Here is a 115,343-nt window from a genome sequence, read left to right as displayed (position 1 = left end):
GTCCGGACACTCCGTTGACAACGTGCGGGAGTGCGTTGGCGAGGAATGCTCCGCCGAAAAAATATGCCAGATAGGTGTACCAATGCATCGCAGCTCGCGCTCGTCCACTACAAGCTCTATAGTGCCATTTTAGCTTGCGCCGAGGTAGATGAAGCGGAGGGCGAAGAGCACGGCCAGGATATAGAGGAGCCAGTCCTGCTTGCGCCAGTTGCCGGTGGCGAGGTGGAGGACGGCCCACGCAATGATGCCGAAGCCTAGGCCGTTGGCGATGGAGTAAGTCAGCGGAATGAGGACGAGCGTAAGAAATGCCGGCACCGCGACCAGGGGTTCGTGCCAGCGAATTTCGGTGATGGTAGCGAGCATCATGGAACCGACAAGAATGAGCGCGGGCGCAGTTGCAGATGGGGGAACAACCCCGACGAAGGGGGCCGCGGCAACGGCGACGAGAAAGAGCAGACCGGTGACGATGGCGGTGACTCCGGAGCGGCCTCCCGCAGCGACACCGGCCGTGGATTCAACGTAGCTGGTGACTGTCGACGTGCCGGTCAGGGAGCCGAAGATAGTTGCAGTGGCGTCTGCAAAGAGGATGCGGTTCAGGCGGGGGATGGAATGATCGGCAGCGATGAGGCCGGCGCGCTTGGTGACGGCGACGAGCGTGCCGAGATTGTCGAAGAGATCGACGAAGAAGAAGACGAAGATGATTTCGAGCAGGCCCTTTGACAGGGCGCCGCGAATGTCGAGTTTGAAAGCTGTCTGCGTAAGTGCCTGGATGCCGCCGCCCTGGTTTGTCCAATGCACCAAGCCGAATCCCCAGGCAATGCTGGTAGTGACCAGCACACCGATCAGGATGGAGCCACGAACCTTCTTGATTTCAAGCGCAACCATGAGGGCGAGCCCGAAGAGCGCCAGCGCGGTGGTTGGGTTGCGGACGTTTCCGAGGCCGACGAAGGTGGCCGGATCGCTGACGACGAGGCCGGCGTTGCGAAATCCGATAAAGGCGATGAAAAGGCCGATGCCGCTGGCCACGGCTGCGTAGAGTTCATGGGGAATGGAACGGAGGATCATCTGACGAATGCCCGCTGCAGTGATCGCGAGGAAAACCATTCCCGAAAGAAACACCGCGCCGAGCGCCGTCTGCCACGGGATGTGCATCTTGAGGCAGACGGTGTAGGTAAAGTACGCGTTGAGACCCATGCCGGGCGCGAGGGCGATGGGATAGCGCGCGACGACACCCATGAGAATGGAACCGAACGCAGCGGAGAGACAGGTGGCAGCGGTGACGGCGGGCAGAGGTACGCCCGCGGCCGCAAGAATGGCGGGATTGACGAGCACGATGTAGGCCATCGTGAGAAACGTCGTTACACCCGCGAGGATCTCGGTGCGCCAGTTGGTTCCCAGATGATGGAATTCAAAATAGCGTTCAAGGAACTTGAGCATAGGTGGTCTTTTCAGGAAAGCACAGGGAGGGCGCAACGAAAAGGGATTTTGTAGCTGGTCGTGAAGACTGGCGGATCAGGCTGCCGCTTTTCTGCGATTCCATCGGCACAGGCACCAGTCCATGGATCCACCCTGAACGACGATGGAGAAGACGACCATTACGTAAGTGGCGCCAAGTATCCATGAACGGCCCAAGGCGAGCGGAACCGAAAGCGCAAGGGCGATGGAGAGACCTCCGCGAAGGCCGCCCCAGGTGAGTACGAAGATCGAGCTGCGATGTCCGCGCTGGATGAGGCGAATGAGTGCGAGCAGCCCGGCGACTGCTCCGAGGCGAACGGCATTGACGGAGAGAATGGCGGCGAGGCCAGCGAGGAACGCGGTTCCATTGAATGCAATGGCCATGGTTTCCATTCCCAGCAGCACAAAGAGGACCGAGTTCTGGACTTCGTCGATCAGTTCCCAAAAGCTGTCGATGTCGTGATGAGCGATTCGATTGGTGGGCTGGTGGCGATTGAAGTAGCGCAGGGCTATGCCGGCAACGACTGCTTCGAGTGGAGCGGAAAGGCTGAGGGAGTCAGCGATAACGTAGCCGCCGAGGGCGAGCGCGATGGTGAAGAGAATGTCGACCTTGTAGGCGTCGACGCGACGCATGAAATGCGAGGTGACCCAGGCGGCGCACGTGCCGAGGAGAACAGCGCCACCTGCCTTGGCGATCAGGGTTCCCGCAATGTACCAGGGCGTGGGCGCATGGCCATGAGCCACGTCCAGCAAGGTGAGAAAAAGAACTGCGCCGATGCCGTCGTTGAAGAGCGACTCGCCGGCAAGTTGGGCCTGGATGCCCTTGGGCACGCCCACGCGGCGAAGCATTTCAAGAACTGCGATGGGATCCGTTGGCGAGATGAGAGCGCCGAAGAGGAGGCATTGAATCCAGGGCAGATGAGCGCCGCTGAGAAGGAACATGAGTCCCGCCACGGCGAAGACAGAGATCACTGTACCTACGAGTGCGAGCGATGCAATGGTGAACTTTTCGCGCGCAAGCTGGTCCAGATCGAGGAGGAACGCGCCCGCGAAGAGAAGCAGCGGGAGCATGCCGTGGAGGATGATGCTTTCGAAGTCGATTTGACCTGCAAGATTAAATGCCCACTTCTGGGTATTGGGGGCGAGTCCGCCGATGCCGCCAAGACAGAGCGAGAGAACCACAGTCAGCAGCATCGTCCCCACCGTGAGCGGCAACTTCAGCCAGCGCGTGCTGATGAGGCCGAAGATGGCGGCGGTGGCGAAGAGTACGCTGAGGACTTCGAGAGTGGTCATCGGGCGGCCCGCAAAACGCTGGACTCATGGTAACGGACTGATGCGGAGGAGGCGCAGCTTGTTGTCGCGCAATTGTTGATTTGCGCCCTCCAGCATTGAGGATTTGCAGATTCCTAGAGCAGCTTTGCGGCGTCCTTGGCGAAGTAGGTGACGATGAAATCAGCGCCGGCGCGGCGAATGCCAATAAGCGATTCAATCATGGTGCGATCGCGCTCGAGCCAGCCTCTTTCAAACGCCGCCTGCAGCATGGAGTACTCACCGGAAACCTGGTAGGCGCCGATGGGTACATCGAAGTTCTCGCGCGCGGCATGCACCACGTCGAGATACGGCATGGCCGGCTTCATCAGGATCATGTCGGCGCCTTCTTCAAGGTCGAGGTCGATCTCGCGCATAGCCTCGCGCAGGTTGGCGCCGTCCATCTGGTAGCTGCGGCGGTCGCCGAATTGCGGCGCGGAGTCGGCTGCCTCGCGGAACGGACCGTAGAACGCGGAGGCAAATTTGGAGGCGTAGCTGAGGATCGGCGTATTGCTGTTGCCGTCGGCGTCGAGAGCTTCGCGAATCGCGGCAACGCGGCCGTCCATCATGTCGCTGGGGGCAACGATATCTGCGCCGGCACGGGCGAGACTTGCGCCGGTGCGCGCGAGCAGTTCAAGCGAAGGGTCGTTGTCGACGTCGTAGCCGCCATCCTTTGTCTGGATGACGACGCCGCAGTGACCGTGGCTGGTGTACTCGCAGAGGCAGACGTCGGCGATGAGAACGAGCTTTTTTGCTGCCGAGCTTTTCTTGATGGCGCGCAGGCCCTGCTGGACGATGCCGTTGTCGTCCCAGGCGCCGGTGGCTTTTTCATCCTTGGTGTCGGGAAGGCCGAAGAGCAGCAATCCGCCGATACCGAGGGCAGCGGCCTCCTCGGCTTCACGAACAGCCTGATCCACCGAGAGATTGAAGACGCCAGGCATGGAGCTGACCGGATTGCGCACGCCATCGCCGGGGCAGATGAAGAGCGGATAGATCAGGTCGCCGGGATTGAGCGTGGTCTCGCGAACCAAAGCGCGAAGCGACTCGGTGCGACGCAGGCGGCGCAGGCGCATTTCAGGAAAAGGCATGCACAAATTGTAAGCCAGCGCGGATTGCTAGCGGAGTGACGAATCCACTTGACGAAGCGCGGCGATCTTGAAATATCGCTTTGCGCGGGCGACGTCTTTGAATATCTGGGCTTTCAGAGCCTCGGTCGAGGGCCATTGCATTTCGCCACGCAGGCGGAGGAGGAACTCGAGATAGAGCGGTGTTTCATCGGTGAGGTCGACCTGCTCGAAGTTCAGAATATGCGTTTCGACACCGAATCCGACACCTTCGAAGGTGGGCCGGTTGCCGACATTTGTGACGGCGTCAAAGCATCGGTCGCCGATCGTCAGCCGCGAGACGTAGACACCGAATCCGGGCAGAAGCCCTTCATACGGTGCGAGGTTCACCGTCGGCACAAGGAGCTTCGTTCCCAAGCCGCGTCCTTTTGCCGGATGGGAATGCACGCCGAAGACGCGCCCCAGCATCCAACGTGCGCGGCGCACGTCGCCGCAGGTGATGAGGTTGCGTATGGCAGAGCTCGAGACTTCCATGCCGTGAACGCGCACGGCGGAATGCACCTCGACGGTGAATCCAGACTCCTTGCCGAATGCGCTAAGCTCATTTACGCCCGCTCTCGCACCATGACCGAATCGAAAGTTGCTGCCTTCGTGAATCCCGCGGACCTGCAACACGGCGACGAGAACATCGCGCACAAATTTCTCGGCTGTCATGTGCGAGAGAGCTTCATCGAAGTGCAACACAAGCATCGCATCGACTCCGGTCTCGGCCAGGAGACGCAATCTCTCCGGGAGGAAGGTGAGAAGCTTCGGCGCCTCTTTGGGATAGAGGAACCGCGCCGGGTGCGGATTGAACGTGATGGCAATGGAACGCATTCCGCGCGCCTCGGCCTCTGCTGCCACGGTCCTCAATATTTGCCGGTGACCGCGATGCACGCCATCGAAGTTGCCGATGGCCGCGATGGACGGGCCGAAGTCCCGGGGCACCTCGTCGAGCGAGTGGAAGACGCGGGCAGCCTCGCCCGAATTTTTTTTGACTGGCGCGGGAGTCATGCGTTCGCGCCTTCCAGCTCAATGGGAAAGCTCAGGCCGTCATAGGCCATGCGAATGTTATCCGGCAGCCTGGCATTTGTTTCTTCATGGCCGAGCTCATGTGCAATGTGCGTCAGCCAGGTATGTTTCGCGCCGATGCGCCGCGCCCACTCCACCGCCTGCTCCACCGTGGCGTGGCTGGGATGCGGTTTGTGGCGGAGGGCCGAGAGCACCACGTGGTCCAGCCCTTCGAGCAACGCAAAGCTCTCGTCGGGAATTGCGCTTACGTCGGTGAGATAAGCCACTCGGCCGAAGCGAAATCCGCAAATCCACTGTTCCCCGTGCAGCACCGGCACGCGTTTGAAGTCCACGCCGAAGACGCACACGCGTTCGTTCAGCGGCTCAATATGGACTCGAGGTCGATTCGGATAAGTCGCCTTCGGAGAGAAGGTGTAATCGTAGATGCGGCGCAGCGTCTCTTCGGTCTCGGGCGAGGCGTAGAGCGGAATCTGTCCGCCCTCGCGAAAAACAGCGAAACTCAGAGGCCGCAGATCATCGAGGCCGAAGATGTGGTCGGCATGGCCGTGCGTGTAGAAGACCGCATCCACGCGGGTGAGTTTGTTGCGAAGGGCCTGCTCGCGAAAGTCTGGACCGGTGTCGATCAGCACCACGCGATCGCGCGTTCCGTCGTTCCATTGCAAGAGCACCGAGGGCCGCAGGCGCCGGTCGCGCGGATCGGGCGACGTACACACTGCGCAGCCGCACCCCAGCGTGGGAACTCCCATAGAAGTCCCGGTGCCCAGAAATGTCAGCCGGCCTTCCATTTCCGCTAATGTTTTTCCGGTTTAGGGGGAGGAGGAGCCTGCACGCCCTGCAGCGAGATCATCTTGGTCAGCTCGAGGAAGGTCATGCGTAGTTCAAATAGAACCGTCTCGAGCATGCGGGTTTCGGTGGGCGTCAGATTTCCCTTCGTTTTCTCTTCGAGAACGCCAAGCAAGTCGATGCTCTGGCGCGCGCCGATAATGTCGACGCGCGGACGCTGGCCTTCGGGAGTAGCGGCGCCCATCTGCATCAGCGAAGAGAGATAGAGCTGCTGCACCAGGTGTTCGAACCTGATCGGCGGCTGCGCTCCCATGGTTGGATTCTGCGCACGCAGAAGGTCTTCGACGCGCTGTGCTGAAGCTTCATAGGCCGTCGCCTGCTCGCGCTTCTCTTCAACGGTCGGCGGCGGCGGCATCTCTCCGCCAAATTCTTCCTCGGCCAACGGCGCTTCCGTTGCGGGCGCCTCATCCTTCTCGGTTTCCACCAGATGCGGACCTGCCGACTTCGTTTCAGGCTCGGCGGCGGGTTCCGCGGTGCCCGGACGCGAAGAGCCTTCCTGCTCCTCTTCCTTCTTGATCTTGCGGCGATCGATCACTTCAAATTTTGGCGTGTCGCTCATAGTCCCACTTTCCAGTCAATCTCGATCATAAAGCCGGCGGCTTATCCAGGATCTTCGCCGTGCCGGCAGTTGAGCCGGCTACGTAGGTCAGCGGCTGGTTCTTTATTTCGGCCTCGCTTCGTACCATGCCCAGGGCAAGACGGCGGATGCTGCCACGGAGCGCAAGCTCAGCGGTGCTCGTCATCGCTCCGACGGGCGCGCCCTCGAGGAGCAGTTCCGCTCCGGCGCTGGCCATTGGACCGTCGAGTTCGAACTGCCGCAGGTGACGGTGCACGTTGCCGCGCGAGCGGATGCGCTCAACAATCTCCTGGCCGAGGTAGCATCCCTTGCTGAAGTGCAAGGCGCGCGTCTGCGAGGTTTCCTGCGGCAAGTCACGCTCGGCTAGATCGATACCGTAAACCGGAATTCCCTCCGCTATACGGAACGCTTCGAGCGCAGCCGTTCCGACCGGGGTTGCGCCTGCGGTCGAAAGGGCCCGCCACAGCAGCGTCAGTCCCGCGAGCGGTGTTGCAATCTCAAAGTGACCAGCGAGAGTGCCGTAGTTCCGGTAGATCTTCAAATCCAGCCCGTTCCACTCCACGCGCTCCCAGGTCATCGGCTCGGCCGGGACAGCCAGCCCCATGCGCGCCAATACCTCGTGCCCCTGCGGTCCGGTCAGGCCCACCGTCGTTTCCGCCGTGGCGTCGTGTGCGATCAGTTCCACGTCATCCATGATGATGAAGCGATCGAGGTGGGCCATCAATTTCTCATACTGGTCGGTCGCCATCGCTATTTCGAGCGCATCGCCCTCGCGCCAGACCGTGAGGTCTCCCTGGATGCGACCCTGTGCGTTGAGCACCAGGTTCCAGGCTCCGCCATTCGCGGGCAGATCGTTCACGGTATTGGTCACCATTCCGCTCAACCACCGGAAGCGATCGTCGCCCCGGATACTGACACGGCGCATCCAACCAAGGTCGTGCGCAGCAGCGGCGCAGGCCAGTGCCTCTATTTCCCGGGCTGGCGCGTCAAATTCACGTGGGGTAAGCGCACCGCGAAATTCAGACATTCCAGGCGCATTGGCGATCAGAGCGAGTTGTGCGGCAAGCGGTGTTTGCAGAACGGTTACGGCGAGGTTTTCGGTCATAGGGGCGCGTTTCACGAGCACAGGGCGCATTTCTGACGAAATCTCGCGCTACAGTGCATCCTGATTATAGCCTTCAGATTAGATGCTGGACTCGGCCGCACGACTGCCCCCAAAACCAAAGGAGAGAGAATGAGCAAGAACCACCAAATCAGCAGGATAGGCCGTGGAATCTTGAGTTTCGCTGCAGTCTTCTGCATGGCGGCGGCGGCGGCCCAGGCACCCGTGGCTCATGCCCAGCCGGGCACTCAATCTCCCTCAGCACCTCATGCGAAACCAGATGCGCAAGTACCAGGCAACACCAAGCCAGGATCTGCGGAGGGCGGCGAAACGCACATTACCCCGGATCAGGCCAAGGAACTCTTCGGCCTGGTGGATCAACTGCTCAAGTTCTCCTCACAGGAGACGGGGTTGCCGATCAAGAGCGACATCAAACGCCAGATGACCACGCGCGCGGAGGTGGAAAAGTATTTCGTCGAAAAGTTCAACGACGACGAGGACGCCAAGCGCATGCAGCGCAGCGAAATCGTCCTGAAGAAGTTCGGACTGCTTGATCATGATTTCGACCTCAAACCTTTCCTTCTGATATTGCTCAAGGAGCAGATCGAGGCCTATTACGATCCAAAAACGAAGACGGTGAACATGCTCGACTGGATCGCGGTGGACGACCAGAAACCAGTGCTCGCTCACGAACTCACCCACGCCTTGCAGGACCAGCATCTGGATCTGGAGAAATGGAGCGACCAGACACCTCCCGATGTCTCCCACACCGCGTCGGAGGACAGCGATCATCTTGCCAAGGACGAGTTTGATACGGCACGGGATGCGGTGACCGAGGGGCAAGCCACGGTTGTAATGTTCGATGAACTCCTCAAGCCCAAGGGGATGAGCATTATCAAAGACCCTGAAGTTGTCGAGAGCATCAAGCAGGATATGGCAAGTTCAGAGAACTCGCCGGTAATGGCCCGCGCGCCGCTGCTCCTCTTTGAATCCATGCTTTTCCCTTATCGCGAAGGACTGAGCTTCGAGCAGGATCTGTGGATGGACCGCGGACAGGCAGCGGCGTTCACCGGCGCGCTCGACCGTCCACCGTCGTCCACGTGGGAAATCATGAACCCCCGCGAATACGAAATGGGACATGTCCCAGCGATTCCCTATCTGCCTGATATTCATCCACTTGTTGATGCAACGTATCGCCCTTACGATATCGGCCAGGTTGGACAGCTCGACGTGCACATCCTGACCGGGCTTTTTGGGGGCGATAGCGCCGCTCGCGACCTTACCCCAGCATGGGATGGCGGAATCTACTGGGCGGGGCAAAGGCTCAGCGCCACGACGCCGGAGCAGCAGGCCAGCACTAAATCCATCTCGCTTTTCTACCTGTCAGTCTGGAAGAACGAAGCCTCCGCACGGGCCTTCGCCCACCTGTATAGCGATGAACTGGGACGTAAGTACTCCGGGCTCAAGCTCGACAAAGCCGCATCCAGTGCGTCCGGTGAAGCCGACGGAGCCGTGGAGCAGGTATACAGCACCGATGAAGGACCGGTCGTTATCACGCGCCAGGGGAAGATGGTGTTTGTCTCTGAAAGCTTCGACCTGCCCGTGGCACGCAAGCTCGCCACCCTCATTCTGGGATCGCAAGGCAGCGGACCGCTCCAATCAGCATTTGCACGCCGACCGGGCATTTTGCCTGGGACCCCCGAGTTGGCCACCGGAAGTGTCCCGCGCGAGACCTTGACGGAGCCGGTGGTGCATTTCCTGTCGAATTGCGGTGTGATGAAAGCGGCGGTCGATGCTGCACTCCGGGCCGCGAATCCCGTGGTGCAGGTTCCTTTGGGTCAGAAGTAACTGCAGATTAGGCTTGAAATCGGGGTTCAACTCTGCTGTTCTGTCATTGAACCCCCTCATCGGAGGATGTGTATGAAAGTACTTCCTCTTTTTGCCTTGTGCGCATTTGCGTTCGCGCGTGCCGCGTTCGGGCAAGCCTTTGGAGAATCGATCCAGCTCAGCCAGCCCGCGCTTCACAAAACCGGCGCGGCCGCCACGGTGCCTGCCAGCCCGCTGAATTCGCGCTCCGGCATGCCGCAGCAGAGCGGCGTGCAGGTGGTCAACGACATGTATCGGGGCCTGCCCGATTGCCATTGCGCTCAGCCGCCTATGTTTTTGCCCAGCCCGAGAGAGATTCCCGCCGGTACGCCGGTCATCCTCTCCAGCCCCAGCCCCAACGCGGTGATCTACTACACCATCGATGGCTGGACACCGACGGAGTCGTCGACACAATACAGAGATCCCATCGTCGTCAATGCACCGATGCGTATCCAGGCCTTCGCCCAGGAGCCCGGCAAAGCCCCCAGCCCCGTTGTGGCTGCATCGTACACCGTCAGCGGACCAGCCATGCCGCTTCCTGTGAATGCAGACGTCTCCGGTTCGACGGTGACCAAGGGTACCCTGCTTCGGATGCAGACCGGAAACCGTGTCTCCTCAGAGACAGCAAACCCTGGCGACCACTTCTACCTGTTGCTCGACGAGAATCTTGTGGTCAGCGGAAAGGTCGTCGCTCCCCGCGGGATGTCGGTCGAAGCCGTCATCACCTCGGTCCAGCATGCCGGGCAGAACGGACGATCCGGGGTCATCGCCTTCCACCTGACAGACCTCAGCGCACACGGAGTGACGATTCCGCTGAGCGGATCGTTCACGCTGGTCGCGCCCGATATCGGTTCGCAACTGAATCACATATCGGATACAAGCATGGTGCACGTGGCCGGTCCTTTGCCCCCCGGCAACGAAGCAAAGATCGAGCCGGGTATGACGCTCACCGCGTCGGTTGCTGCCGATGTGGCGATGACGCCATAGCTCTAAGGCGGTCCTTCTTCCCTCGCCTTGGCGACGACCTCCTTTACTTCCTTCTGCACCAGGTACTCGTCGATCAACACCGATACCAGTACCGCGGTAGGAACGGAGACGATTGCGCCGAGGACTCCGCCAAGATCCGAGCCAATCAGCAACGCCACCAGGATCGACAATCCCGGCAGCCCCACCCGCGATCCCATAATGCGCGGCACCAGGAACGAGTTCTCCACCTGAACCCAGATGAAGTAGAAGATCGCAATACCGAGCACGCGCGTCCAGGAGTCAATGGCTGCGACCATCAGTGCCAGCGCAATGCTGACCGCGGCGCCCACGACGGGAATGATATTCAGCAGGCCGGTCAGAACGCCGAGAGCGTAGGCGTAGCGCACGTGAAGCTCGACGTACACGATGGTGCTGGTCAGGCCGAGAATCAGCATCAGGCTTCCCTGCCCCAGCAGCCATTGCCCCATACGCACTTCGGCGCGCTGCATTGCGGCGTCGAGCCTTGCCCGCTTCTGCGCCGGAAAAAAGGAAAGCGCCCATCGATATGCAACGTCGCCTTCCAGAATGAAATACACCGTCAGGATCAGACCCATCGCGATACCGAAGATCGCGCCCGCCCAGTTCTTGATTGAAAGCAGCAGGTAGGTGGCGGCATTGCTGATGAAATCCTGGACCTTTGTGCTGATCTCGTCGGTGTTGACCTGATCGGCAAACGGAATCCGCTTCAGCTTGTCGAGAAAAGCCGGCAATCGCGCTGGCATCTCGAGCGTGAACTCGTGGAGGTCGCGAATGACAGGGGGAAACGCGAGAAATCCAAACGCCGTCAGAGCGCCTGCCACGGCCAGCAATAGGATGAGGATGGCACGCCCCTTGAAGGGCCGCCAGCGTCCCACCTTGAAGCGGGATGTGGCGCGCACCACCGGCGTGAGAACCACCGCGGCCAGCGCGCTCACGTAAAGCAGAAGCAGCACGTTCCGCAACAGCCATGCCACGTAGCAGGCGACAGCCAATCCGAACGCAAATGCGATATCGCCGCGGAGGTCGCGGCTTCTGCCCTCGGCTTGATTCATGTCTGCATTTGATTCGCGCCTGATGGAAAGCCCCTTCCGCTCTGTCGAACACCCAAAAATCGTTATCCCCTAATCCCGATTTCCTGTCTCATTGGTCGCCGCCGAGGATCGACCCGATCACGCCACCCAGAACCGCACCGGTCGCAGTGTTGCCAACAGCCCGGCGATCCATATTCGGGAGGTACTCGCTGATCTGATGCGCCAAGCGGGAGATGGGCAGCGTCTGCAGCCACACCGATCCGGGCCCGGTCAGGACTGCGAGAAAGATGCCATCGCCTCCGAAGATCATGTTCTTGATGCCGGGGACCATGGTGATCTGGAATCCCATGGTTGCCTGAAACGCGCCCACGTGTCCCGGATGCACCAGCAGCACTTCGCCGGGAGCGAGATTCTTCAAAACCAGTTCGCCCGATAGCTCAAGCCACGCGGTGCCGAGCCCGGCGATCCGCTGCAACAGAAAGCCGCTGCCACCGAAGATTCCTGCGCCGAGCGACTGCTGGAAGCCGACGCTGATGGTCACCTGCGGTGTCGCGCACAGAAAACCGTGCCGATGCACCATGTACTCCTGGCCCTGCCCGAGTTGTACCGGCACGATATGGCCGGGCACCTTGGTGGCAAACGATACCTCGCCGGGATACTGCACAGCGCGGTATTCGGTCATGAAGAGGCTTCCGCCCCCGGCTACTCGCTTCAAGACGCCAAAAAGCCCACCGCCGCCGCCCATCTGCGTGTGGGTAGTCATCTGGATCGAGCCGGTCATCCACGAGAGCTCACCGCTCTCAGAGAAGACGCTCTCGTTGGGGTCAAGTTGTACATCGAGGACGGGCATCGTAGTGCCTTGAATCCGAGTCTGCATGCGGACCTCCTGTCGAGGACAGTGTACCCGTTCCTTTACGCTGGACAACCCTGATCTGTTCCAGCCTGCCTCTGGGTGAGTACAATGGCGGCACCGCATTCCCCGGAGGACAGACTGGTGAAACGCTTCATATGGCTGGTTGTGATTCTGCTGATCGCCTCGCCCGGATGGGCCGTCAAGAAAATGACCGAGCAACAACTCAAGGACCTGCTCGCTGCGGACCAGAGGTCCCAGAAGTCCGATGCTGAAGTAGCCGCCGATCTCAAGGACATCGATCTGACCGAGGAGCTTACGCATAGCACCATGGACAGCTTCAAGCCGCTTGTGCCTGGACAGCTCACCACTGAGCAGCTTTTTGTGCTTGAAATCCGCAGCGCCGTATTGCCTCCGCCGGCCAGCGAAATCCCCGCCACCGCGGCGCCCGATGCCACCAAACAGAAAGCCATCCTCGACAAGGCGACCGACTATGCAACCAAAACCTACGCGCAAATGCCGGCCCTTACCGCGACTCGCACGTTGCGGCGCTTCCAGGACAGTGCGCAACAGGATCAGCCGGCTCTCGGCTCGCATGGCTCGGCCGTGCTTGCCGCTACTTACACGCCCATTCGCTATACCGCCTCAGACGACGCGTCCGTTACGTTCAAAAACGGCACAGAGGTAAACCCGCTGGCGAGCGAGAAAGCTCATTGGGGCGAGAACAGCATGATCGCTCTGCTTGGCCAGGCGCCCGAGCCCGCCGCGGTATTGCAGGAAGCACAGGCTGCCGGCAAGATCAGCTGGCTGCGCTGGGAGACCGTCGCAGGTCACGACCTGGCGGTCTTCTCCTACTCCGTTGATAAGAAGAAGTCGCACTACGCCGTAGACTACTGCTGCTTCCCTGGGACGAGCCAAGCCGGGCCAGTAGGCATGCGTGGAACGGTGGGCGGCGGTGATGCTGGAAACTACCAAACCAGTGCGACATGGAAGAACTTCAAGTCGAACGAAGCGTATCGCGGGGAGATTTTTGTTGACCCCGACACAGGCATCATCTACCGCCTGATCACGCAGGTTGAGTTCAAGGGCTCCGACCCTGTGAAGGCTGAGAATCAGCGCATCGACTATGGAGTCGAAACTATTGGGGACAAGAAGGTCGTGGTACCCGGCTTCGTGACCATCGACACGGTCGAACAGCCCTTCCCCGACTCGCCGCAGGGACGCTACATCCTGCGTCACACGCTGTTCACTGAAAACTATTCCGGATACAAGCTGGCGGGAAGCTAACACGGAGTCGAGTCGAAGCTCAAAACGAAGCCCCGATCCCTTTGTGGAGCGGGGCTCCATCATTCCGATTCCTTACTCGACGATCTTCAGCTTCGTCTCGGCCGTCGCCAGCGAACTGCCTCCGACCCAGATGTCATAGGTAGTCGGTTCCACCGTTTTCTTCATGTCAAGGTTGTAGAAGTTCAATTCATCGAATCCCAGCGGGAAGGTGGCGTGCTTCGTCTCTCCCGGCGCGAGCGTCACGCGCGTGAACCCTTTGAGTTCGCGCACCGGCTGCTCCATGCTCGCCTCGGTATCGCGGATGTACATCTGCACCACTTCTGTGCCCGCTACGCTGCCCGTGTTCCTGACATCCACGCTGACTGTGACTACCGGCCGGTGATCGTCCACGATCTCGCGCACAGGGACCTGTGCACGGTCCACCGTTGGAGTTCCATAGGTGAAGCGCGTGTAACTGAGCCCCCATCCAAACGGGAACAGAGCCGAATTCTGCTCGTCCATATACCGCGAGACGAATTTCTCCGCCGCGTTGCGGGGCAAATGACTCAGATCGCCATGGGCCGGCCTTCCTGTTGGCGACTGTGCGTAGTACAACGGTTCCTGCCCCACCGAGCGCGGAAAGCTGGACGGCAACTTGCCCGATGGATTCACATCGCCGAAAAGCACATCCTCAACCGCCGGACCCGCTTCGATCCCGGGGCTCCATGCCTCGAGAATCGCTGGAACATGCTCGGCAGCCCACGTCAATTCGAGAGGTCTGCCCGCCACCACCACCAGGACTACCGGCTTGCCCGTCGCAACGACGGCTTCCAGCAGCTTCTCCTGGTTTCCCGTGAAGCCCAGGTGAACGCGGCTGGCGGCTTCACCCTCCATCCAATTGGTGGGCTCGCCCAGTGCCAGAATTGCAACATCGGCCTTGCGCGCCGTCTCCACTGCCTCGGCGATGGTTTTGCTGTCATCCGGTAATGTCTGGTTCACACTCGCTTCCGGCCCGGTGAACGTCACGCTGTTCAGAACACTCTCGTCTTCTCCCGAAAGCAGCCCGCAGCCCGGCGCATACAGCAACCCGTCTCCCAGCCGCTGCTGGAGAGCCGACTTCAGCGTGATCACATCTTTTTTGTTTCCGGCCACCGTCCACGCGCCAAGCAGATCGAGCGCGTCATCGGCCATCGGGCCGATCAGCGCCACTGTCTTTGCTTTCGCCGTTAGTGGAAGCAGAGCGCCAACGCCTTCCACCGGATCGTTCTTCAGCAGCACCATTGTCTCGTCTGCCACTTTGCGCGCGATCTCGCGTTTCTGCTCCGTCGCTGCATATGCCGGACCTGCTTCGGTGTACGGATGATCGAACAGGCCGAGCGCAAACTTCACGCGCAGTATCCGCCGCACTGCTTCGTCCACGACGCTCTCGGGAATCTTGCCCGCCCGCACCTGCGCGGCGATCACGGTTCCGTAAAGATCGCCCTCCATATCCATGTCCGTGCCTGCTTCGAGGGCCTTGCGCGCCACCGTGGGGCCGTCGCCGATAGCGTGATTCTTCAACTCTGCAACCGCGCCCCAGTCCGACACCACAAAGCCATCGAAGTGCCACTCTTTGCGCAGAACCTGGGTGAGCGTAAATGGATTGGCCGTCGCTGGAACGCCGTTAATTGAATTGAACGAGGTCATCACCGTCGCCGCGCCCGCATCCACGGCCGCGTAGTACGGCTTCAGATATACCTGACGCAACGTTAGCTCGCTCATGTCGGCCGTGTTGTAGTCGCGCCCTGCAATCACCGCACCGTAGGCTGCAAAGTGCTTTACGCATGCCGCCACTGAATCCGGCTTCGAAAGATCGCCCTGCTGATAGCCCTTCACCCATGCGCGCGCCAGCGCCGAACTCAAATAAGGATCTTCGCCGTCCGATTCGATAATTCGCCCCCAGCGGGGGTCACGGGCGATATCGACCATCGGCGAGAAGACCCACGCGATTCCATCGGCTCGCGACTCTTCAGCGGCGACGCGCGCCACTGTTTCCGCCGCCCCGGGATCCCAGCTGGCCGCTATCGCCAGCGGAACCGGAAACGTGGTGCGATGTCCGTGGATGACGTCGAGTCCGAAGAGAATGGGAATATGCAGCCGCGACTTCTCCATCGCGATATGCTGGTAGTGATTGGTCTTCTCGGCTCCCACCACATTCAGCATCGAACCTACCTGGCCCTTGGCCACCAGTTCGTCATAGGTCAGTTTCGAGGCCGACGGGCCCGTCGCGAATCCCGCCGAGTATTGCACCGTTTGCCCGATCTTTTCTTCGAGCGTCATCTGCTTCAACAGAGTTTCCACCCGGGAATTGATTTCCTTTGACGCCAACTGGGGATTGGGGGTCGCGCGATCCTGACCGGGCGCGGAAACTGCACCGAAAAGTACAAGCACCACGAGAAGTACACGAGATTGAACCGTAGTGACCCTCAATTTCGCCATGACCGGAAAATGATAAACCGTTTGAGCCGGACCGGTCAGAAATTGCCTCGGCGCGCCATTATCTTGCGATGGACAGGGCGGTTTCCATCCGTCGCAATGAAGCTTGAAATGCTCTACTCTTTGAGGGGATTCTGATGCGTCCGATTTTTCGCCATTTCCGGAAGGCGGTCTTTCTGGCTGTCGAGCACGACGTGCTCAACACAGCCAAGGCCGCAGCATATTCCGGCATGTTGATGTTCTTTCCGGCATTCATCGTTCTCACCGCGCTGGTGGCAAAGGTGCCAGAAGGCCCCACGATGGTTGGCGAGATCCGCTGGGTCTCAGGGCAAATCCTTCCCGCGGATACCGTGCGCCTGCTGCTCTCTTCTCTTCAGGAGCGTAACCCGCATCCGGGGCGCCTCATCGCCTCGGGCATCACGCTGAGCGTCTTTGCGGGATTAGGTCTGATGTTGACCCTGATGGAGGGGTTTCGTCGCGCATACCGGCTTCCGCGAAGCGAATGGGGCTTCTGGGAGAGGCGTCTCCGTGCGCTTTTCCTCGTTTTTATCGTTCTCGTTCCCCTCGCGCTGGCCACGCTTCTGCTGGTATTTGGCCGTGCGATTGAACTGTGGATGGTCTTCAAAACCGGACACGATCTGCGCCACGTCGTACTTTTTCTCTGGCGCCTGGCGCGCTGGACGCTCGCCTTCATCACGAGTGTCACGGTGCTTGGGACGTTGTACCACTTCGGAACCCGGCGCCTCGAGCACTGGCTGCTCGTCATGCCCGGCGCGGTCGCTGCCAGCGCAGTCTGGTTTCCGGCAACGCTCGCCTTTGGCTGGTATGTCACTCGCATCGCCGACTACACCATCTTTTACGGATCGTTTGGCGCGGGCATTGCCACCCTGGTCTGGCTCTACATCACGTCGTTCAGCGCTCTGCTTGGCGCTGAACTCAACGGCGTTCTCTTTCGCGAGCGCAACAATCGCTTTTGATGGATTACGCCGATTGCCGCAGATTCCCTCGGTGATTGAGGCACCGACTGCGGTGCCGCCGCGCCTGCACGATGAGGCGGAGGCTTTTGCGATCAGCCGACTTTGTATAATGAAGCTAACCGCACTCATACATCCCCTATTCCTCTTACCGAAATCTCTTGTTACCGAAATCTTCTGGAGTCATATCATGCCGTTCGCCGATACGAACCTGAACGCAAATCCTAGCCAGCGCCGTGCCAAGATCGTTGCCACGCTCGGTCCAGCTTCGAACACCGAGCCCGTTTTTCGCGATCTAGTGCGGGCAGGAATCGATGTTGTCCGTCTGAATTTTTCGCACGGCACCCATGAAGAAAAACTTGCGCTCATCCAGATGATTCGCAAAGTCAGCCGCGAAGAGCACAAGCCGCTTTGCATCCTCGGCGACCTGCAAGGCCCCAAGATCCGCACATCGAAGCTCAAGGACCACCAGTCGGTTCTACTCAAAGCGGGTCAACGGCTTACCATCACTCCGCGCGATGTCCCCGGAACTGCTTCCTTGGTCGGAACTACCTTCAAAACGCTCGCTGAAAACGTGGAGCAGGGCTCCCATATTCTGCTTTCGGACGGGCTCATTGAACTCCGCGTTCACGAGGTCATCGGCGCCGATGTTGTCTGTGAAGTCATCAACGGAGGCATGCTCGGCGAAAACAAGGGCATCAACCTGCCCGGCATTCCCGTACGCGTTCCCTCGCTCACTGAAAAAGATTCGCAAGACCTGGAGTTCGCTCTAAAGAATGGCGTGGATGCCATTGCAGTCTCCTTTGTGCGGACCGCGGAAGATGTTCGCCTCGTGCGCAATCGCGTGTCGGCGTACGGAAGCGAAACCTGGATCATCGCCAAGCTCGAAAAGCCGCAGGCCATCGAGCATCTCGACAGCATTCTGCAGGCTGCTGACGGGATCATGGTCGCGCGCGGAGATCTCGGCGTTGAAGTTCCTCCAGAAAAGGTACCAGCCATTCAGAAACACATCATCCGCCGCGCATCGGAGTACTTCAAGCCGGTAATCACCGCGACGCAAATGCTTGAATCGATGATTGAGAATCCGCGGCCCACGCGTGCCGAGGTTTCCGACGTGGCGAATGCCGTTTACGACGGCACGGATGCTGTGATGCTTTCGGGCGAATCGGCGGTCGGCAAGTATCCCATTGAGGCGGTCGCGATGATGGGCCGCATTGTGAGCGAAGCCGAGCGCCACATCAGGGAAGACCACCTGAACGAGCCACTCCTTCGCACGACGCATCTCTCCATCGCCGAGACCATCTGCGAAGCCACCGCGCATGCGGCAGACGATCTGGACTTGCGCGGCATCGCGCTCTTCACCGAGTCCGGCGCGACGGCCCGTCAGCTTTCGAAGTACCATCCCTCCGCGCCGATCTTCGCGCTCAGCCCGGTCGACATCACCATTAACCGGATCAATCTGCTGTGGGGCACGACACCGATTCGCTGCCCTAAGGTCAACTCGACTGAAGCGCTGGTCGACGTCGCCGAGAGCCTGCTGGAGCAGCATGGCTACGTGCGCAATCGTGAAGTGATCGCGATTGTCGCCGGCACGCGCACCAAGTCCGGCTCAACCAACTTCCTGCGCCTGCACGTTCTGGGCGAGCACAACCAGGAAGGCGTCCGTTTCTTCGCTCCTCATGAAGATGAGCCGGCACGTGATTCGGAATCGCGTGCAGAGGGACCGAAGCCCCGTCGCCGCAGGACGAAGCCACTGCGCCAGTATCCATCGCCGAATCCGCCGAAGATTTCAAATCCGTAACAGGGCGAGAACCGGGTGCCCGATCCCTCGACAGTTTTAGCGCCGAAGGATCGGGGCCGCAAACTACTTCGCGGCCAACTGCCGCAGCACGTAGAGCAGAATGCCTCCGTGCTCGTAGTACTCGATCTCCTGCGGCGTGTCGATGCGCACCCTGGCGTTGAATTCCTTCACGCTTCCATCGGCGCTTTTTGCTTTCACCTTAAGCGTGTGGCCGTTCGAAAACTTCGACTTGAGAAGATTTGTAAGCCCGGCGAAGTCGAACACCTCTTCGCCTGAGAGGCCGAGCGATTCGACGTTCTGACCTTCTTCAAATTGCAAAGGCAGGATGCCCATTCCGACGAGGTTGGAACGGTGAATGCGCTCGAAGCTTTCAGCGATAACGGCGCGCACGCCGAGCAGGTTTGGGCCTTTGGCGGCCCAGTCGCGCGACGAGCCGGAGCCGTATTCCTTTCCGGCAAGAATTACGAGCGGAATTTTGCGCTCCGCATACTTCACACTGGCGTCGAAGATGGACATCTGCTCGCCTTCCGGTAGAAGGCGCGTGACGCCGCCTTCGGTTCCCGGCGCAAGCTTGTTGCGGAGGCGCACATTGGCAAACGTTCCGCGCACCATCACCTCGTGATTGCCGCGTCGCGAGCCGTACGAGTTGAAGTCTGCCGGCTTCACACCATGCTCCGCAAGATATTTCCCCGCCGGCCCGTTGGCCTTGATGGATCCAGCCGGCGAGATGTGGTCGGTGGTTACCGAATCGCCCAGCACTGCCAGCACCCGCGCGCCGAGAATGTCGGTAATCGGAGCCGGTTGCTTTTTCATGCCGTCGAAGTACGGCGCCTGGCGAATGTAGGTCGAGTCCGGCTCCCACTTGTAGACGTTGCCCGTGGGGAAACTCAAGCCCTGCCAGCTTGCGTCACCATCGCTCACCGTCGCGTACTCTTTGCGGAATCCTTCGCTGCTGACTCCCTTTTCGATCGCGGCTGCGACCTCTTGTTGCGATGGCCAGATGTCTTTGAGGTAGACCGGCGATCCCTTCTGATCTTTGCCGAGCGGCTCTGAATCGAAGTTGTGCCCGATGCGTCCGGCGAGGGCGTAGGCCACGACAAGTGGCGGGCTCATCAAGTAGTTCGCGCGGACATCCACGTTCACGCGACCTTCAAAGTTGCGATTGCCACTAAGCACGCTGACTGCGACCAGGCCGTGCTCGTCGATGCTCTTCGAAACATCCGCAGGCAGCGGCCCCGAGTTGCCGATGCAGGTGGTGCAGCCATAACCCACGACGTTGAAGCGTAGCTTTTCAAGGTAGGGCAGCAGGCCGGATTTCTGGTAATAGTCGGTGACCACGCGCGAGCCCGGCGCCAGCGAGGTCTTCACCCAGGGAGGAACCGTGAGCCCTTTCTCGACTGCCTTCTTGGCGAGGATTCCCGCCGCCATCATCACCGACGGATTCGACGTGTTGGTGCAGCTTGTGATCGCCGCAATCACCACCGATCCGTGATCGAGATATTTGTCGGGATCGATGTTGAAGCGCTCTTTTACTGTAGTCGTTATCGGACCCGTTTTGAAGGTTTTGTCTTCCTCTGCAGCCTTGGTGTTGGCCGTTGAAGTAGCCGGGCCTTCATTGTCCTCGGCCCCAACAGCCAGAGCGATGTCCTTAACGGCAGTCGGCTCCCACATGGACGCGGTGCGCGTGCCGAGAGGCTTCGCGGTCGGCGACAGCAGGCTCGGCAATTGCTTCGCGAAGATTTCTGCAGCGTCCTTGAGCAGAACGCGATCCTGGGGGCGCTTCGGTCCAGCGACGCTGGGCTCGACGGCGGCGAGGTCGAGTTCGAGGGTCTGCGTGTATTCCGCCTCGGGCGAGCTTTCGGTGTGGAACAAACCTTGTTCTTTGTAGTAAGCCTCGACCAGTGCAATTTGTTCATCGCTGCGGCCGGTGAGTTTGAGATAGCGCAGCGTCTCCGCATCGACGGGGAAAATTCCACAGGTCGCGCCGTACTCGGGCGCCATGTTGCTGATAGTGGCACGATCGGCGAGGGGAAGTGCGGCAATGCCGGGGCCGTAGAACTCCACAAACTTTCCGACCACGCCGAGCTTGCGCAGCGCCTGCGTTACAGTCAGCACGAGATCGGTAGCCGTGGCGCCTTCGCGCAACTTGCCGGTCAGCTTGTAGCCAACAACTTGCGGCACCAGCATGCTTACGGCCTGGCCGAGCATTGCCGCTTCGGCTTCGATGCCACCGACGCCCCATCCCAGAACACCAAGGCCATTGATCATGGTGGTGTGCGAATCAGTACCGACGAGCGTGTCGGGGTAAGCGAACCGCTCTCGGGTAGCTCGGAGGTTGGCGAATTCGCTGCTCGGATAGCCAGTGAGCACAGATTGGAATTCTGGGGCGGCTAGCTGGTTCTGTTTCGCCTCTTCATCCTCGGTGGTGAAGACCACGCGCGCCAGGTATTCGAGATTCACCTGGTGGCAGATGCCCATGCCCGGAGGCACAGCGCTGAAGTTGCGGAACGCGGTCTGGCCCCATTTCAAGAATGCATAGCGTTCGCGATTGCGCTGAAACTCGAGCAGCGAATTCGCTTCGTATGCCTGCGGAGTGCCGAACTCATCCACCTGCACCGAGTGGTCGATGACGAGTTCTGCGGGAACAAGCGGATTGACGCGCTCCGGATCGCCGCCAAGGGTCTTGATGGCGTCGCGCATCGCGCCCAGGTCAACGATTGCCGGGACGCCGGTGAAGTCCTGCATCAGAACGCGCGCGGGCATGTACGCGATCTCGCGGCTTGGCTCGGCCTTGGCATCCCACCTGGCCAGAAACTCGATGTCGGCGGCGGTCACGTTGACGCCGTCTTCGCGGCGCAGCAGGTTTTCGAGCAGGATCTTCAGGCTGAAGGGCAGCCGGCCCAAGTCGAATCCGCGCGCGCTCAAAGCGGGCAGGCGAAAGATGGTGTAGGTCTTGCTGCCGGACTTGAGAGTGGCGCGGCTATTGAAGCTATTCCTGATTTCGGTACTCATTACGGGACCTTTCTATCCGCTCACAGGCGGATGGTCAGACAATCTCATTTGGCGGAAGAATCGCCGCGCAAACTCCTCCGGGCGGCAATTGGGCACGCCCAGGAGGAGAAGAATTCAACGGCAATAGATTACTCAGCGCGCGGGGTTAGCGTCCACGGTCGTGGCGTCCGCGGCGAAAGCGCCGAAGCGGCGGCTGGGCGGGAAGTTGGAAATCGCAGCACATACCTGACGCTAGAATTTTATCGCGCCTTTGGTACGGCTGGAAATACAAACCTGAAGGGATGCAAGATGCACGTCGCTTTCGACCACTTGCGTGCGGTAACCTCAACCTCTACGCTCGATCCAAACCCACGGAGGTTTTCCATGTTTTACTCTGCGGCTCGACTCGCATTCGCCGCGTTTCTGTGTTCCTCGGCCGTCGCCTTGTGTCAGAGCCCCGCCGCTCCGGCACTACCCGCGTCCCATTGGCCCACACAGGACGGCACCGTCACCCTACCCAACTTCCGCTTAGGCACAGGCGAAACGCTGCCTGAACTCAAGCTGCATTACCTCACGCTGGGCACACCGCAACGCAACGCGGCCGGTCATGTGGACAATGCCGTCCTGCTGCTGCACGGCACGGGCGGCAGCGCGCACTCGCTGCTGAATCCAATCTTTTCCGATGTGCTGTTCGTCCCTGGCGGCATCCTCGACATTCAGAAATACTTCATCATCCTGCCGGACGACATCGGACACGGCCAAAGCTCCAAGCCCTCCGACGGGCTGCGCATGCACTTCCCTGCATACGACTACGACGACATGGTGCGCAGCCAGCGCATGATGCTCGACCAAGTGCACGTCGACCATCTGCGCCTGATTCTCGGTACTTCCATGGGCTGCATGCAGACGTTCGTGTGGGGCGAAACTTATCCCGGCTTCTCCGACGCGCTCGCACCTTTCGCGTGTCTTCCAGTGCAGATCGCCGGCCGCAACCGCATGATGCGTTACATGGGCATCCAGGGCATCAAGCTCGACCCCGCATGGAAGAACGGCGACTACACCACGGAGCCGGCTGAAGGCCTGCGCCTTGCCGGGACAATTCTTCTCGTCATGGGTTCCGCTCCCCTGGTGATGCAGAAGCAGGCGCCAACACGCGAAGCCGCCGAGCAGTATGTCGATCGCTATTTGGCGCGCCCCGCGCCGGATGCGAATGACATGATTTACTACCTTAACGCCAGCCGGAACTACGATCCCAGCCCGCGCCTTGAGACCATCACCGACCCCGTGCTCTGGATCAACTCCGCTGACGACTTTATCAATCCGCCGGAGCTTGGCATCGCCGAAAAGATGGTCAATCGGATGCCGCACGCACGATTCATCCTCATCCCCATCTCGGACCAGACCCGCGGCCACGGAACCCACACCGCCGCCGCCGTCTGGAAAAACTATCTTGCAGAGTTTATGCAGCAGACGGAGCCGAAGCCGTAGGCCAATTGTTCCGCCGCCGTTTCGGCAACGCGCCCCATCGCAGGATGCCGTCATCCCAATGTGCGAACTCGCCTGTTCGCCGCATTCTATACTGAAAGGTGCACGTCTTTCCCCCGAGGACATTGGAGACTTGAGCGACGCGAGATGGTTGCGCGATCTTTCTACGCGCTTTTTAGCCTGGTTTACCCAAAGGATGGCAAACGAACGCCAGCGCCTGCTGGCGGTTACTATCGTTGCGGGAGGTGTATGCGGCCTGGCCGCCGTCGCCTTTCACCTTTCCATCGCCTGGCTTGAAAATCTCCTGATTAATCGCGCCAACCATGCCCCCGGCTATTGGTGGATCATCCTGACGATCCTGACGCCGGGTGTGGGCGGCCTGATTGCCGGCCTCGGCCTTACCTACTGGGCGCCGGCTGCCGCCGGTTCCGGGATTCCCCAGGTCAAGGTGGCGTTCGCGCTGCGCTCTGGCCTGGTCTCCCTGCGTGAAACTATTGGCAAATTCGTGCTTTGCGCCTTTCAGATCGGCGCGGGCGCATCCCTCGGCCTGGAAGGCCCTACGGTCCAGATCTGCGCCGGCGTCAGCAGTCTGATGGCCCGCGGTGCTCGCCTCAGTCCGCAGAATTGCCGCCGCATGGCCTCGGTCGGCATGGCTGCAGGCATCGCGGCAGCCTTCAACGCACCCATCGCCGCCATTACGTTCACACTTGAGGAGCTGATTGGCGATCTCGATCAGACCATGCTTTCCGGCGTCATCGTGGCGGCAGCTCTTGCCGCAGTTGTCGAGCATTCGGTCCTGGGCTCGAATCCGGTGTTCTATATGCCGCGCCACTATGATCTTGGCGCTTCCTCTTCGCTCATCTGGTATGCGCTGCTGGGAATTCTGGCCGCGGTGGTCTCCATTATGTTTACGGACGGGCTGCTGAACCTGCGCGCCTTCTTCAAACGCTGGAAGAGCGTACCAAAATGGGTTCATCCAGCAATTGGCGGACTGGCCACAGGTGCGATGGCGGCTCTTGCGCTTTACTTGTTTCATCTCAATGGCATTGCCGGCGATCCCTATAAAACCCTCGAACTCGCGCTCACAGGAACCATGCCCGTGGTGTTCATGGCGGTCTTCTGTGTGCTGAAGCTCGCTGGAACAGTAAGCTCCTACGCCAGCGGCGGATCGGGCGGCATCTTTGCACCGGCGCTCTTCATCGGCTCTATGCTGGGCGGCGTTGTCGGCTTTATCGACGTCTCGGTCTTTCACCATCCCAAGGATGCGATTGGAGCCTTCGCGGTCGTCGGCATGGGTGCCGTGTTCGCGGGTATTGTTCGCGCGCCCATGACTTCAATCCTGATTGTTTTCGAGATGACCGGAGGTTACGGGCTGGTGCTGCCGCTGATGATCGCCAACATGAGCGCATTCGCCCTGGCCCGGCACTGGCGTCCGATTCCGGTTTACGACGCGCTGCTCATGCAGGACGGAATTGAACTTACCCACGGATCCCCCCCGCTGGACCCGCCTCAAGACGCGCGTATCGAAGCCGAAGAGCCAACCATGGATGCGACAGCCTAGGTCGCGCGTAATGGCCATATTGCGAATGTCAAAATTGTCTAGTCGAGTTTTTTGAACTCGGTAAGATCCGCGGCTTCTTTCGTTGGCTCTTCCTCGGCCGCGATGATAATCGGGGGCAGGTCGGACGGAGCCGGCGGCGGGGCTACCTCTTCCGGTTGATGCAAGGCTTGCAGCGTTTCGAGCTCAGCGATGCGGTTCAACAATATCTGTTTCAACTCGGCGACATCCTGCCCATCGGACGCGGGATCCGTGGTCTGCTCAAGTTTTTGAAGCGTGACGCGAAGTGAATCGAGAGTTTCTCGTGCGGTGCGCGCGGCCATCAACAGGAAATACCTATTTGCTTTTAGATGCAGATTTTCTTCATGAGTGGCTCGCTAGAAGCTGCATTTACACGAATATGTGGATAGTATTTGATTGGATTTGCGTATGCCCCCCCGCGAAACCGGCCTCTCAGTGAAAATCACCCGGCAAGCTCTCGAACTTAGTGCCCAGGTTCCATGTTGTACAGGAAAATAGCGCGCAGTTCCAGGAAGGGCCCGTGGAAGTCTCTGGGCAACGGTGGATAGTTTGACCCGGTCAGCGCGCCCCACGCGGCGCGGTCGAGGGCTGTATCGCCAGAGCGACCCTCCAGAACCATGCTGCCGTCCATCAGCCGCCCGTTGGGCAGCACCTTGAAGCGGACCACTACCGCGCCTTTCTTCAGGATCGGCGGATTCACCTCTTCCGGAATCAGCGGATCCCAGTTACGCTCTGTCTCGCGGTGCCAACGCAGCAGCCACGAGCTAAAGTCGACGCCCTGCTGGTCAGAGAGGATCTGCACGCCGCCCGTGCCGGCGCCAGGATGCATCGGCAACGTTCCACTTGGATTTGACGTTGCTCCCGGCCCGGAACGGGCTCCGCGCATCGCCTGCTGTAACTGGTCTGCGGGATTCGACGAGCCCATGGCAAAGTTCGGCCGCGCCGGAACTGCTTCCGGTCTTGGAGTCTCTGCCGGCCGCGGCGCCGGTTCAATCTTGGGAGTCGGACTTGTCAACGCCGGCTGTTCTGGTGGTGCGGTCGGCTGCGGCTCAGCCACCGGGGGCGGAGGAGCAGGCTTGTTCAGGGATTCCAGAGTCTTCTTGTCCACATGTTGCTGCTGCTCCGGCACCGGCTTCACCTGCACATGGGGCTGTAGTTTCTTGATCAAGTCCGGGGGCAAGTCGAGATAAGCTAGGTCCTTACGCTGTTTGATGGCGTCAAACGGGTCAATCACGGGCGTGACATGGAAAATATAGCGCGGAATCCAGGTAATAGCCGAAAGCAGCAAAATGTGGATAAGCACAGCGATCCAGATGCCTTCGCGCAGCCGTGCCCAGCGCCGCTCGTCTTCGAGCTCGGTGATCATCTCCAGCAGTTCGTGGGTGTCGTAGTCTACCCAACGCGAAGTGGCCGCTCCGCGACGGACCGCGCGCCCGCCGCCCTCATCTGTCTCTGGAGATTCTTTATCCGCAGATCCGCCATCCTGCTGATACGGCACGTCTAAGGCCGGAAAAGCCAAATTCAGAGGACCCGTGCTTGCCCTTTTCGGGGCGATCGCCACTGGCTCGTCGGGCTCTTGCGCGGTGTGTTTTGCTTCACTGGTGGGCATGCATGCGTGCTGCGGCTGCCGCGGGTGCGTGCGCCCGGCCAGCTCTGCTTTGAGTCCTTCTGCTCTATTCTCTCATTCCCGGCGTTCGCAGCCAATCGCACACGCAAAGAACTCCGGACCGTACAATTGATCTTTCTAAATGGACGTTTTAGGAGGCGAAAGGGACGTTTTTGAAGCATTTTTTCCAGGTAGTTTGGCTCAAATGGAAGCTGGTACTCCTTCCCGTGCTCATCAAGTGGGGAATCCTGGGCGCCGGCGTGGTGGCGTTGCTCGATTCCTCCACGATTCCCGTCCCCATGGACGCGCTTATCGCCGTCTGGGTGTGGAAGGATCAGGGCCACTTCTGGGCCTACTGCCTGCTGGCGGCGTTTGGTTCAGCGATCGGCGGGCTGCTGCCGTATGGGCTGGGCCGGGCCGGCGGCGAACTGTTCATCCTCAAGCGCGTGAACCGCGAGCGCTACGAGCGCATGAAGCTGCGCTTTGAGAAGCAGGAGTTCCTCGCCATGGCCATTCCCTCGGCCCTCCCCCCCCCTACCCCCTGGAAGGCTTTCGTCTTCGCCGCCGGCGTCTTCGAGATGCGGGTCGTGCCATTCATGCTGGCCGTGTTTGCGGGCCGGTTGGTGCGCTGGCTGGTGCTTTCGCTTCTCGTCATCAAGCTCGGGCCGGGCGCGGTGGGGATCGTGGAGCACCACGCGCTAACGGCGCTGCTGGTGGTGGGTGGGCTGGCGGTCATCGGATTCGGATTTTGGTGGATGCGGAAGCGGCGAACGGGAGAGCTCCGTTGAAAGGAATGAATTCCAGTAATCCAGCGCTGAATCGGCTTTATAGGTGCCAGTTCACCTTCAACTCTTCTTTGCCATGTTCTTCCACAGGATGGCCGCCAGCATCACGACCACCGAGAATAGCCGGAAACCAAAGACGACTAGGTTTCCCTCGTTGGGGTGCGCAAGGCTCAAAATGGCTGCGTTCGTGCATCCTTCAACGACCAGGAAGACGAGGAAGGCAAGAAACAGCGGGTCGCGCGTCGCTCTCCAGAACTTGAAGAAGAAAAGCCCTGCCACCAATGAGCATGCGGCGATGAATCCGAGCAGGAAAAAATCCAAAATGGGATGGGTCATTGGGCTCATTGGCTCTCCCAGATCAGACCAAACAGCAAAAGCGCCATCGAAATTGCCGTCACGCCCAGGCGGTACGAATACAGATCGGTCGATAGGAATACGCGCAAGTCTGCGATGCGGAGCAGCGCGGCGACAGACATGCCCGCAAAGCATAGCCCGCTCCACAGCAACAGCCTGCGACGCACGTTCTGATAGGCGCGCAACAGCAGGATGGCGCAAAGGACGGTCGTGAGCAGCGTAAGTACATCCAGGGCCAGAGTCATCAATCTCGATCTTTCTTGATGAGAAATGCGCGCGCGAATTCGCGGATGGAGGTCGATGTCTTTGTATGAAGCATGGTGGAAATGCGGACCAGTTCACGCCGGTAGGCAACGTCGACTTTATACATCCACTCATCTTGTTCCGCATTGCGGGGCAGGTAGGAGTGCTTTGACGGCGATGAGGGATTCTGCTGTACGAGTTGCTGGCGAACCAGATCGTTGAGAATCTCGATTACCTTTTCCGTCGGAAGATAAAGGCGGGAAGCAAGTTCCTCGGCCGTCCATCCCACTGGGCGGCTGTTCCAAAGCAGGATCACCGCCTCAAGATGGGGAACGGTGTCGATCTTTTCCAGGATGTAGCCGTAGACGTCGACTTCGGGATTCGAATCGGACATAAGCACTCGCACAGATGAAGCGGGCTTACAGGTTCCGCAAAGAATCAGGACGGCATGGCCCTACGGCAAGGTGCAGCAAATGCAACAAGGGGCATTCGAACTAATGATTGAGTGCAATTCGTGATTAGCTGGCTTCGACAACACCGGCGCTACGCTCCATGCGCAACTTGCGCACGAGCACGGGAACGCCGAATGCGAGGCCGACAACAATCGTCGTTGATAGGAGGTCGTTGCGATAGAACAGCACCCCGGCCGCATAGCAGGTGATCAAGCCAGACAGGGTATGCGGATACATGTCGCCGGGGATCCAGACCGGGTGACTCGACATTGCCCAGACTGCGTAATTGGAGATGAGGAAGAATGAAGTGGGTCCGAGCACCACGGCCGTACCGGCGCGCAGCCAAGTGGTCTTCGACTTGAGCAGAATAACGCCGAGCACCATCACCGCGAGATACCAGGCCCACGTGGTCACGTAGCCGGACCAGGCAAAACTGTAGTGATAGGAAAAGACGGTAAGGCAGTAGTCCGTAGCCACGAGAGCAGCCAGGGGAGCCAGCATCTCGCGCCATGAGCGCCGCGCGCCGAAATAAAGCAGGGCGCCTCCGACGGCTGTAAAGTTCAGCCAGCCATGGTGCGGCACAACACGGGTAAGAATGGCAAAAACCAGCAGCAGGTAAGCGGGCATGGGAACCTCTGATTGCGGAGTACCGGGTGACTGCACCGGTTCGGAACGCGACTTCTTCATTCTCGTGCGTCAAAGTCGGGTGGTCAACCGTTAAGCGGTGCAGGATGAATAAAAGTTTTCATCCTGCCGGGGGAACGGCCTCAGAAACCGGGGCTGGAGCAACAAGCCGGTGACGACGGTGTTGAACAGGCTAATTACCTTTGCGCAGTTCGGGCGCCCGAGGCGTTGCGCACGGCGAGGATTTAACGCATTGTTAGAGGAAGGAAGATTTCAGTGAAGCTTAAGCAGACCTTCATGATCGCCGCGCTGGCTTTCGGCCTCGGAATTCCGGCATGGGCGCAGAGCGCGCCGATAGCCGATGCGCCGGCGCCCGCAACGCCTGCCGTAGCCCCGGCTCCGCCGGTTTCGCAGGCTGAATCTGAAGCCGCGTCCAGTTCGGCCGTACAGATGATCGAGGGCTTCAAGGACACGGATATCAAGTTCGACCTGAACGAGCTGCTCGACATTCTGCGCGATCACCGCCATGAAGGCTGGGTGCTCGCAGCCTATCCCGACCCGAGGACGAGCCAGCCGCTGATTGGTGCGGGGTTCAGCCTCGATCTGCCGGCTCGCGAACATCCGCAATCCGATCCGCTGAATCCGCACCCCTTTCTCGAACCGTCGTCGGCCGAGCTTTGGCAGGCTGCGGGATTCGATCCGGCGCGGCTTGACGACTTGCTAAAGGTGTTCTACGAACGCAGGCGGGAGTGGAGCAAGCGTACCTGGCGGCGTCATCTCTTCAGCCTTCCGGCCCAGATCTCGGATGACGAAGCGATGCAACTCATCCGTGTCGGTGCGATCCAGGCGATCTACAACGCGCACGCTTACTGCCGGAATTTCGACCAGATGACGGGTCCGCAGCAGATGGCGATGGCGCAGCTTGTTTATCAGATGGGCGTGAACCTCGAGCACTTCAATGCGTTCCTGGCGACAATCAACCCCGGCCCCGGACCGAGGGCTGCGACGGTGGAGACCCCTATGTTCGTGGAGGCCTCGCAGAACATTCCGGCCACGCTCGACCAGTCGCCCGAGTATTGGCTGAGCGTACAGAAGTCGCTGACGGGAAGCCAGTGGGCGCACAAGTATCGCTCGCGGGCGATCTCAGTGATTGCCATGCTCGATCCGGCGTATCGCGATGATCCGACAGCGGCGGAGCAGCGCGTGGGCGCGGTGCTGCGGCCGGCGGTTGTGCATCGGCGGCATGGACACGCTGTGGCAACACGGCAGGTGGCGACGACGACGCGTCGTGGTCATGCGCACAAGGCGGGGCGCAGCACGCGGGCACACAGCCGGAAGCGGGCGTAGAGAACCTCCCCAGCTTCACCGCCATCAATGCTCATCGGATTCAGGTCACTTCTGTTCGCGCCCGCCCATCTCTTCGCCGCCGTCTTCGCGATTGTCGATGATGTAGACGGCCCCGCCAAGGCCGGAGGGCGGACGGGCATTCCCGTTTCCTCGAAAATCGTAGCCGAAACGCAGATCGGTGAACTCGACGGTCGTCCACATTCGGCCTGGTGGAAGCCGCGGCGGGTCGATGCCAACCACTTCGACCTGGCCAATGTCCTGTACAACCGCCCAGCGGCCCCAGTCGAGATAAACCTTGCCCAGTTCGGTTTGCTTGGCGGCCTCGACGGCGCGCGTGTCCGGCGGCTTGAAGAGCTGGTCGGTCTGCGGGTCGCTGTCGACGTCATCGGTGCGAGTGTTGACCTCTGCAAACTGATAGTAGTTTTGGGTTTCGACAATCACGTGCCAGCGAAACGGATTCCATGGGTAGGGCTCGGCCGCAATGCGGTCGACGGGATTGGTGGTAATGGGATTGTTGACGATGAGGCCAATCGCCAGGGCGTGCTCAACATAGCGGAGGCACGGCAGCAGAAACATGCCAGAGAGCGCGAAGATGGCCCAGCCGCGTCCGCGAAATGGCGTGCGCTTTGAAGAGATTTCGCGCTCGGCGAGGCCGAGGATGCCGGGGACGATAAGCGCGGCGGAGAGCAGCATCCAAAACACCGGTTCGGCGATGAATACGAAGCTGCCCGCAAACCAGCGCGGATTGAAGGGAAAGAACGGACGCACGCCGTAGTTGTTTGTCCAGTCGAGCAGAATGTGGCTGAGGGCCGACATCGTCGCCGCCAAATAAACCCAGAGCCAGCGCACCGGCTGCGGCTGAAGGCGCGGCGGCGCACCCGGCTCGGGCGGCGTCATGGTTTTCGCTCGCCGTGCGCGGCGCCGCTTGACCCACTGGTGGTAGATCCAGGTTGCACCGACAGCGGCGGCCGCCACGAACGGCACGGCGATGAAGGTGTGCGTGATGCCGCGATGATGCTTGAGTTCTTCGACCGGGCCGGCGAATCCCCAGAGCACATCGAGGTCGGCAGCTTCGGCGGCCAGCACGGCAGCCAGCGTGGCATAGGCAGTTCTGCGATTGAGACCGGCGCGTCCAATGCAAGCGCCGGTCAGGAAGTGAGTGATGGGCTCCATGGCGTACTGCAATTCATGGTAGCGGAGAAGGCCGATTAGCGGGGTTAGGGGCGCGTTGCGGCGTTAGCTGCGCTTCGAGCCGAGTTCGCGAAAGCCAGGTTGTGTGAATTGCGTTTTAGCGGGTTAGCTTCCCGCTTTGCGGGAAATAGCGAGTCAGCAGGTTAGCAGTTCGTCCGTCGAAGACATAGCCTGCGGCACCCTATAATCCTGCCCATGGGCGAGATGAGCAAAGCACAGGCACAAAAGCGCATTGAGGAGTTGCGCACGGAATTGCGGCGGCATGAGCACCTCTACTACGTGCTGGACGCCCCGGCGATCAGCGACCAAGAGTATGACGCGCTGATGAACGATTTGAAGAGGCTGGAAGCGCAGCATCCCGAGCTAGTAGCGCCGGACTCGCCGACTCAGCGCGTCGGCGGCAAGCCGGCGGAAGGCTTCCAGAAAGTGCGGCACACGCGGCCGATGCTGAGCCTCGATAACTCCTACAGCGAGGAAGAACTGCGCGACTGGGATCGGCGGGTTCGCGAACTTGCGGGCAATCTGCCAGTGGAGTACACCGCCGAGTTGAAGCTCGACGGGCTGAGCCTGGCGCTGCACTACGAAGCGGCTCCGGGTGGGGGTGCGCTGCTGGCGCGCGGACTTACGCGCGGCGACGGGCAAGTCGGCGAAGACGTCACCACGAACGTGCGCACCATTCGCAGCGTGCCGCTCAGCATTTCGGCGGCGCGGTTGAAGGAGGCGGGCGTGCCTCCGGACTTTGAGGTGCGCGGCGAAACCGTGATGCCGCTGAAGGCCTTCGAGAAGATGAACAAGGAGCGCGAAGCGGAAGGATTGCCGCCGGCGGTGAATCCGCGCAATGCAGCGGCGGGCACACTGCGAACCAAGGATTCCAGCGTGGTGGCGCAGCGGCGTCTCGATGTGTACGCATACTTTCTGCTGACGCAGGGGGAGTATGCCGCGATGGGGCAGGAGCAAACGCTGGATGCGCTGACGTCACTCGGATTTCGCGTGAATCCGCATCGCGGAAAAATGCACACCGTCGATGAGATGATGCAATTCATCGAATCTGCGGGAAAGCGCAGAGCGACCCTCGGCTACGACATTGACGGCGTCGTGTTCAAAGTGAATGCACAGGCGACCCGGCAGCGTCTGGGGTATACGGGTCGCGCTCCGCGCTGGGCCATTGCCTACAAATTCTCGGCCGAGCAGGCCGTCACGCAAATGTACGACATCATGATCACGGTGGGGCGCAGCGGCAAGTTGACGCCGACGGCGATGCTGAACTCGGTGTTTGTAGGCGGGGCAAATGTCAGCCGGGCCACGCTGCACAACGCCGACTGGATAGAGCGCATGGGGCTGAAGATCGGCGACTACGTGAAGGTGGAGCGCGGCGGCGATGTCATTCCCAAGGTTGCCGCTATCGTCGAGGATGCAGAGCACCCGCGCGGAAAGCACCGCTTCGTTTTTCCGACCCGTTGTCCTGTGTGCGGCAACGCCGTGGTGCGCGAAGAGGACGAGGCGGATTATCGCTGCGTGAATGTCGACTGCCCTGCCCTGCTGCACGGAACCGTCGAGCACTGGGCCAGCCGCGGGGTGATGAATATCGAAGGACTGGGCGAAGCGTCCGTCTACGAACTGACCACGCAAAGAGTTGTTAAAAGCGTTGCAGACCTTTATTCGCTGAACGAGGACAAGCTGGCTGCCCTCACACAGGAAGTTGAACGCAACGGCGTGAAGAAGCGGCAGCGGGTTTTCGGGCCGGTCGAGATCAAGAAACTCCTGAAAGAGATTGAGAATTCAAAACATGCAGGTTTGGCGCGCGTGTTGATGGGTATGAGCATTCGATTTGTGGGCGAACGCACGGCAGAGCTGCTGGCACAGGAATTCGGGTCGATGGATGCCATTATGAAAGCCAGCGCGGAGGAACTGGAGAGGGTGGAGGAGGTTGGGCCACGCATCTCGCAGGCGATTACGGATTTCTTCGCGCGTCCGGCAAATTGCGAACTGATCGATCACCTGAAGGCGGCCGGCGTGAAGATGACCGCCGAGAAAAAACAGCGCACAACCCAGCTGGCAGGCATGACGCTGGTGTTAACCGGAACGCTTCCGAATCTGACGCGCGATGAGGCCAAGGCCCGGATCGAGGCGGCGGGTGGCAGGGTCTCCGGTTCGGTGAGTAAAAAGACCACATACGTGGTTGCCGGCGAAGAAGCCGGATCGAAGCTCGACAAGGCTCAGGAGCTGAAGGTCCCGGTGCTGGATGAGGCGGGTTTGGTGAAACTGCTGGAAGGATGAGATAGCTTTCAGCTTTCGGCCCGCTGCTCATTCGGCGGTCATGCAATGGATCGGCGCGAAGCTGTGGTTTGTTCTGGCTGTCGCTGGCGTTCGCGCTTCCAGGCATCGGCACGCACCGTCGCCGGGTTTGAAGTCGCCCGTGGAATTCTCTGATCAACGGGTGCGATGAGTCTCGCCGAAGAATCGAAGTCCTCCACGTACGGGCCAGTGATCGGCAGTGCCGCGGACTTATGCGTCGTGACACAAGTCAGGCTCGTATCTGTGGACGCCATCGAGCGTGGGGCACAATTCCGATTTGATTCCTCAGCTTGGACAGAAGCCGATGCTCGCGCGCTGAGAGTCCTCGCCGTGAAGACATCCACCAGCTTGTGCAGACATTTATCGCCGCAGAGGTGCCTGGCCGACGCCCGAAGCCGGTTACCCGGGTTGCACACGCCGATGCGAAGCTCCGGTCCGCGATCGTAAGCGACGAACCAGTGGTTGGCGTTGAGCATTTCCGTTCCGCAGATGTCGCACGAAATGGCTTGGCGGATCACCGAGATTCCTCCGCCTTCATTTCATCGCATTCCTGGCGAAACAACGCCTTCACGCGAAGGAAGAATAGCGGTCCGTTTCAAAATCGGACTTGCGCGCATGGTTCAGTGCCAAGATGGGACGGCCGAGTTTCGCACACTTTTCGGATGCTTCTATTCGCGTGGGGCGAAATAGCCCTTCTTGGCGCGGGCGATGTACCTGCGGTCGTTGCAATAGAGGTAGATGGGCCGAAAGGCTCCATTCATCTTGAAGTCCGCCGGCGTGTAGGTCAACGCGTACTGGCTGCGCAGTTCTTCTTCGATGCTCTTAAAGCTGTTGCTCATCTCCTCAACAGAGGGCGGAAAGAAGGTCAAGCCGCCGGTTTCGGTAGCCATCTGGGTCAGGATCTGGTCGCCTTTGCCGCGGCTGGGGGTCCAGTTCGTGCTGATGGCGTAGATGATGGTTTCGGCACGCTGGCACATCTTGATGGCTTCGTCGGGATGAACGCGACTCTGGTTGTCGTCGCCGTCGGAGATGAGGATCATGGCATGGCGGACCGGTTCCTGTCCGCGCGCGTCGAGAAGCTTGTCGCGGCAGGCGGTGTAGACGGCGTCGAACATGGCAGTGCCACCTCCGGGACGCAGGCGGTTGATGCCGGTCTCGAGAGCGTCGATGTTGTTGGTCCAGTCGGCCGTCACGGTCGGGGTCACGTCAAACCCCATGACAAACGCGCGGTCGCTCCTAGATTTTAGAATCTGCAACAGAAACTCCGTCGCAGACTGCTGTTCAAACTGAAACCTTGAACGGATGGAGGTGCTGGCATCGATCACAATGCCAACGCGTAAAGGCAGATTGATCTGCTGACGGAAGGACGTGATCTTCTCGGGTGCCTTTTGGTCGTCCAGCAGCGCGAAGTCGCTCTGTTTCAGGTTGGGAATGTAGTGGCCGTGCTTGTCGGTCACGGTGAAGATCAGGTTGACTTCGTTGACACCGAGCTTGAGGGTTGGGCCGATATCTTCGGTCTGGTCCTGCGCGCCACTTGCGGGTTGCTGGCCGGCAGGGGACTGTGCGGCTGGGGTTTGCGCAGGTTGTTGGGGTGCAGGCGTTTGCGCGGGTCGCGGAGCAGGCTGCTGTGCCTGCAGGGCGGTGACGCACATCGCGGCGGCGAGAACCAGGCCGGACAATTTTTTATTCATAGCACTCCTTATTTTATCAATGGCGCACCACCATCCGGCACCGTCCCCGTTACGGAGGCATTGGCGGAGTCGGTTCGGCCCGATTCGAGACGGGCAAGAAACATCTCGAGATCAGCGGGCAGTGGCGACTCCAGTTCAAGCGGTTTGCCGGTGACGGGGTGCGTGAATGCCAGGCGGGCGGCGTGGAGGAAGTTGCGATTGAGCCTGAGACGCTCGGGCTGAGAGTTACGACGCGCGGAACGGGAGGGAGCGGCCTGTGCGGCGACCTGGTCAGTAAGTTGCGATGAAGCGCCGTAGGTCGTATCGCCAACCACGGGGTGGCCGATGGAGGCCATGTGCACACGGATCTGGTGGGTACGCCCTGTCTCGATGCGGACGCGCACAAGCGTGAATTTGCCGAAGCGCGTTTCGAGGCGGCGTACAACTTCGTAGTGAGAGACGGCGGAGCGGGCGTTGTCTGCAGGGCGGGTGGTCATACGGGTGCGGCGCATCGGATCGCGGCTGACTGCAGCCGTGATAGTTCCCTTCTGGCGCTCGACTGCGCCATGCACGAGTGCGATGTAGGTCTTGCTGATTTGACGTGAGGAGAAGAGTTCGGCGAGCGCGCCATGGGCAGCATCGTTTTTGGCGACGACGATGAGGCCGCTGGTCTCTTTGTCGAGACGATGCACGATGCCGGGCCGGAGATCGCCACCGGTTGCCGAAAGCGCTTTGAATCGAAAGAGCAGCGCGTTGACGAGGGTGTTGCAGTTGCGCGCATCCTCGGTTTCGCCGGCGCCGGCATGCACCATCATTCCGGCAGGCTTGTTGATGACGGCGAAATGCTTGTCTTCGAAAACGACGTCGAGCGGGATGTCCTGCGGCGTGGCTTTGAGGGGTGCGGGATGGGGCTCGCCGGTGATGCGTATGTGCTCGCCGCCGCGGAGCTTGAGTGAAGCTTTAACCTGCGCGCCGTTGACCGACACGTCGCCTTGATCCAGCAGAAGTTGCACACGCGAACGGCTGACGCCCTCAAGTTGCGTGGCGACGAAGTGATCGAGGCGTTGGCCGGCGGCCTCGGGTGGAACGGCAATCGAACGCGGCTCAGCCATGGGATGGTCTTTCAACTTCAAGCGGTGTAGAAGGCGACCGCTCGATGGAGACAGGCGCCATGGCAATGCATTGCGACTTGGATTCAAGCAGCATGGATGTTCCGGCGAGAACGAGAACGATTCCGGCGACCTGGGGACCTTTGATCACTCCCCCGAGAAGGGTTCCGCGGCCGAGTGGGTCGCGCCAGAATTCGGTGATAAAGAGAACCACGCCGGTCGCCATAAGGAAGAGGCCGGCGAGGTCGCCATGCTGGCGGCGATGCGGCAACCAGAGAAGAAGGCCTACTGCAATCGCGAAGAATCCAAGAGAGGCATAGGCCTGGACGGGATGAACGGGAATCCCGAGTGGGGCATCGCTCCATCGCGCAGCAAGCGGGTCGGTGTAGGTGACGGCCCACGGAACGTGTGCGCCCGTGCCGTAGCCGGAGCCGGCGAGCAACGCGCCGATTTGTTCAAAGGCGAGACCGAGAGCCACAGGCGCTGCGAGTACATCGGCCGTAATGCGAAATGGCAAATGATAAACGCGGGCATAAACAGCGGCAACGGCAAGCGCGATGAGGGCGCCAATGCCAGCGAGGAGCGGATGATGAATCATCGCCAGGCTCAACATCCAAAGCGGATGGTGGCGCAGCACCGTCCAGTTCGCGATCACCAGCAACAGGCGCGAACCAATCAGCGCGGTGAAAAGCATAAGGATGCAGAGATTCCAGATCCGGTTGGGATCGCCGCCAACCTTGCGCGCAGTGTGCATGGCGAGCATCAGGGCCAACAACACTCCCGCTGCGGCAGTAGCGCCGTACGAAGGAATGACAAGCGAGCCGATGTGGAAGAGAACGGGATGCACTTGACCAAGGATACCGGTTCAGCGCGCGAGTTGCAGAACGCAAGGGTTAAGCGCTGATTTCACGCTGCCTTGTGGCAAGAACGCTGAGACCTTCGCGACCGCACTTCATCACTGAAGTAGAATCCGACCCGCTGGGCCGTGAGCAATGCGCTGGTGAACCCGTCCTAAGACGGCGGAGCTCCCCGTGGTTCATTAGGCATTCCGGACTGGCGGACACGGCACACAGAACCAAGTTTGTACGAGTAGAGCCCCTGTTCAATGAATGTTGGTTCAACCAGCGTTGACCACCCACCTGCTTTGCAGGCCGGTTTCTATTGCTGACTGTATGGATGTTGGCGAGGAATTGCAAGTCTTGTGCAGGTCAGCTCATTTGTGTTAGTGACATCGGTCACGTTTGAGAATGCCGTTGGCGCAACTCATTTTCCGAATCGTTTCCGGCGTGGAAGCGAGTTTGCCCTACGAACCGCTTTTGCGCTCGCCTTCCAGAACCTCGTCCAGCAAGCGGCTCAGGTGAGCTGTGCGCATCCGTCCTTCATTGGAGTCAACCACGGAGGTCTGCGAGAGTTCGTCGGCCAGGTTGAGCGCCGCGAGGACGGCGACACGCAGTGAATCGACAGTGCGGCCAACCGCCGCCACGGCCCGCATCTTGCTGTCAACCAGATCTGCGAGTTGCCGGATGTGGTCGGGATCCTGGCCGCGCAGGTGATAGGTCTGGTCGTAGATGCTGACCGTGGTGTAACCGGGAGTGTTGGGCTGGATTTCGTTAGCCATCGAAAGACCTCACACTTCAAGTGCGTCGAGTTGCGAAAGCAGGCGCTCGACGCGCTGACGCACCTGGTCGCGCTCGGCGTTGAGGGCGCGCACTTCTTCCTGCAAGGATTTAACGAGCGCAAGCTGTTCGCCGAGTTGACCATCGAGCGTTTCGGCTCGCTGCTCGGCGAGAGCGCGGGCTTGGCGTTCGCTCTTGACCAGCGTGATGGTGCGGGCAATGCGCTCTTCGAGAGCAGAAAAATCGCTGCTGCTCATGGCGAGTTTTCCGAAGTTGTCTTGATCGTGCATTTCAGATGGTTGGGTCTCGGACTGTTCCGCGATCTGGGATTCCAGGGATGATGGCGACATGAAAGTAAACCTCCGCGCAATTGCGCTCTATTCGGGAAGTATAGCTCCGAATGCGGGTGGCAGACGATGAGGGAAACTGAGGTCTATCCACTCCGCGTGCAACTAAGATCGCAGCCGCGCACCGGCATTGTTAACCGCCTCCACGATGCGCGATTGGAACGACTGGACTTCTTCTTCGCGCAAGGTGCGGTCGGGCGCCTGAAAGGTGGCGCTGACCAACAGGGAATACTCCTGCGCCCCCAGGCGGGCATCGCGAAAGACTTCGGCAGCGTGCCACTCGACGAGTTCGGGAATCTGGAGCGATGCGAGCGCCTTGTCAATGCGCTTCCATGAAATGCTTTGATCGAGAACAAGCGAAAAATCGCGCCGCACGGGCTGGAAACGGGAGAAGTCGCGCGCGACGGGTTTGCGCAGCGGCAGCTTGTAGAGGCGGTCGAGATAAATCTCGCCGACCAGGACCGGTTCCTTGATTTTGCGAGCAGCAGCCTGGTTGGGATGGAGTTGGCCAAACCAGCCGACGGTGAGGCCTTCCGCGACGACGCGCGCAGAGCGATAGGGGTGCAACCATGCAGGCGCGAGGCCGGACTCTGGTGGGAATCGGTCGAAGTAGGCAGTACGCATCTGGAAACGCGAGAGGATTTGCTCGACCACTCCTTTCAGGTCGTGGAACTCAATAGCTCTCGCAGGGTGAAGGGCGCTTATGTCAGGAAGAGTGCCCGCAGCAGCAAAGGCCAGCGCCGGACGTTCGTCGACCTTCTCCGTGGTTCCGCTGAAGACCGTGCCGAGTTCGAAGAGGCGCACATCGCTAACGTCGCGGTGAAGATTGCCGGCAACGGCAGCGAGCATGCCGGGGACGAGCGATGGACGCAGCACTCCGGCTTCTTCGCTAAGCGGGTTGCCGATGGGCACTACCTGGCCCGGTGTCGGCGCCGTGAGGGCGGCATCGGCGGCAGAACAGAAGGTGCTGGCGATGGCTTCGTCGAATCCGGCAGCAAGCAGGGTGCGGCGGACGGTAGGTTCTGCTTCGGCCCACGGCAGGGCTTTTACGCCTCCGCCGAATGCCGGCAGCGTGTTGGCGAAGCGGTTGTAGCCGTAGACGCGGGCGACTTCTTCGATGAGATCGATTTCGCGTTCGAAGTCGAGGCGCCAACTTGGAAGCTGAACCTGCCACGCATTGGATTGCGAGGCGTAGCTGGAGAGTCTGCATCCGAGGCCCGCGAGGGTGGATTCGACAAAGGGGGCGGTGATGCCTTGAGAGTCTTCAGTCTTGCCAAGAATGCGATGGACCTCGCTGAGTGCGAGCGTGATGGGCCGGCGATTGGCGGTGCGGGCTTCCCATGCAGACACGCACACGTCGACCAGGTCGCCTTCGATACTGCCGCCGTTGGCAAGGAGGATGCGGCTGACGATTGCTGAAGCGACGGGGGCGGCATTGAAGTCCGCGCCGCGCTCGAAGCGATGACTGGCATCGGTGTGCAGCCCGTGACGGCGCGCGGTGCGGCGCACGGCCATGGGCTCGAACCACGCGGCTTCGACGAGAACGTTTTTCGTGTCGGGCGTGATCATCGTGTCCCAACCTCCCATGACTCCAGCGAGGCCGAGAGGCTTGACGTGATCGGCAACGACGAGGTCTTCAGGATCGAGCGTGCGCTCGATGCCGTCGAGGGTTTTCAGCTTTTCGCCTTTGCGGGCGCGGCGGACGATGATGCCGCCTTTAATCTTGTCGAGGTCGAAGGCGTGCGTGGGCTGGCCCATGGCGAGCAACGCGAAGTTAGTGGCGTCGACGGCGTTGGAGATTTGTTTCTGCTCAAGCAGACCGAAGTACGTGGAAACTTCTGCGCCGGGAAACCAGTCGCGCGAGTTGCCGATGGTGATGCCGCGCAGAATGCGAGCGGTGAAGCGACCGCAGGCGTCTTCGACTTCGATCTTCACTGAGAACAAATCTGAAGCCGGACTTGCAGCGGGTAAAGTGGTGTCGAGTGGCTTGAGTGCGACGCTATAGATAGTCGCGGTTTCGCGCGCAATGCCGTAATGGTTCATGGCATCGACGCGGTTGGTGGTAATGTCCATCTCGTAGAGGGAGCCGTTGTCCGCGCCCAGATCGAAGATACCTTCGACGGCGATACCGCGAAGGGTCAGATCCTCGGCGAGTTGCGCGTCGTTGACGGGAAGATCGAGCAAATAACTGCGAAGCCATTTGGTAAGAATTTTCATTTCTCTTCTGCCTTCAGTTTCACCGAACTTTTTATCTCATCTCCAAAGACGGGCCACTGCGCTTCCTTAATCGCATCAAGAATGTCAGAACCTGCTTGCGAAGTATCGGAGCCAATGAGTACCCAACGGCAGCAACCCAGGTTCCCAAGAACATCAGGCGAAGACCGCATTGGTAATCACTCCCGATGGCAAAAAGCCTTCGATTGGAGCACTCCGGCATCAGGAACCCCTCGTAGAAGCTTCGCCAGCCTATCTTGGCGAGTACCCCATTCTCCTTCTGTATTGCGACCCAGAAAAGAATCCCGGCCAGGAGAATTGGACTTGTGATCAGCCAAGTCCAGCGTTTCAACTCCTCCAGTTTGAATCCTTCATAAGTCAACCCGCTCTTTGATCGGAACCATCCACGTCCGGTGAAGTTCGATCCAAGGTACGTCACGCCTGCAACAAGGCCCAACAGAAACGTCGTTATCAATGTGTGCTCATGCATCAGGCGATTCAGACCAGAAAAACCGCTACGAATGAGGAAATGATCGAACTGGATCAATCCGACTCCGCATAAAAACAACAAGAAAACGAAAACCACAAAGGCAACATATACGCGAATAATCCAGCGCCACATTGCGATCCTTTCATTGCTAACTCCGCGGCTCACGCAAACTGGTTCAAAAAACGCATATCGCCTGCGTAGAGCTGTCCAATGTCGCTGATGCCGTACTTCATCATGGCGATGCGCTCGACGCCCATGCCGAAGGCGAAGCCGCTGATCTTCTTAGGATCGTAGGCGGGCTGTTTCTCTTGAGCGAACGCGAATACTGCGGGATCGACCATGCCGCAACCGAGCAATTCGATCCAGCCGGAGTGTTTGCACTTGCGACAGCCTTTGCCGCCGCAGAAGATGCAGCTGATCTGCACGTCTGCGCTCGGTTCGGTAAACGGGAAGAACGATGGAAAGAAACGCGTTCTGACGGACGATCCGAAGAGCGCTTTCATGGCGTGGTCGAGCGTGCCCTTGAGGTCGCTGAAGGTGATGTTGGAGTCAACGCAGAGACCTTCCACTTGATGAAAGATCGCTGAGTGCGTAGCGTCCTGCGCCTCGTTGCGGTGCACCTTGCCGGGGATCACGATGCGGATGGGCGGCGGCTGCTGCTCCATGGTGCGCATCTGCACGGGCGAGGTGTGCGTACGCAAGAGCAGGCGATCGCGCCGGGAGCGGCGTTCCTGGTTTGCGATGACCAACGTGTCCTGCGTGTCGCGCGCGGGATGGCCCGGTGGGAAGTTCATCGACTCGAAGTTGTAGAAGTCGGTCTCGACCTCCGGGCCGACGCCGACGGAGTAGCCGAGAGCCGCGAAGACCGACACGATTTCATTCATCATCCGCGTAATGGGGTGCTCAGCTCCCGTGAGGCGGCGTGTGCCGGGCAGCGTAATGTCGATGGCCTCGGCTGCAAGGGTGGCGTCGCTTGGGCCTGAGCCGGCGGCTGATTCAACAATGCCTTCGACAAGTTCCTTGAGCGTTTTGAAACGCTCGCCTACGGCCTTCTTTGCTGCTGGTGGCGCGGCTTTCAGCCAGCGTGCGGAAACGTCGTTGAGGCGGCCCTGCTTGCGGCCGACCCAGCGCAGGCGGAAGGTCCAAAGGTCGTCAGGGCTGGCGATTGCGGCGGCTTCGTCTGAGGCCTGTTTGGCTAAGGCAGCAAAAGCCTGATCGAGAGCGGAGTCGGTGTACTCCGGCAGATTCGGAATATCGTCGTTTGTCATTGCGAAAGCCAAGAATATCGTATTGTGCTGCGTGGTATTGAAACGGGACGCAAACAGCAAAACGGCCCGAAGCTAAGCTCCGGGCCGTCGATGAGGCTGATTGCAGCTCGGGCTTTAGGCGGCTTTTGTGCTGGCGAGAGCGGCCTTGGCCTGCTCCACCAGCTTGGTAAAGGCTGCGGCGTCGTGTACGGCGATATCAGAGAGGACCTTGCGGTCGAGCTCGATGCCGGCCTTCTTCAGTCCGTTGATGAACTGCGAATAGCTGGTGCCGTTGAGCTTGGCGGCAGCGGAGATGCGCACGATCCAGAGAGAACGGAACTGGCGCTTCTTCTGCTTGCGGCCGGTGTAGGCAAACTTGAGGCCGCGCTCGACGGCTTCCTGTGCTGCCTGGTAGAGCTTGGATTTGGTAAGGAAGTAGCCGCTCGCCCTTTTCAGGATTTTCTTACGGCGGTCATTCCGCTTCGTGCTGCGTTTTACGCGGGGCATTGGTGTTCTCCATTTTTGCGTTCGTTGGTCATCGCGGCTGGAGGCAGGAGGCCAAGACTTTAGGGTCCGGCGTTAAACCTCTTCACTCGCTCGTTCAAGCCTGAATTTCTCGCCGGTCAGGACGCTTTTCATTCCGGCGGGGGCACTCTGGTGCAGCGCCCCTTTGGATAACGATGCATCAGGCGTAGGGAATCATGCGCGCAACCTTCGCGTAATCACCATCGGAAACAAGCACGGTTTTGCCGAGCTTGCGCTTCACTTTTGGCGATTTTGACGAAAGAATATGGCGCGTCTTGGTCTGGTGCCGCTTGATTTTGCCGGTGCCAGTCTTGCTGAAGCGCTTTTTCGCGCCCGTATGGGTCTTCAATTTGGGCATTTTTTTCTCGTTGTTGGATGAAGCCTGATGGCCCCATCGAACGCCTCGTGAAACAGGGGTTCCCCCGCCTCGAGGGAGGCTCTCATCAGTATAACCCAAGTGGACTTACGGGTGCGATGAAGCCTTGCGGAGGTGAGAGATCGGAGAGGGTTCATCCGTCACAGCGAAATCATCGCGATAACCGCTAAACTCCGCCCATGGAACTCGAGGCCAGAAAGCCGCCTATCTTGATTGTAATCAAGCTGCTGCATACGGCGACCTGGCTGGGCTTTGTTTCGTGCATCGTAGCGGTTCCGATTGCAGCGGAATTAAGGCACTTCAGAGCGGCAGCCGTTCTCAGCGTCGTGGTTCTCTTGGAGTGCTTGATCCTGGCCGTAAACCGCTGTCGCTGTCCTCTGACGAATCTGGCGGCGGCTTATACCGAGGAGCGCACCGATAACTTCGACATTTACCTCCCGCTGTGGCTGGCGCGCTACAACAAGGTCGTCTTCGGATCGCTCTTTGTCGCGGGCGAAGTTTTCGCGCTCGTCCAGTGGTTCAGGTTCCGGTGAGCATTGCCGAAACTAATTACGGTTTCGCAGGCGCTGTGGAGGGTGGCGGGGTTGGCGAGAATGCTGAGTTGATGAACGAGACGATGCGCTGCCGGACATCAAAACCGTGCCATGGTTCGGGCGACGGGTGGCCGAGCATGCCGATGGCGAGCGGTCCGTGGTTTTCGCGCGGATAGGTGACGAGTTCGACGGGAACGCCTTCCTGGCGAAGGGCACGGTACATTTCCTCCGCCTGGCCGAGGGGGTCGGTGGTATCGCTTTGGCCTTGGATCAGCAGGAAGGGAGTTTTGGCGTGCGCCGCGCCGGCGAGCGGGCTCTGCCTCCATGCATCGTTCATGTGCTCCCACGGTTTGCCGAAGTACCAGCGGTCGTACCACGAGCCCCCCTCGGTGCCGTATTCGCTGAACTGGTCGATGACGGGCGCGCCGCTGATGATGGCTTTGAAACGGTCGGTCTTGCCTTCAACGAAGCCGGCCATCTCGCCGCCGTAGCTATAGCCCATCAGCGCCATGCGCGTGGAATCGATGGGGTAGTGGGCGAGAACGTAATCGACCCCGGCCATCACGTCCTGGTAATCGCCACCGCCCAGGTCGTTCTTGTTGCCGGCTGCGAATTTGATGTCGTAGTTGGACGAGCCACGCGGATTGGGGCGAAGCACGGCCCAGCCGTTGCCGATGAGGAAATCGGCGAAGGGATCGCTTCGGTCTTCCCACGCGCCGAAGGGTCCGCCGTGGACGTCGACGACAAGGGGAGTTTTTGCGGAACCGGAGTCCGGTGGAAGATACAGGAGTCCTTCAATGGTGAAGGCGCCGGACTTCCAGTGCACAAGCTGGGGTGCGACGGTGCGGAGGTTCGCCGGCGCGAGTTCGGTTGTGGGAAGAACGGTGCAGGCATCGTCGAGTTTTGCGGCGTAGCAGAGTTGCATGGGATGTCCGCCGGAATCGGCGAGCCAGACCCAACCGGTCTGTTTGCGATTGGTACTGAGACCGGAGACGACGGCGGCGCCGAGATCGATTGGGTCGATCTGTATTCCCGCCCGGTCCAGCCCCATAACAATGCGAACGACAGCATTGCGCGTTCCGATTGCTGCGGGAGCAATAATGCCGCCATCCTGCGTGGAGAAGATTCCCTGGCCTCGAAATTGACCGGCGAAACCGCGTGTAAGGTTCCGGGGCCTTGCGTCGGGAGATCCCGTCGCGAGCACGTAGAGGTCGTCGTAGCCCGGCGGCGCATCGTCGGGAGTCGCAGCAGCGAAGATGATGGAACTGCCACTCACGTTCCAATTTCCGCCGCTGACCGTTGCAGGGACCGATTCAAGCTTAACGGGCCTGGCAGGCGCAGCTGCGTCGACGACCCATGCGGTGCCTGCAGGACCGAGATCGGATGCTTCGTTCGGAGCTTCTGCGACTACGAAGAGTTTGTCGGCGGCGGGAGACCAAACCACGCCGTGGACATCTGGCGGAACATCGATAACTTTCAGATCCCCATCGATTGCGCCGTCGGCCTTGAGCGCGGCGACATACAAGCGCGTGAGGTGCTTCTCGTGATTGACCCACGAAGCGTCGATCTTGGCGTCCTTCTGCTTCTTCTCACCAGGTGTCTCTGGATCGTGCACCCAGAGCGCTAGATACCTGCCGTCATCGCTGATGGAGAATCCGGCAACGTCAATTTCCACAGGTTGTTGCTTCGAATCCGCGGGCTTCTTTTCGTCCTTCTTTTGAACAGCGTCGGGCGCAGGCGGCGGATTGATGGCGTCCTTGTCTTTCGAAACATCGACGGGAGGGAGGATCTTGAGGTCATAGGGAGAGGCTTCGCCGCCGCGCAAATCGAGGCGGAACAGCTGCGTGTGTTCTCCGCGCTTCGCAAGGAAGAAAATCGCGGAGCTATCCGGCGCCCACTGAGCGTTGTGTTCGCCGCGCTTGTCGGCGGGGGGCGAGAAGGTGAGCTGGCGGGGTTTTTCAGTGCTGCCGGTCGCAGTTGGAACTATCCATAGATGGCTTGCAGCGCCGTCGGCCGTAGCGTGCGTGACGGTGAAGAGCACGCTCTTGCCATCGGGCGAAAGCAGCGGCGCGGACAGAGCCTTGAAATGCCTCAGGTCTTCGTTCGTCGGAAAGTGCGGAGCGGTTTGCGGCGCAACTGCTGCAGTGGAGCTGGATTGAGCAGCGAGAAACGAGGAGGCAACAGCAAAACAAACGAGGGGAAGTGCCGGTCTGAATCGGAGCATGGCAGCAGAATACAACGGCGAAGCGGGGTTAGCGACGTATAGAAATTAGCAGGTCAGCACGCTTCGCGATTAGCAAGTCTGCAGGTTAGCAAGCCGAACAAAAACGAAAGGCCGTCTTTTGCAGGCGGCCTTTCTAGTCTGATTTTTCTTTTACTGTGCTTGCGGAGGCGCCGCCGGCCGCTGCGCTTGCTGTGGAGGCGCGGGCGGCTTTGGTTTCTGGCCTTCGGGGCGCTTACTGGGCGCGATAATCGCGTGCAGAATCGTGCCTTCCATGCGCGGCATGAATTCGACCACACCCGAATCGCCTATGTCCTGAATGAGGCGATTGATGATGTTGTAGCCGAGATCGCGATGGGCCATTTGGCGGCCGCGGAAACGGAGACTTGCCTTGACCTTGTCGCCGCCTGCAAGGAACTTGACGGCCTGATTCTTCTTCGTCTGGTAGTCATGCTCGTCGACGGTGACGGAGAATTTGACTTCCTTAACGACGATGATCTTCTGCTTCTTCTTAGCGGCTCGATCCGACTTTTCCTTCTCATAGAGGAAGCGGCCGTAGTCCTGAATACGGCAGACAGGCGGGATGGCGTTGGGTGAGACTTCGACCAGATCGAGGCCGCGCTCCCGTGCGATCTTGAGAGCTTCAAAGGGGGCCAGGATGCCGAGTTGTTCTCCGTTTTCGTCGATCACGCGGATTTCGCGGGCGCGAATGCGATCGTTGATGCGGATAAAAGACTTAGCCGAGCGTTTATCGAGTGCGATGGTACATCCTCCAAAGTTGTTGCGTGCCTTTGCCGGAGAGCTTCCGACGTTCAAACGGGGCGCGCGAACGCACCCTGAGTATAGCACTGGTTTGATGCCAAAGCCGACCGCAGCGCTATGGATTAAAAGGTGGTTTCGAGGGCCGGTTTGCGGGAAACGGGAAGCGCCTCGAGTTGGGAATCGGAACCGCAAGCGCCAGAGCGGACGGGCATTACCAGGAGCGCGTTATCGGCGCCCAGGCCGGTCACGCGCAGGCGGACGAGCTGGTTGGCAGAGAGCGTGCCCGCGAGTTCGACGGGCAGGAAGTTCTCAGTGAGAGCGGAAGTGCGGTTTGCGCGGGCGAGAGCAGCCGTCGAATGCAGAGTAATGGCCTCCAGTTCGGTGCCGATGAATTGGCGCCGGTGCGCTCGGGTCCTTGCCGCGGCGAGAGAGCGAAGAACGCTCATGCGCTCATTGACGATCGCGGCTGGAACGGGCGAATCGGCGTGAAGAGTCCATGCGCGTGTGCCGGGGCGCGGCGAAAACGGAAAGAGATGCAGGTACCCGAAGGGAAGCGCGCGAATGAAATCGCAAGTCTCCTGGAACTCGCGATCGGTTTCGCCCGGGAATCCGACCATGACATCGGCGCCGAGAGTGAGCGAGGGGCCAGCCGCACCGAATAATTCGGAAACCTTGTCGGCATAGTGCCAGGGGCGATAACGGCGATACATGCGGCGCAGGACAGAGTCGGATCCTGATTGGAGGGGAAGATGCGCATGGCGCGCCAGCCTTGTTCCGCCACATTCAGCCATGACACCGATGAGCGCAGCGTCCCAGTCCATCGGCTCAATGGAACTCAAGCGCAATCTTGGCAGATCGGTTTGTTCCACGATCGTTCGGACAAGCGCAGCGAAAGTGCGGATCGGCGACTGTGCCGGATCGAGGTCGCGGCCCCAGCGGCCAAGGTTGATTCCGGAGAGCACCAACTCGTTGCCGCCGGCGGCGACAAAGCTGCGGACGTGTGCCAGAACCGATGCGGCGGAGAGGCTGCGCGAACTGCCGCGCGTCTGCGGAATGACGCAGAAGGAGCAGCGGTTGGAGCAGCCCTCCTGGATTTTTAGATTGGGGCGCGTTTGCGCACCGGGCGCGATCGGCGCTTCTTCAAGGAAGGAATGGGCGAAGGTGTCGTCGGCCAAGATGAGCGTGCGATTCGACGCGATGAGCAGGTCGGAGACGGTGACGAGGGGCGACGGACCCACGGGAATTGGAGCCGTTTCCCTTTCGTCGGCATTTGAGGCACGCGACCGACTCCGTGGGTTCCCCGAGTCGTGCTCTGACACGGGCTGCAAATTGGCTGACCGCAAGTTTTCCATCGATCCGAGCCCGAGATGGAGTGCAATTGCGGGGGCGAGCGCTTTGTGGCTGTTGCCGACGACGGCGGCGACGCCGGGGAGGACTGCCAGTTCTTCAGCGGCGCGCTGGGCATAGCAGCCAGTGGCGATGATACGGGCTGCGGGGTTGAGGCGATTAGCGCGGCGGATGTAGGCGCGGGCTTCGCGATCGGCCTCGGCGGTAACGCTGCATGTGTTGACAATGACCACATCGGCCTCGGAGGGCTGGCTCTCGGCAGCGGCCGCGGCACGTAGAAGAGCGGCGATCGCTTCGCCGTCGGCGCGGGCAGCGCGGCAGCCGAAGTTTTCGACGTGGAAGGTGGGCGGCACAGGTTCAGTTTAGCGGCATCAGGTTAATCGGCTGCGGCAAAGGTGGGATCCGTCTTTCCCCCGGCCAGAACGAGATGCATCACGGTGCGCGCTCGATCCAGGTTAGCGGCGTTTCGATATGCAACCGTTTGGTTGCGGGTTAGCCCCCCCTCCCCCACCCCGTCTCTGGAAGCAAATATCCTGTTTTCTGAGGGTTATGGCGCAGTTATAGCCGCAGATATTTCTCTCGATTGGACTTCCCCACAAATATTTCCAAATACAGGGGTTAGGGCCGGAGGACGGTTTGATGTCTCACGAACATTCCCTTGCAATCATCAAACGCATCAGTTTTTCTGATTTCCGCCAGAACTGCTCGATATCAGGCGCTGAACAAATTCACGCGCCCTGAACTCTCTGAGTTCTCTCGTAGTTCCATTATGAAGAGATCGGAGAAATAACCTGCAAAGATGGCAGAGAAATTTTTGCGGCGGTAATCAGCTCATTTGCGCGGGGTTAGGCAGGAACCGGAACCCGTCGAATGGAGCTCGTCTCTTGACAGCGACGATGTCCGGCGGAGATGAGTTGTGGGAACCACCGGGCAGAATGCGACCGGTGGATCGAAGGCAGGCGGGTCATAGATATGGTGGATGCTGCGCGAAGGCTTTGGGACGATGTGCGCTACGCGGCCAGGCAATTCCGGCGGGCGCCGGGGTATGCGGTCTTCACTGTGCTGGTGCTGGCGCTTGGGATCGGCACGGTCACCGCGATGTTCACGATCAGTTACGGCGTGCTGCTGAGACCGCTTCCCTTCGCGGCCGATCGGCAGCTTTATGGGCCGCTTGAACAGGATGGCAAGAACGACGATTATTTGACCGCCGCGTTTCCGGAGATCCGGCAATGGCAGCAGGCGACTGCCGGATCGGCCGACATTGCGTTTACCGGCGGCGGCTTGAATATCGTGGACACGCCAGCCGGCGCCGTGCTGGTTTCAGAGGTCACGGCCAGCGAAAACCTGTTTTCGCTGCTGGGTGTTTCCCCCATGCTGGGGCGCGACTTTTTGCCGACGGAGCAGGAGACCGATCACCCCGATGCGGTGGTGTTGAGTTATGCGATGTGGCAGCGCAGTTTCGCGGGCGATCGCGGCGTGCTGGGAAAGACCGTTCATATCGGGGACATGGGTTACACGGTGGTTGGGGTCATGCCTCGGGAGTTTGAATATCCCGTCTACGACGATCGTCCCGAGGTGTGGGTCCCGATGCTTCGCAGTGCGATGACACCATCGGCGAAGGATCCATACGGTGCGTACTTTGCACCGATTGTGCGCGTGCATGGCGGCGTGCCGCTGAACAGGATTGAGGCGCAGATCGCCAACGCGCACGCTCCGTTTGTCGAGCACGGCAAGCAAAGCCGCGTGCACCTGGTGCGCAAACACGATCTGATGGTGCATGATGTGCAGCCGGCGTTGTTTGCGCTGGAGATTGCCGTCGGCGTGGTGTGGCTGATTGCGTGCTGCAACGTTGCCGGGCTGCTGCTGGCGCGGGTGGCGGCGCGACGGACGGAGATTGCCGTGCGGTCGGCGCTGGGCGCGGGGCGGCGGCGGATCGTGGCGCAATTTCTAACGGAAAGCCTGCTGCTGAGTGCGGCGGGAGCAGTGGGGGGACTGGCGCTGGCGGCGACAATGCTGCGGACATTCCAGCACATGCTGGGGAAGATGCTGCCGATGGCGCCCAACATTCATTTGAATTGGGCAGTGTTTTTGAGCCTTCTGGTTCTCACTCTTTTGACGGCGCTGGCATTCGGGACATTTCCGGCGCTCGTAGCGGCGTGGGCGGGGACGCAAGCGGGATTTGGCAGGAAGCAGGCGGGCGATCGCGGACAGAGTCGCGCACGCGCGGTGCTGCTGGTGGGCGAGGTGGCGCTGTCGATTGCACTGCTGAGCGGCGCCGGATTGATGATGCGGACGATGTACGCGCTGCGGCACGTGCCGCTGGGGTTCCGGACAGATCACCTTCTGCTGACAAGTTTGACCGCCTCATCGAGCGAATATACGGGCCGGAATATCGGCGCGCTGGGCTGGCGTCCTGTGCTGGATGCGGTGCGACAGATGCCGGGAGTGGAGAGTGCCGCGATGTCCACGGTGATGCCGCTCGAGCATCCGGTGGAGTTGCTGACGGTTGTGTACAAGACCGATTGGATGCAGGCGGACGACATGGCCGCGGTGCGCGCGGCTTCACCGGAGCTGATGGACGTGCTGGGTGTGCGCATGCGGAGCGGACGCTTCTTTGGTGAGAATGACACTGCGTCGAGCTTGCCGGTGGTAGTGGTGAACCGGACGTTTGTGATTCGCTATCTTGGCGGAGGCGATGCGCTCGGTAAGCCGATCCGGATTGGGCGCACCCCGTGGGCTGCGACGATTGTGGGCGTGATCGACGATGTGCACCAGGATGATGTGGCGGCGGCGAGCCAGCCGGAGGTTTACGTTTGCATGGCGCAGGTGGCACCGGAGAATCCCCTGTATCGGGCGCTGCTGGGGAGATACATGCAACTGGCGGTACGGACGGAGATTGCGCCGGGAGCGATGGTTCCCGAGGTGCGACGGAAGATTGCGGAGGCGAATGCGCGGCTGGCGATTGGGGATTTCACAACCATGGAGGCGGCCGTCGAGGATTCTCTGGGAGCGCAGCGGCTGGCGGCGGAGGTGGTGGGCGTGTTTGGAGGACTGGCGCTGCTGATTACGGTGGTCGGACTGTACGGCCTGTTGAGTTACCTCGTCGAGCAGCGGACGCAGGAGATTGGAATCCGCATGGCGCTGGGTGCGGACCGAAGCGCCGTTGTGGGCATGGTGATGCGGCAGACGCTGATGCTGATGGGTGCGGGCGTGGTGATTGGCCTGGGGATGGCACTGTGGAGCAATCGGCTGCTGCATGGATTTCTGTATGGCGTGAGCGCTACGGATCCGTGGACGATGGGACTGGCGCCGCTGGGGTTGGTGATCTGCGGGTTGCTGGCGGCAGTGGTTCCGGCGCGGAGGGCGGCGGGGGTGAATCCGGTGGAGGCGCTGCGGGCGGAGTAGCGGGCTCGCCGTTCGTGCTTTTCGCGCGCTATCGTTCTTTGGGAGCGGCTGGTGGGGGTTCGTGGTTTCCCACCCAAGCCGCAAAGGACGCGGCTTGAATGGGGCACCCGGCTGACTGCCGAAAAACAAGAGCAACTGCAGGTTCCTCGACTGCGGTCGCTCGGCGACCTCCGCTCGGAATGACATGAGCCTGACTATGGCGTGTGGCACTGAAGATGGCACTCTTCAACCCCGCTCGGCCTCCCACCCTTGCTTCAGAAGGATTGGGCACCTGGGATATTTCAAGACTTTTTCTGGTGCTCGTCCCGGTAGGCCTGCAGGCTGGTGCGGCCGTCGGGAAGCTTCCATCTGCGGGCAACGACGATGAACCAGATGAAGTTGAGCGCCGCGACAACTCCTGAAGCGCTGAAGACCGGCATGAACCAACGGCTCTGCACGCCAATGTACCTGATTGGGCCGATGAGGATGATGACTTCGAGGGCCGCAAATCCGAGCGAGAATATGAATTTGGACCAACTCCAGAGTCCGGCGCTCTGTTCCCGTCGAATGCCGGAGATGATGACGAGCGCCTGAACGACGACGAAAAGTATCCACAACATGTTGCGAGTCTCCGTGAAAACTGCTGGATGACTAGTTAATGGGAATGAGTTCGGTCCAGCTTTGGCGGACGGGGTCAACCTGGCCGTTGGGGTCGAAGGTAGGATCGCTACCGATGACGACGGTGCTGCCATCGGAGGATATCCAGTTGTGGGAATACTGATTGGAAGTCTCGATCTTGCGGCCGGTGTTGGGGTCGATGAAATCGGCGCGGTTGAGGGAGTCGCGAACCTGCTGTTGGGCGGCGTGGTCGATGGAGGCCTGCGTGGCGCGATCCTGTGCCATCGCATGGTCGGTCTGGTCCTGTAGCTGATTTTGGAATTGCTGGCCGCGTTTGATCATGCCTTTGGTGACTTCTTTGTAGTGTTCTTGAATTGACGCAAAGAGATCGTTGTTGGCCTTCTGCCACGCGGCGAAACTCGTGCGCATCTGCTGCTGGATGCGAGCGTCCCATGCCGGGTCGATCTGGGGTGGAGGCAGATTCTTGCTCATCATGGCGTCGAGGCCGCCTTTGGGTGCGCGCCGAATGCTCGTTCCCCGAGAACGGCAGAAGCGGCGAGTCATGGCTGGGCGATTGAGTTGCGGGTAGGCGGGCATGCCGTGCTCGTCGCACGTGATTGTGGCACCGATAAGCTCTTCGACCGGGTGTCCTTCGAGCTGATATTCGAGGCGGATGCGCGCGCTGTCAATGATGTTGCGGCCCTGCGGCCCTGCATTTGCCTGAAGGCTGCGTTGCTGAGCCGCGAGCCCCTGCTGCATCTGCGCTGGTAGAGGAACCACGCTTATGTTTCTCGCGTCGGGACGCATATTAGGCACCACAATATTCAGAAGGAAACCCACGGCGGTGGTTATATTGATGGCCTTACACCCGTGCCCCTGCGGGCTCTTACCATCGCTGGCCCAGTCCCATGTGACACCGGGAAGCAAGGAGTAGGCAGTTATGCGATCTGGACCGACCGTGGTGAAAGAGAGGCCCGCCGCCGGAACAGCGGGGGCGTGGCAACCGCCGGGACGAAGGATCATGCCCGCATACTTCCAGCCGGTGGGAATGTCGACGGTGAAGGCGGTCATATTTAGAGGTTTGTCTTTGACCGCGACCTTTTGGGTGGTCGTCCAGTTTGCGGCGGCTTCGGCACCTTCTCTCGGAGGCTCGCTCAAAGCGGAGCCCGTGGGCTGGCTGAGAGAGACGGCGATTACAAGGATGGCAAGAACGGCGGCCGCGCGGGCGGTAGGAAGACAGATCATGAAGACCTCGCTGAGATTGCACTCTGGGGAAGAACGATCTTGAGTCGGTGCTGTCCATGCATAATACGCGCCGGAAGGCGTGACAATACATCGAAGATTTCACCACTAGAATGGAAGAAAAGCAGAACGGCCACCCTTGCGGGTGGCCGTTTTGATGGAGCGGGTGGTGGTGCGGAGCGATTTAGTGGTTTTCGCTCTTGCGCCAGTTAATGAGGTCGCCGAGGGTGGTGGTGCCGCTCGAGACGGACTGTTTGTGGCTGCCGCCGCGTGCTTCCGCCTTGTAGTCCTGAACCTCGGAGCGGCTGGCTTCGTGGCCGGACACCGCGCGCAGGCTGAGGCCCACCTTTTTCTCTTCGACGTTGATCTTGATGATCTTGAAGTCGTGCTCCTGACCGGCTTCGAGCTTCGAGGGTTCGCCGGGCACTTCGCTGGCTTCAGAGATGTGGCAGAGGCCTTCAACGCCCTCGGCGATTTCAACGAAAGCGCCGAACTGCGCGGTGCGCAGCACCTTGCCGTGGACCACATCGCCAACGCGGTGGGTTGCGAAGAAGCTTTCCCAAACATCGGGCTGAAGCTGCTTGATGCCCAGGCTGAGGCGGCGATTCTGCGGCTCAACGCCGAGAACGACTGCCTTGACCTTTTCGCCCTTTTTCACGATTTCAGAAGGATGCTTGACGCGCTTGGTCCAGCTCAGGTTGGAGACGTGGACGAGGCCGTCGATGCCATCCTCGATTTCGATGAAGGCGCCGAAGTCGGTGAGGTTGCGAACGCGACCCTCGACAACGGTTCCGGCGGGATAACGCTCGGTGAGGTTCTCCCAGGGATTCTCCATCAGCTGCTTCATGCCGAGCGAAATGCGGCGGTCAGCGGGATTGACGCTGAGGACAACCGTGTCGACTTCGTCGCCGGGCTTGACCAGCTTGGAGGGGTGCTTGAGGCGCTTGGACCAGGTCATCTCAGAGAGGTGAACGAGGCCTTCGATTCCCTGCTCGAGCTCAACGAACGCACCGTAGTCCGTCACCGAGAGAACGCGGCCGTGGACGTGTGCGCCGACGGGATAGCGTTCTGAGGCATCGAGCCACGGATCGGGCGTGAGCTGCTTGAAGCCGAGCGAGACGCGCTGCTTGTCTTTGTCGAACTTGAGTACCTTGACCTGGATCTCGTCGCCGACGTTGACCAGATCGCGGGGATGGGTGAGGCGTCCCCAGCTCATGTCGGTGATGTGGAGCAGGCCGTCGATGCCGCCGAGGTCGACGAACGCGCCGTAGTCGGTGAGGTTCTTGACGGTGCCGGTGAGGATGGCGCCTTCGCCGAGATGCTCGAGAGTGGTGGAACGCTTGGCGTTCTGCTCTTCTTCGAGAATCTCTTTGCGGGAGACGACGACGTTGCCGCGTTTCTTGTTGAGCTTGATGACGCGGACTTCAATCTGCTGGCCGAGATAGCCGTCGAGGTTGCGGACGGGACGAATCTCAAGCTGCGAGCCGGGCAGGAAGGCTTTGAGGCCGATGTCGACCGTGAGTCCCCCCTTGACGCGGCTGACGACAGTTCCCATCATGGGGGTCTTGTCATTGGCGTGCTTCTCGATGGTGTCCCACACGCGGAGGCGCTGGGCCTTCTCGTAGCTGACGAGATAACCGCCTTCGGACTCTTCGCGTTCGATAACCACGTCGATGACTTCGCCGGGCTGGAACCTTACCGCGCCGGTGTGATCGAGGACCTGTTCGATGGGCACGAGGCCCTCGGACTTGAGACCTACGTCGACAACCAGATGCTTTTCAGTCTGCTTAAGTACGGTGCCGGAGACGACTTTGTCGCCATAGGCTTCGACGGCAGCAGCTTCAGCGGCCTGCTCGCGCTCAAAGGCTTCGAGGGCGGCTGAGAAATCTTCAGCGGATTCGGGGCTGTGTTCGGCCGGCGCGTGCGCAACGTGAGGAACGGGTTCTTGAAGTTCCGTGTGCTCTTGTTGTGCGGGAGCGGCCTGGGCTACAGGCTCGGTTGGGGCATCGGCGTCCAGCGCTTGTGTTTCGACAGCAGGTTGTGCTTCGGCGGTCTCTGGGTTGGACGTGGATTCGGACGAAGGAGCATCGAGCTCCGTCGCAGGGTCGAGGGTGGGTGTTTCGAGTTCGGTGTTCAGGGTTATGCTCTCGGGTTCGGGATTGAGGACGTTTGGCATGACAGCAGCTCCGATTCATTGGCCCGGCGACGTTGTTTCTGTCGACGGATAGCACGTGCGCGCCGCGGTGGCGTGCAATGCCTTGGGCCGGGACCTTCGGCGAACCGGGAGCTTTGGGTCCGGGCGTTTCACGAAGACGGGGCTTCGAGCCAGAGAGCTGGCGGCAAAGCGACTCGTCTCCTTGGGAAACACCAGGCAGGCAACGGCTGGCTGGAGGGCGGCCGCAGCTAACTGCTGGAATCCGCGCAGGAAGCTACGCTTCTAAGTGTAGCAATGGTCTGTTTTCCCCGTCAATGCAACGATTTGAGTGTTGTGAACGGGGGATGACAAAGTGCTGCATGGATGGTGCAGTTCGTCGGAGATTCGGTTGAGGTTAGGGGTGAAACGTGACGGCGAATACAGGTGTGGACGATTCTGACGCGTGAACAAGCGCTGCTGTCTGGCGGATCGGCGAGAATCGCGAATTGGAACGGAACCGCACACTATACTGAGGTGCGAAGTCCGCAGGGTGAAAGGGTTCGAGGCGAAGCCTGAATATGGATCAGCTCTGGAGTCCGTGGCGATTTGCATATGTAACGACGGCGGATGGAGCGCCTCGGCCCGGTGTGCCCTCGCGCCTGAACGCGTGGCCGGGGGACCTGAACTGCGTCTTCTGCAACCTGATTGCCAGCATCGATTACGCCATTGAGCACGGAATGAATGCCGACGATGCTGAGGAAGCGGGAGGGCTGGTCAGGCGCGGTAAAACCTGTTTCATCTGCCTCAATGCGTACCCGTACACGTCGGGGCACGTGATGGTGATGCCCTACGCGCACCTCGATCGCATCGCCAAACTCGACGCCGATGCGGCGCACGAACTGATGGTCCTCGCGCAATTGACGGAGCGCGCGCTGGAGCAGCTTTACCGGCCGCATGGGTTCAATTTCGGATTGAACCTGGGCCAGGCGGCGGGAGCGGGCGTTGCCGGACATCTGCACATGCATGCGATGCCGCGGTGGATTGGCGATACCAACTTCATGACGACGGTGGCGGAGACGCGGGTGCTTCCGGAAGATCTGGGCACAACCTGGAAGCGGATGCGAAAAGCGTTTGCAGAGTTGGAAAAGCTTTAGCGGTGCTTCGCACGCATGATCGGGGTTAGCAGCACTGCGCGCCTGCCAGACTAGTCGCGATGAGACATCGCGACGATGGCCGTCACCGCTGAAATGCGCAACCATACGGTTGCATTTTTCCAATTGTTCTGTTCCGATGGGCGAAACTGAGATTGCTATTGCAGACCCGCGAGCCTCCGGCTTTGCCGGGGCGGCGGTAGAAGCATGAGCGCAGTCCCTACGGGACTCAGGCAAACGTTGCCCCACGCTGAAGCGCGGGGTTAACAACCACTGCGCCTGCGGCGCGGGCGACAGGCGGCCGCAGACATGGAGCGCTTCTACACAGGCCCTTTGAGGGGCTACCAACCATCCCTTTGAGGGGATACCAACCATAAAGCCTCCGGCTATGCCGGAGGATACTTACTTCTGGCCATTTTTCAAGGCGGCGAGGGACGCCGCAAACTCCTGCCATTCATCCTTGGCGTCCGCTGCGGGCTGAGCCGCAGGCACTTCCACCCGAGCCGGCTTGGCGCTTAGCTGAGTGACGGTGGGGGGGATCTCAACGGCGAACCTTTTTACCGGCGGCTTCGCGCTTTCTTGAATCGCGACTGGAGAATCTTCGTCAGACTGCTTCATCCTCTCTTCGATCGACTTCAGAAGATTCTGAATGGCCTTGTCGGTCGATTCTTGAACCGGTGCGGGTTGCTGTTCTTTCTCAAGGATGTTTCGTTCGGACGGCGCGTTGTTCCCCGGTGCGTAAGCATTAGCTCTGCCGGCGGAACCGCGTACTCTTTCCGATTGCAGTTGCGCGAGCTGTTCGCGCAGACGAGGGAGTTCTTCTGCGCGAGCGCGGAGTTCGGCGAGTTCGACCATCTTCTCTTCGAGCTCTTCGCGCACAGAGAATTCACGCGCGTCTGCGGAGATGTGCGCTTTATCGAGCGCATCTTCAACCTGCGACCTGACGTTGGAACGGCCCCAAAAATATCCACAAAGCAGGCAGATCAGGCCAGTTCCAAGTGCGACCGCACAGACGAGTATGAACGTGCTTCCCATGTTTACCGGCGCCCTAATCCTATATTTAAGCGGAACTGGGGTGCCCTTGTGTCGAGGTAACCGGGACTTTTCGGGACCAAAGTAACGGAGAAATCCTGTTATCTGGGACTGGTTGAAGAAATCGCCGTTGGCAGTAATATCCGGACTTTAATTGTCCTCAAATATTCTCAATTTTCCAGGATTTGGCAACGTCATTCGTTTCCAAGAGGCACCCCACTGCCGGTCTCATCGGCTTCGGCGGCGAGGGCAAGTTCGGCTTGATCAACGTGGGCGCGATCGAGGATGTTTTTGGGAATGGATTTGCTTGTGCGCAGGCCGAGTTCCTTGAGCATCTCGACCTGGCGCACAAGATTGCCGCGCCCCTCGGAGAGCTTCTTCATCGCATCTCCGTAGTGCTTATCTGTCTTGCGCAGGCTGTCGCCGATCAGATCCATGTCTGTAACGAATCCTGCAAATTTTTCGTACAGTTCTGTGCCGCGCTTCATGACATCGCGCACGTTGCGTGCCTGGCGTTCCTGCTGCCACAGGACGTTGATGATGCGGATGACATAGAGCAGCGTGGTGGGGCCGACGAGCAGGATTCCCTGCTTGTAAGCGTCAGCCCAAAGTTCGCCGTCGGACTGCAGGGCCATCAAGAATGCGGGTTCGACGGGCACGAACATCACGACAAAGTCAGGAACCTCGATGCCGGGAAGATTGTGATAGCCCGCCTTGGCAAGACCGGAGATGTGCCCTCGCATGCTTGCCAGGTGTGATTTAAGTGCAATTTTGCGAGTGTCTTCTTCGGTAGCGTTGACGCAGTCGGTGTAAGCGGTGAGCGAAACTTTCGAATCAATTACGAGGTTACGCCCGCCCGGCAAAAAGACGATCACGTCGGTGCGAACAGAACGCGCACGTTCGCCGTTTTCGCCTTCAACCGCAAAGGATTGCTGAAAGACGTATTGCTCGCCTTCACGAAGGCCGGCCTTGTCGAGCAGATCGCGGAGAATGAATTCGCCCCAGTCGCCTTGAGCTTTCGAGGAGCCCCGTAGTGCCGTGGATAGATTGCGAGCCTCCTCAGTCAGCGCCTGGTTCAGCGTGCCGAGGGCGCCGATCAGGGTTTTGAGCTCGGTAACGCCAGTGGTGGATTCCGTCTGAACGCGCTCAACTCTCTCGCGGAATTCCTTGATCTGTTCTCGAAGTGGATTGAGAAGAGTGCCGATTTCTTTCTGGCTGCCGTCTGAGAACGACTTTGATTTTTGATCGAGGATATCGGCTGCCAGCGCCTGAAATTGATCGGCGAGAGTCTTCTTCGCATTTTCGAGAAGCTCAACCTTTTCGCCGAGGCTCTTGCGCTCGTTTTGCAGGTCGGCTTCGAGCTGGCTGATGCGGGCGGCCTGGGTGCGTGCGGCGTCGGCACCGGTTTGCAACTCAGAGCGGAGGCCATCGCGCTCGGTGGTCAAACGGTTGATAGTCTTGTCGCGTTCCGCTGCGAGGGATTCAAAGCCGGCCCGGGCAGCGGACTCGGCATGGGCCTGCGCCAACTGCTTTTGCAGGTTTGCAAGCGCATCGAGAGATTCGCGATTGCGCTGATCTAAAAGAGCCAGCTCCCGTTTAGTCGAAACCGTGCGGATCCAAAAGCCAAGCAAGATTCCTGCGACAAGGGCTAGAACGGCGATAAGAGCTTGCATGGAGGCCTCCGAGAATCTCTTCGCCTAATGTACGCCTTTTCTATGTGCAATTCCGGGTCGAAACCCGGGCTTTTTACACGGGGGTTGCGAAGAAGTCAAGAGGCAGCAAGTTGAGCGCAGGTGATTGATTTATTTCCACTCTGGGTTGCTTTACACACCGGGAGCCGCCCGGTAGACTTGGAGTTTCGGGGCCGGGCAATCTTTTCTTGTCGCGGCGATTGTGTTGGTGTGCCGAATGCCGTTATTGTTGGCAGGCGGAATCGAAGCGGTTGAATCCCCGGATCAAAACCGGGTTTTTGGACCGGATTTTTGGCAGAAAGAATCGAGGAGAATCAGGCATGGCGGTAGAAGAAAAGGTAAAACAGATCATCGTTGAGCAGTTGCAGGTGGACGAGGCCGAAGTGACCCCCGGCGCAAGCTTTCAGGAAGACCTGGGAGCGGATTCGCTGGACGTGGTGGAACTTGTAATGCAATTTGAAGAGGCGTTTGATCTGGAAATTCCCGACGAGGACGCTGAGAAGATCAAGACCGTGAAGGACGCGATTGATTACATCGAGAAGAACGAAAAGACCGCGAAAGGCAAGTAGCCGGTGAATCGTAGAGTCGTGATCACCGGCATTGGGCTGGTGTGCGGTGTGGGCAACACCGCTCCGGAGGTGTGGGAAAACCTGCTAGCCGGAGCCAGCGGTATGGCTCCGATCGCAGGCTTCGACACAACCGGTTTTCCTGTCACGTTTGCCGCCGAGGTCAAGAACTTTGACCCGCTCAATTTCGTGGAAAAGAAGGAAGCGCGCAAGATGGGGCGCTTCATCCATTTTGCCTTTGCAGCCACGCAAGAGGCGATGGAGCAGTCGGGCCTGGAGATTGCGCCGGATATTGCCGAACGTGTGGGCGTGTTTATCGGCTCGGGGATCGGCGGGTTCGAGATCATCGAGCGCGAGCATACCAACCTGCTGAACGGTGGCCCCCGCAAGATCTCGCCGTTCTTTATTCCCGCGGTAATTGTGAACATGGCGGCCGGGCAGATCAGCATTAAGTATGGTGCGCAGGGGCCGATTTCTGCGACGGCCACGGCGTGCGCGACGAGCGCCAACTCCATTGGCGACTCGGTGCGCATGATTCTGCATGGCGACGCAGACGTCATGATTGCGGGCGGCACGGAGGCTTCTGTGACTCCGCTGTCCGTAGGCGGGTTCGCTTCGATGCGCGCCCTCTCGACGCGCAATGATGAGCCGACCAAGGCGAGCCGGCCCTTCGACAAGGATCGCGATGGATTTGTGATCGGCGAAGGCGCGGGAATCCTGATTCTGGAAGAGCTCGAATTTGCGAAGAAACGCGGTGCGAGAATTCTGGGCGAAGTGATCGGCTACGGCATGAGCTCAGACGCATATCACATGACTGGCATTGCTCCGGGAGGCGCGGGTGCGCAACGCAGCATGCGTGCGGCTCTGAAAGATGCGGGGATCAAGCCCGAGGAAGTGGGCTATGTGAATGCGCACGCGACCTCGACGCCGGCCGGCGATGGCAATGAATCGCGCGCTATCGAACTGGTGTTCGGTGAACACGCGCTGAGCCGTAAGCTGAAGATCAGCGGAACCAAGTCGATGACCGGACACCTACTCGGCGGCGCGGGAGGGCTCGAAGCGGGCATCACGGTGCTGGCGCTTATGAACCAGGAGCTTCCGCCCACAATCAATCTGGATAACGTTGATCCTGAGTGCCGCCTGGACTATGTGCCCAACAAGGCTGTCAAGCACAGCTTCGACGTGGCGCTGTCGAACTCTTTCGGATTCGGCGGGATCAATGCGACGCTGATTATGCGGAGATGGACGGAGTAAGACAGAGATCAGGGTTCAGAGATCGGGGGTTCAAAAGCTACGGCGCACATCATGCGATGTGCGCCGTTTTGTTTTTCCGGTGCATTAACTGAATGCGGCGGCAAGACCGGCACCGATTATCACAATCAGTGCCCACCAGCCAAACGATGCGATGTAGCCCGATGAGCGCTTGGTTCCGGCGACGATCGCCGTTCCGATGCCTACGAGGACCAAGGTCCAAATGGTGACGAAATCAAGCGAGGTAGCAAGGCTGTAGAGACCGGCATTGATATCGGTTGGCAGAAATGCGCCCACGTTGGTTGGCGCAAAATTCTTGATGTTAAACGAATCCGGCGCGGTGCCCGCGAAGAGCACCGCTATCCCCAGGAGCGTTTTGATGCACGAGGGAAGCATTGCATACATCCAAACTGTGAAGACGCTCCCGAACTTAGCCTTGCCGCCGAAGCCGAAGTTGATCGTTCCCAGCAGAACCGCTGAAATGATTACTCCCATGAGGAGCAAAACGACTGGTGTACCCAGAAAAATGCCTTGCGTGATCGCAGTGGAGATTTTCATCCGCTGCTCGCGCTGCTCGGGAGTCAACTGCGCCATCTGATCTTCAGCTTTTGGGCTGAGCTTGATCTGATTTTCACTCACCTGCCGCATGCCGACTTTGGCGTTCACAACGCCATAGAAGGCAAAGCCGAGAATGACGTAAATGATGAATGGCAGCCACCAACTTTTGTGGCCGGCTTTGATGTCGGCGAAAGTTTTGGAGGGTGCCGCGAAGATGTTGATGACCCGCTGCAGTTGAGTGAGACCCTGCGAGGCTTCGCCCGCTGGTTGCACTGCTTGATCGTTCATGATTTGCCTCTCGAAAGAATCGGTTTTCAGGACCCGGCATGTCGGAAAAACTGCGCGACCGTGGATCCATCACGAACGCCGGGATTTCCGCTCGCGGCGATTGTAGCGCGTCCGGTGCAGTTTCGGAATGAATTTTAGAAAAAGGGGTGGCGCGCAGATTGCGGCTGTTATCGATTGTCGGGAGAGACGCCGACTTGGGAAGGAGAGTCCTGTGAATCCGTCACCGGGATTACTGGCGCGCCGGCGGAGTCGGGAGACCGGTGCGACCGCGATCCTGAATCGTAGTTCTTATACACCGTGATGTGGAAGCAACGCTGGTGGAATTCCTCTTCCACGTCGAGGACGCCAGCGTCCTGGTAGGCCAGCAGTTCGCGGCGCATCCACTGAAGTTCACGGCGTGAGAGGCCGGACTTGGCGATGTCGATGGTGGCGCCCGTGAGGTGCGGACTGACAATGTCGCCTTCAGCGTCGGCGGCGTTGCCGTTGATGCGCATCAGGCGCATCTGATACTCAACAGTGCGAACCGCGGAACTGACCATGAGCGGCGTGTGGAATTGGGTATGGTGAGCGCGCGCGAGGTCCGCGAGAAAGTGCGCGGTCCAGGGGCGGCAGTAGCGGCGATCGTCAGGCAGCGCAGGATTGACAGCGAGGGCGGCAGACTCGGGGACATGCACGAGCAATCCGCGTGCGATGCGATCCTGCAGGTCAGTGTCGTTTTCAATGCGCTCCAGGTTCTCTTCTTCAGATCGTTCGTTTTGACGCACGAGGGAGTCGTGGGTGCCGCGAAGCGTAAAGCTCGAAACGCGACCAGAAAAGAGCGGAGGGCGCGTGAGTTCCGCCATCTGACCGGAGGCCGTTGCGATCGGAGAGGGCGATTGGCGTGGCGCGGCGAGCGGGTTTCCGGCAGATGCCATGACCGAGGGATCGATGCCGGGAGCCGGCAGAGTATCGGTTTCGCGCGGCATAGCGCCTTCTTCCCCTGAGGGTTCCGTCGCACGCTGCGTCGAGCCGGATTCGGAGACTGCATCGTCGCTGCGACGGGGCTTGGCAGCAGTCCTTTCAGCGGAGTCGATTGCCGATGCGGCTGAGTCGTTCAGATCTTCCGATGCGGGTCTCGAGGTGGAGACGGGAACGCTGGGCAGCGGAACGAAGTGCGCTTTGGAGCGATAGCGGTTGTAGCCCGCTCGCCTGAGCGTTGCTGAGCGTCCGGCGGAGTTGCGTGTGCGATGCAATCGGGCTGATGCCGTACTTGTGTGGCGATGGGTCGTGCTGCGCAGTGCACCGGTTCTCGCGAATCTGTGAACCGAGCGCTGCCTTGTCCTGGTTGCGGCAGGATGGAGCGAGCGACGCGAGCGGTGTATGGTCGATTTGCTGATGTTTGCATGCGCGCGGGACCGCAAAGGCTCAATGCGCGCCGCCAAGGCGGAGGTCGCGATGAGCGTGACCAGCAAAACGATGAGACATGCGGTGCGTACCATCGGGGGTACGCGGAGAAACCTGAGCACCACTAGTGTAAGACGCAGCAAGGTCGATTTGGAGTGCTCATCGTGGTTCGGATTTGTCTGATAAGTCGCATTTTGCCTCGCCCCCTTCGGAAGCGGTTGCAATCGCGTGTTCGATGGATAACGCATGTACCTCACTTGGCGTAGTTTAATCTTTTGAAATCGCCGGACAATTGACTTGGAGAACTTCGGGTAATGATTGTGATGCCGAGGTGAAACGAGGCGTTGGCATGACGACTCGAATCGGAACGGTAAACCCCAGCTACCGGTGTTGACGGCTGGGGCATTTCAGATGAAGAGCTGCTATACCGAAAGACGAGCAGCGCCCTATTGAATCAACGTGCCCTGGTCATCTTCCTTGCCGTTCACTTCATCGGGCGGGATGATGACGGCGGCAGCTACCTTGTCGTCATCTTCGAGATTAAGCAGGCGGACGCCCTGGGTAGCGCGGCCGGCTGCGCGGACGGTCTTGGTATCGATACGGATGATCTTGCCCCACTGGCTGATGACCACCAGTTCCGAGGTTTCGTTGACCAGCAGGATCGACGCACTCTTGCCTACCTTCGGTGTTGCTTTCAGGTTGTTTACGCCTTGCGCGCCTCGAGCGGTCAGGCGATATTCGTCCACGTCGGTGCGCTTGCCGAATCCGTTTTCAGTGACGGTGAGGATGAGCGATTTGCTGACGCAGAGTTTCACGTCAAACTCTTTCAGATCTTTCTCTGCGTCATCGCGACGTTTTTCCGCAGTCTTTACCGCCGCGACTAGAGATTCGCTGTCTTTCGGACCGGAGCGCTGATCTTCTCTGGCCTTCTGAAGCTTCTCTTTGGCCTGCTCCAGAATGTTCCGCAACTCGGTGAGCTTCTTCGTAAGGTTGAGCTTTGCAGCGCACTCGTCGCGTTCCTTATCCCGCGTGGCGTCGGAGTCGGTGATGGCCGCGCCAATGACGTAGTCGCCCTTCTTGAGGGAGATTCCGCGATTACCGGCAGCATTGCGTCCCATGGGCCGCAAGCCAATGCCACTCCGTTCGGGATCGTACTCTTCATCGAAACGGATGGCCATCCCCTCGCGCGTGCCGAGGAAAATTGTCTGCTTGCCGTTTGTGAGGCCGGCCGAAATCAGATCGTCATCCTTTTCGATGGCGATGGCGATGATGCCGCGCGACATCACGTTAGAGAAATCCTTGAGCGGTGTCTTTTTCACAACGCCATTCCGAGTGGCGAAGAAGATGAACTTCCCTTCTTCTTCAAGATCGCGAACGGGCAGGATGGCGCGGACGTTTTCGCCGGGCTGCAGATTAAGCAGGCTCTGCATGCTCTTGCCCTTGCCTGCGGCGCCCACGTCAGGAACTTCGTAGACCTTGATCCAGTAGACACGGCCGGTATTGGTGAAGCAGAGCAGGTATGCGTGCGTGGAGTCGATGATGAGCTGCGAGACGAAATCTTCTTCCCGCGTCTTCATGCCCGTGCGGCCCGTGCCACCACGGCGCTGTTGACGATAGATCGAAATCGGAGTCCGCTTCAGGTAGCCCTGGTGACTGACGGTGACGGCAACCTGCTCGTCGGCGATGAGGTCTTCAAGCTGAAGCTCGGCAGACTCGTCGACAATCTGCGTGCGTCGTGCGTCGCCGTACTGATCGCGAACCTTCTCGAGTTCCTTGATGATGACGTTGCGCAACTTTTTGTCGCTGGCGAGAATCGATTCGTACTCCGCGATCTTCTCGCGAATCTCAGCGAGCTCTTTGAGAATTTCATCGACCGAAAGTTGCGTGAGGCGATAGAGCTGCAACTCGAGGATGGCATCAACCTGCTTGAGCGACAGCCCGCGCTCTTCGCTGGGCAGGCGCTCGCGATCGAGATTAATAACAATCTCAGTTCCCTTGCCCCAAGCATACAGATTCTCACGTGCTTCGGCGCGGGAGGCCGATGCGCGAATTATGCGGATCACGGTATCAAGATTGTCGAGGGCGATCTTGTAGCCCTCACGAATGTGCTCAAATTCTCTAGCCTTGCGCAGCAGGTAGACAGTGCGGCGCTGAACCACGTCGATGCGGTGATCGATAAAGGCGCGAATCGCCGCGTCGAGCGGGAACTCCTTAGGCTGGCCGTTAAGCACGGCCAGGAAGATCATCGAGAAGCTCTCCTGCATCTGCGTGTGCTTGTAGAGCTGATTCAAAACAATCTCTGGCTGCGCGCCGCGCTTTAGCTCAATCACGATGCGCATGCCGTCGCGATCGCTCTCGTCGCGCACGTCGCTGATTTCGTCGATGATCTTTTCGGTGACCAGCTCCGCAATGCGCTCGATAAGCTTGGACTTGTTGACCTGGTAGGGAATTTCGGTGACGATGATCGCCAGTTTTTCCTTGGTCAGATTCTCAGTGGCAACCTTGGCGCGCATCATGAAGCGGCCGCGGCCAGTCTTGTAGGCGTTGACGATGCCGCTCTTGCCGTAGAGGAATCCGCCGGTGGGGAAATCCGGCCCCTGGACGTGCTGGAGAATTTCGATCAGGCCGGCCTTGGGATTCTTGACGAGTTCGATGGTGGCGTTCACAACCTCGGTCAAATTGTGCGGCGGAATGTTGGTGGCCATGCCGACAGCGATGCCGCTGGATCCGTTAACGATGAGATTGGGAATGCGCGTGGGCAGAACCGTCGGTTCGAGCGTGGACTCGTCGTAGTTGGGGACGAAGTCGACGGTTTCCATATCGATGTCGGCGAGCAATTCGCCGGCGATGCGCGCCATGCGGCACTCGGTGTATCGCATGGCCGCAGGCGGATCACCGTCGACGGATCCGAAGTTGCCCTGTCCATCGACAAGCGGATAACGGAGCGAGAAGGGCTGCGCCATGCGCACGAGCGTGTCGTAGATGGCAGAGTCGCCGTGCGGATGGTAGACACCCATGGCTTGCCCGACGACTTTGGCGCACTTGGTGTACTTCTTGTTGTACTCGAGACCCATCTCGCTCATGGCGTAGAGCACGCGGCGATGCACGGGCTTGAGACCGTCGCGAGCGTCGGGAAGAGCGCGCCCGATGATAACCGACATCGAGTAGTCGAGATAGGACCGGCGCATCTCCTCTTCGATATTGATCGAAATGAGACTGCCTTCGCGTGGTGGCGTACCGCCATCGAGGGGGAGCTGGGGGTTCTGATCGTCGGGCATAGAGGTTTTCACCCGTCAGAGAGGCGGCAAAAAAATACCGGAAATGCTGGGCCGGGAGTCTCGCGGGCTACATACCTAGTTTACGCGCTGGAGGCGCGTATTCGCAAGGCCCATAGCGTCGAATAAGTCTTTGTCGGACATATATTTAAGAAGGGTTTGTCTCATCAGTGTACAGACACGTGAACGCCTATGCGGCGCCGCGAAATCTCGGCTTGGATTTGGAGCCTAATTTTACAGTCTTCCTGGCTATTTTTTTGGAGGGAGTCTCGCCCAAACCGGCCAGAATCACGGGTGGCCGATCAGGAAATTCAACAACCAGCGAGAGTTTGCCACCCACGCCTTCCACATAACTCCGCAGCGTGGAAAGGTACAGGTCAGTGCGCTTTTCGATACGGGAGATGCCCTCCTGTCCGATTTTGAGCTTCTTTGAAAGCCGGGCCTGGGTCAGCTTGCGCAAACGGCGCAATTCGCGGAGATGAAGCTCTTCAGCGATCAATTCAGCCGCCATCTGTTCGATCCGTCGGCGCGATTCCGGAGACCGCCGAGCCAGCATCTCATCCAAAGAGACCGTAGAATAAGCTCTCATCTCTTCCCCTTCTCCCCTGCAAGCGCTTTTTGGTGTTGATCGAAGCGACGATCGGCTATTTCGATAAGATTTCTGCAAAACCTGGTCTCTGAAACTCCGGACTTGTCGCCTCCCACCAGCACGACCGCTTTCCGTTTCACATCGAACGCAAAAGCAACTCGCCAAACACCGTCATCTGCGCGAAAACGAAGCTCCTTCATATTGGGGTGCTTCGATCCCTTCAGAGTATCCACATGCGGGCGGCCGAGTTGGGGGCCGAATTTCCCGAGCAATTCGGCACGAGCAAGAACCATCTGCTGAACATTCTCCGAAAACTGCATAAACTCTGAATCAAATTCCGGGTGAAATGCTACCGCAAATTGGTTGTTCATGGCGCCGCTGTGCTTTCGTTTGCTCTGTTTCCGAGGTTAGAACCGCTTCTCAGTCACAGGCTGATCCGGTGGCACCCAGTTCAACCAGCTATGACAGTGTAATACCACGCTTATGCCTTGCAGTGCCTAATGTCGTTGGATGCATATTTTATCCCTATGCCAAACTGGGCAGCGAGAGGATGCAGACGATGATCTGTAGCGCAACAAGCGAAGCCGCGGCAACGAGGAAGATCCTTCCACGCTGCGACTCGAAGCCGTCGGCAAAGACTCCGCCAACAAAGGTGAGGAGAAATGGCAGCGACCAAAGCCATGGGCTCGATTGGACGCCGGTCGTGACGAGTACGACGAGAACGAGGAAGCAGAGAAGCGGAGCGGTGTTGCCGAAGTAGCGCGATCGGCGCACGCCAAGGTAGAGTAACCCCGCTGCTGCCGCGGCGATCATAATGCCGGCGTTCGAGACTGTAGAGAAGAAGCGTTGAGCCGGCATCAACGAGATGGAAAGAAATCCGGAGGCAGAGCGGAAGACGTAACTGAAGGCGTCAGGGGAGAAGCCGTAGGATGCGAAAACCAGCAGGAGCGCTCCGCCGGACGCGAGAAGCACAACAGGAAGAATCTGGCTGCGGCGGCCTTCGGCGATCCACATCATCAGCACGAATCCGAGCAGCGCCGCCACGGGCAGAGCGGCGATGTGGGCGGCGGCGGCGATGCCGAAGACGACCGTGAGCAGAATAATGCGCGGACGCCATTTGCGCCTCGGCCCCTGCATGGCATGCGCAACACCGATGCAGGTGTAGATTCCGCCGTAAACGCCGAGAGCAGCGAAGATATCGGGATTGGGCGAGACGCATGCCTTCAGGATCAGGGGTGAGAAGCAATAGAGCGACAACGCGACATATCCGCCCATGTTGCCGTAGAGGCGCCGCGTAACCCACCATAAACCGGCCCCGAGAACACAACCGCATGCAAGGAACGGAAGACGCAGCAGCAGGAGAACATGGGTCATCTGGTGGCGGAGTTCCCAGACGCTCAACTCCGCGCTTGCCGGCCCTGCGGAGGGCTGGACGACGCGGTCCTCAGGCTTGCGAAAAAGGTCGAGACCACGCTGCAACAGCAGATTGAGGGTGAGAGGCAGGCCTGCCATGCGGTAGGCAAGAATGCCGTCGCGGATGTTGCCGCAGGAAGTGTAGTAGCCGGCCAAGGGCGACGGCTTCTCCCAGGTTTCACGCCCGCAGCGAGCGTACTGGTAGTCGCGATCCGACAGAGTCTGATGGCCCGTGATCCAGAGGCCCTGGATGAGGAAAAGGGCGAGGAGTCCCGCCGCGATCCGTTGCGGGAAGTTGAAGTGGAAGCGGCGAAGGCGGGCCAAGGAAGGGGTCATCTCGTACGACAGCAAACTGTTTCAGTCTAAATGCCAGAACCCGAAGGGTCTGAACCTCGCAGGAGACAGCGTGTTCTTCACTATCCGCCGCTTTGTCCAAGTTGGGTGCGTTTGCCTCTTGCCGCGGCAAGCCAATGGACAAAAACGTCGAAAGCCGCCCTTGTATGGGCGGCTTTCGACAAATCGTAGTCGGTACCGTAACCTCCTGAACAGCTTCTGAACAGCTTTGAAGGTTATTGCACTGAAAGCAGCGCTGTTCCTGGAATCGCCGAAGTCCCGTCGGGATTTGTATAGGCACCCTTAATGGTGGTTGAGCCTGCGGCGACAGCCGTAGCGCGGCCCGTTTGGTCGATCGTTGCGACACCGGTACTGCTTGAGGTCCACGACACTGGATTCGTCAAAGCAACTGGGTTGCCGGCGGCTGTGAATCCGCTCGCCGCGAATTGTTCAATTGCGCCGACAGCCACAGGAGCCGGGTTAGCAGGAGACACAACCACCACTGCTATATCGGAGTTCGCGGCGCCCGGCTGCGTCACATTGACGGTCATCGTGCCTTGAATCAAGCCGTGGAATCCCTGCGAACTGGCCGTGATCTGGATGCCGGAGCAAATGTTCTCCTGCGATTCAATCAGTCCGGTGCTGCTTACCGTGACGCACTCGGGTGTGGCGCTCGCCCAACTGACAGAAGTCGTGATGTCCCTGGTTACCGTAGCATGTCCAGGGCGCGTGTAAGAGCCGATAGCCGTCAGTTGGGTGTGGAGTCCCGGCCCGCCGAAGTTCATGACGCTCGGACTGACTGCAATTGAGGTCAGCGACGGAGAACTGATGCAGCTGGTGATTGGAATCAATATGCCAGTAATGAGCAAGGCACCTAACAAAGAACGATTACGCATTCGAATCTCCTGGCGTCTCCGCCGCGCTGGCCCAGCTTAGCCGTGGCCAACCTGCAATTCCAATGACCCCAGCACCCTAGGCCATTCCTCCGGTCTAACACAGGCCGGTTTCTGGTGTGTGTTCAGTGAGCCGCAGCCGGGCGCAAAGACGTTATCCGGGCTATGCAGCCATGACACGAATCTTTGCCCACCTAGCTCCTCACTTCGTGAAAGAACCGAGTAAACACGACAACATGCCTCTTGAGAGGTGGCCCAAGAATACGGCACTTTCAAGCGGCGAATCAATAGCAATCTTGGGTCAGAGAGCCGGATTTGTTACGCGCGTAACTTGCTAAATTGCGAATAGTTGGCAGCAATGGAGCCCTCGGAGTTATCGCTGCAGCACGCCACATCTCAACGACAGCCGAGCCTGGAAATTCTGGGCTGGCTGAGCCGTTTTACCTGGGGCGCCTGCAACCGCTACACTTCTCGCAAGATGGCGATTGCGCCCGACAACTCTCCCAAGCACCCCAGGAACGAAGACCTGTCCCTGGGGACCCCGGTGGAACGGCTGGTTAGCGCCTCGCGCGCTGAGGAAGAACAGAGTTTTGAGCTGAAATTGCGGCCGCGCTGGCTGAAAGAGTTCATTGGCCAAGCGAAAGCCAAGGAGCAGCTGGCCATCGCGCTCGAAGCCGCGAAGTCGCGCGGCGAGGCCCTGGACCACGTGTTACTATTCGGGCCGCCTGGGTTGGGCAAAACGACGCTGGCCACCATCATTGCCAATGAGCTCGATGTCGGTTTCCAGCAGACTTCGGGGCCCGCGCTCCAGATTCAGGGCGATCTCACGGCGATCCTGACCAATCTGCGCGAGCGCCAGGTGCTGTTTCTCGACGAGATCCACCGCATGCAGCCGGTTCTCGAAGAGAAACTTTACACCGCTCTCGAAGACTACAAACTCGACATCATCATCGGGCAGGGACCGGCGGCGCGCACGCACGTGATGGAGCTCAGGCCGTTTACCTTCATCGGTGCGACGACGCGCCCGGGCCTGTTGAGTTCGCCGCTGCGCTCACGTTTCGGAATCATGCTGCGGCTGGAGTTCTATACCGAAGATGAGCTTCGCTTTATTGTGGAGCGGTCGGCGGAGGTGATTGGTGTGCCAATCGATCACGATGGTGCGGCAGAGATCGCGCTGCGCTCGCGTGGGACACCGCGTATTGCCAACCGGCTGCTGCGCCGGGTACGGGATTTCGCGCAGGTGCGCGCTGCGGGGAGTATCGATCGGCCGACGGCCAATGCGGCGCTGACCATGCTGGAAGTGGATGCACATGGATTCGACGAAATCGATCGCCGGCTGATGCTGACGATTATGCAGAAGTACGATGGCGGCCCGGTGGGACTGGGCACGCTGGCAGCAACGTTAGCCGAGGAAGAGGACGCGCTCGAGGAAGTGTACGAGCCATTTTTGATTCAGATTGGTTTTCTGGATCGGACTCCGCGCGGGCGCGTGGCGACACGGCTGGCTTATGAACACTTTGGCGTGGACATGCCGCGACGGCAGCCGGGGCTGTTTTAGTTTGGCGGGCTAGCAAACGCTGCGCGACTGGCTAGCGGAATCAGGTTGCAGGATTAGCGAGTTAGCGCCGCTTTGCGGTTGGCCAGTTAGCAAGTTAGCGGCTTGTCGCACGATGGAATTCATGGGGTGCTTCAATGGCTTTGACTGAATCGACGATGTTGGAACTGGGAACGACGGCGCCGGATTTTGCACTGCCGGATGTGGTGACGGGAAAAACGGTGCGGCGGGACGATTTTCGCGGGCAAAAGGGATTGCTGGTGATGTTTATCTGCACGCACTGCCCCTATGTGAAGCACGTCGAAAAGGGGCTGGCGACGCTGGGCGCCGACTATGAAGGCAAGCTGGGTGTTGTGGCCATCAGCAGCAACGATGCCGAGAGTTATCCGGATGACAGCCCGGCAGGATTGAAACACCAGGCGCAGACATTTGGATTTAAATTTCCCTATCTCTACGACGAATCGCAGCAGGTGGCACGCGCATACAAAGCTGCATGCACGCCGGACATTTACCTGTTCGATAAGGAACTAAAACTGGTTTACCGCGGACAGTTCGACGGGAGCCGGCCCGGAAACGGCGTGCCCGTCACGGGCGGCGACCTGCGCGCTGCGATGGATGCCGTCTTGAGGGGCGAAAAGCCAGGCGCCGATCAGCGGGCTTCGATAGGGTGCAATATCAAGTGGAAGAGTTAGGCAGAGTTTCCGCCGCCTTTTTCCTTTGCTTGAATTTGCCGAGCATCCGGACCGTCAGCCAACTGCCCAGAAGGCCCGGGACAATATAGTTCATTTCGTTCCGCGACAATAGAAAAGCACACGTAGGCCGCGAGGGCGAAGAACAGGTAGAAACCCGCGTAAGACAGTGGCAGCAAAATTGGCAGAAAGCCCACGGGGTCAGTCTATCTGTCTTACAGCGGCAGGCTCTTCAAGTATTCGCGAAATTTTTCGCCGAACTCGGGCCGCTTGAGGGCAAACTCCACGGTCGCCTGCAGCATGCCGAATTTGTCGCCGGCATCGAAGCGCTTGCCTTCGAAGGTGTAGCCGAAGACCGGCTCTTCTTTCAACAATGCCTTGATGCCATCGGTGAGTTGGATTTCGCCGCCGGCGCCAGGCGTGGTTTGCTCGAGTAATTCAAAAATGCGCGGAGAAAGAATGTAGCGGCCGATGATGGCCTGCTTTGAGGGCGCGTCCTCAAGCTTCGGCTTCTCCACCATGCCGGTACAGTTGTAAATGCGCGGATCGTCAGGATCAGGTGAGCCGGCCAACACACCGTAAGCCGAGATCCCGGGCCCCTCAACGGTCTGCGTGGCAATCACCGAACCACCACGCTCGTTGAACACATCCATCATTTGCTTGAGGCACGGGACTTCGGAGTCGATCACATCATCGGGCAGAATCACCGCGAACGGCTCGTTTCCCACCAGTTCCTTGGCGCAGAGCACAGCATGACCGAGGCCGAGAGGTTCGCGCTGCCGCACGTAGCTCACGCGGGCAAGCGCCGAGACACCGCGTGAAACGGCCAGCAATTCTTTCTTGCCGCGCCGCTCGAGGGTCGCATCGAGCTCGAAGCTGTGGTCAAAGTGGTCTTCCATGGCACCTTTGCCGCGCCCGGTGACGATGATGATGTGCTCGATGCCGGAGGCGACCGCCTCTTCAACGCCGTACTGAATAATGGGCTTGTCGACAAGAGCCAGCATTTCCTTGGGAATCACCTTGGTAGCCGGCAGGAATCGTGTACCCAGGCCGCCTGCGGGAAAGACTACTTTCCGTATTTGCTCGCTCATCAAATCTCCAGCAAAACTTTCAAAGCCACCGGGGGGATCGGGCGCGGCCCAATCTTCCATTTTCGATCGGTGATTTACTGTGGTGCTCTAGCCCATTCGTGGTATTGGCATACGGCATTTCAGAGAGTCGGAGAATCGTCGCCAAGCAGCGCTTCGCGCACGATCTTGATTGGCGGAAAGCCCTGGCTGAGAAATTCGTCGTGAAATTTTTGCAGTGAAAAGGCAGCGCCCTGCCTTTTCTGGAGGTCTGCCCGCAGCTTCATGATCTCAAGTTTGCCTAACGTGTAGTAGAGATACGTGGGATCGCCCGCGCCTCGCCGTGCTTCCACCTCAGCGGTTTCTCTGGGCTGGTAGCCTTCTTTCTGGAAGAATTCGACGGCCTGGTCGTAAGTCATATTCGCAGTATGCATTTGGATGCCGACAATGAAGCGCGCGTTGCGCAGCAGCGCATCCTGGAGCTGTCCGAGGCGAAGAAACTTCGCCTCGCGTTCGTCTTTGGCGCCGGTTCCCGGTTGGCCATATCCGTTGTCGAGCATCATCTGCTCTGTGTAGTGGGCCCATCCCTCAACGTTGGTGTTGGCGCTGAGGATTTTGCGCACGCGACTGGGCGCCTTGAGCGAGTAGAGGTACTGCACGTAATGGCCCGGGTAAGCCTCGTGGACGGACGTCGAGATCACAGTGCCGATGTTGAAGGAGTGCATGTAGCCCTCCACTTCGGCTGGCGTCATAGAGGGATCGGGCAGCGTCACGTTGAAGTACGAGGTCGTTGCATGCGTTTCGTAGGGCCCGGGCGAGTCCATGCTGGCCTGCGTCGTTGCGCGCATGAAGGGCGGCGTCTCTTCGACAACTGGGCGCACATCCGACGGAATCGTCACGATGTGGTGGGCGCGGATGAAATCGAGAAGGCTGGTGAACGTGGCAGTGAAAGCGGGGATCAGCTGATCGGGAGCGGGATGCTGGCTGCCTAACTCTTCAAGAACTTCGCGCGGAGTTTTACCGGGTTCGAGTTCTTTGGCCACGTCGGCGAAGTGTTGCTGGTTACGGCGCATGTCGGCATACCCGATCTCAAGAAGTTTCGGGAGCGGCACATCGACCATTTCGTCGTAGAGAAGCTTCTTTGAAAAGGCGTCGGCGCCGATGCGGTAGTCGCCGTTGGAGCGCGGCAGGAGATCAGTTTTCAGCCATTTCAGATAGTCGTTGAGCGCGGCGATAACGGCCGCATTGGTCTGTGCGAATTCGGTCTTGAGCGCCGGGTCTTGCGCATCGGCGAATGCGGCGGGAACATCGTGCTCGAAGAAGCTGACGATGCCGGGAAGCTGGTCGATGGCGATCTCGGTGAAGATGCGGGGCGGATTCTGAAGGTTGGCGCGCGCCTCGGCGATCAGGCCGGGCATCTTCTTCTCCCGCGCCATGAGGGAGCGCAGACGGTCATCGGCCGGCGCAAACTTGCGTTCCATCAGCACGAAGGCAGCGCCGGCGCAGGTGCTGGAGTAATAGTCGGCATTTTTGGCCGACGGCTGGAGCGTCTCAAGCGTCAGCAACCGCGAGTGGATGTCGCCCAGGACCATCTGGCGATCGCCGCGCGTCGTCTGATCCAGCGATGCAGAGGGAATCGCTGAGATGCGCTTGTCAAATTCGTGGAGGGCCGTGATTTCAGCGTCGATGCGCGAACGCGAGAAGTCTTCGAGCATTGTGTCGTACTGGTGGTAGCCGTCGATTGTTCCGTCCGATGGCTGATTCGGAAAGTAGACATGGTCGAAGTATTCGTCGGAGACATGTTGAAACTGTTGCTTCGCGGATTGGTTTTCGGCGTGAGCGGCCACGAAAGTCATGCAGGCTCCTAAAGCGACGAAAGCGATGATTTTTCTCACGGTTCCTCGTGTACTGATTGTGAACTATGCGGTAACAGCATCCGGCGCGAGTTTGGTAAGCAGGTCGCGAATTTCAAGTAATACATCGTCGGGGCGGGAAGCGGCCAGCGGGAACTTCAGCAGACCCTGCGGCGTGAACTGCGCTCCTCGCTTGGCGTTGCGGGCCACCAGCTTCATCAGGTGCTGCGGATCGACGGCAGCCTTTTCAGTAAATCGAATCTGCAATTCGGCGCGTTTCCGATCGATCTGCGCGATACCCAGGCCTTCACACTCCAATCGCAGGGCCGCGGCTTCGAGCAGGTAGACCGTTGCGTCAGGGAGCGCGCCGTAGCGGTCTTCCATCTCCGCGCGGAGATCGGCGATTGCTTTTTCATTTTCGGCGCCGGCAATCTTTTTGTAGAGGCGCAGGCGCTGATTCTCTTCTGCGACGTAACTCTCGTCGATCCGCAATGCGATGCCGAGATTGAGCTGCGTCGATGGACGCTCTTCGCCGCCTTCGCCCTTCAGCTCCTTCACGGCGGCCTCAAGCATCGACGTGTAAAGTTCAAATCCAACCGCTTCAATGTGGCCACTCTGTTCGCCGCCCAACATGTTCCCTGCCCCGCGCAGTTCGAGATCGAGCGCGGCAATCTTGAAGCCTGCACCGAGGTCGGAGAATTCCTTGAGCGCCGCGAGCCGACGGCGTGCAATGTCCGACAGTTCACGCTCCCCCGGAATCAGCAGGTAGGCATAGGCGCGGCGATTCGACCGGCCAACGCGCCCGCGCAACTGGTAGAGTTCGCTCAGGCCGTGGCGATCGGCGCGGTTGATGATCATAGTGTTGGCCAAGGGAATGTCGAGCCCGTTTTCAATGATCGTGGTCGCGACCAGCACATCGAACTCGTGATGCATGAAGGCGAGCATTACGGATTCCAGATCTTTCTCGCCCATCTGGCCGTGACCTACGACAACCCGCGCGCCGGGCACAAGTTCCTGGATGCGCGAGGCGATTTCGTAAATCGTCTCAACGCGGTTGTGCACAAAGTAAACCTGGCCTCCACGCTCGAGTTCGACTTCAATGGCAGAACGGACGATCTTTTCGTCGAATTTGGCGACGACGGTCTGAATCGCCATGCGATCTTTGGGCGGCGTCTCGATCACCGACATATCACGCAGACCCACAAGCGACATGTGCAGGGTGCGCGGAATGGGCGTAGCGCTCATAGCCAGGACGTCGATTTCCTTGCGAAGCTGTTTAAGCCGCTCCTTGTGGCGCACGCCAAATCGCTGTTCTTCATCGACAACGAGTAGTCCGAGGTCCTGGAATTTGATGTCCTTTGACAGAATTCGATGGGTGCCGATAAGGATGTCAACCTTGCCGGTCTCGATCTTCTCGAGGATGACCTTCTGCTCTTTCGGAGTGCGAAAGCGCGAGCTCATCTCGACGGTGATGGGGAATTGCGAAAAGCGCTTTTTGAATGTCTCAAAGTGCTGGAAGGCGAGCACCGTTGTCGGCGTAAGCACTGCGACCTGTTTGCCATCCTGCACGGCCTTGAACGCGGCGCGCATCGCGACCTCGGTCTTGCCATAGCCCACATCGCCGCACAGCAGGCGATCCATCGGCGTGGTCGCTTCCATATCCTGCTTGACCGCGCTGATCGCCGTGAGCTGGTCGTCGGTTTCGCGATAATCGAAGGAATCTTCAAACTCGCGTTGAAAATCATTGTCCGGCGAGAAGGCATTGCCTTCAGCGGTATGGCGTTGCGCGTAGAGTTTCAGCAGTTCGCCGGCCATGTCTTGCATGGCCTTCTTCACGCGCGCCTTCGTCTTGACCCACTGCTGTGACCCGAGCCTGTTCAGCACCGGTGCGGGACCGGTATCCGTGGAGCGATACTTCTGGATCAGGTCGAGACGCGTAAGCGGAACGTACAGCTTGGCCTGCTCGGCGAATTCAAGAATCATAAACTCGACCGCAAGCCCGTCCTGCACAATCTCTTTCAAGCCCTGGTACTGCGCAATGCCATGCTCGACGTGGACAACGTAGTCGCCGATGGCAAGATCGCGAAAGTCAGAGAGAAACGCAGCGGTCTTCGATTTCTTCGGCTCGGGACGCGCCGTGATGTCGGCGTCGTCCGACATATCGTTCGCGCCGAACAGAATCAAGTTGGCATTGGGAAAGCTGACCCCGCTGGCAATGTGTGTGCGCACAATGACCGGCACACGCATGTCACCCGCGAGGTAGCTGGCTTCTTCGAGTTCCGCTCCGTGGGTGACGACGCGGCTTCCCAATCGATACGGCACCTGGTATTCGCGCAGCATCGCGGCCGTGCGCTCCACGTCGCCTTGCGTGGGAACCGCAAGAACGATGTGCTGCTCTGCGGCCATCAGGTTCTTCAGTTGATCTACAAGCGCGGGAATGGAACCGTGAAAGCGCAGCGTTGGCCGCGAGTTCACGTCGATTTCGCCGAGCGTGTTGTCGTCTTCGAGCACATCGATAGCGCCGAGCTGATCGAGATCGAGGCCGTGGTGCGATTCAAGCAGGCCCTCGAGAACTTCAGGTCGCAGGTAGATGTCCTCGGGACGGATCAGCGAGCCGATTCCAGAGCGCTCGTGGCGCTGCTCAACCTTGCTCCACCAGCGATCGATCTGGTTGCGCACCATGGCTGGCTCGTCGACGAAGACCACACTCCGCGGAAACAGGCTGAGCAGGTGGTGATCGGCTCCGGCGACAGAGGAAAAGAACTCCCAGCCGGGAAACACGCTGACGCCACCCGCGGCTTCCGCCTCGATCGCCATCTCTTCTTCGTCCTCGCTCGCGCCTTCAACGACCTGCACCCTTTGCTTGCTCAGGCGCGCATGCACGGCGGCCAGGAGATGCTCGGTCACCGGAGTTTCAGTCAGAGGCAGAAGCTGCGTCTCGTCCAGGCCGGACTGCGAACGTTGCGTTTCGGGGTCGAACTTGCGGATGGTTTCAATTTCGTCCCCGAAGAACTCGATGCGGACGGGGCGGTCGGCTTCGGGCGAGTAGATGTCAAGAATTCCGCCGCGGCGCGTGAACTGACCGGGCATTTCGACCAGATCCATCTGGGTGTAGCCCACGCTGGCTAGATGCGCGGTCAGCACTTCGACGTCGAGTTCTTCGCCGCGGCGTATGGTAACGGCGAGGCTCGAGTAGTAGTCGCGACTAAACAGGCGAAGCGCGGCGGACTCCGCAGGCGCAATCAGAATCGACACAGCCCCGGTCGCAAGCTTGAACAGAGCTGCGGCACGCTGCTCCTGCACGTCGGGGTGGGGTGAGAGATTCTCAAACGGAAGTACATCGTGCGCGGGCAGCCGAACGACCCGGTCGGGATCAATGGCTCCGGTCAGGTCGCAGCCGGCGCGAAGCGTTGGCTCCAAAGCTTCGGCAGCCTTGTTATCGGCAACAACCACGATGACCGGTTGCTTGGCGGCGCGGGCGAGCAGTGGAAGATACAAAGACCGCGCGGTATTCGTGAGTCCGGACACACGGCGCCGACCGACACCGAGCGAGAGGTGCCTGCGAACGCGATCGAAGGAGGAGGACTGCTCCAGGTCCGCGAAAATTTCGCGGACAAACGGGAGGATCATGCAGAATCCAGTTTACCCGAGGACTGCGCGTCCAGCGAATCGCGCTTCGCGCCATTAGCGGCTTGTCCAGAACTCAAGCGTCAATCGACGGATCGCGGCACGGCGACCGGCGCTTTCAATGCTTCCCTGTAAACAAGTGCTCCGCCGAGCGCCATGGCGCCGGCAATCGCCCAGAGACCAGCGGAGTAGTGGTGCGTGACGTCGTGCAGCCAGCCCATGGCGGAAGGGCCCGCAAAGGCCCCTACCGCGCCAACAGAGTTAACGAGGGCGATGGCTGCGCCCCCTGCTTTGCCGCTCAGACGGCTGGCGGCAAGGCTCCAGAACATCGGCAGCGAGGCCAGAATTCCCATGGCGGCAAGACTGAAACCGGCGACGGCCAACAGAACAGAATGAGACAGGCCGGCGGCGATGAATCCCAGCGTGGACGCGAAGAATAAATAGGGCAACGTTCTAAATCCGCGGCGGCGGCTGGCCCACAGCATCGCGATCGCGCCAAAGCCGAAGGTCACCGATCCCCACCAGCCGGTCGACACGTTTGACGCCCCGTGGACGCTGAGAATTCTGGGCAGCCAGAAGGTGAGACCGTAGTTGCCGCTGCTCCAGAGGAAGTAGACGATGCAGTCCCGCGCAACGTGCGCTGTTTGCCTGCCCGATTCAATTTGCACTGCGCCTTCGCGCTTGAGATCGTCTTCGATTTGCTGTTTTTCTGCCGCTGAAAGCCAATGAGCAGAATTAGGCCTATCGGCAAGCAGCAACCAGGCTGCCACGCCGAGAATCAGCGCCGGCGCACCCTCCAGCAGAAAGAGCCACTGCCATCCGCGCAGACCGGAGAGATTGTTCAGCACGAGAATATGCGCTGAGATTGGCGAGCCAATGGAATTGCACAACGGCACTGCAAGTAAAAAGAGCGCCAGGATGCGCGTGCGCAGCGCGCGAGGCAGCCAGAACGTAAAGTAGTAGATCACGCCGGGATAGAAGCCGGACTCCGCAACGCCGAGAAGAAAGCGCACGCCGATGTACGACGCCTCGGTGTGCACAAACGCTGTGCTCATCGAAACGATCCCCCAGACAACCATGAGGATGGCAAGCCAGCGCCGCGCTCCCATCCGCGCCAGTACCAGGTTTGCAGGAACTTCGAAGAGGCAGTAGCTCAGGAAGAAAACGCCCGCGGCGAAACCGTACGCGCTCTCGCTGATGCCGAGATCGCGATTCATGGTGAGCGCGGCAAAGCTGACGTTGACGCGATCGAGAAACGCGACCATGTACAGCAACATGAGGAACGGGACGAGCCGCCACGCAACCTTGCGGTAGAGCGGACTCATGGGAATTGGGCTCACTCGCCGCGGGCTCCTTGGTGGGCGCGAACAAGATTACAGGATCAGGGTCAGGGCCTGTGGGCACTACCAGGGTTTAATGGGGTCGGCCAGGGAGCACGAAGTGTTCCGCACAGCGCGGCTCGTACGCGTCTCCGGGAACCTTGATGGGGCTGTCGTAGGGCGCGGGCTTGTCGTCGATCAGGCGCTGCGAATAGAGTGCACGGGCGCCACAGGTGCAGTAGGCCATACATTCCGTGATGCTGCCGCCGTAGGCATTCACCAGCCACGACAGGTTCAGCATCTCGCCGAAAGGCATCGCACGAAAGTCCAGGTCGAGCCCGGCGACAAGCACGTCATGATTCGCGTCGAGCAGATTCTTCGTAAAGAGAAAGAGGTCGCTGACGAACTGGCCTTCGTCGATCGCAATACACTCCACGCGTTTGCCGATTTCCTGCTCGAGATCGTCGATCGCCTTCAGAACCGACCAGGGATTGTTTGAGGGAAATTCGAGAGCATTCATCCGGGCATGGCCGTTCGGATTGCGGCTTTCCACAAGGCCCGGTCCGCCCTTGGTATCGTCGCTCGGCTTGAGCACGAGCACGTGCTGCTTGGCATACTGGCGGCGCATTTCGGCGCGGCGCAGCAACTCGGCGGTCTTGTTGCTGCGCATCGGCCCCAGCATCAATTCGATCTTGCCCGGCACTCTGGCAACTCCCGTGGACGAATGTGACTTACGGATTTCCATCATAATGCGACCAGCCTACATGTTGCGGTGATGCGTATGCGGCGGGAAATCATTCGTGACCGAGAGCCTTCGCGAAGGAGTAGAAGAAATCCAGTGCCTTCCAGTAGGAGTCGACCGGTAAGCGCTCGTCCTGCCCATGGGCCCGCACGTCATCGCGCTCCAGAGCCGTCGCTGAGAAGCCATAGCAGGCATAGCCGGCTTGCGCAAAGTAGATGGAATCGCTCGCGCCGTCCTCCATCTCTGGAGTCACAGGGATGCCGGGCCAGATCGCATTCGTGATGCGCGTCAGCGGATCGAAGACCTCCTTCAGCGGTGGAGGCGGCACAATCGCCTTGCGCTCTGGGGCCGTGTCAGAGACCTGGCCCGCGTCAGAAACATACTTCACGCTCAGCTTGGGGTCACCGAACAGTGCGATGAGATGTTGGCGAATCTCTTCCGGCGAGTGGCCGGGAAAGATGCGGCAATTCACGTTGGCCTGCGCGGATTGCGGGAGCGCGTTGTTGGCATGGCCGGCGGCGAGGCGCGTCGCCACGCAGGTGGTGCGAAAGTTGGAATTGAAGCTGGGTTCCTTGCTCAGGCGCGCAACCGCCTCCGCATTCGGCGGCGTGGCAAGGATAGCGCGCATATCGTCGGCCATCTGGCCGGTTTCCTGCTTGGCGAGGTTGCCGAAGTAGACGCGCGTCACCTCGTTCATCTCAAACGGAAAACTGTATGCTGCCAATTTATTCAAAGCGGTGGTGAGTTCGTAGATGGCGTTATCTGGCCGCGGCAGCGAGCTGTGGCCGCCGCGATTACTGGCCGTGATCTGGTAGTCGGCGTAGACCTTCTCCGTTGCCTCCACGTCGCCCACAATCGGCTTGCCGTGGTCCAGCTCCACTCCGCCGGCATCGGGATTGATGACGAACGCAGCGTCCACCAGGTCGCGATGATTTTTCACCAGCCACGACGCTCCATTGAACTTGCCGCCTTCTTCGTCGGCAGTGAGCGCAAGAATCAGATCGCGTTTTGGCTTGTATCCCTCTTTGTGAAGGCGCAGGAACGTGAAGACGAGGGCGGCATCCGACTCTTTCATGTCCTGCGTGCCGCGGCCGTAGAAATACCCGTCCTTCTCGACAAACTGGAACGGATCGGTGTGCCAGTCGGAGGCCAGCGCCTCGACCACATCGATGTGGCAGAGGAAGAGGACCGGCTTCTCCGTGGTGGGCGCAGCGGCGCGCATACGAACAACCAAGTTCATCTTGTTCGGATCGGGACCGAGCAGATGCACATCATCCGCCGGGAAGCCTGCATCGAGAAACCGCTTCTGCATCGCCTTGGTCGCAGCCGTCACGCTGCCTTTCGGCGTGTCCGTCGTGTTGATTTCGATGAGTTGCTTGAAGATGTCGCGAGCTTCGGCGCGCTCGGCGGGAGACGTGGTGGGCAGGGCCGATTGCGCGAGCGCTGAAAGCCCGAAAACTGCGATACATGCGGCGGCTGCAAGGAGTGTGGGAAAGGTCTGGCGGGGCATGGCAGCATTGTACGGCAGCGCTCCGGCCGCTGTATCTGTGAACAAGGCGACGAGTTGCGGGTTTACAGGATGTGCCAAATCGATTTATCGTGATGCCGCGAGTATTTGAGGTGCATTATGCATGTGAAGTTTTTTGCTGTGGCTGGAATGGCTGTACTGAGTGTCGCTACCCTAGCATTGACGGCGCAGGAACGGCCTAAGATCACAGGGGTATCACACCTTGCCGTCTACACATCTGACGCGGCGGCGACTGACCACTACTATCGCGTGGTTCTTGGCGCGGAGAAAGGGCCGGACCCCGAAAATCCGCAGGGTGTGAAGTACGCTTTCAGCGCAACACAATTTGTTGAAGTGCTGCCCGTGCCACCTAATGCTGGCATCAATCGCATGGACCATGCGGCGTTCAACACAGTGAACGCGGAAGGCATGCGGAAGTATCTCTCCGCGAAGGGGTGGAAGACGCCAACCTCGGTGACAAAGGGCTCGGATGGGAGCCGTTGGTTTGCGGTGCAGGATCCTGAAGGCAACAAGATCGAGTTCGTGCAGCCCGCGGCGAACGCCAAAGCTCCGAATGATCCAAATGCAATTGGCCACCACATTATTCATGTGGGACTTCTCGTTCACAGCCGCGAGGCAGAAGACAAGTTCTATCGCGACCTGCTCGGTTTCAGGCCCTACTGGTATGGCGGCATGAAGGATGACAAGATCGACTGGGTCAGCCAGCAGGTTCCCGATGGACACGACTGGGTGGAATACATGGTGACCAGCGGGCCTTCGGGATCAGGCATTCCTGCGAACATGACACAGCAGACGCTGGGTGTGCTGGATCACTTTGCGATTGGCGAAAAGTCTGTGGAAGATGCGTTCAAAGTCCTGCAGGCTGGCAATCGGCTGGAAGGCAGGCACGATGCGGCTCCGAAGATCGGCAAGGACGGCAAGGGACAATTCAATATGTACGATCCTGATGGGATTCGCGCAGAGCTGATGAACTTCCACGCGACGGAAAAACCGTGCTGCTCGGCGTTCACGGCGCAAGATCCGGCGGAGTAAGGGAACAGAAGCAGCGGGTCAGCAGTTGTCAGTCTAAGCACACTTGCGCGCTAGAATTTAGACATGGCCGCGACCGCACTCTCTCCTGACGTTCTCGCCAAGTACGAGCCGGTAATCGGCCTCGAAGTGCATGTGCAACTGCTCACTGCGAGCAAGGCATTCTGCGGCTGCGCGAATAGATTTGGTTCTGAGCCGAATACCAACATCTGTCCCGTGTGCATCGGCTTGCCGGGTGCGCTTCCCGTTTTGAATGCCAGGGCCGTGGAGTTCGCAGTGTTGGCCTCGTTAGCACTGAACTGCGAAGTACGCGAGCGGTCGATCTTCGCGCGAAAAAACTACTTCTATCCCGACTTGCCCAAGGGCTACCAGATTTCGCAGTATGACAAGCCGTTGGCTGAGCACGGCTGGATCGAAGTGCCCACGGCCGACGGCGCCACGAAAAAGATCGGCATCACCCGGGTACACATGGAAGAGGACGCGGGCAAGAGCCTGCACGACGGGTTCTCTGATTCTGCGACGCGCACCTATCTCGATCTAAACCGCTGCGGCACGCCGCTGATCGAGATTGTGAGCGAGCCCGATATCCGCACTCCCGACGAAGCTTTTGAGTACCTGACGCGGCTCAAGGAGATCCTGCTTTACACCGCCGTCTCCGACTGCAACATGGAAGAAGGCTCGCTCCGGTGTGATGCGAATGTGAGTGTACGTCTGAAGGGCGCGGAGCGCTTTGGAACAAAAGCGGAAGTGAAAAACGTGAACAGCTTCCGCTTCATTCGCCAGGCGCTGGAGTACGAGATCGAGCGCCAGATCGAAGTGATCGAAGAGGGCGGCCAGGTCACCCAGGAAACACGTCTCTGGAACGCGAACGAAGGCCGCACCTACCCGATGCGTTCGAAGGAGCAGGCCCACGACTACCGCTACTTTCCCGAGCCGGACCTGCCCCCGCTGATCGTGACGCCGGAGTTCCTCGAAGCGGCGCGGGCAAAGCTTCCCGAACTACCAGAGGCGCGCCGCAAGCGAATGATCGCTGAATACGAGCTGAACCCGAAGGACGCCCACACGCTGACGGCTTCCTGTGAATTTGCCGACCGGTTTGAAGCCGCCGCCAAGACCGCCAGAAATCCCCGCCGTGTAGCCAATCTGCTGCTGAGCGAACTGGGCGGCCGTTTGAAAGCGCTCGGCCTTGAACTCGATCGGTCCCCCATCTCAATGGCAGGGCTGGTGATGGCCGCCGATCTGCTCGACGACAACAAAATCAGTTCGAAGCAGATGAAGGGATTGTTCGATATCTGCTTTGAAAAGGGCGAGGACTTCCCTGCCGTCTACGAGCGCGAAAAGCCGCAGCAGATCACCGATTCCTCGGCCATTGAAGCCATGATCGACGAGGTCATCGCCGCCAATCCAAAGCAGGTTGAGCACTATCGCGCTGGAAAGAAGACCGTCGCGGGCTTCTTTGTAGGCCAGGTGATGAAGGCCTCGAAAGGGCAGGCCAATCCCGCGCTCCTGAATGAGCTGGTAACGAAGAAGCTGGACGGATAAAACTCCAGACTTATCGATTCCTGGGCCTCCCTGGGAACATTTTCCGAGCGCGCGCGTATGCTGTCATGGGACCTGCGTTTCCAACGTTCAGGAGGTCTGCGATATGAACCTGCGCAACGGATGTGCACTGGTGCTGTTGTGTGCGCTGCCGGCTATTCTGGCGGGCTGCAGAGGCTACGGCTCGCACTATATCAATGATGGGATGTCGAACAATTCGACGGGCGCATCCGGCGAAGTCGTCATCAACAAGATGGGCGGCGGCATCGACGTCGCCAACGCACCGCATGGAGCCACGCTCTCGACCATGGGCGGCGGCATTCACGTGGGCAATGTCGCTTCATTCGCCAGGATCAAGACCATGGGCGGAGGTATCGATATCGACCACGCCACCGGTTCGGTGGATGCCACAACGATGGGCGGCGGTATAACGATCAACACTGCCGAAGGACCGGTGAAAGCAACTTCAATGGGTGGCGGCATCACCGTTCACGAAGTGGGAACATCGAGCATGCAGCGGGATATCCGCCTCGATTCGAAGGGCGGAACCATCGAGCTGACCGTTCCTAAGGACTTCGCCATGGATGTGAAGATCACGCTCGCCTACACGCGAACTGATCGCCAGTATCACATCGTGCAGCACGCGGGTCTGGACGTCCACGAATCGGGCGAATGGGATAAGTCGTTCGGCACGCCGCGCAGGTACATTCGGGCAAGCGGGATTGTGGGCAGCGGCACGAACCGCGTTACGATCGAGACCGTCAACGGCGATGTGATTCTCAACCAGGAATAGCGTGAATTTTGATCAAGAGTGCTCCTTGAGGCGCCGCGCAGCTTCGCGCCATGGGCTGCGCACCGTGTACACTGGAGTCGCAGTTGCGCTCTTCTTCTTCATGCCGAGAAGCCTCCGCTTGAGCAACCAGCCAATGGCAGCCTGCGCGGAGCTTTTTGATATGCCCACGGATTCGGCTACGTGCTGGTAGCTCGCCTGCACGTCGGCCCGCGTCTTCGCGTGTTCTGCGGCCAGCCACAGATACACCAGAAAGCTCACCGGCTTGCGGTCGTGGCCAACCAGGTCCCGCATCAGGGTGTCGGTAATGTAATCATCCAGAATCGGCATGCTATAGCAATCGATACTATAGCATCGAATGGCTGATTGATCCCGATTTCGCGGCACGTTATTCTCGATCCAATGTGAGGTCAACGTGATCAGAGGCATCAAGTTTGTCGGGATTCCCGTGCGCGACCAGGACGTGGCGTTGAAGTTCTACACCGAGGCGATTGGCATGAAAGTGATGACCGATCAACCCTTCACGCCGCAGCAGCGCTGGATCGAACTGATGATTCCGGGCGCGGATACCGGCGTTGCACTTTTCACGCCGGAGGGCCATGAAAAGCGCATCGGCGAGCACCAGTCGATTTCGTTCTGGTGCGACGATGTTTTTGCAACCGCCGATGCCATGAAGAAGAAAGGTGTGATCTTTACCAAAGAGCCGACGACCGAACCGTGGGGCTCCGTCGCCGTATTCAAGGATCCGGATGGGAATCAGCTCGTATTGTCGAGCCGAGGCAAGCAGAAATAAGCATTCTGCGCGAGAATCGCCCGGACTGCGAACGCCCCTGAAGGACGGGCGAAACGGCCTATTTGAGTTTCAACTCCGTCTCAAAGTCCTTGCGTGCATCCCACGAGCTGACGGTTTTTATTGCGCTTTTTTTGCCCTCCTTCTCGGCCCACAGATCGAAGTCGTCGGTCATGCTGACCTGGGCAAAGCGAAAGCTGCCGTTGCTGGAAGACGTATAACTGCGGATGGATTTCGTCTTCTTGTTCTTGAGGAAGACGGTTGCGCCCTGCACAGGTGCGGAGTTGGCGTCAATGACGAGTCCGCCAACATTACGCTGACCCAGGTTCTGGGCGTGGGCCACGCCGGAAGTGTTCACCCCTGAGAAGATCACCACTGCCAAGGCGGCAAATGCCACCCGAGCCGCCAATCTTGCGCGGTTCCCTGTCACTCTTCCTCCTCGTCCTCAACCAGCAAGTCGTCTTCGTCGTCGATGCCCTCTTCTACCTTCGAGAGCTCGAGCGGTTCCACTCCAACGACCTCGTACTCTGTTCCACATTCATCGCAGACGACGACGTCGCCTTCTTCCACTTCTTCAACGTCGACATCGAGATTGTTTTCACATTCCGGGCAGCTTGTCATGGCAGCCTCCTCCCAAGGCAATTCGTGATGTAGGATGGCGTTACCCCTAGGGTACGAACTTGGGTTAGTTTTAGGCAAACCGTTGGAAAGGTCAAGAGGCCGAATCCCCCACCTTTGCACCGAAGTACGTGCACCGGAGAACAAATCATGAAGATTCCCCATTTGGTCCTGCTTTGCGGGCTGGCATTGGCGTGCGGCGCCGCGATTGCGCAGCCTGACTATGCGCTTCATGCCACCCCCATCGGTCCCGCGCTGGTCGATCCGGCCATTGCCCGGGCCCTCGCAACCATCAAACCCCAACAAATACATCAGACGATTCAGGCGCTGGTTGGTTTCGGCACCCGCAGCACGCTATCGAGCATGGAAACCGACCTGCCCCCCGGCCAGGGGATAAACGCCGCGGCCGACTGGATCGCTGCACAGTTTGAAGCCATTTCGCACGAATGCGGCGGCTGCCTCGAGGTCAAACGCGACACGTTTACCGCCGATCCGGCAAGCGGCGGCCAGTGGGCGCGTCGCATTCCCAAGCCCACCAAAATCGCGAATGTTTACGCCATTCTGCGCGGGACAGATTCAGAACAGGCCAAACGCATGGTCTTGGTGACAGGCCATTACGATTCGCGCGATTCCAGCAATAACGACGACCACGGTGCTGCGCCCGGCGCTAACGACGATGCTTCCGGCGTAGCCGTTTCGCTGGAGTGCGCACGGGCCCTGAGCAAAATGAAGTTTCCCGGAACCATCGTCTTTGTTGCCGTCGCGGGCGAGGAACAGGGACTGGTTGGCTCCGGCCACCTGGCCAAACTGGCCAAGGACGAAGGCTGGGATCTGGAAGCCGTGCTGAATAACGACATCGTGGGCGGCAATACCACTCCCGGCGATACGTTGCAGATGAAAGACCGGGTACGTGTATTTTCCGAGGGCGTTCCCCAGGCCGCGACACCGGAGCAGGCGCGCGCCATTCGCGCTCTTGGCAAGGAAAACGATTCGCCCAGCCGCGAACTGGCCCGGGCCATTGCCGAGACCGCCTATACCTATCTTTCGCGGCCGGGGACGCCAAAGCCGTTTGCCGCCTCCCTGATCGACCGGCCGGACCGCTACCTGCGCGGTGGCGACCACAGCTCCTTCAACCACGAGGGGTTTGCGGCTGTGCGCTTCACCGAGTGGCGCGAGGACTACAACCATCAGCACCAGAACATCGTGATGCCACCCGCCGGATCGAAAGATCCGATTCTCGGAGACCTGATCCGCTTTGTGGACTTCAGCTACGTGGCGCAGGTTGCGCGGCTGAATGCTGCAACCCTGGCTACCCTGGCCTTCGCGCCGGGCGAGCCGCAGAAGGTAACTATCGTCAACAAGATGACCGAGAATGGTTCGACGCTCACCTGGGAGCCGCCCGTTGGCGGCGGAGTCGCTCACTACGATGTGCTGTGGCGCGAGACAACCGCACCCAACTGGCAGTATGTGAAGCAGGTCGCTGCCACGGCTGCTGAGGGGCCGGTCACGGTATCGCTGCCAATCTCCAAGGACAACGTGATCTTTGGCGTGCGAGCTGTCGACGCGAAGGGTCATCGTGGGCTGGTCGTGGTTCCCTGAGCACTCGCTGGGCTGCCTGATCAACGGCGGCCCGGCACATACCCATGACACGCGCAAGCCATTCCATTTAACCTGTTCACTACCATGCCCCGGATTGGCGCCACCCCGTTTGCTTTCCCCGACTTTCACGGCGCCACTCGCCGGCTGGTGCTCGTAAATCTGGGTGCCTACTTTCTGCTTGCCATCGCGGGATTGGTTGCTCCCGGGCCGACTGGGTCGGCGCTGAAGTACCTGCTTTTCTATCCAACCACGTTTTTGCACGGCGCGATCTGGCTGCCCCTCACCTACAGCCTGGTCCATCCCACGGGCCTGATTCTTTCCGCACTGTTTGAACTGCTTTCCATCTGGTTTCTGGCCGGATTTCTCGAAGCCTTCCATCCTGATGCCTGGGTCATGGGCCTTTACGCAACTTCCGTGATCGGCACCACTCTCGCCGCGCTTGCCATCTACGGCGGCAGCGTGATGCTTGGCGCATCTCTGCTGACCATCCCGCTGTACGGATGCTTCGGCGGCATCTTCGGGCTGCTGATGGCCATCGGCCTGCTCTACGGCGATGTGCAGTTCCAGATGTTTTTTGTCATCGGCATCAAGGCGCGCTATATGGCCATCATCTACGCGCTCGTGGCCGTCGCCATGATGTTCGGCAGCATGCGCATGTACGCTTTTGCCCAGCTCGGCGGAGCGATCGCCGGATTCGCCTTCATCCGCATGGCGCCGCGTCGCGGATTCTCGTTCCTGCTCAGCGAAAAGTGGTACGGCATGCGCAATGGCTACTACCGCTGGAAGCGCCGCCGCGCCGCCAAAAAGTTCGAAGTCTACATGCGCTCCCAGGGCCGTACCGTGAAGTTCGACGGCAGCGGAAAGCAGCTTGACGAGGATGCCGACGACAAGAAGCGCTGGAATTGAAGCCGCGTCGGCACGCCTGCCGCTGTAACGATCAATTCCCGAGCCATGACCCATAACCGAATCGAAATCATCCGCGAGAACTACGACCGCATTGCCGCAGAGTACGCGCGGAGAATGTTTCGCGAACTGGATGCGAAGCCCTTCGATCGCGAACAGCTCACGCGTTTTATCGGCGAGGTCATGGGGCACGGCCCAGTCTGCGACCTGGGTTGCGGGCCGGGTCACATTGCCCGCTATCTGCGCGATGCCGGTACCGACGTCTTCGGCCTGGATCTCTCGCCGCAGATGATCGCGCAGGCACGGCAGCTGAATCCAGACATCGAGTTTCGCGAAGGCAATATGCTCGCGTTCGACCGGGAAGATAGTTCGCTCGCAGGCATTGCCGCGTTCTACGCCATCGTGAATATTCCCCAGGAGTCGCTGCCCTTGGCATTCGCTGAGATGCTCCGCGTCCTGAAGCCGGCAGGGCTTCTGCTGCTTTCGTTTCACATCGGCGAAGAAGTGATCCGGCCCGAGGAACTGTGGGGCAATCGAGTCTCCATGGAGTTTTACAAGCTGCAGCCGGAGAGGATTACGCGCCTGCTGACAGGCGCTGGGTTTGCCGTCGAAGCCGTGGTCGAACGCGATGCATACGCGCCCGATGTGGAGTTCCAGAGCCGACGCGCCTACGTCTTCGCTCGTAAAGCAGCCGTCACCGCCTGAAGGGATTGATCTTTGCGCGATCGTGGGCGATGCCTCATTCGATACAATCCTCAATGGAATGACCAAGAAATCCGCATTTCTCTTTTCGGGGCAGGGGTCGCAAGCCGTGGGCATGGGCCGGGACCTTGCCGAGCGTTTCCCCATCGCAAAACGGACTTTCGCCGAGGCCGATGAGGCCTGCGGGTTCGCCCTTTCACGGCTTTGCTTCGAAGGGCCGGAAGAGGACCTGAAGCTGACTGAGAACACGCAACCCGCTATCATGACCGTCAGCGTGGCGGCACTGCGCGTGCTCGCGGAACACGGAATTGAACCCGCGCTAGCCGCCGGCCATTCGCTCGGCGAGTGGTCTGCGCATGTTGCGGCCGGAACACTGACGTTTGCCGATGCAGTACGCGCAGTAAAAGCGCGCGGACGCGCCATGCAGCAGGCAGTCCCGGCGGGGCAGGGCGCGATGGCGGCAATTCTCTCCCTCGATCCCGAGCAAGTGGCCCAAGCCTGCGAAGAGGCCGCACGGGAAACAGGACTGATCGTCGCCGCTGCAAATCTCAATTCACCGGGGCAGACCGTCATCTCCGGCGCAACGGCCGCCGTGGAGAAGGCCGCAGCCCTTTGCAAAACCAGGGGCGCGCGGCGTGCGGTGATGCTTCCCGTCAGCGCTCCCTTCCATTGCGCCCTGATGCAGCCGGCGCAGGAAGAAGTGGCGCGTGTGCTGGCAGGCCTGCAGCTTGCCGAACCGCGCTTTCCGGTAGCTTCCAACGCGAGCGGGACCATGGTGACGACGGCTCAAGGAGCGCGCAACGCACTCATCGAGCAAGTCACCGGCACTGTGCGTTGGGTGGATTGTGTAAGAACCCTGGTTGGCGCGGAAGCAGATATATTTGTCGAAGCCGGCCCCGGCAAGGTGCTTTGCGGGCTGCTCAAAAAGATCGACGCGGCACAGAAATCGCTGAATGTAGAAGACTCAGCGAGCCTCGAAAGGGCCCTCGCGGAGTTAGCCGAAGCCTGAGGCACACCAGGCAAAATGAACTGATTGTTTTGGCTCTCGCCTCAGGTTACGGACCGAGATACAGTTCCTCATCGGGCGGCGCGAAGTCCAGCGTGTGGTCCTTCGGATAGTACGTTAGAAACAATGCCTTGCTCTTGCGCCCGTTGATCAGCAGCCCTACAAGCAACACATTCCGAAACACGCGTGCCGCCACAATCTGATGGCTCTGGATGATCCCATACTCGTTCTGGCTGCTGTTCGTGCCCCAATCGGCCTCAAAGCGATCGAAGGGGTAGGCGCCGTACTTGTTCGGGTGCTGCTGCCAGTTGGGATCGTGCATCCAGATCCCGTAAGCCTGTTTCAGGTCGTTCTTCTCCACCGCTCCCATGAAGTGATTAATCGTGTAACGGCCCCGCAGGTGTGTCCACCAGTTCCAAGGCCAGTCCGCAGGATGGCCGGCAGCAAACCAGAACACGATGATGAAGATGAAAAGAAGGCCACCGCCGCTGTACAGCATCACCCGATTGCGCAGCTCGCGGGCCTCGTCAAATTTGGGAGCATCCAGCAGAGTCATTCAGACTTTCCTCGCAGTCAAGAATACGGCACGAGCGGGACTAGGGACCAGGGACTATGGACTATGGAATTCGGTGTTCAAGTCGCAAAGCCTCATCCCTCTTCTTAGTTAGACACCGTTAGGACAAGGGTAGTTCCCGGGTTGCTCTTGCCTAATCCCAATCCCTGATCCTGCTTTATTCACTCCCGGCTGTATGTATTCCGGTTCTTGTCTTTGTGGCGCTCAAGCGCCAGCTCGATGAGTTGCGTAATCAGCGCGGTGTACGGGATGCCAGTCGCCTCCCACAGCTTGGGATACATGCTGATCTGCGTGAAGCCCGGCAGCGTGTTCACCTCGTTGAGATAGATGCGGCGCTTGCCATCCGGCTCCATCAGGAAATCCACACGCGCCAGCCCCGAGAGATCGCAGGCCCGAAACGCTGCCACCGCCATTGCGCGAATCCGCTTCGCCTCCTCGCGACTGATCTTCGCCGGAATTACCGGCACCGAGCCTTCCGACAGGTATTTCGCCTCGTAATCGTAGAACTCCTTGCCGGGAATGATCTCGCCGACCACGCTGGCCCTGGGATCATCGTTGCCCAGCACGCCGACTTCGAGTTCGCGGGCACGCGATTTTTTGCCGCCGACTCCCTGCTCCACCACGAGCTTGCGATCGTATTTCGCGGCCTCATCGAGCGCGGGTCCCAGTTCCTTCCGATCGTGCGCCTTGCTGATCCCTACCGACGATCCGAGATTCGCGGGCTTCACAAACACCGGGTACTTGAGCGCGGCCTCAATCTGCGCGATCGCTTTTCGCGGCGATCCTTCCCACTCCGAGCGCAGAATCGTGACGTGTTTGACGATCGGCAGCCCCGCCTGCGCAAACAGCCGCTTCATCACGTCCTTGTCCATGCCGGCCGAGGACCCCAGAACGCCCGATCCGACGTACGCAATTCCTGCCAGCTCAAACAGGCCCTGGATGGTGCCGTCTTCGCCGAACGTGCCGTGCAGCACGGGAAAGACAACGTCGATTGCCTTTCCCTCAGGGCCCTGCGGTCCGGGGACAGGCGCAAGCAGCGTCGGGATGCCCTCGTGCAGCAACTTCGCGCCCGGCGTCGCCTCTGGATCGCCCGCCCGCAGCTGTCGCGCCACGGCGCTCTTGTCGCCCTCCAGCAGACCGGTCGCATCCGCCGCCGCCAGCCATCTGCCTTCTTTCGTGATGCCGATCGGCACCACATCGAATTTGCTGCGATCGATTGCCTTCAGAATCGAAGCAGCCGAGAGCAGCGAGACTTCATGCTCGCCGCTGCGCCCGCCAAACAAAATTCCTACGCGAAGTTTCTTTGCCATCGCTCTTATTGTCGCTCACGGGAACGTGCTAAAGGGTGACAGGCGAGATTCGTGCTTTCCCACTCATGCCGCGAAGAAACCGCGTCATGAATGGGGCACCCAGATTTTGTGGTGGACCGCAGAATTTGCAGCTGATCAGAGTATCTTCTTCCCAAACGCCGAGCACGCCAGTTCCACCGCCAGGTCAGCGGTCCGGTTGTGCTCATCGATCACCGGGTTCACTTCAACAATCTCGAAGCTGAGCATCCGGCCGTGATCGGCAAGGATCTCCATGGCCAGGTGCGCCTCGCGATACGTCGCGCCGCCCCGAACCGGCGTGCCCACGCCGGGCGCATCCTCGGGGTCGATCCAGTCCATATCGAGCGAGATGTGGTAGCCGGCCGTGCCGCGGCCTGCCGCACGCAGAGCCTCTTCCATCACCGCGCGCATGCCCCGCTCATCGATGTCGCGCATGGTGTACACCTCGCCCATCCCCGCGCGACGGATATTGGCGCGTTCCGCGGCGTCGATGTCGCGCACCCCCACCAGCACGGTGTTTTCCGGAGCGATCTTTGGGGCAAAGCCGCCGATGTTGGTCAACAGATCGGGTCCCAACCCCAGCAACGCCGCCAGCGGCATGCCGTGCACGTTTCCGCTGGGCGAGGTATCCGGTGTGTTGATGTCGGAGTGCGCATCAATCCAGATCAGGCCGATCTTCTGGTTTTGGCGCCGAAAGAACTCCGATACTCCGGAGACCGACCCGACCGCGATGGAATGGTCGCCGCCCAGCACCAGGGGAGTCATTCCCTCTTCCAGGGTCTTGCAGACTTCCCTGGACGTGCGCGTGCACGTATCGGCAATCTGCTTGAGATAGCGTGCATTCGGCTCGCCCACATTCTGGGTCTCTGCAATATCGACCGCTATATTGCCACTGTCGGTGACGTGGTGGCCGAGGGCTTCGAGGCGCGCTTCCAGTCCCGCGACGCGCATCGCCGAAGGCCCCATATCGACGCCGCGACGACTTGCACCCATGTCGAGCGGCACGCCGAGCACGCGAATGCGCCGCGTGGGTAGCGATTGGGTTCCGCTGGGTGGAAACGAGGTGACGACAAGGGGAAGCTCTGGGTTGGTTGCCATGCAGGATTGGTCTCCCGAATCTGAGCCCCAGCTATCATACCCTGCGCCCCCCGCCGCATGCCCCGAAACGCGTCATCCTTGTGCTGAAAGTGGTATGACCGGTGGCATCAAACTACCGCGAAAGGTGTAACGAGAGTAACCAGACGTGAGCGTAAACTTTTACCAATCGCAACAAGTTCCTGATTGCGTGTGGTATCAGCTAAGTTCCTCACGATAAGGAGCTAGCAGGCAATTTCGAAGGACGCTGGCATGAAGTTGACTGGCAAATCCCGGCAGTGTCTGGCGCGAGCTGCAGCATTTCTCGCGGCAGTAATTGCAACGCCGCTCGCTCATGCAGCGGGCGCCCGGGACGCCACTGACCTCACACCCATGAGCGCTCCCTCGTGGTTCAGCGCCCACAACTTGGGTCCGATCGTGATCGTACTCGCGGTCCTTGTCCTGATCGTCGGCTTATGGGGCTGGATTCTCCGTAGAAAGGTCGACTACCAGAGCCGAACCATCAGCGCACATTCCGAATCCGAAACCCGGATCGAGCGCCACAATGCGCAACTGGAGAGCAAGCGCGGCAAGATCCTTGAGGACATCAACAGTTCGCGTCCTTTGCCGGAGCTGATCGATTCCATTACTGAGATGGTGGCGTTCAGCCTCGGCTTCCCGTTCTGCTGGTGTGAAATGCCGGATGGAGCGCGCCTGGGAAATGCTCCCGCCAAAGCTCGGGGACTGCGAACCATTCGCCTCGACATTCCCGCCCGCGCCGGTGGTTCTCTGGGAACGCTGTTTGCCGCCACCGAGGCTGGTGAACCTCATCCTCACGACGAATCCTCAGCCCTGGAAGAAGGCGTTCGGTTGGCAACGCTCGCGATCGAAACGCGCCGGCTTTACAAGGACCTCGTCTACCGCTCGGAGTTCGATTTGCTCACCGATATCCATAACCGCTATTCCCTCGACCGCTACCTTGAGCAGTTGATCGAAAAGTCGCGGGTTGAGGGCTCGATCTTTGGCATTGTCTACATCGATTTGGACGAGTTCAAGCAGGTCAATAACTTCTATGGCCATCACATTGGCGACCTTTACCTGCAGGAAGTCTCCATGCGTATGAAGCGGCAGCTCCGTTCCGGCGATATGCTCGCGCGCCTCGGCGGCGACGAGTTTGCGGCCCTTGTGCCCGTGGTGCGCACCCACTCCGCTCTTGAGGAAATCGCGCAACGGCTCGAACGCTGCTTTGACGCTCCCTTTGCGGTGGAGGGCTATGTGCTTCGTGGAGGAGCTAGCGTGGGGGTTGCACTCTATCCCGACGACGGAACCTCGGCCGAAGACCTGCTGAGCGCCGCCGACGCCGCAATGTACGTTGCCAAGCACACCAAGCGCCACGGCGCAGAAATGCCGGGTCGCCTGCAAAAGGCGCTCTTCAATCCGGAAGAACCGGACAAATAAAAGCGCACCGGCTCTGTTTGAACCGACTTGCTTCATCCCCCCTAACCAAACCCGCGCTTGCTCTCAGCGCACGTGCAGCTGCGAGATCGTCACCTTGCCCTTGACAAGTTCCGCCTTGCGCCACTGGCTCTTCTCGTTCAGAGCCACCCACCGGCGTTCCTCGCAGCGGTAGTGCCAATCCTTGTCGAGTTGGTAGTAGATCAGCGTACCGGCCGCCTCCATCACCTTGATGATGCTGTTGTCATGCGAATTCTTCTCGTCGTAGTCGGTGGTCGCGCTCTCGCCCATCTCGGAGTAGATCTCGTTCAGTTCGAACAGCAGCGCGTTCACGCTGTCGTCCATGGCCTCCACGTTGAGGCCGATACGCCCGGCTTCGCGCAGCGTGATGGGATAGTTATGCGAGGGATAGCCGGAATTCAGGTTGTTGCTGATTTCGCGCGCCCGCTCCTTGTCGTCCATGTGGTACGACAAGATCTCTTCGCAGATGCGGGTTGAAAGCGCGCTCGAGCGATCGACCGCGCCGATCACCAGCGGATGGACATACGGGAACAGCGCTTCGTACGGATTGGTTGTCGAGTCCTTGGCCTGCTCCGTCCAGAGGCGAATGACGCGCAGCAGTTCGTCGTTGCTGACGCTTACCCGATCGTTGTCGCGGTCGATGGGCGAGAGATCGTGCGTAAGCGAAGTGTCGACGGCAGACAAGTGCGCGAGCGGTCCCATCAGGATCTTGTCTGCGCCTAGCGCCAGCATGGTTGCTGCCGACTGGCACTCGAGCGGCGCAAGCACCGTGAGATGCTTCACATAGCGGCGCAGCAGGTTCACCATGCGCAGCGATGCCTGTCCCGAACCGCCGTCGGACTTGACGAACAGCGTCAGGCGCTCGATGCTCCCGAGCTTACGCAGCAATGCGTATAGACCGGCGACGTCGTTCTGGCAGATGGAACCTTTGTTGGAATTCCAGTAGGTGATGATCGGTTCGCCGAGTGCGCGCGACAGCTTTTCGAGCACCGGCTGAGTCCGCTCGATCAACATCGGCGGCTTGGCCGGGCTGGGGCGGAGCACTGGAAATTCGGATACAGATGCAGCTACAGATACAGATTGGTTAGGCAATTCGGGATACCGCTCAAGTTGAAATGTCTTGATTGGCTCGATATTAGCACGATGTTGATCAGGCCGAAATAAAGAAAGCCCGGATTGCTAAGGGCATCCATGTGTTCTGAGAACGCTCCATCCGTGGAATCTCGGAGCCCTGAATCACTTGCAGGCTTTCGTGTCCGCACATGACTCTCGTTATCACTCGAAAGTGTCACACGCCCCCTGCTCTCGTCGCAGCGGCGTAATGATTGACTGTTCGAAAGATCGGTGTATGAAGAGTCATCCAGATTACGAATTCCAACTGTCGCTCGCGAAGCGGGCGATTACAGTTGTCGCGATTCTTTGCGCGTTTGCCGCATCCGCCGCGGCAAAAACCAGCACGCCCCGGACGGACGCCCTGGGCGCACATGTCAACGCCGGACGCGGGTGCCCTGAGTGTCACTCGCCACACAGAATACGATGGGAGCAGCGCAGCACTCTCACTCGCAAGGCTAACCAGGGCGGAGACATGCTTTGGGGTCAGGATGTGACAGGCGTATACGCCGCTTATGGCAGCCAGTCGTCTCAAGAGGCGACGACCAACACGTCTGACTTTGATGGTGTTCTCAGATGCCTTACCTGCCACGACGGAAACTACGGAACGCCAGCAATGATGCGCAATGTTGTTTACGAGACCATCCCTTCCGGCTATGCATCTGTCGACACGATTCCCACATTGTTGGATCATGAAAGCCTGATCACGGGTCATGAGATTGAAGACCATCCGATGGGACTTGAAGCGCAGATCAGGTGCGGCGGGGCCCATGGCTGGGATTGCACTGAAACCAACAGCGTTATCACGATGGGGGGCATTCACTCATCGCACTTTGCCGCGAGTTATGGTTTCTTCGTCAAACCGAGCCATAACGGCAACACCTCCGTTGTCGCTTGCACCACGTGCCACAATCCACACCTCATGACGATCACCAGGGTGACAGCAAGTTCCGCCTCGAATCTTTTTCCGGTGGGAGTCTATGCGACTCGGCACTTCCTGCGCGCTCCGTATGACCCTGCAGCTAGCGAAGGCCCGAGCAGCAACCGATCCGCGCAGTTTTGCCGTCAATGTCACGCGGACAAATCGAATGAGATGAATGGCAGCACGGCGATCACCCACATCTAAAGCGGATTGCGATGCGTATTCATTCCGGAAGAGATGCTTCGGAAATTTGCGTGACGAATAAAAAGGCCCGGCTCGCGCCGGACCTTCTGTTCACTGACCACTGACAACTGTCGGTTACTCGGCTGCCATCTCTTCGGCTTCGCCTTCCTGGCGCATGAGTTCGAGTTCGCGCTCGGCGGCTTCGATCTCTGCCGAAACCTCCTGCTGGACGCGGGCTGCCGCTTCTTCCAGTTCCGGTGAGAGCTGGACGTTGCGGTAGTACTCAAGGCCCGTGCCTGCCGGGATAAGCCGGCCGACGATGACGTTCTCTTTGAGGCCGCGGAGATTGTCGATCGCTCCGTTGATGCTGGCCTCGGTAAGCACGCGGGTCGTCTCCTGGAAGCTGGCCGCGGAGATGAACGAGTCGGTCGAGAGCGAAGCCTTGGTTATGCCAAGCAGCAGCGGACGACCGAGTGCCGGACGGCCACCTTCCCTGACAATGCGCTCGTTCTCTTCGCGGAAGCGGAAGCGATCGACCTGCTGTTCGAGCAGGAAGTTCGTGTCGCCCACTTCGTCGATACGCACCCAGCGCAGCATCTGCCGGACAATCACTTCGATGTGCTTGTCAGAGATGGCCACGCCCTGCAGACGGTAGACTTCCTGGATTTCGTTCACCAGGTAAGCCTGCAGTTCCTTTTCGCCCAGCACGGCAAGAATGTCATGCGGGTTCAAGGGACCGTCCATCAGCGGGTCGCCGGCACGAAGGCGTTCGCCCTCCTGCACGTTGACGTGGATGCCGCGAGGCACCGAATACTCCTTCTCGTCGCCGTTGTCAGCCGTAACGTAAATCTTGCGCTGCCCCTTCTGCACTTCGCCGAACCGGACCACACCATCGATCTCGCTGATGATGGCCGTTTCGCGCGGCTTGCGGGCTTCGAAGAGTTCCACCACGCGCGGCAGACCGCCCGTGATGTCCTTGGTACGCGTCGACTCCTTCGGGATCTTCGCGAGCACATCGCCCGGCCCCACCTCATCGCCATCCTGCACCATAAGGTGCGCACCGCGAGGCAGCAGGTACCGCTTGTGCGTCTTGGCGTTCTTGACGACAAATGCCGGCTGACGCTTCTCATCGGGAGCATCGGCAACCACCCAGCGCGACAGGCCTGTGACTTCGTCGACTTCCTCGTTGAGCGTGATGCCTTCCTGCAGATCCTTGAACTGCACCGTGCCGCCGATCTCCGTGAGGATGGCGTAGGTGTAGGGATCCCACTCCGCAAGCAGTTCGCCGAGCTTCACAGCCGCGCCGTCCTTCACCCGCAGGCGCGCACCGTATACCACCTGGTAGCGCTCCTTTTCACGGCCGCGTTCATCCACGATCGCGAGTGAGCCGGAGCGGTTCATGGCAACGAGAGTGCCGTCCTTGCTCTCGACGTGGTTCAGGTTGATGAAGCGCACGAAGCCGTTGTTCTTGGCATCGAGGCGCGACTTGTCCTGCACGCGGCTGGCGGTTCCGCCGACGTGGAAGGTGCGCATGGTAAGCTGCGTGCCCGGCTCGCCGATGGACTGCGCCGCAATTACGCCGCAGGTTTCGCCGAGCTCGACCATCCGGCCGGAGCCGAGGTTGCGTCCGTAGCACAGAGCGCAGACGCCGCGACGCGATTCGCAGGTCAGCACCGAGCGGATCTTCACCTTCTCGACACCCGCACCCTGAATCGCCGAAGCAATGTCTTCGTCGATCGGCTGGTTGACTTCGACAACCACGTTGCCGTCGTAATCCTTGATGCGCTCAAGCGATACGCGGCCAATGATACGATCGCGCATCGGCTCGATGATTTCGCCAGATTCGACGATGGAACCAACGTAGATGCCTTCGCTCGTACCGCAGTCGTACTCGGTGACGATGACGTCCTGCGCCACGTCGACCAGGCGGCGTGTGAGGTAGCCCGAGTCGGCAGTCTTCAGTGCCGTATCGGCCAGGCCCTTACGCGCGCCGTGGGTCGAGATGAAGTACTCCAGCACCGTCAAGCCTTCGCGGAAGTTTGCGGTAATCGGCGTCTCGATGACTTCGCCCGAAGGCTTGGCCATCAGTCCACGCATGCCGCTGAGCTGGCGAATCTGCTGCTTTGAACCGCGGGCGCCGGAGTCGGCCATGATGTAAATCGGGTTCATGGCTCCCTCGTCATCCGCCTTCTTCATGTTGCCGAACATCTCGTCCGCAACCTGGTCAGTCACAGCCGACCACATCTGGATGACTTTGTTGGAACGCTCGCCGTTGGTGATGGCGCCGTCCATGTACTGTTTCTGGACCTCGATCACCTTCTTGTCGGCTTCGTCCACGGTGGTGTACTTGCTGGCCGGAATGACCATGTCATCGAGGCCAACAGACAGGCCGGACTTGGTGGCGTAGTTAAAGCCCAGTGCCTTGATGCGATCCAGCATTCCAACCGTGACCTCAAGACCGAGGTTCTGATTGCAATAGTTCACCAGCTGACCGATGCCCTTCTTCTTGAGCAGGCCGTTGATGTAGGGCATGCCCGAAGGCAGTGCGTCGTTCAGAATCACGCGGCCAACGGTGGTGTTGATGTACTCGTTATTGAAGTCCACCGGCTCGGTATGCGTCAGGTCCTGATCGTCGTAGGCGGTGGTCATATCGAGCACCTTGCCCGTGTAGCGCAGGCGGATCGGCGTCAGAGTCTCCAACTGCCTGGCTTCAAGCGCCATCAGGATCTCTTCCGTATTCGAGAACACGCGGCCTTCGCCGATGCCACCCTTCTTGGCCTTGGTCAGGTAATACAGCCCAAGCACCATGTCCTGAGTTGGAACGGTGATCGGCTGACCCGACGCCGGCGAAAGAATATTGTGTGATGCGAGCATCAGCACGCTGGCTTCAATCTGCGCCTCAGGCGAAAGAGGAATGTGCACGGCCATCTGGTCGCCGTCGAAATCGGCGTTGAAGGCGGTGCAGACCAGGGGGTGAATCTTGATAGCCTTGCCTTCCACCAGCACCGGCTCAAACGCCTGAATGCCGAGGCGGTGAAGGGTTGGAGCGCGGTTCAGCAGCACGGGGTGATCCTTGATGACTTCTTCAAGGATGTCCCACACCACCGGCTCCTGCATCTCCACCATTTCCTTGGCTTGCTTGATGGTGGTGCAGTGGCCCGTCTGTTCCAGGCGGTGATAGATGAAGGGCTTGAACAGCTCAAGCGCCATCTTCTTGGGCAGACCGCACTGGTGCAGCTTGAGTTCTGGACCGACCACGATGACCGAACGGCCGGAGTAGTCGACGCGCTTGCCGAGCAGGTTCTGACGGAAGCGGCCCTGCTTGCCCTTCAGCGTATCCGAGAGCGACTTCAGCGGGCGGTTGTTGGCGCCGCGCAGCACACGTCCGCGCCGGCCGTTATCAAACAGCGCATCCACGGCTTCCTGCAACATGCGCTTTTCGTTGCGCACGATCACTTCAGGCGCGTGCAGGTCCATCAGCTTCTTCAACCGGTTATTGCGGTTGATCACACGGCGATAGAGATCGTTCAGATCCGACGTGGCAAAGCGGCCGCCATCCAGCGGCACCAACGGGCGCAGCTCTGGAGGAATGACCGGCAGTACATCGAGAATCATCCACTGCGGCTTGTTGCTGGACTTGCGGAATGCCTCTACGACCTTCAGGCGCTTGGCATACTTGATCTTCTTCTGCGCTGAGGTCTCGGTCTTCATCCGCTCGCGCAGTTCCAGGCCCAGCTCTTCGATCTGGACACGCTTCAGCAATTCCTTGATGGCCTCGGCGCCCATCATGGCCTTGAAACCGGAGGGACGATACTGCTGGTCGAGCTCGCGATAACGAGCTTCGTCCTTGATGATCTCGCGCTCTTTCACCGGAGCGTCGCCCACGTCGACCACGACATAGGACTCGAAGTAGAGAATGCTCTCAAGGTCGCGCAAAGAAATATCGAGCAGGTGGCCGATACGCGACGGGAGGCCCTTGAAGAACCAGACATGAGAACAAGGGGACGCGAGCTCGATGTGGCCCATGCGCTCGCGACGCACTTTGCTTACCGTCACTTCGACGCCGCACTTGTCGCAGATCACGCCGCGGTGCTTCATGCGCTTGTATTTCCCGCAGAGACACTCCCAGTCCGTTACTGGTCCAAAAATGCGTGCGCAGAACAAGCCATCGCGCTCCGGCTTGAAGGTGCGGTAGTTGATGGTTTCCGGCTTGGTGACCTCACCATGCGACCAGCTGCGGATTTTCTCCGGCGAAGCAAGCATGATGCGGATAGCGTCAAAATCGGTAATCGGGCTGGTGAGTTCAAACGGGTTTGAACGAAACAAGGCGACCCTCCTTGGCGAGCCTTTCGGCATTCGCCGCGGTATCTCCCGGGATTCTTTTAGCGGGTCCTTCCTTCCCGGGAAGCGGCGGTAACCGCTTTCAAGAAGGACACCGAAAAACTCTGGCTGAGCTTTCAGCTATCAGCCGTCAGCTTTCAGGAGCTTGTCGCCACTGAAAGCTGAGAGCTGAAGGCTGACAGTTGCTAATCAGCGACTGCCGCAACTTCCGGCGCAGGCGCTTTCTTAATCAGGTCCGCGCGTTTGATCAATTCCACGTCCAGGCACAGCGACTGCAATTCACGAATCAGCACGTTGAACGACTCCGGCACACCCGGCTCGATCGCCGCCTCGCCCTTGACGATGGCCTCGTAAATCTTGGTACGGCCATAGACGTCATCGGACTTGGCAGTGAGCAGTTCCTGCAGGATGTATGCAGCGCCGTATGCTTCGAGAGCCCACACTTCCATTTCGCCAAAGCGCTGTCCACCGAACTGCGCCTTGCCACCCAGCGGCTGCTGCGTGATCAGCGAGTACGGTCCGATCGAGCGAGCGTGAATCTTGTCGTCGACCAGGTGCGAGAGCTTGAGCATGTAAATGTAGCCCACCGTGACCGGCTGCTCGAATTGCTCTCCCGTCATGCCGTCGAACAGCGCCGTCTTGCCGGATGAAGGCAGACCGGCCGAGGCCAGCAGAGCCTTGATCTCGCCTTCCTTGGCGCCATCGAACACCGCGGTTCCAAACCAGATGCCGCGCTGCATGCCGGCACCGACACGAAGCAGCATCTCGTCATCGAGTTCGAGAAGCTGACGCAGCGTCGCGGTTCCGGCAAACTCCTTCTTCATCAGTTCGCGCGTTGCCTCAACGTCGCTGTTGGCCTTGATCAGTGCAGCAATCTTGGCGCCCAGCGCATGTGCGGCCCAGCCAAGGTGCGTTTCCAGAATCTGTCCGACGTTCATACGAGAAGGAACGCCGAGCGGATTCAGAACTATTTCCACCGGAGTGCCATCGGGCAGATATGGCATGTCCTCTTCCGGCAAAATGCGCGCGATCACTCCCTTGTTGCCGTGGCGGCCGGCCATCTTGTCGCCGACCGAAAGCTTGCGCTTCATGGCAACGTAAACCTTGACCAGCTTGATTACGCCGGGAGGCAGTTCGTCACCCTTCTGCAGCTTGGCAATCTTTTCATTGGTGATCTTGCGCAGCACTTCAATCTGGCGCGAGGTCATCTCTTCGATCTCATCGATCTGCTCGTTGACGCGAGGATCCTTGTCGTTGTAGCGGATGCGCTTGAGATTCTTCGTCGAGATGCGCTCGATCGTTTCGCGGTCCAGGATTGCAGCCTTGGTGATCAGGCGCTTGTTGGTCCGCTCGTCGTGCAGATCGGCCAATACTTCCTTGCCGCCCAGAATCGCTTCGAGACGCTTCAGACGCTCGTCCGTAAGAATGCGGATTTCGTCGCCGAGGTTCTTTTCGAGCTTGGCAACATAATCTGCCTCGATCAGCTTGGCGCGCTCATCCTTCTCCTGCCCCTTGCGCGAGAAGATGCGCACATCGACCACCGTGCCTTCGATACCCGGAGGGCAGGTAAGCGAAGCATCGCGCACATCGCCGGCCTTTTCGCCGAAGATCGCGCGCAGCAGCTTCTCTTCCGGTGTCAGCTGGGTCTCGCCCTTGGGCGTTACCTTGCCGACGAGGATGTCGCCGTGGCCGATCTGGGCGCCGATGCGGATAACTCCGCTCTCGTCGAGATCGCGCAGCGCATGCTCGCTGACGTTGGGAATGTCGCGCGTGATTTCTTCGGGTCCTAGCTTGGTATCGCGCGCCTCGATCTCAAACTCCTCGATGTGTACAGAGGTGTAGTAGTCCTCGCGCACCAGTTTTTCGCTGATCAGGATCGCGTCTTCAAAGTTGTAACCGCGCCATGGCATGAAGGCCACCAGAACGTTCCGTCCCAACGCCAGCTCGCCCTGCTCCGTGCACGGCCCATCGGCGATGACCTGCCCCTTGATAACGCGCTCACCCTCGCGCACAACCGGCTTCTGGTTGATGCAGGTGTTCTGGTTCGAGCGCTTGAACTTAATCAGTGTATAGATGTCCGAACCAACTTCACGCGAAAGCTGCGTGGGATGATGCTCGCCTTCGACGCGCACAATGATGCGCTCGGAGTCGACCGAATCCACGATGCCGTTGCGCTTGGCCAGGATCACAGCGCCCGAATCGCGGGCCGTAACGCCTTCCATGCCGGTACCCACCAGCGGAGCCTCGGCCACAAGCAGAGGAACCGACTGGCGCTGCATGTTTGCGCCCATCAGCGCGCGGTTCGCGTCGTCGTGCTCGAGGAACGGCACCAACGATGCGGCTACCGAGACGAGTTGCTTCGGCGAGACGTCGATATAGTCAACGTCCGTGCGATTCACCAGCACGAAGTTCCCCTGACGACGCGCATTCACCAGGTCCTCGGTGATCTGCCCTTCGGCGTTGAACTCGATGTTCGCCTGCGCGATGGTGTGCTTATCCTCTTCCCAAGCCGACAGGTAGAAGCTGTACGGCATGTAGTCGATCTGCCGCTTGTTTGCCTTCTTCAGAGAGGCATTCAGCTTGATCGCTTCTTCCTTTTCGATGTGGTCGCCGACGCGAAGCCCGCTTTCACCTGCGTTGACGATCTCAACGTAATCCAGGATGCGCGAGTCCTTCACCTTGCGGTAAGGCGACTCGATAAATCCGTACTCATTGATCCGTGCAAAGCAGCTCAGCGAGCTGATCAGGCCGATGTTCGGACCTTCCGGCGTTTCAATCGGGCAGATGCGGCCGTAGTGGGTCGGATGTACGTCGCGGACTTCGAAGCCTGCGCGCTCACGCGACAAGCCGCCCGGCCCAAGTGCCGACAAACGGCGCTTGTGCGTAATTTCCGACAGCGGATTGGTCTGGTCCATGAACTGCGACAACTGCGACGAACCGAAGAACTCGCGAATCGCGGCCATGACCGGCTTGGCGTTGATCAGGTCGTGCGGCATCGCCGTCGACAACTCCTGATACACGCTCATCTTTTCCTTGATGGCGCGCTCCATGCGAACGAGGCCGATGCGGAACTGGTTCTCCATCAATTCACCAACGGCGCGCACACGGCGGTTGCCGAGGTGATCGATATCGTCCACCATGCCGATGTTCTTGCGCAGCTTCAGCAGGTAACGGATGGTTCCGTAGAAATCTTCCGGCGTCAGGGTGCGATGGTCGAGTTGGGTTGCGTCCTGATTCTCGTAGAGCTTGATGTTGAACTTGAGACGGCCCACGCGCGAGAAGTCGTACTTGCGCGGATCGAAGAACATGCCTTCGAACAGAGCAGTCGCCGTATCGAGCGTCGGCGGATCACCGGGGCGCAACTTGCGATAGATTTCGATCAGAGCCTCTTCCGGCTTGTGTACCGAGTCGCGCTTCAACGTGTTGGTGATGATGTTGCCCACGTCGTCGCGTTCCGGGAAGAAGAGTTCGAAGCTCGTCGCGCCGCTGGCCATCACCTTGTGCAGGCGATCGGCAGTCAGTTCCACGTTGGCTTCGACGATCACTTCGCCGGTATTGAGGTCAACGATGTCGGCGGCCGTGATAGCTCCATCGAGCTCGGCGGACTCAATCTCGATCTTGTCGATGTTGGCGGCACGAATCGCCTTCAGTGAGTTGGCCGTGATCTTGCGGCCGGAGTGCGCAATCTCTTCGCCTTTGTGCAGGACGGCGTGCGCCGGTTTCGCTCCCACAAGGTGTGTCGACACCTTCTCTGCGGCAACCGCCCACTGCAGCTTGCCATCGGCGATGTGGATGCGGTCAATCGTGTAGAAGGTCTTGAGAATCTCCTCGTCGGAGCGCAGACCAAGCGCGCGCAGGAAGATCGTTCCCAGGAACTTGCGCTTGCGGTCGATGCGGACGTAGAGCGTGTTCTTCTGGTCGTACTCGAACTCCACCCACGATCCGCGATAGGGAATGATCTTGCCCAGGAAGTAAGTGCGGTTGTTCGCTGTCTCAAAGAAGACACCAGGCGAACGATGCAGTTGCGAAACAATCACGCGCTCCGTGCCGTTGACAATGAATGTCCCGTTCGGCGTCATCAGCGGAATGTCGCCGAAGAAGACTTCCTGCTCCTTGATGTCGCGAATGGTCTTGTTGCCCGTCTCCGCGTCCTTGTCGTAAATCGTCAGGCGAACGGTCACCTTCAACGGGGCAGAGAACGTCATGCCGCGCTCTTCGCACTCCTGCTGGTCATACTTCAGCTGCAGGCCGACAGGGTCGCCGCACTTGTTGCAGAAGTCGGGAACGTTCTTGTTGTACGTTCCGCACTTGTGGCACAACACGTCACCAGGAAGAAACGGATCCGTGATGACCATCGCTCCGCAATGGGTGCAGGCAGTACGCAGGTGATGAAGACCCTTGAGGTGGCCGCACTTGCACTCCCAGTTGCCGATGGAGTAGTCGACGAAATCAAGCTGCGAGATGCCGCGGAAGTCGGTAATGGGGAAAACTGAAACAAACACCGACTGCAGCCCTGAGTCGTCGCGCTCGTTGGGCAGCTTGTCCATCTGCAGAAAACGCTCGTATGAGCGACGCTGCACTTCGATCAGGTTGGGAATCTGGGTTGCGGTAGGAATCTTGGAAAAATCGAGCCGGCTGCGAATCGCGCGCTTCTCGTTAGGCATGCATCACTCCTGAGTCTCGTCACATCCAACGCAAATCCCGCCATCCAGGTTTGCGCCGGGCCGGCTCCCGAGTCTCGAGGCGCCGGCAGTTTACGTAGAAGAACCGATGATTCGGACTGGCCCCCTGCACGTAGCCAATCCCGTCCGAAACGTTCGGCCACAATTCAGCCGAGCTTCCGGAATCTCCGCGCCAAGCGTGTTTACTTGATTGAGGCGCAGTGAAAATTGCGCCACAGGCGTTGTCGCACTTCAGAGTGTTGGGCTAAACTGCGCACAATCGGTAGCAGGCCTGCCGGAAAACCCGGCCCCGAATGCCTGCAAATGCATGGTAGATTTCGCCGTAAAGCCTAATCTGCCGTGGTAGAGACACAAATGCCCGCGAGGACACAACTCCTCACGAGCGCGGCTTACTGCCGATGCTCCCATCCGATTTTTGTTGCACTGCTATCGCCGATCCCAAAGCTCGCTTCTGCTGCCCGCCGCCTGCCAATCGACATCCGTCTCCGGGAAACCCGCCTATCCCGATGACACGAGAGCACTTAACTTCGTGTTGACGTTCGCCCCATGGCTGCTTGGCCCAGCCGAGGTGCGAACATTTGTGCCCTTTGACTCTTGATTAAGACGCGCTGTAGTGGTTTTCGCCCAAACCGTGGAAATTCCAGCATGGGCCGAAAAGACGCGCAACGTTTATCGTAGCGCGTCCCGGCTCGTCTTGCAAGTCGCGTACCAAACTACTTGATTTCGATGGTTGCGACGCCTTCGAACTTCTTCTTGATCGCCTCAGCCTCGTCCTTGGTCGCGCTTTCTTTCAGCGCCTTGGGAGCGCCGTCAACCAGGTCCTTGGCTTCCTTCAGGCCGAGCGAGGTAACCTCGCGGACAGCCTTGATGGTGTTGATCTTGTTCGCGCCGAAATCCTTCAGAATGACCTGGAATTCGGTCTTCTCTTCAGCCGCCGGAGCCGCTGCCGCACCGCCGCCGCCGGCCGCTGCAACCGGGGCTGCCGCTGCTGCCGAAACGCCGAGGCGCTCTTCAAGCTTCTTCACCAAAGACGCTGCCTCAAGCAGGCTCAGGCTAACAATCTGTTCTTCCAACTGTGCGAGATCCGCCATTTTTGTTCTCCATTCAAATCCGATTTGTTGAATTTCCCGATCAAGACGAGATCCTTGTCCAAAATCCCGCCCCACGCAGTGGAAGTTTCCGATGCGCCAGACCCGCGCACTTCCCGCCTGCTTAAACCCTTCAGTTCACAGTTCGAAGTTCTAAGTTCACAGCCTTTGAAAGCCCGACTACGAACTTAGAACTACGAACTTAGAACTGGCGCCGCTAAGCGGCGCCTGCAAACTTTTCTTTCTCCACGCCCTGGTTGATCACCACCGCCAGGTCGCGTCCCGTCGCGTTCAGAACCGTAACCAGGCGCTGCGCTGGTGCATTGATGAGGTAGAGCAACTTGGCAAAGATTTCTTCCTTGCCCGGCAACGTCGCCAGCGCCTTGACCTCTTGCACGTTCAGCAGCTTGCCGTCGACAATGCCCAGCTTGAACTGGAACTCCGCGTTCTCGCCCGCCCACTTCGCGAAAACCTTGGCCAGCGCCACCGGGTCGCCCGAGGTGAAGGCAACCGAATTCACGCCCTTCAGGCCCTTCAGCGCAGGAGCGATCGAGGTGCCCTCGCTCGAAACCGCAGCCAGCTTGTTCTTGACCACGCGGTACTTGCCACCCGCCTCGCGAATGACCTTGCGCAGTTCATAATCCTTGGCAACGGTCAGCTTGCTGAACGTGCCGATAATTGCGGTTGTCGAGGTCTCAAGCTCCTTCGCCAGCAGCTTGACCTTCTCCGACTTCTTTGCCTTTGAAATTGCCATGTCAAACTCCAGGGATCAGGGCTCAGAGATCAGGGGTCAGCTTTCAACAACCCCGATTTGAACTCCCGACTCCCTCCCGCCCGCGCAGGGCGCTCGTTTCAAATGCTCTTTTCAACTTCTTCGGCCCACCAGGATTCTCAGCCGCGTTACCGCATTCAACTGATCCCTGATCTCTGACCCGTAAAACCTGCTTTTAGTGCTTGCCCGCCGCGTCCGCCACGGCTGAATCCAGCGGAACCCCGGGGCCCATCGTTGAGCTCAGGGTCACGCTCTTGATGTACTTGCCCTTTGCCGCCGAAGGCTTGGCGCGCACGATCGACGTAATCACCGTGGTCGCGTTCTCTACCAGCTTTTGCGGATCGAAACTCAGCTTGCCCACCGGCACGTGCACCAGGCTGGTCTTGTCGGCGCGAAACTCCACCTTGCCGGCTTTGATCTCTTTCACAGCCGCGGCCACATCCTGGGTCACGGTTCCCGTCTTTGGATTCGGCATCAGGCCCTTCGGTCCGAGCACCTTGCCCAAGCGGCCGACAACCTTCATCATGTCGGGCGTCGCAATCAGCGCGTCGAATGCCGTCCAATTCTCTTTCTGGATCTTTTCGACCATTTCTTCGCCGCCCACAAAGTCAGCGCCGGCTTCCCGCGCTTCGTTCTGGCGATCGCCGGAAGCAATCACGGCAACAGTCTTGGTCTTGCCCAGTCCGTGCGGCAGAACGACAGTTCCGCGCACCATCTGGTCGGCATGCCGGGTGTCGACACCCAAACGCATGGTCAGGTCGACGGTCTCGTCGAACTTGGCGTACTTCACTTCTTTGAGCAGGGTGACCGCTTCGGTCAGCGGATACGCGGACTTGGTTACAGCCGCACGCGCCTTCGCAATATTCTTGCTGGATTTTGCCATCGGTTCCTCGTCTCCCACCGCAGTTGCCAGCCCCTTTTTCGGGGAACCTGGAGGCTATGCGCCTGAAACCTTCGGCGCTTACGCCATCGAACAGGTCCAAATGCCGTGGTGCCATTGACGGCCCAAGGACTTCCCCGGGCACATCCATGAATGATAGCGAAATGGTACCCAAAATGCAAACATCTCCGGAACCGCGACTTTCCTAAGCTCTTCCCCCTGGGCAGCTTATCCCCAGCACCGAAACAAATCTCACGATATGGCATCTAACAGAGTGAAGAGAGTAAAGGTATTGCACCCCAGCCAGAGGTCGATTGAGCGGGTGCTCCAATGAGGAATAACATTATGAAAAGATTAGGATTATCCGTTGCGTTGGCCGCAATCGCGATCTTCGCGGCTTTCCCAGCGTTTGCTCAGAAGTACAATCAGACCGGCCAGGGGCGTGCCGTAGTCACGATTTTGCCGTCGGCCAAGAACGGCACGGTCGGCAAGGTGCCTGCACAGAATCTCAAGCTTAAGGTCAACGGCAAAGACTCCGCGGTGACAAATTTCACCCCGCTCGAGGATGCCAACAGCCCGGTAGAGCTGGTCCTCCTGATCGATGGCGGAGCGCGCACGAGCTTGGGATCCGAGTTCAGCGAACTTCAGAGTTTCGTCAAGGAAATGCCGCCCAACACCAAGATGACCATCGGCTACATGGACACTGGAAGTGCGAAGCTTTCCGGTCCGCTTTCTTCCAATGCAGCCGACGTGCTCAAAGGCCTCCACCTGAGCACCGGCTTTCCCGGCTCGAATGCCAGCCCGTACTTCTGCCTTTCGGACCTCGCCAAGAACTGGCCCTCCCATGATCGCACCGCTCGCCGCGAAGTCCTGATGATCACCGACGGCGTGGATAATTACGAACGGCGGTACGACCCTGAAGATCCGTACGTCGCAACAGCGATCAACGACTCGGTGCGCGCCGGGTTGGTCGTTTATTCCATCTACTGGAGAGACATGGGGCGCTTCAACAGCGGCTGGTATGAAACTAATGCCGGACAGAACCTCCTGTCAATGGTGACGCAGGCAACGGGCGGTAACAGCTACTGGGAAGGTCTCGGCAATCCTGTTTCGCTGCAGCCGTTCCTGCAGGATTTGCGCCGGCGCCTGAATCACCAGTACGAGCTCACCTTCACAGCTCCGTCGAACGGAAAGCCTGAGGTTGAATCAATGAAAGTCGATCTCAAGGTCCCGTCCGCGAAGGTCGACGCCCCTCAGAAGGTGCTGGTGACTGGTCCCGTAACTGCGCGCGGCGAATAAGGGCGTAGAAATACGGTGCGGCAGTCGGAAGGGGACAGGATTACCAGATTACTTTACTGCCCCTTTTTACCGAGACAACCATCGCCCATCCATCTGCTTGAGTTTGCTCTCTATTTCTGAAATCGAACCCGATACCGTATAGTTTCTTGAAACCGGCAATGCACGGACAGGTTCTTCGATCTTCAGCATCCGCACAAGGCCCGCCGAACCCCATTGCCGCTCCTCTGCCACGCACGAAAGAAGGCGATCCCGAGGTCCCCCGATCTCATACTCGCCTCACGTTGCGTGCGGAAGAACCCTTTCAAGAGAAGAGGTATATGAAACAATCCCGGTTGGCCTTGGTTTTTTTTGCTCTTTGGATTTTTGCCGCAGCCGCTTCACTTCACCCGCAGACCCTCAACACCAGCTTCGCCCGTGACCCGCAACAGCCCGTCGATCAGGAATACACCGACCACATCCACAAGTACACAACCGACCCGTCGTTCCTGTCGCCGCTGGTGGACTACCTGCCCGCTTCCAAGACCGTTCCCACGCCCGCAAAGACCTTGGGCGATGTCTCCGGCGCGCCCGATATGCTGCCCTACGCCGAAGACGTCTACAAATACTTCCGGCTGCTTGCGGCTGCCAGCCCGCGCGTAAAGGTCGTCACCATCGGACACACCGAAGAAGGCCGCGAGATGATCGCCGTGGCCATCGCCGATGCCGACCTCCTTAAGAACGCCGACGCCAACAAGCAGCGCCTGGCCCAACTCGGCGATCCGCGCACCATCAACTTCGACGACGCCAAGGCCCGCGCGCTGATTGACCAGTCCTACCCCGTCTACTACATCACCGGGACCATTCACTCCATCGAAACCGGCGCGCCCACCGCGCTGATGGAGCTGGCTTATCGCCTGGCCGTCGATGACTCACCCTACATCAAGTACATCCGCTCGCACATGATCGTGCTCATCACGCCCGTGGTCGAAGTCGATGGCCGCGACCGCATGGTCGACATCTATCGCTGGCACAAGGCCCACCCTAACGAGAAGTGGCCGCACCTGCTCTACTGGGGCCACTACGTTGCCCACGACAACAATCGCGACGCCATGGGCATGACACTCGACCTGACGCGCAACGTGCTCGACACCTACATCGACTGGCACGCGCAGGTTCTGCATGACCTGCACGAATCCGTGCCCTTCCTCTACGACAACACCGTGGGCGACGGTCCTTACAACGCCTGGGTCGATCCGCTGCTCGCCGACGAGTGGGCCGAACTCGGCTGGAACAACGTCGCGCAGATGCAGAACTTCGGCATGCCCGGCGTCTTCACCCACGGCGACTTCGACACCTGGAGCCCCGGCTACCTCATGTTCCTCGCCTCCATGCACAACGGCATCAGCCGCCTCTATGAGACCTTCGGCAACGGCGGCGCCGACACCGAAAAGCGCATCCTCACGCCCGAGGAATATTCGCGCACCTGGTACCGCCAGAATCCGCCACTGCCCATCGTCACCTGGTCGCAGCGCGACAACAACAACTACGAACAGAGCGCGCTGCTGTCGACGATTTCGTACTTCGCGCAGCATTCGCATCACTTCCTCGAGAACTACTACATCAAGAGCAAACGCTCGATCCAGAAACCGACCCTCGAGGGCCCCGCCGCCTATGTCATTGGTCCCGATACCGCCGAAACCAATCGCGAAGTTGAGTTGCTGAAGGTGCTCAAGCGCCAGCACGTCGAGATCCAGCAACTCTCTGACGCCGTCACAGCCGAGGTTCCCGGCGCAAAGCGCGGCGATAAGCCAAAGCAGCAAACCTTTGCCGCCGGCAGCATCGTGGTGCGCATGGATCAGCCGTATTCGCGCATTGCCGATGCCCTGCTCGACCGCCAGTTCTGGGCGCCCGACGACCCGCAGAAACATCCCTACGACGACACCGGCTGGTCGTTTACCCACCTCTTCAACGTCAAGGTTGTACGTGTCACAGACCCCGCGATCCTCAAAGCCGGCATGAAGCCCATCGACGATCCCGCCGCGCTGGCCGGCAAGATCGATGGCGCGGGTTCGATCGTCGCCGTCAACAACACCGGTCAGATTTCCCTGCTCTCTCTGGTTTACAAGCTCAAGGACGCGAAGATCCAGGTCGCCGAAAAACCCTTCGACGCCGATGGCAAGCACTTCGCCGCAGGCTCGCTCCTCATCAACAATGCCGATGACAAGGTCGCCGCCGCGCTCCACGATCTTGCGCTTGACGGCACAAAACTCGGCGCTGCACCCTCCGTCGCCATGCATGACGTCGCAGCCCCGCGCATCGCATTCATGCACACCTGGCTTGCCACGCAAACTGAAGGCTGGTGGCGCTACGCCTTCGATACCGCCGGCATTCCTTTCGACTACATGAGTACGCAGGCCGTCGCAAAAGAGAATGACCTGCGCTCGAAGTACGACGTCATTATCTTCGCCCCCGTCGGCCATTCCTCCTCGCTCGACATCATCGACGGCCTGCCGATGTGGAACAACGCCATGCCATGGAAGAAGTCGGACATCACACCCAACCTTGGCCGCATCGACTCCACGGACGACATCCGCCCCGGCCTCGGCTACGAAGGTCTCGAACATCTCAAGCAATTCGTCGCCAAAGGCGGCTTGCTGATCACCTGCGAAGACACTGCGCAGTTCGCCGTCGACACCGGCCTCGCCCCAGGCGTAAGTGTCGTGCCCCATGGCGAAGCACGCATCGTCGGCTCCGTGCTCAACACCGTCTTTGTTGACAAAGACAGTCCCATCGCATCAGGCTATGGAGCGAATCTGTCCGTGATCAGCGCCAACGGCATGGCCTTCAATATCAGCAACACCCTCGGCCGTTCCCGCGGGCGCCTGCTGAAGGATCCCTACTCCGAACGCCCCACCGGCCGCGGCACACTCGAAGAAAACGACGAGCCCCTCGGCCGCAAAGCCGTCGCAGCGGAGCCGCTCGAAAAGGTTGAACCCTGGCAGGCGAAGAAGCTGAACGAAGAACAGACCCGCAACAACTTCTCGGTCATCCCGGAAGCAATGCGCCCTGAGGTCATCCTGCGCTTCGCCGGTAGCAAGGACCTGCTGCTCGACGGCCTCCTCGACAAGGCCACCCCCATCGCCGAGCACGCCATCGTGGTCAATGCGCATCTTGGCCAGGGCAGCGTGCTGCTCTTTGGTAACAACCCCATCTATCGCGGTGAAACCATCGGCGACTATGCGCTGGTCTTCAACGCAATTCTCAACCACGATCACCTGGAGAGGAAACCCGCTGCGCCTGAAGAAAAGATGGAAGAGAAGAAGTAGACGCTCGGGCCTTCAGTTCCGGCGGACGCTTTGGCGCTATCCGGATTGATAACGGAGGGTCGCTGCCGCACTTTGGACTTTCCGTGGAGCAGCGTTCTGTGTCATGCTTTTAACCATGGGAAGCAAAGACAAAGGTAGAAAAGAAGCCAAGAAGGCGCCGAAACCCAAACCGAAACCCGAACCAGCTCGGCGCGAGATCTTCACCCCTGCTCCGCCGAAGTAAGAGTTCCGGAGCAGAACTCCGAACGTTTCCGTAATCATTGCGAACGCAGAAATGCCCTCCCCGCGGGGAGGGCATTTCGTTTACGGCAATAGTAGTAAGCCAGTCCGGACTTACCCTACAACCTCAATGCCCATTGAGCGGGCCGTGCCCTTGATGCTCTTGACGGCCGCATCAATCGAGGCGGCGTTCAAGTCGGGCATCTTCTGCGTGGCAATCTCGCGCACCTGCTTCTCGGTCACCTTGCCCACTTTGTCCTTGTTGGGCGTACCTGCGCCCTTGGCGATGCCGGCTGCCTTCTTCAGCAGAACAGCCGCGGGCGGCGTCTTGGTGATGAAGGTGAAACTGCGATCGGCATAAACCGTGATGACAACCGGAATAATCAGCCCGGCCATCTCCTTGTTCTGCGTCTTGGCGTTGAACTGCTTGCAGAACTCCATGATGTTCACCTGCGCCTGGCCCAGCGCGGGGCCAACCGGAGGCGCGGGCGTCGCTTTGCCCGCCTCGATCTGCAGCTTCACATACCCATTAATCTTCTTCGGAGGTGCCATGTCGTTTCCTTTGAAACCAGCTTTTAGCCTCTAGCTCTGAACTCAAGGCTGGTCATTTCCTCATGCAAATTTTGGTGTCGAATCTTCAGTGTTCGCTCGCAACCGGCTGCGGCTAGATCGCCAACCCGGCTAGAAGCTGAAAGCTAATGGCTGAGAGCTTCAACTACTCAATCTTTTCCACTTTGCCGAACTCCAGTTCGACCGGCGTTGAGCGCCCGAAGATCGTCACCATCACCTTCAGTGTCTCGCGATCTTCGTTCACTTCGTCCACCACGCCATTGAAG

At 59.5% G+C, this 115,343-nt stretch carries 93 protein-coding genes (1 of these 93 running past the window's edge); 29 read left to right on the top strand and 64 right to left on the bottom strand.

Translation table 11 applies throughout. From position 1 onward, the window contains the following. The 8 genes from WCA10_RS09855 to ygfZ form a co-directional block, all read right to left on the bottom strand. On the bottom strand, positions 1-88 hold the 5' end (the start) of the coding sequence (locus WCA10_RS09855; protein ID WP_472822338.1) for a hypothetical protein. The gene continues 227 nt to the left of window position 1, outside the view; 88 of the gene's 315 nt are visible here — the first part of the coding sequence; the start codon lies at positions 86-88; the stop codon falls past the left edge of the window. A gap of 41 nt (positions 89-129) precedes the next feature. After that, on the bottom strand, positions 130-1,437 hold the full coding sequence (locus WCA10_RS09850; RefSeq protein WP_472822337.1) for an NCS2 family permease: 1,308 nt from the start codon (positions 1,435-1,437) through the stop codon (positions 130-132). Between the two features lie 75 nt (positions 1,438-1,512). After that, on the bottom strand, positions 1,513-2,748 hold the full coding sequence (locus WCA10_RS09845) for a cation:proton antiporter (RefSeq protein WP_472822336.1): 1,236 nt from the start codon (positions 2,746-2,748) through the stop codon (positions 1,513-1,515). 113 nt (positions 2,749-2,861) lie between these two features. Continuing rightward, positions 2,862-3,851 carry a porphobilinogen synthase gene (gene hemB, locus WCA10_RS09840; RefSeq protein ID WP_472822335.1) on the bottom strand — a complete coding sequence of 330 codons (990 nt, stop codon included), beginning with the start codon at positions 3,849-3,851 and terminating at the stop codon, positions 2,862-2,864. Between the two features lie 27 nt (positions 3,852-3,878). Beyond that, a complete protein-coding gene (locus WCA10_RS09835) occupies positions 3,879-4,880 on the bottom strand; it encodes a bifunctional riboflavin kinase/FAD synthetase (RefSeq protein WP_472822334.1) in 1,002 nt (333 codons plus the stop codon). Beyond that, entirely contained in the window at positions 4,877-5,683 is an 807-nt protein-coding gene (locus WCA10_RS09830) for an MBL fold metallo-hydrolase (protein ID WP_472822333.1), read from the bottom strand. Before WCA10_RS09830 ends, WCA10_RS09835 begins: the two co-directional genes overlap by 4 nt. A gap of 5 nt (positions 5,684-5,688) precedes the next feature. Next, the gene (locus tag WCA10_RS09825) at positions 5,689-6,300 is read right to left on the bottom strand and encodes a DUF1844 domain-containing protein (protein WP_472822332.1); all 612 of its coding nucleotides are present in this window, start codon (positions 6,298-6,300) and stop codon (positions 5,689-5,691) included. A 25-nt stretch (positions 6,301-6,325) separates the two neighbouring features. After that, positions 6,326-7,423, bottom strand: coding sequence for a CAF17-like 4Fe-4S cluster assembly/insertion protein YgfZ (gene ygfZ, locus WCA10_RS09820; RefSeq protein WP_472822331.1), 1,098 nt, complete (start codon positions 7,421-7,423; stop codon positions 6,326-6,328). A 129-nt stretch (positions 7,424-7,552) separates the two neighbouring features. Here ygfZ and WCA10_RS09815 point away from each other — a divergent pair, with 129 nt between their 5' ends. Continuing rightward, positions 7,553-9,268, top strand: a complete 1,716-nt coding sequence (locus WCA10_RS09815) for a hypothetical protein (protein WP_472822330.1) — start codon at positions 7,553-7,555, stop codon at positions 9,266-9,268. 72 nt (positions 9,269-9,340) lie between these two features. Continuing rightward, positions 9,341-10,273, top strand: coding sequence for a chitobiase/beta-hexosaminidase C-terminal domain-containing protein (locus tag WCA10_RS09810; RefSeq protein WP_472822329.1), 933 nt, complete (start codon positions 9,341-9,343; stop codon positions 10,271-10,273). 2 nt (positions 10,274-10,275) lie between these two features. On the opposite strand, the gene WCA10_RS09805 is transcribed toward WCA10_RS09810, so the two are convergent. Both WCA10_RS09805 and WCA10_RS09800 read right to left on the bottom strand, forming a co-directional pair. Next, positions 10,276-11,343, bottom strand: coding sequence for an AI-2E family transporter (locus WCA10_RS09805; RefSeq protein ID WP_472822328.1), 1,068 nt, complete (start codon positions 11,341-11,343; stop codon positions 10,276-10,278). Between the two features lie 88 nt (positions 11,344-11,431). Continuing rightward, positions 11,432-12,199, bottom strand: a complete 768-nt coding sequence (locus WCA10_RS09800; RefSeq protein WP_472822327.1) for a TIGR00266 family protein — start codon at positions 12,197-12,199, stop codon at positions 11,432-11,434. Between the two features lie 117 nt (positions 12,200-12,316). Here WCA10_RS09800 and WCA10_RS09795 point away from each other — a divergent pair, with 117 nt between their 5' ends. Beyond that, the gene (locus WCA10_RS09795) at positions 12,317-13,459 is read left to right on the top strand and encodes a hypothetical protein (protein WP_472822326.1); all 1,143 of its coding nucleotides are present in this window, start codon (positions 12,317-12,319) and stop codon (positions 13,457-13,459) included. Positions 13,460-13,531: 72 nt separating this feature from the next. Here the strand turns inward: WCA10_RS09795 and bglX are convergent, their stop codons facing one another. Beyond that, entirely contained in the window at positions 13,532-15,916 is a 2,385-nt protein-coding gene (gene bglX, locus WCA10_RS09790) for a beta-glucosidase BglX (RefSeq protein WP_472822325.1), read from the bottom strand. Positions 15,917-16,050: 134 nt separating this feature from the next. On the opposite strand from bglX, the gene WCA10_RS09785 reads away from it, so the two are divergent. Then, on the top strand, positions 16,051-16,890 hold the full coding sequence (locus tag WCA10_RS09785) for a YihY/virulence factor BrkB family protein (RefSeq protein WP_472822324.1): 840 nt from the start codon (positions 16,051-16,053) through the stop codon (positions 16,888-16,890). A gap of 187 nt (positions 16,891-17,077) precedes the next feature. Then, positions 17,078-18,688, top strand: coding sequence for a pyruvate kinase (gene pyk / locus WCA10_RS09780; protein ID WP_472822323.1), 1,611 nt, complete (start codon positions 17,078-17,080; stop codon positions 18,686-18,688). Between the two features lie 63 nt (positions 18,689-18,751). Here the strand turns inward: pyk and acnA are convergent, their stop codons facing one another. Further along, a complete protein-coding gene (acnA, locus tag WCA10_RS09775) occupies positions 18,752-21,700 on the bottom strand; it encodes an aconitate hydratase AcnA (protein WP_472822322.1) in 2,949 nt (982 codons plus the stop codon). Between the two features lie 363 nt (positions 21,701-22,063). On the opposite strand from acnA, the gene WCA10_RS09770 reads away from it, so the two are divergent. Together WCA10_RS09770 and WCA10_RS09765 are read left to right on the top strand one after the other, a co-directional pair. Then, on the top strand, positions 22,064-23,167 hold the full coding sequence (locus tag WCA10_RS09770; protein ID WP_472822321.1) for an alpha/beta fold hydrolase: 1,104 nt from the start codon (positions 22,064-22,066) through the stop codon (positions 23,165-23,167). Between the two features lie 193 nt (positions 23,168-23,360). Continuing rightward, positions 23,361-24,725: a chloride channel protein gene (locus tag WCA10_RS09765; RefSeq protein WP_472822320.1), complete on the top strand. Its 1,365-nt coding sequence runs from the start codon at positions 23,361-23,363 to the stop codon at positions 24,723-24,725. A 38-nt stretch (positions 24,726-24,763) separates the two neighbouring features. Here the strand turns inward: WCA10_RS09765 and WCA10_RS09760 are convergent, their stop codons facing one another. Next, complete coding sequence (locus WCA10_RS09760; protein ID WP_472822319.1) at positions 24,764-25,045, bottom strand: hypothetical protein; 282 nt, start codon at positions 25,043-25,045, stop codon at positions 24,764-24,766. 161 nt (positions 25,046-25,206) lie between these two features. Next, complete coding sequence (locus WCA10_RS09755) at positions 25,207-26,352, bottom strand: hypothetical protein (protein WP_472822318.1); 1,146 nt, start codon at positions 26,350-26,352, stop codon at positions 25,207-25,209. A 170-nt stretch (positions 26,353-26,522) separates the two neighbouring features. Between WCA10_RS09755 and WCA10_RS09750 the strand changes: the two genes are divergently transcribed. Continuing rightward, positions 26,523-27,137, top strand: coding sequence for a YqaA family protein (locus tag WCA10_RS09750; protein ID WP_472822317.1), 615 nt, complete (start codon positions 26,523-26,525; stop codon positions 27,135-27,137). Positions 27,138-27,194: 57 nt separating this feature from the next. Here the strand turns inward: WCA10_RS09750 and WCA10_RS09745 are convergent, their stop codons facing one another. From WCA10_RS09745 to WCA10_RS09730, 4 genes are all read right to left on the bottom strand, one after another. Continuing rightward, positions 27,195-27,479 (bottom strand): DUF5985 family protein, encoded by a 285-nt coding sequence (locus WCA10_RS09745; protein ID WP_472822316.1) that lies wholly within the window; start codon positions 27,477-27,479, stop codon positions 27,195-27,197. Next, positions 27,476-27,733 (bottom strand): DUF5985 family protein, encoded by a 258-nt coding sequence (locus WCA10_RS09740; RefSeq protein WP_472822315.1) that lies wholly within the window; start codon positions 27,731-27,733, stop codon positions 27,476-27,478. The genes WCA10_RS09745 and WCA10_RS09740 overlap by 4 nt, the downstream gene beginning before the upstream one ends. Then, positions 27,733-28,125: a hypothetical protein gene (locus tag WCA10_RS09735; protein WP_472822314.1), complete on the bottom strand. Its 393-nt coding sequence runs from the start codon at positions 28,123-28,125 to the stop codon at positions 27,733-27,735. The genes WCA10_RS09740 and WCA10_RS09735 overlap by 1 nt, the downstream gene beginning before the upstream one ends. A gap of 124 nt (positions 28,126-28,249) precedes the next feature. Then, positions 28,250-28,810: a DUF6580 family putative transport protein gene (locus WCA10_RS09730; RefSeq protein WP_472822313.1), complete on the bottom strand. Its 561-nt coding sequence runs from the start codon at positions 28,808-28,810 to the stop codon at positions 28,250-28,252. Between the two features lie 273 nt (positions 28,811-29,083). On the opposite strand from WCA10_RS09730, the gene WCA10_RS09725 reads away from it, so the two are divergent. Next, positions 29,084-30,154 (top strand): lysozyme family protein, encoded by a 1,071-nt coding sequence (locus WCA10_RS09725; protein WP_472822312.1) that lies wholly within the window; start codon positions 29,084-29,086, stop codon positions 30,152-30,154. Positions 30,155-30,199: 45 nt separating this feature from the next. Here the strand turns inward: WCA10_RS09725 and WCA10_RS09720 are convergent, their stop codons facing one another. Beyond that, a complete protein-coding gene (locus WCA10_RS09720) occupies positions 30,200-31,327 on the bottom strand; it encodes a metal-dependent hydrolase (protein WP_472822311.1) in 1,128 nt (375 codons plus the stop codon). A 222-nt stretch (positions 31,328-31,549) separates the two neighbouring features. Between WCA10_RS09720 and ligA the strand changes: the two genes are divergently transcribed. Further along, positions 31,550-33,622: an NAD-dependent DNA ligase LigA gene (gene ligA / locus WCA10_RS09715; protein ID WP_472822310.1), complete on the top strand. Its 2,073-nt coding sequence runs from the start codon at positions 31,550-31,552 to the stop codon at positions 33,620-33,622. A 38-nt stretch (positions 33,623-33,660) separates the two neighbouring features. Here the strand turns inward: ligA and WCA10_RS09710 are convergent, their stop codons facing one another. The 10 genes from WCA10_RS09710 to rpmI all read right to left on the bottom strand — a co-directional run bounded on the left by WCA10_RS09710 (position 33,661) and on the right by rpmI (position 43,216). Then, positions 33,661-34,158, bottom strand: a complete 498-nt coding sequence (locus WCA10_RS09710; RefSeq protein WP_472822309.1) for a hypothetical protein — start codon at positions 34,156-34,158, stop codon at positions 33,661-33,663. Between the two features lie 150 nt (positions 34,159-34,308). Next, the gene (locus WCA10_RS09705; protein WP_472822308.1) at positions 34,309-35,331 is read right to left on the bottom strand and encodes a VWA domain-containing protein; all 1,023 of its coding nucleotides are present in this window, start codon (positions 35,329-35,331) and stop codon (positions 34,309-34,311) included. Between the two features lie 8 nt (positions 35,332-35,339). Further along, on the bottom strand, positions 35,340-36,422 hold the full coding sequence (locus WCA10_RS09700) for an RluA family pseudouridine synthase (protein ID WP_472822307.1): 1,083 nt from the start codon (positions 36,420-36,422) through the stop codon (positions 35,340-35,342). Continuing rightward, a complete protein-coding gene (locus tag WCA10_RS09695; protein WP_472822306.1) occupies positions 36,415-37,266 on the bottom strand; it encodes a prolipoprotein diacylglyceryl transferase in 852 nt (283 codons plus the stop codon). The genes WCA10_RS09700 and WCA10_RS09695 overlap by 8 nt, the downstream gene beginning before the upstream one ends. A 456-nt stretch (positions 37,267-37,722) precedes the next feature. Beyond that, positions 37,723-38,037, bottom strand: a complete 315-nt coding sequence (locus WCA10_RS09690; protein WP_472822305.1) for a cell division protein ZapA — start codon at positions 38,035-38,037, stop codon at positions 37,723-37,725. A 9-nt stretch (positions 38,038-38,046) separates the two neighbouring features. Beyond that, positions 38,047-38,385, bottom strand: a complete 339-nt coding sequence (locus WCA10_RS09685) for a hypothetical protein (protein WP_472822304.1) — start codon at positions 38,383-38,385, stop codon at positions 38,047-38,049. A gap of 102 nt (positions 38,386-38,487) precedes the next feature. Continuing rightward, positions 38,488-40,599: a phenylalanine--tRNA ligase subunit beta gene (pheT, locus tag WCA10_RS09680; RefSeq protein WP_472822303.1), complete on the bottom strand. Its 2,112-nt coding sequence runs from the start codon at positions 40,597-40,599 to the stop codon at positions 38,488-38,490. Between the two features lie 648 nt (positions 40,600-41,247). Next, positions 41,248-42,354, bottom strand: a complete 1,107-nt coding sequence (pheS, locus tag WCA10_RS09675) for a phenylalanine--tRNA ligase subunit alpha (RefSeq protein WP_472822302.1) — start codon at positions 42,352-42,354, stop codon at positions 41,248-41,250. Between the two features lie 114 nt (positions 42,355-42,468). Further along, on the bottom strand, positions 42,469-42,840 hold the full coding sequence (rplT, locus tag WCA10_RS09670) for a 50S ribosomal protein L20 (protein WP_472822301.1): 372 nt from the start codon (positions 42,838-42,840) through the stop codon (positions 42,469-42,471). Positions 42,841-43,018: 178 nt separating this feature from the next. After that, a complete protein-coding gene (gene rpmI / locus WCA10_RS09665; protein ID WP_472807018.1) occupies positions 43,019-43,216 on the bottom strand; it encodes a 50S ribosomal protein L35 in 198 nt (65 codons plus the stop codon). A gap of 227 nt (positions 43,217-43,443) precedes the next feature. Between rpmI and WCA10_RS09660 the strand changes: the two genes are divergently transcribed. Further along, complete coding sequence (locus tag WCA10_RS09660; RefSeq protein ID WP_472822300.1) at positions 43,444-43,767, top strand: hypothetical protein; 324 nt, start codon at positions 43,444-43,446, stop codon at positions 43,765-43,767. A gap of 16 nt (positions 43,768-43,783) precedes the next feature. Here WCA10_RS09660 and WCA10_RS09655 read toward each other — a convergent pair whose 3' ends face one another. From WCA10_RS09655 to WCA10_RS09645, 3 genes are all read right to left on the bottom strand, one after another. Continuing rightward, positions 43,784-45,991, bottom strand: a complete 2,208-nt coding sequence (locus tag WCA10_RS09655; protein WP_472822299.1) for a S9 family peptidase — start codon at positions 45,989-45,991, stop codon at positions 43,784-43,786. Positions 45,992-46,141: 150 nt separating this feature from the next. Next, positions 46,142-46,804, bottom strand: coding sequence for a translation initiation factor IF-3 (gene infC, locus WCA10_RS09650; RefSeq protein ID WP_472822298.1), 663 nt, complete (start codon positions 46,802-46,804; stop codon positions 46,142-46,144). A 68-nt stretch (positions 46,805-46,872) separates the two neighbouring features. Next, positions 46,873-48,450 carry a MiaB/RimO family radical SAM methylthiotransferase gene (locus WCA10_RS09645; protein ID WP_472822297.1) on the bottom strand — a complete coding sequence of 526 codons (1,578 nt, stop codon included), beginning with the start codon at positions 48,448-48,450 and terminating at the stop codon, positions 46,873-46,875. 619 nt (positions 48,451-49,069) lie between these two features. Here WCA10_RS09645 and WCA10_RS09640 point away from each other — a divergent pair. Next, positions 49,070-51,502 carry an ABC transporter permease gene (locus WCA10_RS09640; RefSeq protein ID WP_472822296.1) on the top strand — a complete coding sequence of 811 codons (2,433 nt, stop codon included), beginning with the start codon at positions 49,070-49,072 and terminating at the stop codon, positions 51,500-51,502. Positions 51,503-51,783: 281 nt separating this feature from the next. On the opposite strand, the gene WCA10_RS09635 is transcribed toward WCA10_RS09640, so the two are convergent. From WCA10_RS09635 to WCA10_RS09625, 3 genes are all read right to left on the bottom strand, one after another. Next, entirely contained in the window at positions 51,784-52,101 is a 318-nt protein-coding gene (locus WCA10_RS09635) for a hypothetical protein (protein ID WP_472822295.1), read from the bottom strand. 31 nt (positions 52,102-52,132) lie between these two features. Further along, positions 52,133-53,344: a hypothetical protein gene (locus tag WCA10_RS09630; RefSeq protein ID WP_472822294.1), complete on the bottom strand. Its 1,212-nt coding sequence runs from the start codon at positions 53,342-53,344 to the stop codon at positions 52,133-52,135. Positions 53,345-53,525: 181 nt separating this feature from the next. Continuing rightward, positions 53,526-55,517, bottom strand: a complete 1,992-nt coding sequence (locus tag WCA10_RS09625) for a 30S ribosomal protein S1 (RefSeq protein ID WP_472822293.1) — start codon at positions 55,515-55,517, stop codon at positions 53,526-53,528. A gap of 536 nt (positions 55,518-56,053) precedes the next feature. Here WCA10_RS09625 and WCA10_RS09620 point away from each other — a divergent pair. Next, positions 56,054-56,629 carry an HIT family protein gene (locus tag WCA10_RS09620; RefSeq protein ID WP_472822292.1) on the top strand — a complete coding sequence of 192 codons (576 nt, stop codon included), beginning with the start codon at positions 56,054-56,056 and terminating at the stop codon, positions 56,627-56,629. 399 nt (positions 56,630-57,028) lie between these two features. Here WCA10_RS09620 and WCA10_RS09615 read toward each other — a convergent pair whose 3' ends face one another. After that, a complete protein-coding gene (locus WCA10_RS09615; protein ID WP_472822291.1) occupies positions 57,029-57,661 on the bottom strand; it encodes a hypothetical protein in 633 nt (210 codons plus the stop codon). A 191-nt stretch (positions 57,662-57,852) separates the two neighbouring features. After that, complete coding sequence (locus WCA10_RS09610; RefSeq protein ID WP_472822290.1) at positions 57,853-59,331, bottom strand: DNA recombination protein RmuC; 1,479 nt, start codon at positions 59,329-59,331, stop codon at positions 57,853-57,855. A gap of 338 nt (positions 59,332-59,669) precedes the next feature. On the opposite strand from WCA10_RS09610, the gene acpP reads away from it, so the two are divergent. Together acpP and fabF are read left to right on the top strand one after the other, a co-directional pair. Further along, positions 59,670-59,918, top strand: coding sequence for an acyl carrier protein (acpP, locus tag WCA10_RS09605; protein WP_150169911.1), 249 nt, complete (start codon positions 59,670-59,672; stop codon positions 59,916-59,918). A gap of 3 nt (positions 59,919-59,921) precedes the next feature. After that, a complete protein-coding gene (gene fabF, locus WCA10_RS09600) occupies positions 59,922-61,169 on the top strand; it encodes a beta-ketoacyl-ACP synthase II (RefSeq protein WP_472822289.1) in 1,248 nt (415 codons plus the stop codon). A gap of 84 nt (positions 61,170-61,253) precedes the next feature. On the opposite strand, the gene WCA10_RS09595 is transcribed toward fabF, so the two are convergent. From WCA10_RS09595 to WCA10_RS09565, 7 genes are all read right to left on the bottom strand, one after another. Then, on the bottom strand, positions 61,254-62,012 hold the full coding sequence (locus tag WCA10_RS09595) for a Yip1 family protein (RefSeq protein ID WP_472822288.1): 759 nt from the start codon (positions 62,010-62,012) through the stop codon (positions 61,254-61,256). 167 nt (positions 62,013-62,179) lie between these two features. Continuing rightward, positions 62,180-63,244, bottom strand: coding sequence for a DUF5715 family protein (locus tag WCA10_RS09590; protein WP_472822287.1), 1,065 nt, complete (start codon positions 63,242-63,244; stop codon positions 62,180-62,182). 597 nt (positions 63,245-63,841) lie between these two features. After that, the gene (gene gyrA, locus WCA10_RS09585; protein WP_472822286.1) at positions 63,842-66,673 is read right to left on the bottom strand and encodes a DNA gyrase subunit A; all 2,832 of its coding nucleotides are present in this window, start codon (positions 66,671-66,673) and stop codon (positions 63,842-63,844) included. A 187-nt stretch (positions 66,674-66,860) separates the two neighbouring features. After that, positions 66,861-67,259 (bottom strand): helix-turn-helix domain-containing protein, encoded by a 399-nt coding sequence (locus tag WCA10_RS09580; RefSeq protein ID WP_472822285.1) that lies wholly within the window; start codon positions 67,257-67,259, stop codon positions 66,861-66,863. Continuing rightward, positions 67,256-67,579 (bottom strand): type II toxin-antitoxin system RelE/ParE family toxin, encoded by a 324-nt coding sequence (locus WCA10_RS09575; RefSeq protein WP_472822392.1) that lies wholly within the window; start codon positions 67,577-67,579, stop codon positions 67,256-67,258. The genes WCA10_RS09580 and WCA10_RS09575 overlap by 4 nt, the downstream gene beginning before the upstream one ends. Before the next feature lie 205 nt (positions 67,580-67,784). Then, positions 67,785-68,996, bottom strand: coding sequence for a glycosyltransferase family 39 protein (locus tag WCA10_RS09570; protein ID WP_472822284.1), 1,212 nt, complete (start codon positions 68,994-68,996; stop codon positions 67,785-67,787). Between the two features lie 245 nt (positions 68,997-69,241). Beyond that, positions 69,242-69,901, bottom strand: a complete 660-nt coding sequence (locus WCA10_RS09565; RefSeq protein ID WP_472822283.1) for an Ig-like domain-containing protein — start codon at positions 69,899-69,901, stop codon at positions 69,242-69,244. Positions 69,902-70,256: 355 nt separating this feature from the next. On the opposite strand from WCA10_RS09565, the gene ruvB reads away from it, so the two are divergent. Next, positions 70,257-71,456, top strand: coding sequence for a Holliday junction branch migration DNA helicase RuvB (ruvB, locus tag WCA10_RS09560; RefSeq protein ID WP_472822282.1), 1,200 nt, complete (start codon positions 70,257-70,259; stop codon positions 71,454-71,456). Positions 71,457-71,590: 134 nt separating this feature from the next. After that, positions 71,591-72,145 carry a thioredoxin family protein gene (locus tag WCA10_RS09555; protein WP_472822281.1) on the top strand — a complete coding sequence of 185 codons (555 nt, stop codon included), beginning with the start codon at positions 71,591-71,593 and terminating at the stop codon, positions 72,143-72,145. Positions 72,146-72,357: 212 nt separating this feature from the next. Here WCA10_RS09555 and galU read toward each other — a convergent pair whose 3' ends face one another. The 6 genes from galU to WCA10_RS09525 form a co-directional block, all read right to left on the bottom strand. After that, a complete protein-coding gene (gene galU / locus WCA10_RS09550) occupies positions 72,358-73,233 on the bottom strand; it encodes a UTP--glucose-1-phosphate uridylyltransferase GalU (RefSeq protein WP_472822280.1) in 876 nt (291 codons plus the stop codon). A gap of 119 nt (positions 73,234-73,352) precedes the next feature. After that, on the bottom strand, positions 73,353-75,065 hold the full coding sequence (locus tag WCA10_RS09545; protein ID WP_472822279.1) for a DUF885 domain-containing protein: 1,713 nt from the start codon (positions 75,063-75,065) through the stop codon (positions 73,353-73,355). A 63-nt stretch (positions 75,066-75,128) separates the two neighbouring features. Further along, entirely contained in the window at positions 75,129-78,692 is a 3,564-nt protein-coding gene (gene mfd, locus WCA10_RS09540; protein ID WP_472822278.1) for a transcription-repair coupling factor, read from the bottom strand. Positions 78,693-78,772: 80 nt separating this feature from the next. Next, positions 78,773-80,029 carry an MFS transporter gene (locus WCA10_RS09535; RefSeq protein WP_472822277.1) on the bottom strand — a complete coding sequence of 419 codons (1,257 nt, stop codon included), beginning with the start codon at positions 80,027-80,029 and terminating at the stop codon, positions 78,773-78,775. A gap of 73 nt (positions 80,030-80,102) precedes the next feature. After that, the gene (locus tag WCA10_RS09530; RefSeq protein WP_472822276.1) at positions 80,103-80,711 is read right to left on the bottom strand and encodes a thymidine kinase; all 609 of its coding nucleotides are present in this window, start codon (positions 80,709-80,711) and stop codon (positions 80,103-80,105) included. A 91-nt stretch (positions 80,712-80,802) separates the two neighbouring features. After that, complete coding sequence (locus WCA10_RS09525) at positions 80,803-82,338, bottom strand: M20/M25/M40 family metallo-hydrolase (RefSeq protein ID WP_472822275.1); 1,536 nt, start codon at positions 82,336-82,338, stop codon at positions 80,803-80,805. Positions 82,339-82,377: 39 nt separating this feature from the next. Here WCA10_RS09525 and WCA10_RS09520 point away from each other — a divergent pair, with 39 nt between their 5' ends. The 3 genes from WCA10_RS09520 to WCA10_RS09510 all read left to right on the top strand — a co-directional run bounded on the left by WCA10_RS09520 (position 82,378) and on the right by WCA10_RS09510 (position 85,639). Then, positions 82,378-83,310, top strand: a complete 933-nt coding sequence (locus tag WCA10_RS09520) for a VOC family protein (protein WP_472822274.1) — start codon at positions 82,378-82,380, stop codon at positions 83,308-83,310. A 63-nt stretch (positions 83,311-83,373) separates the two neighbouring features. Next, positions 83,374-84,849: an Asp-tRNA(Asn)/Glu-tRNA(Gln) amidotransferase subunit GatB gene (gatB, locus tag WCA10_RS09515; RefSeq protein WP_472822273.1), complete on the top strand. Its 1,476-nt coding sequence runs from the start codon at positions 83,374-83,376 to the stop codon at positions 84,847-84,849. A 103-nt stretch (positions 84,850-84,952) separates the two neighbouring features. Beyond that, the gene (locus WCA10_RS09510) at positions 84,953-85,639 is read left to right on the top strand and encodes a DUF4097 family beta strand repeat-containing protein (protein ID WP_472822272.1); all 687 of its coding nucleotides are present in this window, start codon (positions 84,953-84,955) and stop codon (positions 85,637-85,639) included. A 12-nt stretch (positions 85,640-85,651) separates the two neighbouring features. Here WCA10_RS09510 and WCA10_RS09505 read toward each other — a convergent pair whose 3' ends face one another. Next, entirely contained in the window at positions 85,652-85,966 is a 315-nt protein-coding gene (locus WCA10_RS09505) for a helix-turn-helix domain-containing protein (RefSeq protein WP_472822271.1), read from the bottom strand. An 85-nt stretch (positions 85,967-86,051) separates the two neighbouring features. On the opposite strand from WCA10_RS09505, the gene WCA10_RS09500 reads away from it, so the two are divergent. Next, complete coding sequence (locus tag WCA10_RS09500; RefSeq protein ID WP_472822270.1) at positions 86,052-86,429, top strand: VOC family protein; 378 nt, start codon at positions 86,052-86,054, stop codon at positions 86,427-86,429. Positions 86,430-86,487: 58 nt separating this feature from the next. Here WCA10_RS09500 and WCA10_RS09495 read toward each other — a convergent pair whose 3' ends face one another. Continuing rightward, a complete protein-coding gene (locus WCA10_RS09495; protein WP_472822269.1) occupies positions 86,488-86,856 on the bottom strand; it encodes a carboxypeptidase-like regulatory domain-containing protein in 369 nt (122 codons plus the stop codon). Further along, a complete protein-coding gene (locus WCA10_RS09490; RefSeq protein WP_472822268.1) occupies positions 86,853-87,047 on the bottom strand; it encodes a hypothetical protein in 195 nt (64 codons plus the stop codon). Before WCA10_RS09490 ends, WCA10_RS09495 begins: the two co-directional genes overlap by 4 nt. Before the next feature lie 147 nt (positions 87,048-87,194). Here WCA10_RS09490 and WCA10_RS09485 point away from each other — a divergent pair, with 147 nt between their 5' ends. From WCA10_RS09485 to fabD, 4 genes are all read left to right on the top strand, one after another. Beyond that, complete coding sequence (locus WCA10_RS09485) at positions 87,195-88,643, top strand: M20/M25/M40 family metallo-hydrolase (protein ID WP_472822267.1); 1,449 nt, start codon at positions 87,195-87,197, stop codon at positions 88,641-88,643. A gap of 84 nt (positions 88,644-88,727) precedes the next feature. Then, a complete protein-coding gene (locus WCA10_RS09480) occupies positions 88,728-89,549 on the top strand; it encodes a rhomboid family intramembrane serine protease (protein ID WP_472822266.1) in 822 nt (273 codons plus the stop codon). A 45-nt stretch (positions 89,550-89,594) separates the two neighbouring features. After that, positions 89,595-90,251 (top strand): class I SAM-dependent DNA methyltransferase, encoded by a 657-nt coding sequence (locus tag WCA10_RS09475; protein WP_472822265.1) that lies wholly within the window; start codon positions 89,595-89,597, stop codon positions 90,249-90,251. A gap of 58 nt (positions 90,252-90,309) precedes the next feature. Then, on the top strand, positions 90,310-91,257 hold the full coding sequence (fabD, locus tag WCA10_RS09470; protein WP_472822264.1) for an ACP S-malonyltransferase: 948 nt from the start codon (positions 90,310-90,312) through the stop codon (positions 91,255-91,257). A 46-nt stretch (positions 91,258-91,303) separates the two neighbouring features. Here fabD and WCA10_RS09465 read toward each other — a convergent pair whose 3' ends face one another. The 3 genes from WCA10_RS09465 to rocF all read right to left on the bottom strand — a co-directional run bounded on the left by WCA10_RS09465 (position 91,304) and on the right by rocF (position 94,254). After that, complete coding sequence (locus WCA10_RS09465) at positions 91,304-91,810, bottom strand: hypothetical protein (protein WP_472822263.1); 507 nt, start codon at positions 91,808-91,810, stop codon at positions 91,304-91,306. 179 nt (positions 91,811-91,989) lie between these two features. After that, the gene (locus WCA10_RS09460; protein WP_472822262.1) at positions 91,990-93,138 is read right to left on the bottom strand and encodes a D-alanine--D-alanine ligase family protein; all 1,149 of its coding nucleotides are present in this window, start codon (positions 93,136-93,138) and stop codon (positions 91,990-91,992) included. Positions 93,139-93,273: 135 nt separating this feature from the next. Continuing rightward, the gene (gene rocF, locus WCA10_RS09455; RefSeq protein WP_472822261.1) at positions 93,274-94,254 is read right to left on the bottom strand and encodes an arginase; all 981 of its coding nucleotides are present in this window, start codon (positions 94,252-94,254) and stop codon (positions 93,274-93,276) included. Between the two features lie 249 nt (positions 94,255-94,503). Between rocF and WCA10_RS09450 the strand changes: the two genes are divergently transcribed. Next, positions 94,504-95,688 carry a diguanylate cyclase domain-containing protein gene (locus WCA10_RS09450; protein ID WP_472822260.1) on the top strand — a complete coding sequence of 395 codons (1,185 nt, stop codon included), beginning with the start codon at positions 94,504-94,506 and terminating at the stop codon, positions 95,686-95,688. Positions 95,689-95,751: 63 nt separating this feature from the next. Here the strand turns inward: WCA10_RS09450 and WCA10_RS09445 are convergent, their stop codons facing one another. Beyond that, positions 95,752-96,750, bottom strand: a complete 999-nt coding sequence (locus WCA10_RS09445) for a hypothetical protein (RefSeq protein ID WP_472822259.1) — start codon at positions 96,748-96,750, stop codon at positions 95,752-95,754. A 304-nt stretch (positions 96,751-97,054) separates the two neighbouring features. On the opposite strand from WCA10_RS09445, the gene WCA10_RS09440 reads away from it, so the two are divergent. After that, positions 97,055-97,942 carry a hypothetical protein gene (locus WCA10_RS09440; protein WP_472822258.1) on the top strand — a complete coding sequence of 296 codons (888 nt, stop codon included), beginning with the start codon at positions 97,055-97,057 and terminating at the stop codon, positions 97,940-97,942. Positions 97,943-98,056: 114 nt separating this feature from the next. Here WCA10_RS09440 and rpoC read toward each other — a convergent pair whose 3' ends face one another. From rpoC to rplA, 5 genes are all read right to left on the bottom strand, one after another. Further along, the gene (rpoC, locus tag WCA10_RS09435) at positions 98,057-102,247 is read right to left on the bottom strand and encodes a DNA-directed RNA polymerase subunit beta' (protein WP_472822257.1); all 4,191 of its coding nucleotides are present in this window, start codon (positions 102,245-102,247) and stop codon (positions 98,057-98,059) included. Between the two features lie 200 nt (positions 102,248-102,447). Beyond that, positions 102,448-106,926 carry a DNA-directed RNA polymerase subunit beta gene (rpoB, locus tag WCA10_RS09430; protein WP_472822256.1) on the bottom strand — a complete coding sequence of 1,493 codons (4,479 nt, stop codon included), beginning with the start codon at positions 106,924-106,926 and terminating at the stop codon, positions 102,448-102,450. Between the two features lie 731 nt (positions 106,927-107,657). Next, positions 107,658-108,035 (bottom strand): 50S ribosomal protein L7/L12, encoded by a 378-nt coding sequence (gene rplL / locus WCA10_RS09425; protein ID WP_472822255.1) that lies wholly within the window; start codon positions 108,033-108,035, stop codon positions 107,658-107,660. 214 nt (positions 108,036-108,249) lie between these two features. Continuing rightward, on the bottom strand, positions 108,250-108,786 hold the full coding sequence (gene rplJ, locus WCA10_RS09420; protein WP_472822254.1) for a 50S ribosomal protein L10: 537 nt from the start codon (positions 108,784-108,786) through the stop codon (positions 108,250-108,252). Positions 108,787-108,979: 193 nt separating this feature from the next. Continuing rightward, complete coding sequence (gene rplA / locus WCA10_RS09415; protein ID WP_472822253.1) at positions 108,980-109,687, bottom strand: 50S ribosomal protein L1; 708 nt, start codon at positions 109,685-109,687, stop codon at positions 108,980-108,982. Positions 109,688-110,029: 342 nt separating this feature from the next. On the opposite strand from rplA, the gene WCA10_RS09410 reads away from it, so the two are divergent. Both WCA10_RS09410 and WCA10_RS09405 read left to right on the top strand, forming a co-directional pair. Further along, a complete protein-coding gene (locus WCA10_RS09410) occupies positions 110,030-110,983 on the top strand; it encodes a vWA domain-containing protein (RefSeq protein ID WP_472822252.1) in 954 nt (317 codons plus the stop codon). Between the two features lie 317 nt (positions 110,984-111,300). Continuing rightward, the gene (locus tag WCA10_RS09405; RefSeq protein WP_472822251.1) at positions 111,301-114,288 is read left to right on the top strand and encodes a M14 family zinc carboxypeptidase; all 2,988 of its coding nucleotides are present in this window, start codon (positions 111,301-111,303) and stop codon (positions 114,286-114,288) included. 333 nt (positions 114,289-114,621) lie between these two features. Here WCA10_RS09405 and rplK read toward each other — a convergent pair whose 3' ends face one another. Together rplK and nusG are read right to left on the bottom strand one after the other, a co-directional pair. Further along, positions 114,622-115,059, bottom strand: coding sequence for a 50S ribosomal protein L11 (rplK, locus tag WCA10_RS09400; RefSeq protein ID WP_472822250.1), 438 nt, complete (start codon positions 115,057-115,059; stop codon positions 114,622-114,624). A gap of 163 nt (positions 115,060-115,222) precedes the next feature. After that, positions 115,223-115,343, bottom strand: a 121-nt coding sequence (gene nusG / locus WCA10_RS09395; protein WP_472822391.1) for a transcription termination/antitermination protein NusG, incomplete at its 5' end; no start/stop codon positions are given.

Origin of the sequence: Occallatibacter sp. (assembly GCF_049582745.1) — a bacterium.
Lineage (GTDB): Bacteria > Acidobacteriota > Terriglobia > Terriglobales > Acidobacteriaceae > Telmatobacter.
The sequence above is the reverse complement of the archived record's forward strand: the minus strand, read 5'-3'. Positions and strand labels throughout refer to the sequence as shown.

What these genes read in the sequence shown, in the direction of transcription:
- WCA10_RS09850 (WP_472822337.1), bottom strand. Translation starts at nt 1,437, where the DNA reads ATGCTCAAGTTCCTTGAACGCTATTTTGAATTCCATCATCTGGGAACC.
- WCA10_RS09845 (WP_472822336.1), bottom strand. Translation starts at nt 2,748, where the DNA reads ATGACCACTCTCGAAGTCCTCAGCGTACTCTTCGCCACCGCCGCCATC.
- hemB (WP_472822335.1), bottom strand. Translation starts at nt 3,851, where the DNA reads ATGCCTTTTCCTGAAATGCGCCTGCGCCGCCTGCGTCGCACCGAGTCG.
- WCA10_RS09835 (WP_472822334.1), bottom strand. Translation starts at nt 4,880, where the DNA reads ATGACTCCCGCGCCAGTCAAAAAAAATTCGGGCGAGGCTGCCCGCGTC.
- WCA10_RS09830 (WP_472822333.1), bottom strand. Translation starts at nt 5,683, where the DNA reads ATGGAAGGCCGGCTGACATTTCTGGGCACCGGGACTTCTATGGGAGTT.
- WCA10_RS09825 (WP_472822332.1), bottom strand. Translation starts at nt 6,300, where the DNA reads ATGAGCGACACGCCAAAATTTGAAGTGATCGATCGCCGCAAGATCAAG.
- ygfZ (WP_472822331.1), bottom strand. Translation starts at nt 7,423, where the DNA reads ATGACCGAAAACCTCGCCGTAACCGTTCTGCAAACACCGCTTGCCGCA.
- WCA10_RS09815 (WP_472822330.1), top strand. Translation starts at nt 7,553, where the DNA reads ATGAGCAAGAACCACCAAATCAGCAGGATAGGCCGTGGAATCTTGAGT.
- WCA10_RS09810 (WP_472822329.1), top strand. Translation starts at nt 9,341, where the DNA reads ATGAAAGTACTTCCTCTTTTTGCCTTGTGCGCATTTGCGTTCGCGCGT.
- WCA10_RS09805 (WP_472822328.1), bottom strand. Translation starts at nt 11,343, where the DNA reads ATGAATCAAGCCGAGGGCAGAAGCCGCGACCTCCGCGGCGATATCGCA.
- WCA10_RS09800 (WP_472822327.1), bottom strand. Translation starts at nt 12,199, where the DNA reads ATGCAGACTCGGATTCAAGGCACTACGATGCCCGTCCTCGATGTACAA.
- bglX (WP_472822325.1), bottom strand. Translation starts at nt 15,916, where the DNA reads ATGGCGAAATTGAGGGTCACTACGGTTCAATCTCGTGTACTTCTCGTG.
- WCA10_RS09785 (WP_472822324.1), top strand. Translation starts at nt 16,051, where the DNA reads ATGCGTCCGATTTTTCGCCATTTCCGGAAGGCGGTCTTTCTGGCTGTC.
- pyk (WP_472822323.1), top strand. Translation starts at nt 17,078, where the DNA reads ATGCCGTTCGCCGATACGAACCTGAACGCAAATCCTAGCCAGCGCCGT.
- acnA (WP_472822322.1), bottom strand. Translation starts at nt 21,700, where the DNA reads ATGAGTACCGAAATCAGGAATAGCTTCAATAGCCGCGCCACTCTCAAG.
- WCA10_RS09770 (WP_472822321.1), top strand. Translation starts at nt 22,064, where the DNA reads ATGTTTTACTCTGCGGCTCGACTCGCATTCGCCGCGTTTCTGTGTTCC.
- WCA10_RS09765 (WP_472822320.1), top strand. Translation starts at nt 23,361, where the DNA reads ATGGCAAACGAACGCCAGCGCCTGCTGGCGGTTACTATCGTTGCGGGA.
- WCA10_RS09760 (WP_472822319.1), bottom strand. Translation starts at nt 25,045, where the DNA reads ATGGCCGCGCGCACCGCACGAGAAACTCTCGATTCACTTCGCGTCACG.
- WCA10_RS09755 (WP_472822318.1), bottom strand. Translation starts at nt 26,352, where the DNA reads ATGCCCACCAGTGAAGCAAAACACACCGCGCAAGAGCCCGACGAGCCA.
- WCA10_RS09745 (WP_472822316.1), bottom strand. Translation starts at nt 27,479, where the DNA reads ATGAGCCCAATGACCCATCCCATTTTGGATTTTTTCCTGCTCGGATTC.
- WCA10_RS09740 (WP_472822315.1), bottom strand. Translation starts at nt 27,733, where the DNA reads ATGACTCTGGCCCTGGATGTACTTACGCTGCTCACGACCGTCCTTTGC.
- WCA10_RS09735 (WP_472822314.1), bottom strand. Translation starts at nt 28,125, where the DNA reads ATGTCCGATTCGAATCCCGAAGTCGACGTCTACGGCTACATCCTGGAA.
- WCA10_RS09730 (WP_472822313.1), bottom strand. Translation starts at nt 28,810, where the DNA reads ATGCCCGCTTACCTGCTGCTGGTTTTTGCCATTCTTACCCGTGTTGTG.
- WCA10_RS09720 (WP_472822311.1), bottom strand. Translation starts at nt 31,327, where the DNA reads ATGGAGCCCATCACTCACTTCCTGACCGGCGCTTGCATTGGACGCGCC.
- ligA (WP_472822310.1), top strand. Translation starts at nt 31,550, where the DNA reads ATGAGCAAAGCACAGGCACAAAAGCGCATTGAGGAGTTGCGCACGGAA.
- WCA10_RS09705 (WP_472822308.1), bottom strand. Translation starts at nt 35,331, where the DNA reads ATGAATAAAAAATTGTCCGGCCTGGTTCTCGCCGCCGCGATGTGCGTC.
- WCA10_RS09700 (WP_472822307.1), bottom strand. Translation starts at nt 36,422, where the DNA reads ATGGCTGAGCCGCGTTCGATTGCCGTTCCACCCGAGGCCGCCGGCCAA.
- WCA10_RS09690 (WP_472822305.1), bottom strand. Translation starts at nt 38,037, where the DNA reads ATGGCTAACGAAATCCAGCCCAACACTCCCGGTTACACCACGGTCAGC.
- WCA10_RS09685 (WP_472822304.1), bottom strand. Translation starts at nt 38,385, where the DNA reads ATGTCGCCATCATCCCTGGAATCCCAGATCGCGGAACAGTCCGAGACC.
- pheT (WP_472822303.1), bottom strand. Translation starts at nt 40,599, where the DNA reads ATGAAAATTCTTACCAAATGGCTTCGCAGTTATTTGCTCGATCTTCCC.
- pheS (WP_472822302.1), bottom strand. Translation starts at nt 42,354, where the DNA reads ATGACAAACGACGATATTCCGAATCTGCCGGAGTACACCGACTCCGCT.
- rplT (WP_472822301.1), bottom strand. Translation starts at nt 42,840, where the DNA reads ATGCCCCGCGTAAAACGCAGCACGAAGCGGAATGACCGCCGTAAGAAA.
- rpmI (WP_472807018.1), bottom strand. Translation starts at nt 43,216, where the DNA reads ATGCCCAAATTGAAGACCCATACGGGCGCGAAAAAGCGCTTCAGCAAG.
- WCA10_RS09655 (WP_472822299.1), bottom strand. Translation starts at nt 45,991, where the DNA reads ATGCTCCGATTCAGACCGGCACTTCCCCTCGTTTGTTTTGCTGTTGCC.
- WCA10_RS09640 (WP_472822296.1), top strand. Translation starts at nt 49,070, where the DNA reads ATGGTGGATGCTGCGCGAAGGCTTTGGGACGATGTGCGCTACGCGGCC.
- WCA10_RS09635 (WP_472822295.1), bottom strand. Translation starts at nt 52,101, where the DNA reads ATGTTGTGGATACTTTTCGTCGTCGTTCAGGCGCTCGTCATCATCTCC.
- WCA10_RS09630 (WP_472822294.1), bottom strand. Translation starts at nt 53,344, where the DNA reads ATGATCTGTCTTCCTACCGCCCGCGCGGCCGCCGTTCTTGCCATCCTT.
- WCA10_RS09625 (WP_472822293.1), bottom strand. Translation starts at nt 55,517, where the DNA reads ATGCCAAACGTCCTCAATCCCGAACCCGAGAGCATAACCCTGAACACC.
- WCA10_RS09620 (WP_472822292.1), top strand. Translation starts at nt 56,054, where the DNA reads ATGGATCAGCTCTGGAGTCCGTGGCGATTTGCATATGTAACGACGGCG.
- WCA10_RS09615 (WP_472822291.1), bottom strand. Translation starts at nt 57,661, where the DNA reads ATGGGAAGCACGTTCATACTCGTCTGTGCGGTCGCACTTGGAACTGGC.
- WCA10_RS09610 (WP_472822290.1), bottom strand. Translation starts at nt 59,331, where the DNA reads ATGCAAGCTCTTATCGCCGTTCTAGCCCTTGTCGCAGGAATCTTGCTT.
- acpP (WP_150169911.1), top strand. Translation starts at nt 59,670, where the DNA reads ATGGCGGTAGAAGAAAAGGTAAAACAGATCATCGTTGAGCAGTTGCAG.
- WCA10_RS09595 (WP_472822288.1), bottom strand. Translation starts at nt 62,012, where the DNA reads ATGAACGATCAAGCAGTGCAACCAGCGGGCGAAGCCTCGCAGGGTCTC.
- gyrA (WP_472822286.1), bottom strand. Translation starts at nt 66,673, where the DNA reads ATGCCCGACGATCAGAACCCCCAGCTCCCCCTCGATGGCGGTACGCCA.
- WCA10_RS09580 (WP_472822285.1), bottom strand. Translation starts at nt 67,259, where the DNA reads ATGAGAGCTTATTCTACGGTCTCTTTGGATGAGATGCTGGCTCGGCGG.
- WCA10_RS09575 (WP_472822392.1), bottom strand. Translation starts at nt 67,579, where the DNA reads ATGCAGTTTTCGGAGAATGTTCAGCAGATGGTTCTTGCTCGTGCCGAA.
- WCA10_RS09565 (WP_472822283.1), bottom strand. Translation starts at nt 69,901, where the DNA reads ATGCGTAATCGTTCTTTGTTAGGTGCCTTGCTCATTACTGGCATATTG.
- ruvB (WP_472822282.1), top strand. Translation starts at nt 70,257, where the DNA reads ATGGAGCCCTCGGAGTTATCGCTGCAGCACGCCACATCTCAACGACAG.
- WCA10_RS09555 (WP_472822281.1), top strand. Translation starts at nt 71,591, where the DNA reads ATGGCTTTGACTGAATCGACGATGTTGGAACTGGGAACGACGGCGCCG.
- galU (WP_472822280.1), bottom strand. Translation starts at nt 73,233, where the DNA reads ATGAGCGAGCAAATACGGAAAGTAGTCTTTCCCGCAGGCGGCCTGGGT.
- WCA10_RS09545 (WP_472822279.1), bottom strand. Translation starts at nt 75,065, where the DNA reads ATGACTTTCGTGGCCGCTCACGCCGAAAACCAATCCGCGAAGCAACAG.
- mfd (WP_472822278.1), bottom strand. Translation starts at nt 78,692, where the DNA reads ATGATCCTCCCGTTTGTCCGCGAAATTTTCGCGGACCTGGAGCAGTCC.
- WCA10_RS09520 (WP_472822274.1), top strand. Translation starts at nt 82,378, where the DNA reads ATGCATGTGAAGTTTTTTGCTGTGGCTGGAATGGCTGTACTGAGTGTC.
- gatB (WP_472822273.1), top strand. Translation starts at nt 83,374, where the DNA reads ATGGCCGCGACCGCACTCTCTCCTGACGTTCTCGCCAAGTACGAGCCG.
- WCA10_RS09510 (WP_472822272.1), top strand. Translation starts at nt 84,953, where the DNA reads ATGAACCTGCGCAACGGATGTGCACTGGTGCTGTTGTGTGCGCTGCCG.
- WCA10_RS09505 (WP_472822271.1), bottom strand. Translation starts at nt 85,966, where the DNA reads ATGCCGATTCTGGATGATTACATTACCGACACCCTGATGCGGGACCTG.
- WCA10_RS09490 (WP_472822268.1), bottom strand. Translation starts at nt 87,047, where the DNA reads ATGACAAGCTGCCCGGAATGTGAAAACAATCTCGATGTCGACGTTGAA.
- WCA10_RS09485 (WP_472822267.1), top strand. Translation starts at nt 87,195, where the DNA reads ATGAAGATTCCCCATTTGGTCCTGCTTTGCGGGCTGGCATTGGCGTGC.
- WCA10_RS09480 (WP_472822266.1), top strand. Translation starts at nt 88,728, where the DNA reads ATGCCCCGGATTGGCGCCACCCCGTTTGCTTTCCCCGACTTTCACGGC.
- WCA10_RS09475 (WP_472822265.1), top strand. Translation starts at nt 89,595, where the DNA reads ATGACCCATAACCGAATCGAAATCATCCGCGAGAACTACGACCGCATT.
- fabD (WP_472822264.1), top strand. Translation starts at nt 90,310, where the DNA reads ATGACCAAGAAATCCGCATTTCTCTTTTCGGGGCAGGGGTCGCAAGCC.
- WCA10_RS09465 (WP_472822263.1), bottom strand. Translation starts at nt 91,810, where the DNA reads ATGACTCTGCTGGATGCTCCCAAATTTGACGAGGCCCGCGAGCTGCGC.
- WCA10_RS09460 (WP_472822262.1), bottom strand. Translation starts at nt 93,138, where the DNA reads ATGGCAAAGAAACTTCGCGTAGGAATTTTGTTTGGCGGGCGCAGCGGC.
- rocF (WP_472822261.1), bottom strand. Translation starts at nt 94,254, where the DNA reads ATGGCAACCAACCCAGAGCTTCCCCTTGTCGTCACCTCGTTTCCACCC.
- WCA10_RS09450 (WP_472822260.1), top strand. Translation starts at nt 94,504, where the DNA reads ATGAAGTTGACTGGCAAATCCCGGCAGTGTCTGGCGCGAGCTGCAGCA.
- WCA10_RS09440 (WP_472822258.1), top strand. Translation starts at nt 97,055, where the DNA reads ATGAAGAGTCATCCAGATTACGAATTCCAACTGTCGCTCGCGAAGCGG.
- rpoB (WP_472822256.1), bottom strand. Translation starts at nt 106,926, where the DNA reads ATGCCTAACGAGAAGCGCGCGATTCGCAGCCGGCTCGATTTTTCCAAG.
- rplL (WP_472822255.1), bottom strand. Translation starts at nt 108,035, where the DNA reads ATGGCGGATCTCGCACAGTTGGAAGAACAGATTGTTAGCCTGAGCCTG.
- rplJ (WP_472822254.1), bottom strand. Translation starts at nt 108,786, where the DNA reads ATGGCAATTTCAAAGGCAAAGAAGTCGGAGAAGGTCAAGCTGCTGGCG.
- rplA (WP_472822253.1), bottom strand. Translation starts at nt 109,687, where the DNA reads ATGGCAAAATCCAGCAAGAATATTGCGAAGGCGCGTGCGGCTGTAACC.
- WCA10_RS09410 (WP_472822252.1), top strand. Translation starts at nt 110,030, where the DNA reads ATGAAAAGATTAGGATTATCCGTTGCGTTGGCCGCAATCGCGATCTTC.
- WCA10_RS09405 (WP_472822251.1), top strand. Translation starts at nt 111,301, where the DNA reads ATGAAACAATCCCGGTTGGCCTTGGTTTTTTTTGCTCTTTGGATTTTT.
- rplK (WP_472822250.1), bottom strand. Translation starts at nt 115,059, where the DNA reads ATGGCACCTCCGAAGAAGATTAATGGGTATGTGAAGCTGCAGATCGAG.